Source organism: Microbulbifer mixtoriginis (SeqCode) (assembly GCF_052467705.1).
In genome coordinates this window covers 1,436,229-1,551,571 of the sequence record NZ_CP174322.1, presented here as the reverse complement: position 1 = coordinate 1,551,571, position 115,343 = coordinate 1,436,229, and the positions used below count along the sequence as shown (strand labels likewise).

The following is a 115,343-nucleotide window of genomic DNA, read 5'->3' as shown; positions in this document are numbered from 1 at the left end:
AGACCTGGAAAGAGGACGCTGGAAAGTGGAGGCCTACAAGGGCGATCAGAAATACGACCTGATTGTGGATCCTAATTCAGCAGAGGTCCAATCCGAAAAACCCGATAACAGCTGACTCGCATAGTCTGCGATCATTCCTACCAGCCCTCCCCGGATTAGGGATACTCTAGGGAGGGCCTGAATTCATCACAGTTTTTACCAATGTGGTGGCAACTCACGTAACCACAGTGATTATGTCTATTCACTGACGTAATTGGTCAAGCACCGCGAGGATGAATGCGTTAGTCTGGTCTAAGACAAACGCCAAAGGATAATAAAATGACCATCCAGACGCTTACTCGGCAGGATGCAGACAAGGCGCTACTCCAGAACCAGCTAGACAACCAGCGCCGAGCCCATCACGCCAACCCTGTTCCCAGCTATCAGCAGCGTGTTCAAGATCTAAAAACCCTGGCACGAATGCTGCGTGAACAGCAGGAAGCCATCATTGAAGCCATATGCTGTGACTACGGCAATCGCTCGCGGGAAGAAACCCTGCTATTGGAGATATATCCTGCGCTTTCCGGCATCAAGGATGCCATAAAGAACATCAAGAAATGGATGAAGCCCAGGCGGCGCCATATCGACTTCAAAGCCTACCCCCTGTCAAAAAATACTGTAGTACCTCAACCCCTGGGAGTAGTTGGGGTAATCGTGCCGTGGAACTTCCCCATTAACCTTAGCTTTTCACCTCTAACCAATATCTTTGCCGCAGGCAATCACGCAATGGTAAAGATGTCTACCAACTCCTGTCGGCTTGCTGAGTTGTTAAAGGAGGTTAGCCCCAAGTATTTTCCAGAGGAGAAACTCTCTTTTATTGCTGACTATGGTGAAATAGGCCCCCTATTTTCCAGCCTAAAATTTGACCACCTAATTTTCACCGGCTCCAGCACTACCGGGCGGGCCGTGATGCGCTCCGCTGCAGAAAACCTGACTCCAGTTACGCTAGAGCTTGGAGGGAAGTCCCCCGCTATCATCGCCCCCGATTTTCCCATCGAAAAAGCTGCGGAGCGTCTGATCCACTGGAAAATGGTCAATGCCGGGCAAATATGTGTCAATGTAGATTATCTCTTCATCCCTGAGAACCAACTGGATACCTTTATTGAGCATGCCAAGCGGGTAATAAAAAAGCACTTCCCCAACTGGCAGAGCCCTGACTATACCTCCATTATTGACAACGCAGCCTACCAGCGCCTGTGGAAAACACTGGATGATGCCGTCGATAAGGGGGCTAAGGTTTACGACCTGAGTGCCGGAGAACTCAAACGAAATGACAGCCTGCGAAAGTTCCCTCCCCATCTATTAATCAACGTAAATCGGGACATGCTGGCAATGCAGAGGGAAATTTTTGGCCCGCTTCTGCCAATTATGACCTACTCAAGGCCTGAAGAAGTCATTGACTATATCAATACTCAGCCACGACCACTGGCAATTTATCCCTACACGAACGATAAGAACCTGCAAAATCGCTATATTGAGCAAATTATGTCTGGCGGTGTGTCGATAAATAACTGTGTATTACATGTTGGACAGCACGATATTCCATTTGGCGGGGTTGGGGAAAGTGGCATGGGTCATTACCACGGTTACGAAGGCTTCCTTACCTTCTCCAAATTGCGCCCCATCTACCAACAGGGACCAATCGACCTATTGAAATTAATGCGCCCCCCCTATGGAAAACTTTCCAATAAACTATTGAACCTTATGCTCAAGATGACCCGATAAAATTAGGTACTGGAAAGCATAATCGTATTTAAAAATAATAACCCGGCGAACCCATACGCCGGGTTATTATTTTCGATTCATTCAAACATTTAATTAAAATCACTGGCGTAATGATCATCCACCGTCCACACTAAAAACATGGCTTAGTTGTAGTGTGGAGCCTCGCGTGAGTTTTATTGTAACGGTCATGCTCGTTAGTAATTTGACAAACCCCATTCCCCCAGGGCTAGACCCGAACAAACCCGCCCCAATCTATGATAGCCCCGATCTTTACGGAGCAACGCCTTCGGTTATTGCTCTAGATCCATCGACTATTAGGGCAAAACTCTACAATCTGGGGTTTAAGCCTATAACCAGTATGCGCTTCGTGGGGGGGCGCTGGAAGATTCAAGCAGTTTACCAGGGCGAGCTCCGAGCCCTGGAAGTAAACCCAGATAATGGGATTATTTTTGCAGATCGACCAGCCAAATAGGTAACAAGAAAATCCCGAAAGAACCTTATGAAAAAAGGAAAAATATTAATACTCGGAGCAGGCTCCATTGGATCATACCTAGCGGCAAAATTTTTCCGGGCAAACTATCATGTAGATGTCATAGGTAGAAAAGCGGATAGAATTGGAGAATATCTCCACATTAATTCTAAGAGATATGACTTCCCGCCCACCTCAAAAGAGATCAGCACTCAATCAACCTATGACTTTATTTTTTTAACATGCAAAATCTATGACCTAAAGAAAAACCTCAACAATTTAAGCAAGAAAAGCCCAAAATCAAAAATCATTATTCTTTTACAAAACTGCCTTTTTGATATCTCAGAGTTTGAACACACTTATCAGAAAAACTTTACGAGCATTTTGGTATATGACGGCTTCAATCTGAACAACAACAAACTGAAGCATACTAAAGGCTCTGGATTCCTTGTTGGAAATGACAAATATTCAGAAAGCTTACTACAGCTATTCAAAAACTCACTTATCGAGACCAGAACAACCAGTAACATAGTACAGCATCGTGTTGAAAAGACTATCTTCAATTGCACAACAAATATATTTTCAGCCACCTATTCAAGAACCCTCAGGGAGCTTTTTGCAGACGACAAAATAACCAAGCACATGAAAAATGTACTTTATGAATCCTACGAAGTTCTCTCAAAAGAAATTGAGATCAATCAAGACAAACAAGAGATGTGGAAAAAACTCACCCAACAAGCCAAAAGTTTGGATCATTACACTTCAACCTACCAGGATGCTAGAGAAAATAAAGTTACTGAGCTTTCCTATTTGAATGGTTTTATTATTAAATTAGGACGTAAAGTAGGAGTTGCCACTCCTTACACCATTGAGGCCGTGAATAATTTTAAGAGAAAGTATCCTAACTTATATTGAGATTACCTAGCTATCCGCCCCAAACTCCCAACTGGCTTTATAGTAGAGTATTTAAATAGGCCTACGACTTTATACTGACCATGAAGAAGCATATTTAACTACACCGCTAGGGACCAGTATGATTTACCTTCAATCTAGTAGCAGCACTAAAACCAAAGATAAATATGATCAATAAATCGAATTCCGATATTGAAGAGGTGTCACCCCTTTCCATCCTCGGTAAGCGCGTATAAATGAATTAGGCTCCTTAAATCCTAGCATAAAGGAAATTTCTCCCAGATGGAGATTAGACTTAGAGAGATAGTGATCAGCCAAACTTACCCTAATCTCCTGTAAGACAGACTGAAAAGTGTGATTTTCCTCCCCAAGTTTTCTCTGTAAAGTTCTTTTGCTGATCATTAAACGTTCAGATACAGCCTCAATAGAGCTCTCACCAGCTGGCAATAACTCCATTAACACGGACCCGACCCGCTCTCCCATTGTGGCTTCGCTGCCCAGATCCTTTAGCTGTTGACTCAATTTACCTTCAAAGAAATCCCACATACGGGCATTGGCAGTCAGAAACGGTTTTTGTGCATCTTGTGCTGAGAAGCAAATTCTCACCCGGTCTGATTTCTTAATTGAGCAACCAAAGAACTTCTGATAAGGCGCTTGATCTTCCGGTAACTGCGGTAGAGCCAATTCCAAAGGTTGAATTTTATCCCGGGTTCCTAATCGAGCCAGGCGGATATAGAAAATTAATTCACTCAATCCCAAAGCTGTAGGGATAATTTCATCACTGCCATAGCACTCTAAATTAAGCCTTGTGTACTTATCAGTAATATCCAAGTGCAATTCCATTGGACCAATCAATGGTTTGTACTGCTGTATACGCAATAAAGCTTGATTCAGGTTTTCACTGCAAAGGCTCGCAAACACAGGGGGATCAAATGCTTCAGCCGTAAGATGCTCTGCCAATAAGAGCGGCAGTGGCTTATCCTTCGAAGCCTGGTCAATACCACACCAGAAGCAGAAATATTCCACCGGAGTTAGTGTCACAGACTCCCGCTGCAATAAATCCGCAGGTAACCCGGCATAGGCCAAAGCCAGCGCTGTATCGATATTCATATCGTGTAATATCAACTTCCAGCTAGGAGGTACCAAAAATTTAGCTGCACGCCTGATCATTACCGGGCCTTCCTACAATTAAGACTTTTCCATCGTCTGACGGGAAAACTTCAGTAGCATTTTACGAGGCAATAAAGGCATTATCCAATTCAGAAACAACTTGAGCCGCGTCTCATTAAAAGCAACCAGATCTCCACGCTCCATAGCCTGATAACCACATCTGGCAACAGACTCAGCTGAGCGGGCATTCTTCCAAATATCAACACCCTGAAGATCACCTGCCGCGACGAATCCTGTTGCAACAGCGCCGGGGCACAAAGCGGTTACTGTTACACCCGTGCCGTTCAACTCCTCAGCCAGTGCCTGGCTGAATGAAGTTACATAGGCTTTACTTGCGTAGTAAACCGCCTGTAATGGGCCAGGAATAAAAGAGGCTGTAGATGAGACATTAAGGATATGCCCGCTATTTCGGGCAGCCATACCCTTTAAATACAGATGGGTGAGATTGGTAAGGGAAACCATATTTACCTGCATCATACTCTGCTCAGCTTCCAAGTCCCGCTGATGAAAAAGGCCATGACCACCAAAACCCGCATTGTTGATCAGGGTACCAACCTCCACATTCTCACCTTGGGTTCGCTCAAAAATTCTCTGTGCGGACAACGGGTCAGATAAATCTTCAGCAATTACCATTGCTTGGACACCAAACTCTTTCTCCAGCTGCTGCTTGAGTGATAAAAGCTTCCCCTCAGACCGAGCAACCAGAACCAGGTTGCCACCTTTAGCCGCATGTATCTTGGCCAACTCCAGACCAATACCACCAGAGGCTCCTGTGATAAGTGCCGCTTCCATCAAATTGTCTCCCAAGTGTTAATCTTAGAATCAGTATATATACTAAAGACGCCAGCCAAGAATCCGATTGTGCCGGCTGGCTATCCAAACATGCCATCGCTCAAAGGGTTAGTTTCAACTTATCTAAGATATTTTCAGAAACGATGAAATAAGCTCGAGATCTCGTTTCTCGTATTAAGGGTATTGAAATCGCAACCCCAGAACTTGAGAGACGCTACTTTTGGGTAAAGACGGAATAATTTCCTAGGGTAGCTTTCACTAGCGGTGACCATTGCCCTCGTATATACCATACCTATTAAAATTCAGTGTATTCAGGCTACCGTTACTTATTATTTTTGATGCTGTGACTTTATGGTCGCGTCACTGTCCACTCTGGAGAGTAAGAACCTCTACCTCAATTGAGTCATATGCTGTGACTCCGTGAACCCAAAGTTCTAACATTCATGCATTGATTACACCAGCCAGGGCTTAAACAACAGGGTATTCTCTTGGTACTTGATTTATATAGCATTGATATTACAAGGGGCATGAAGCACACTTAACACACAATTTAAGACGCAGTTTTAGCCTAACAACTGTTTTTTTGCTAGTGTTCTCCACATGCAAAAATCTAGAAAGGCTTCACTACTCCACCCCTTCAGCGTGGTGTAAAAATAGTATTTATCACTTTTAAATTAATTATGTTCATGTCTAAAAGGCTGAAAGTTCCTGGCAACATTTAGTTACCCTTTAATATTCACCATGCACACATGACTTAGCCTGAGATAAATCAAAAACTTAAAAAATCAATTTAAAGAACTCGATCAACAAGTAACTGGCAACCAAAACTATTTACCAACTAAAGATATATGCGAATCTTTATAATAGAAGACGACATCAAATTAAGCCATTACCTTCACAAGGGCCTCAACCAGGAAGGGCATAGTGTAGAGCTATGCCATGATGGAAAAACAGGATTAATTCAAGCTAGCACCGAAAATTTTGATGCAATCATCCTTGACCGAATGCTTCCTGGTATGGATGGGCTAAAGCTATTAAGGTCCCTGAGGGGAATGGAAATCAGTACACCGGTTTTAATGCTAAGTAACCTCGGAGACGTTGACCATCGCGTTGAAGGTTTACGTAGTGGATGTGATGACTACCTTTCCAAACCTTTTTCTTTTGCGGAGCTTTTAGCCAGAGTCGAAGTCATTGGTAGGCGCCAACCTCAGTCCAATACCTATGAATCCCTTATTGTTTCAGACCTTGAGCTCAATCTCTTAACAAGAAAGGCACAACGCAGAGGCCGTAGTATTGAGCTATTAACCCAAGAATTCAAACTCCTAGAATATCTTATGAGACATGAAGGTCAAATTATTACAAAAACAATGCTTTTGGAGCAAGTCTGGGACCTTAATTTTGACCCCAAGACCAATGTAGTAGAAGTACACGTAAGCAGACTGAGGAAGAAAGTTGACCAATCCCAGGATAGGCCTCTTATTCACACAGTAAGGGGGGCCGGTTATGTCCTTCATGAAAAAAATTAAGCTACATAAAAGCTCTAGTTTCAGACTGGCAATTATTACATTCAGCTGCGTCTGTCTTAGCTCCAGTATTTCACTGGCAAGCATCTATTTACTCACAAAGCAATCCTTGACACATCCAACATTTCATAAAGTTGAAAATATAACAAAAGAATCTATTGCGGCAATCAATGACCTAGAGTTTTTTCACCCCGACCTTTTCCCAAATTTCCAAAATGTAAAACCTAGAAATTTTATTAACAACCACGCTTCACCATCAAAATTTACTAGCGATTACACACACCATTTCAAAAACCTTTTAAGTAAAAGCAGCTTAAGTCAGCAAGAGAAACTTACTATTCAAGGGCGATTATTCGCACTGGGAGAGGACATAAATCCCCCTCTAGAAAAGATTCCCGCCAACTTAATCTGGTATCTGCTTAACAGCGAATTTCCCGAAGATTTTCACGATTATGTAGACCAGATTACTGATGAACGATTTAGCCATTGGCCCCAATATCATAAAAAACGTCACATAGATACAACACTACTTACAAAATATTATATTGAAACTGAGTATTTTTTAGATACAGAGGACCTCTGTGTACAGCTTCAGGATAGAAAGGGAAATATTATACTCAGCAATATCGAAGGAACTTCCCCACAAAGCACGAATTATAAGTCTACATACACAGCAACCTACAATCCAGACTCTACATTTTCTCAAGAACATGAACAATACATATGCCTAGCAAAATCTTCTCAACTTAGTGATGGAGGAGAACTCATACTGGGAAGGGATTTCACCCAAGAATTTCACTTATTGAAAAACCTTAACTCAGCTATTTTTTATGGGCTTTTGATCACTACAATTATTAGTCTAATTTGTGGATATCTTGTATCTAGGCAATCAGTCAGAAGAATAAGCGAGATCAACAAAGTATGCCGCCAAATTATGTCTGGCGATCTGGACAGACGGATCCCATATAATAGTAATGGCGGAGACTATGATCAATTATCTATACATATCAATACAATGCTGGACAAAATTCAACAGTTGATGATGGGGATAAAGCAGGTTTCCGACAACATTGCCCATGACCTAAAGTCCCCACTTTCTCGGCTACGAGGCCAGCTAGAACTATTATTGCATATAGAAAAACCAGATAAAGATACCATCGAAGCTATTATTAATGAAAATGACAAGATCATAGAGTGCTTTAATGCATTACTCAGGATCTCACAAATTGAGCAAGGAACGAAAAGGTCAGAATTTCGACACTTTTCACTACACAAACTCCTTAAAACCCTAATAGAAGTCTATGAACCGACTTTTCATGATCAGGGAATACTTCCATCCATCACTTTAGATGATGAGCAGCATATGATTTTTGGGGATAAAAACCAATGGTCTCAGTCTATTGCAAATCTATTTGATAATATAATTAAGTACGCACCAGGAAGTGGCAATCTGGATATTAGGCTTTCAGCCCAATCTCAGCAGGGTAGAGATTATCTTCGTCTGCAGCTACACGATAGCGGTCCAGGAATTCCAGAAGATGATCAAAAAAAGGTCTTTGAACGATTCTACCGGTTGGAATCGCATAGGCATACAAAAGGCAACGGGCTTGGATTAAGTCTTGTTTTAGCTGTTTGCAATTTACACAAAGCCAAGATTCATTTAGCTAACTGCAATGGATTAAAGATACAGATAGTTATCCCATCAATCACAGAACCACATTCCGCCCATCCTTTAAGTTCTCAAGAAAGCAAGCCCACTAAATTATATTGAGTGTTTATCTGTAAGAGGAAAATAAAAAATTATTTATAGTTAATTTCCACTTACAAAGCAGAATTGCCATACTATTGTATGGCAATTCTGCTTATTCTTAAAATATAACAACCAACAAGAAGGTTAACTCTCACCAACAGAATCACGAATAATTTCAATGGATGAATCCATGGTCGCCGTTACAGGCAACCATATAATCAAAGTCTGAGATCCATCAGAATCTCTGATAATACCCAATTTTACATCGGATAGTGCTTTGCCATTGAATTTTACTTTCGGAGTTTTACTTGTTCCCCATTGGCGAATAATTAGTGATGGGTTTACCAAAGGACTACTATCATTAGCTTTCACCAGCAAAGAAATATCTCCTGATATCCCATCTGATGTCAGGCTATAGGCTCTTTCATCTGTGATAAAAGTAATTGCATTGTCCTTAACACCTTGAACCGCATCTATGACAGGTGGAGAAATCCATGAACTTGCCAAGTCTTGTAAATCAACCGGTGTTCCCTGAGTAAATCCATACATCATAGATCCAGAACCATATTCAAAGGCCTCTAGATTACCAACCGCGAAGTGAGAAACTCTATCATTGGCAACGGAGAATCGACCATCGGAAGGAATTTGAGCTATTGGCCAATGATTCCAAGGGCCTGCAAACGGAAAAATACCTCCCAGGAAATCTATATGCTCTGAACTCTCCTCATTAGCAGAGGGAAAAAAACCTCCTGCCTGACTTACTCCAAAGACCTTCCAGTTTGTTTGGCTATTGAGCACCGCAATATTACCGGGCAAAGGGCTGGGGTCCGCTCCATCACTAGGTCTGTCTAAGGATATAGGATAAATGATATCAGAGGAGTCCCCCTTAAGCCCCGCAATCGAAACTGCATTATAATTCAGGAAGTCCTCAGCCTTTTGACCAGGTCCTAATAACCATTGAAAGTCCTGGTAAAATTCTACTCCACCTTCATCAGCTGCAGGATGGTAAAAAACATCCCGGATTGCCACCCCATCGGGATAAATTGTATGCACCTCATCAATATAAGCAGTATCCATAACGAGTAAATCGAATACATCTGCAGCAGCATAACGCCAGTGAACCTTAACCCGTGCAGGAGTATTTTCAATCATGCGAACATGGGTTCGTAGAGCCGCCTTATCAGACATGTGTTCAGCCAAAGAAACAATTGGATTGACTGAAGCTGGAGTTTCAGGATCATCTGGATCTGGAATCACTAACTCCACACTTTGATCAGACATCCACCGATTATCCGTCACCAAGTTCATGCCGTGTGATGTTCCTCGCCAATATACATAGCTAATCGGCTTATTATCGAACCGGACTACAATATCTTCGTTGTCCGTAACCCTCCATAGGTTATCCCAAGTATCATGAAAGTCTAACTTTGTATAAATCCCACCAAACTTCTGAGGGTATTTCTCCAAGTCTGGCAATTGCCGCTTTGTAAAACTAGGATCTGGAGCTTTCTTTTGTGCTAATAAAAAACCATTGTAACTATCATAAAAATCCTTAGATGTCAGAGAGCGCTTATAAATGGCAACTTCGTCTATTGCCCCCTCAATACCGAATATACTGGAGAAGTGATTGAATTTATTTAATTCACTCTCCCGAACCCCATCGGTTGCCGGTAAAGGTGAATTATTCATCCCCACAATCATTGGCATATCTGGAGTCGAAAGATTGACATCATAAGATTGACTTTTATCTAAAACACCATTGATATAGAGTGATAAATTCTTTTCTGCAGAAACACCAACATGAACCCACTGATTAACTGGGATTACGCTATCAGAGATTAATGTTTTTCCATTTACCGTAAAAAGGAGTTTACCGTCAGAACTTACTCCAAAATAATACCCCTCATTTCCCATATTATCTGACTGGTGAATGATAGGGGCATTATTCCATGGATAAGCGGCTAGATTAATCCAGGCTTCAATGGAAAGAGCCTCCTTAAATATGGGTGCCTCATCCTGCGCGACCACCACTGCTGATCTATAACCGTCAAAAAAAAGGGCCGAACCAGACACACCAGCGACCCAATCACCTCCGTGGCTGTCAATATATCCAGTCGCTGATTTCAAGCTCTCAACAGTACTCGTGCCCTTACCCTCATCAAACTTCCAATGAGCCACTGGCAAGCCAGGGGGAGTATAATTAACTATCGCATTTCCATTACCCTGAGACACACCTGCCTGTAGCTCTCCAGACTTATTTTGTACATCAGCTATGCCATTTTCCGTGAGACGCATAGTCTGAATAATGGCCCCTCTACGCACATCCCAGTCTGTGATGGTATCAGTGCCTGGCCGGTATAACCTGGTCACATTGCCATCTCGAGTAATCGTATAAATCTCATGGACTACCCCTTCGGGATCTCGCCCCATTTTTGCATTAGCTTTCGGGAAGTAACGCCAATGAATAACAACCTTTTCATCTGACTGCTCTAAGATACGAACATAAGAAAAGTCATTTGATTTATCAAAGCGAGTATTAGCATCACTCGAAATATCAGCCAAATGCGCTACAGGATTAGAACTGTTTCCAAAATGCCAGACAGGCCGGTAACTATGATCACGAGCAAAAACAAGCTTACCTTTCCCTTCAAGGTTCACAATGATGTCAGCATAAGGCCCTGTGATGTTTTCCGGAATATCTACTGAGTTGACACGGGTATAGTGCGCAAAAAAACCAGCCGACGCTTGGCTTAAGTCTACTTGCGAACTCCTGGATTCTAACGCCTGCCCCTCTCCAGAGCCCCCCGAATCCTTGCAGCCTAGTACTGCAAGACAAGCAGCTAGTACAAGATTACCTTTTGATAGCAACATATCTGCTCTTTCCTCCCATTTACTGAAAGGGAAGTCTAAAAGGACATGCTAACCCTTTGCTGGACTGAATATTAAATATATGTAATGTTTCTCCTCAAAACTAGTATCAATTACTTATATATCGAGTCCTTGCCGACCTATATTCATCATCCTTGTTACAATTAATAAAGTAACAAACAAAAACAATCAAAAGATTATGTTCAAAAGAAAGGGTTATCTCCTCAACTACCTGTTTCACCAAATAAGGATATAGATCTTAAACGCACTGCACAGAAATAAGCCGAGAGTTAACCTAACCTAAGCGGCAATTGGCCCATTTGAAAGTCTGAAACAATGAAAAAACCCGAAAGTTATTTAAAACTTAAAATATTTTTTCTTATCTCTCTATTAGCAGTAGGAACTTTTTTATTAGTAGCGCAAAAGACGCAAACTGATCAAGAACACCAGAAAATTCTCTCCGTGCTTTTTATTGGTAATAGCTACACTCGCCCGCTTCCTACAATGATCCAGTCAATCGCTGAAATTAATGGGACACAAATCACCTATAGATCCTTAACCCCAGGTGGATGGACCTTGCGAAAACATTCTGAGTCTGTAGAGACGTTAGAAGCTATTCATGAGAGAAAATGGGACTATGTAGTGCTTCAGGAACAGAGCCAGCTTCCATCTTTTCCTGAAGAACAGAGACGAAAAGAGATTTACCCTTACGCGAAAAAACTGACGGATGAGGTTCGAAAAGCCGGAGCCACCCCTCTGCTCTTTCTAACCTGGGGACGCCAACATGGAGATATTCAAAATATTCCTGACGATACTCGCAGCAAAATGCAAACTCGTCTGCTAGAAGGCTACCAAAATATGGCTAAAACAACATTCTCAGAAATCGTTCCAGTCGGCCTTGCGTGGGAGGCAATTCACTCTTTAGATAAAAACATCGACCTTTACACTCATGATGGAAGCCATCCCAACCGTAAGGGTGTCTATCTATCGTCTCTAGTCTTTGCTTTCCATCTAGTAGGCTTATCGCAGTTAAATACTCCTCCCATCACGGGTATTGCCGAAGAAACAGCAGAGTTACTTGTACAACAAGCAAAGGCACTCACATTGAGTCCATAAACTTTTCCCAGGTCTAACCATCATTGGGAATATCCAGGCATGTTTCGACTTGTCACAGCAGCTATCTAGCATTTTGTTCTGGACAAAAAAAAGCCCCGCAATTGCGGGGCTTTTTAGATAGGCTTTAAGGCCGGCTTACATCATGCCGCCCATACCGCCCATGCCACCCATACCGCTCATGTCAGGAGCAGCCGGCTTGTCTTCCGGGATCTCAGCAACCATAGCTTCGGTGGTGATCATCAGACCAGCAATAGAAGCTGCCGCTTGCAGTGCAGAGCGGGTTACTTTAGCAGGGTCCAGGATGCCCATTTCCAGCATGTCACCGTACTCGCCGGTAGCAGCGTTGTAACCGAAGTTGCCTTCGCCTTGCTTGATCTTATCAACAACTACAGAAGCTTCATCACCAGCGTTGGCAACGATTTGACGCAGAGGCATTTCCATAGCGCGCAGGGCTGCAGCGATACCGTGGTTCTGGTCTTCGTTGTCGCCAGTTACAGAGATAGCCTGAGTAGCGCGAACCAGAGCGGTACCACCGCCAGGTACTACGCCTTCCTCTACTGCAGCGCGGGTAGCGTGCAGAGCGTCTTCTACGCGAGCTTTCTTCTCTTTCATTTCCACTTCAGTAGCGGCGCCTACTTTGATTACTGCAACACCGCCAGCCAGTTTGGCTACGCGCTCTTGCAGCTTCTCTTTGTCGTAGTCGGAAGAGGACTCTTCGATCTGTGCACGGATCTGGCCAACGCGAGCTTCGATGTCTTTAACATCACCAGCGCCATCAACGATTACAGTGTTTTCTTTGGACAGGGTTACACGCTTAGCAGTACCCAGGTGCTCCAGAGTAGTACCTTCCAGCTCCAGACCAACTTCTTCAGAAATTACGGTGCCGCCAGTCAGGATAGCGATGTCCTGCAGCATGGCTTTACGACGGTCGCCGAAGCCAGGAGCTTTAACAGCAGCAACTTTAACGATGCCGCGCATGCTGTTTACAACCAGAGTTGCCAGCGCTTCGCCTTCTACGTCTTCAGCGATGATCAGCAGCGGCTTGGAAGCCTTAGCTACTTGCTCCAGCAGGGGCAGCAGGTCGCGGATGTTGGAGATTTTCTTGTCTACCAGCAGGATGAAAGGGCTATCCAGCTCAGCAGTCATGTTTTCTTGGTTGGTGATGAAGTAAGGAGACAGGTAGCCGCGGTCGAACTGCATACCTTCTACTACGTCCAGCTCGTTTTCCAGGCCAGAACCTTCTTCAACAGTGATAACGCCTTCTTTGCCCACTTTTTCCATGGCTTCGGCGATGATGGTACCAACGCTCTCGTCGCTGTTAGCGGAGATAGTACCTACCTGAGCGATAGACTTGGTGTCTGCACAAGGAGTGGACAGACCAGCGATGTGGTTGACCGCTGCGGTTACCGCTTTGTCGATACCGCGCTTCAGATCCATCGGGTTAAAGCCAGCGGCTACGGATTTCAGGCCTTCGGTTACGATAGCCTGGGCCAGAACGGTAGCGGTGGTGGTGCCGTCACCTGCAGTGTCAGAAGCTTTGGAAGCAACTTCCTTCACCATCTGCGCGCCCATGTTTTCGAACTTGTCTTTCAGTTCGATTTCTTTTGCTACGGAAACACCGTCTTTGGTTACGGTAGGAGCGCCGAAGGACTTGTCCAGAACTACGTTGCGGCCTTTAGGGCCCAGGGTAGTTTTAACGGCGTCTGCCAGGATGTTTACGCCTTTCAGCATTTTCTGACGAGCGTCGTCACCAAAAATTACGTCTTTAGCTGCCATGATTCTTATTCCTCAAATTCTTTTTGCGAGTAAAGTTAAAGGCTCTTCTTAGCCTTCCAACACGCCGTAGATGTCACCTTCGCTCATGATGATCAGCTCTTCGCCGTCCACCTTGAGGGTATTGCTGTCGGCATAGCGACCGAAAACAACAGTGTCACCCACCTTCACAGACAGTGCGCGAACATCGCCATTGTCCAGCTGCTTGCCCTCACCCACGGCTACCACTTCACCTTGGTTCGGCTTTTCTTTGGCAGCGCCTGGCAGCACGATACCGCCAGCTGACATCGCTTCTTCTTCCTTACGGCGTACTACGACGCGGTCGTGTAAAGGACGAATTTTCATGGATAAGTTCTCCATTGAGTCGTTTTTTTAAGGTTTTCAACATCGGCGGCACTGGCTTTATGGGCCGGTAACCTCACCCCTCTCTGATTCCCAGAGGCGGGGCTTAATTCTCAGTTGAACCCTATCTATGGGCGCGAGAATGGATTTCAACACTCTTCAATAAAAAAACTACAAAAGTGCCGGGTGAAGCACAAAATAGTGCACTATTTAACCAGCTCAATCTTTATGATGCTTATGATCTACCTGATCCATAGGTTTTCGCTCATCTCGAGAAAATTCCCCCTCGATAATATCTGGACCGCGTTGGTTGGGGTCCGAGCTGCGGGGGTCACCAGGCCGCACAATGGTGATATGACGCACCAGTCTCCCCAGTAGCAGTTGGCGTAAACCCGGTATCAGGCAAGCAAATCCGAGGGCATCGGTGATAAACCCAGGAGTGAGCAACAATGCCCCGCCCACGGCTAGAAAGATTCCTTCAACCATCTCCTGGGCGGGTATATCGCCTGTTCGCATTTTCTCCTGAGCCCGCATTAGGGTCGATATGCCCTGCCGTCGCAACAGGGTTACGCCAACAATAGCGGTTAAAAATACCAATCCAATCGTGGGCAAGGCGCCGATTTCTCTCCCTACGGTGATTAAAACCCACATTTCAAGTACAGGTAGGACTATAAATAGAAGCAGTAATGGGCGCATTGAGGGAATTCCTAATAAACCAGCTCTACGAAGCTGGGACGATCAAGGTTTTTCAATATGCTGAAGTAAATGGAGTGGGGAGGCAAATTATTCAAGGGCGCCTCAATCAACCCACAGCAACTAGGAGAGAGGGAGGCTTTGATGGCAAGCGAGCAGCAGGACACCATAGAAGTGCCGGCCATTGGCCGCAGTCGCCACTTGGTAGACGAAATATTAGCCGAGGCCGACATCCAGGTGAATGGTGATAGGCCCTGGGATATACAAGTGCACCGCGAGGAGGCCCTAGACGAGATTGTCGCTCGTCACAGTATGGGGCTCGGTGAGACTTATATGCGCGGAGATTGGGATGTCCAAGCGCTGGACCAATTTGTGTACAAAATTCTGGAAGCCGACCTTGGCCGCCATGCAAAGACGTGGCGCTATGCTTGGCGCTACCTTCGCAGTTTCTTAATCAACCTGCAAAGCCGTCGTCGCGCCTTCGAGGTTGGTGAGCACCATTACGATCTCGGAAACGAGTTTTATACAGGTATGCTCGATAACCGCCTTACCTATAGTTGCGGTTATTGGAAGGATGCTCAAACCCTGGACGAAGCTCAAGAAGCCAAGCTCGACCTTATCTGCCGTAAGCTGCAACTAGAACCTGGGATGCGTCTATTGGATATCGGTTGTGGCTGGGGGAGCCTGATCGGCTATGCCGCCCAGAAATACCAGGTAGAGTGTGTCGGAGTAACGATCTCCCGCGAACAAAGAGCCTATGTTTCCGAACGCTATGCCAACCTACCGATTACCGTCTCCCTACAGGATTACCGAATGCTTGATGAGCCTTTCGACCGTATTGCCAGTGTCGGAATGTTTGAACATGTTGGGCGTAAAAATCATCGAGCTTTTATGGAAGTGGCTAAACGCTGCCTAAAGAAAGATGGAACTTTACTGCTCCATACTATCGGTAAAGCAAGACCAGCCAATACCGATCCATGGATTGAAAAATACATTTTCCCCAATGGGGAAATACCGGCTGCAACGCAGATAACCAAGGCAGCCCAAGACCTTCTCACACTTGAAGATCTGCATAACTTTGGGCCTGACTACGATAAAACCCTGATGGCATGGCATAAAAATTTCGAGGAAAATTGGCCGCGCTTTGCCGATCGTTACGGCAGACGCTTTTATCGTATGTGGCGCTATTACCTGTTGTTCTGCGCCGCTACATTTAGAGTTCGCAGAGTACAGCTCTGGCAATGGATGCTCTCAAAAAATAGGGTTGGCGGTGTGGAGAGAATTTGCTAGTTCAAGAAATTTTTGATTAAAGACTTCAAATTCTTCCAACATTGAGAGTTCCAAAAGTCTGGGGGAGCAATTGGTAGCAGCGATTAAGCTCTACTTCTATCAAAGCTTCCCCAGACCTTTCTCCTGATAATCAAATCCATTAACTATCGCCATTTGCCTGTAAGCCTTATTAATACTTGCTGCCGCCAGGTCTTTACTAAATGCATTATCTATTCACAACCCCTGAAGGACTAAATCTATTTATAGAGGTTCACACGGTTGCAGCCATCATCTTAACGTTCATTACTATCCCATTAACTCTTCTGATGAAGAAGGGCAGCCGTTACCATCGGATCGGTGGCCTCAGCTCATTGTTGATTGCCATTATCTTTTCCATCAGTGCCCTGTTGATGCTATTCAACCCTTACATCATCCCGCATCTCAAGGCAGATATTCCCAAGTACCAGATCGATATTGCCTATGTCTACAATACCCACCCAGACCTTTTATTACTGGGATTGATCAGTATATTCAGCTACTCCATATTTTCTGCTTACCGAATATGGCCGAGAATCAAGCATTCTAATGATGGCAGAATCACTTCCAATATTATCGATTGGGTATTGGCTGCTATAGCTGCCTGGGTCGCGGTCTTCTATTTCCAGGTTTTTCTTTACGATATTGGTAAACACCCCAATTATGCCAACATTTACTTGGCTCCATCCGCGTTAATGCTGGTTTTTGTTGGGCTCGATGTTTATACGTTTTTCTTTCGACCGCAAATAACAGGCCGACCTTGGTGGGCCCTGCATATGTGCAAGATGCTGTATGCCTGGTCGGCACTAATCAAAGGCTTTGTGATGCGGGATTTTCACTTATCTTTAGAGCAAACCGTATTTCACGAAGTGGCATCCATCCTGGCCTGGCTCATTATTTCCTTATTTGTATACCTGTTTTATCGAAAGACTCTCAACACGCGATATGCAAGGAAGGGATAGATAAACCTTAGAGTCATTACTGAAAGGGAAATAAAAAAGGGCGAACAAAGTTCACCCTCTTCTGATCGCGCACTGCTTAATTATTAAATACGTGCACCACCATCGATATCCAGAACTCGACCCGTTAGATAATCATTCTCCAGAATAAACGCCACGGTTGAGGCAATTTCCTCTTGCTCACCCAGGCGTCTCAATGGCACTTGCTTAACCAGACTTTCCAGGATTTCCGGGCGCATCTGCGCAACCATATCAGTGCCAATAAAACCTGGAGCAATTGCAGCTACCCGCACACCGTAGCGAGCCAGTTCACGGGCCCAGGTTACGGTCATAGCGGCAACGCCCGCCTTGCTGGCAGAGTAGTTGGTCTGCCCCATATTACCTGCTCGGGAAAGGCTGGAGATATTAACCATCACCCCGCCCTTGCCACTCTCCGCCATAATGCCCGCTGCCGCTCGGCCACAAAGAAAGACACCTGTCAGATTCACATCAATAACAGACTGCCACTGGGCCAGAGACATACGATCGGTCACTTTGCCCTCTTTGCATTTCAACAACATGCCATCGCGCATAATTCCGGCATTATTGATCAGCACCTGCAGGCCACCAAAATCTTCGGCAATTTGCAGAAAGCCCTTATCTACCTCTTCTTCACTGGCAACATTGATAATATAGCTACGAACCTCGGCGCCATGCTTTTCACAAGCGGCAACGCTCTGCTTGAGGCCTTCCTCATTGACATCAATCAATGCAAGCCGGGCTCCGCGTGCAGCCAGGTATTCCCCCATTGCTCGCCCCAAACCCTGGCCTGCGCCAGTAATCGCCACTATGCTGCCGGCAATCTGCATGATGAACTCCTTATTTTTAAATTTTATTGCTGCTGTGCCTTGGCAACCTTCTTAAAAGCAGGTTGCCAGCAAGATACTACCATTCATAACCGACACCCACGGTTACCTTGGTATCCTCTTTTTCACTCTCGAGTGATGGTGTGTTGTCGTACTGCCACTGATAGCCGATTTCCATCAATACGCCTTCAACCAATGGCGTGCGTACACCCAATTCGGCATTTGCTTGGTAATCATCGCTATGATCAAAAGACTGTAGGGTTTCCTGGTTAAAGTAAATTTCCGGACCCAGGGAAAATTTATAGCGATAATCTAGCTTAATTCGACCCGCCACATATTGGTCGTCCTGGTCTTCACTCAACTCGGTATCGATAAAATCTTCCTGCAGGCTACTGACACCACCTGCCAGTGAAAATGCAGTCTTGTCTGTATCGTAGAATAGGTAACCAAGACCGAGACCCATAGTGGTCCCCAAATCCAAGTTGCGCGCCTCTTCATGCTCCCACTCAGTGTTTGCCTCAGCAAACCACTTTTCTGCGAAGATCCAGCGCAAGTCGTAGGCCAGCTGGTATTTTTCCAGGGCACCATCATCTTCACTATCTTGGTTCTGGTAGAGAGCTCCTATCAGATGATGAAAATCCCCATGACGAACATCCAAATTGAGTTTGGTATCCAGGTCTTTTCGCTCACGGTTACCAGATTCAAAGACACCCCCAGCACTCACGTTGCCTTTGAAAGTCAGTGGGTTACTGACAAAGTGCGGATACGGCTCTGCCCGCTCGACTCCAGGGAAATCAATTAACCAACCATCTCCCTCTGCGCAGTAGACTTCCCACTGCTCCTGCCGGTGCCCCGCCAGGGTACAGGGCTCATCGCGTCCGGCAATCTTCAAGTCAGTATCAACATCCATAGAGACGACTTTGGACTTATCGACTTTGACCTGGCCAAAAGTTTCTGACTTCCAAATTACCTGTTCGCTATCAACCAGCACCAACTCTCCCTGAATACGGTCACCATTCTCAAGGGTGAGCACACCAGCATGGAGTGGCAAAGACGCCAGACAGAGAAGAGTTTGCGTGAAAAACCTAGACAAGCGTGTCGATAGAACCACAGGAGGACCTTAAAGTTTCTGGGTGAACCAACAGTGAAAACCGTTCTAAAAAAACAAAACAAGCTGCAATAATGCCATAACTGTCATTAATCTGGCACGCCGTTACTACCCAACTACCCATGGCAATACGTGGGCAAGACTTCTTTAGATGCTCATTTATAGCCTATTCGGCATCAATTGCGGCAAACTGAAGCTAACTTCCGGTAAATGGTTTAGCAGAGAAATTTTGTGAGCAAAGAACAAGCCAGCGATACACTTGCCAGAATATGCCGCGTTCTGGCCTCAATCCCATGTGGCCATGTAGTCACCTATGGGGATCTGGCGGAAATGGCCGGCTTCCCCAGGGCTGCACGACTTGCGGGCCAACAACTGAGGAAGTTACCCAAGGACACTGCTCTTCCTTGGCACAGGGTGATTAATGCCCAGGGCCGTATCTCGCTGCCAGAGCCCGGAGCCTCTCGCCAGCGGGAACGGCTGGAGAGTGAAGGGGTTAGTTTTCTTAAGGGACGGGTAGATATGGCGAAATATCGCTGGAAGCCCTAAATCAGGCATCCTCTGCACAGTCATGGAATGATCTTGCCACTATTAAGCCTCTTCGCCCTCGCCTCGCCAGGGGGCTACGACAAAGAGTAACAGCATCCCCGGCACCGCAAGCGCTGCGCACAACAGGAAGAAGTTGGTCCATCCCATAGACTCTACCAAGTACCCCGTGGAAGCATTGGCAAAAGTTCTGGGCAGGGAGGTCAATGCTGTAAAAAGTGCCAGTTGTGTCGCAGTGTGTAATTTACTGGTTGTTCGAGCAATAAAGGCAATAAACACCGCTGTCCCGAGCCCCACCCCTAAGTATTCAAAAGCAATCACCACTGCCAGTAACCAGAGGCTGGGCTTAAAGCCAGGGGTACCAACCAAGCCCTCATTGGCTTGGGCCAGAATCATAAAGCCGAAGATCGAAACAAGCTGAATAACCCCAAAAATCCACAGGCACTTATTAATACCGATGCGTACGATTAACAAGCCGCCTAGAAAGCCGCCAATTACCGCCGGCCAAAGTCCAGCATTTTTAGCAACAATACCAATATCTGTATTGGAATAGCCCATATCCAGGTAATAGGGTGTCGCCAGGGCTGTTGCCATACTGTCGCCCAGCTTGTAAAGAAACATAAATGCCAATACTAAAATGGCATGCTTAACACCGTTACGACCGAAGAATTCCACAAAAGGCAGGACAATTGCTTCGCGCAAGGACCTAGGCCGCTCCGCCGGGTGTTGCGGCTCAGCTACCATCAAGGTCATAAAAACTGCGATCAGCATAAAAGCTGCCGTCACCCAGAAGACCTGTCCCCAGGCCAGATGATCAGAGAGAATCAAGCTGAGAGAGCCCGGCACCAAACCGGAAATCCGGTATGCGTTAGCATGAAAAGAGTTACCGAGCCCCAACTCCCAGTCCGGTAGAATTTCCCGGCGAAAAGCATCCAGGACAATATCCTGGCTTGCACTAAAGAAGGCTACGCCAAAACACAGGGCCGCGATCGTCCAAATATTAAACTGGGGATTGAACATACCCAATGCGCCAATAAAAAGGATCAGCAGCAGCTGCATCACCAACATCCACCCCCGGCGGCGCCCCAGTATTGGAAACGCATAGCGCTCCATTAGCGGCGCCCAGATAAACTTCCAGGTATAGGGCAATCCCAACAGGGAGAAGATGCCTATCGTCGCCAGGTCCACCCCTTCAGTTCTCAGCCAGGCAGGTACCAGCTGAATCAGCACAAACAGCGGCATCCCCGAGGAAAAGCCGGTGCCGATACAGATCAGCATTCTCCGGTTAAATACCGCTTCCCTGACTGTTTCGTGGGACATAGTTTGTCGCGTTTATTTGTTAACTCTGCAATTAAAAATGTGCGCTCTCCAATTAACACAGTGATAAACCCAAATGCGGGGGGAGTATTAGCGGCGCACAGGAGAGGTAGTGGTTTCCCCTCCACCAACATAGACACAAGCTGACAAAAATGCTCGGTGACTACCGTCACCCAATGCACAAATAGCTGGTAACCAAAAACGCTAAAGGCCACGTTCAGTGGCCAAAAAGAAAATCGATAAGCCTTCGATAGGAAAAACGAAAAGAGAGGGGCACCCTATGGCCGCGATAAGCCCTTAACCCGGCTGGGGCTGTTCTTCACTCCAGCCGCGTCTCTCCCGCCGCCAAAAATAGATAGAAAGGAATATGGCCGGCAGCCCCATTAGTGCCGCATAAATAAAGAACTGGGCGTAGCCCTGAGCATCCACCACGATACCGGAGAAGCCACTGATAAATTTACCCGGCAGTGTCATGAGTGAACTGAACAGTGCATATTGGGTGGCTGTATAGGCCTTATTGGCCAGGCTGGAAAGATAAGCAACGAGCACAGCATTAGCCATACCACCACTGATATTGTCGGCACTAATCACCAGCGCGAGCCACGCCTTGTCCGGCCCTATCAGTGCAAGCTGAGCAAACAAGAGATTGGTACATGCCACCATCACTGCACCGAGTATTAATGGGCGCAGCACACCATAGCGAACAACTAAAACCCCGCCGAGAAAGGAACCGATAATGGTACAGAAAAACCCAAATAGCTTACTGATTTCCGCGATTTCAGTCTTGGTGAACCCCAAATCCAGATAAAACGGATTCGCCATTATCCCCATCGCAATATCGCTGAGACGGAAAATACCGATAAAAACCAATAAAACGAGGGCAAAGCGACCATTGCGCTGAAAGAATTCAACAAAAGGGCACACTACAGCTCGAATAAACCACTGTTTCAGGCGGCTGTGCTCCCCCTTCCCCAACAGGCGTTCTTCCCACTCACTTTGCAGCTTATCTGCCTCTTTGTTCACCTTGCTGTGATCAGGCTCGGAGACTAGCAAGCATGTAATCACCCCCACCCCCATGAGGGCTGCCATCACAAGATAAGCACCTGACCAGCTGAAAGCATCCGCAATAAATAACGCCCCGGCTCCGGCAATCAGCATTGCGACTCGGTAACCGAATACGTAGTTAGCCGCCATAGCACCCTGGTAATCTTCATCCATGGCCTCTATTCGGTATGCGTCAATTGCCACATCCTGCGAAGCCGAACAGAAGGCAACCCATAAAGCGAGCAGGGCTACTTCCATCAGTGATTGCTGCGGGTTAACGCTGGCCATACCCACTAGCCCGATAGCAATCCCCACTTGAGATACCAACATCCAACCGCGGCGTTTACCCAACTTATCAGTGAAAAAAGGCAATCGTAGTTGGTCAATAATTGGGGCCCAAAGCACTTTTATCGAAAAGGTAATTCCCACCCAAGCGAAGAAACCAATAGCTGTGCGGCTTACACCAAAATCTCTCAGCCAGGCGGTCAGGGTAGAGAAGACCAATAAGAGCGGAAGGCCGGCAGAAAAGCCAAGAAAAAACATGGTGAGTACACGAGGCTTAAGGTAAGCACCGAGGGCTTGCCCCCATGTCAGTTGCTGCTGCGACATATTCAACCTTTCCCCTTAAACCCCATAATTGGCCTTGGTAAAATAATGCGGGCAACTAGCCCGCACTTGGCCATCAATTTAGAACTGATGCGCTCAGTGGCCCCACAGAACCTCGAGCTCGGCCTCCGCCAATTTATTGGCATTTACATTGAAACCCACTTTAGCGGGGGAGGAGTTCTCATCCAATGGCAGCGAGTCTACTTTCAGGGCATAGACTCGAAAACGGTAGCGATGATCGCCGTGCCCCTTTGGTGGACAGGCGCCACCATAACCGGGGTTGCCGTAATCATTGCGCCCCTGAACGGCCTCTGGTACCAAACCATTTTTCAGGTCGCCCGCGCCCTCTGGCAAACTGGTTACCTCAGCGGGAATATTGAACATCACCCAGTGCCACCAGCCACTGCCAGTTGGCGCATCGGGGTCGTAAACCATTACCGCATAGCTTTTAGTTCCTTCAGGGGCGCCGCTCCAGCTCAATTCGGGGGAGAGGTTTTCTCCACCACATCCACTGTACACATGGGCCAGCGGCATTTTGCCACCGGGTTTTAATGAGCTGGAAGTGAGCGTCAGCTGCCCAGCTTGTGCAGCCATTGCCGCCAGGAAAAGGGCCGATGCCACCAGGCCCGCTCTGAGTTTGCAGTAAATAAAGCGGCCAAATCCTAAATTCATATTCAATCGTCCTGTAGTTATTTTTCGGCTTCGGCCAACAAGCTTGAAGCCCGGTCCAAATCCATATTGCCGCCGGTGAGGACAATCGCAACATTCTTATTGCGAAAGCGCGCGCTGTGCTCTAGCACAGCTGCCAGGCCAACTGCCGCAGAGGGCTCAACCAATTGCTTGGTACGTGTCCACAACAGCTCCATTGCCCGCACGATACCATTTTCTGAAACTGTCACAATATCTCGCACCGTGCGCCGAATTACAGAGTAATTTCTGCGCCCCAGTGTGGTGCGCAGACCATCTGCGATAGTTTGCGGCTGCTGGGTGGTGACATGCACACCACCACGTAGTGATCTCTGAGCGTCATCAGCGCCAGCGGGTTCGGCACCAATTACCAAGACATCTGGTGCCAGGGCTGCCATGGCCAAACCAATTCCGGCGAGTAGCCCCCCGCCCCCCACGGGTGCCAGGAGTACATCCGGAGTAAAACCCTGATCGCGGCATTGCTGCACCACTTCCAGGGCAACGGTACCCTGCCCGGCGATAATACGACTATCGTCAAAAGGCGGAACCACATGGGCCCCCGTTTCCTCTACTACGGTTTGCAGTGCGGCCTCGCGCTCCGATTGGGTAGGACCACAAATAATTATTTGTGCGCCATAACTCTGTACAGCCTCACGCTTAGCCCTGGGCGCCGTCTCGGGCATCACCACAATACAGGGTAGGCCCAACTCAGCAGCAGCCCAGGCCAAAGCAGCACCATGATTTCCCGAGGAGTGAGTCGCTACCACTTCAGCTCCAGCGGGCAGGTTGGCAAGGGCATTGGTGGCACCGCGGGCTTTGAAGGCACCTACTTTCTGTAGGTGTTCACACTTGAACCAGAGGTTAGCGCCCCCCACTTGGTCGAGTAATTGGGAGCGAATTAGCGGTGTTCGGTGGACAGAGTCAGCAATGGTTTGCGCGGCACAAAAAACATCCGCACTGGTGGGTAGGTCATTACGATCCGAGGGCATAGCATTTTTATCTAAATAATTTTTGCTGAATGTACCAATTCAGCCCCCCAAAAAACCAGTAAAATCCCCGCTGCTGGTCACACTTCTCAGTATTTCTACTTCTGCAGCATTCTCAACAAACTGAATTTGCGTTTGCTGTAAGGGGCGTAACGTAAATTAACATCCAAAATATTTTTGCGCTTCATTACCGCTTTATAGTGGCTAAAAGTTTTAAAGCCATGTTCACCGTGATAACAACCCATACCGCTGGCTCCCACCCCACCAAATGGCAGATCTTGGGCCAGCATAAACATCATGCAGTCATTCACACAGGCGTTACCGGAGCTGCAGCTGGAAAGAATCCGCTCGGCCAAGCTATCGCTTTTAGTAAAAATATACAGGGCCAGCGGTTTTTCCCGCTGATTGACAAATCCCTCCACTTTTCCGAAGTCATCCAGTTCGACTACCGGCAGGATTGGCCCGAAGATCTCATCCTGCATCACTGAAGCTTCGAGATCGACGCAGCGCATCAGTGTCGGCGCTATATAGCGGTTGTCGGCGTCTACCTCACCGCCATAAATAACATCTCCACCACTGAGAAGATCTGCCAGGCGCAGGGTATGCCGGCTATTGACGATACGTCCATAGTCCGAGCTCTTTTGCGGGTCCTCTCCGAACATTTTTGTCACCGCCTGCTGAATAGCAGGCACCAGGAGATCGGCGGTGTGACGGGTGCACAGCACATAATCCGGTGCGATACAGGTCTGCCCTGCATTGGTAAACTTTCCCCAAGCAATGCGGCGGGCCGCGAGTTCAATATCGGCATCGTCAGCCACAATACAGGGACTCTTGCCCCCCAGCTCCAATGTAACCGGCGTCAGGTGCTCAACTGCAGCCGCCATAACAATCCTGCCGACTCTAGCACCACCGGTGTACATAATATGATCCCAGCGCTGCTCCAGTAACTTAGAGGTCTCGGCCGCAGCGCCTTCAACACAGGCAAAAGCGTCGTGGTCGAGGTAACGTGGCAGCAGTTCAGCAATCAATTGGGAGGTACTGGGAGCCAGCTCCGAGGGTTTCACTACTGCGCAGTTACCCGCAGCAATCGCGGGAACCAATGGCGATAACAACAACTGCAAAGGGTAATTCCAGGCACCAATAATCAGAACCACCCCAAGCGGTTCCGGCTGGATGTAACTGTTTGCGGGCTGGGTCAAAAGTGGTGAGGATACTTTGCGAGGGCGAACCCAGCGCTTCAAGTGTTTCAGAGTATGTTCGATATCAGCGTAGAGGAAAGCAATCTCGGTCAGATAAGCTTCTTGTGGCGCCTTATGTAAATCTTCACCCAGGGCCTGAATAAAGCGGGTTTCATTTTCACTGAGCATCTTGCGCAGTTGATTCAACTGCCGGCGTCTCCAGCTCAGTTCCACAGTGGCACCACTACGGAAATAAGCCCTGAGGCCAGCAACCAAAGCTGCGGTATTGCCACCACTTGCCACACTGAGATCTGACAGCATTTGTGCTTCCAGTAATGAAACCTTCAACCCCTGCATCCTCCACTAAGTATATGTCGCCCGCAGCCAGGCAAAGAACCTGGATTTTGTAGCGGGCGCAATCTTCTTGGATACTGGTGTTAAGTCAAGTAACTGTTAGCAAATTAATCCCACTTTATAATTTTTTGTGGAACTTTGATCCCAATGGGTGCGAGTGTTCACACTTAGAAAAACAAGACAGTAAGTGCCAGTGCGGTAATCCACAGCAGTAGGGACCTGGATAGTAACGCCTGCAAACCTTCGATCTCCGCACCACTCTGGCGCTGGATATGGGAGAGATCTGCAGAGGCACTGCACTCACTGGCATCAATCCCCCCCAGGGCCCCCTCCAAATAGGATTCGAGAACCTGATCAGTATCCCGTTCCCGGCACATCAGGCACTGCCTCCAGGCCCTGTAACAGCCGGCAAAGTTACCGACAATGGCGAAACTTAGCCCCATCAACCTTACTGGCACCCACTCCAGCAACCACAGCCAGCGCGCGGCCAGAGCCTCTCGTTCGGTTCCCCGAGCACGCTCCGCGTAAAGAGCGCTCAGGCGAAACAGCAGCGCCCCCGGAATACCCAGCAGGATAAACCAAAACAAAACGGCAAAAAGTCGCTCGAAGGCGGAATAGGCCGCTCCGCGAAATACCTGCTCATGCAAACGTCCGCCCTCGGCGGCACTCTCGTGAATTTCCCGCAACAGGGGGCGTGCCGCTTCGGCGGCCCCGTTAAAATCACCCCGATACCAGTTGCGCAGATAAGCACTCAAAGTCTCATTAAAATTTCCACGTCCCAGGCAATAGAGCAGTAGAGGGACCCCTAGCAAAAGCCCCCCCAAAGCCCCAGCGGAAGATTGGGCAAAAGCCATTGCCAGCGCCGCCACCAGAACCGGCGGCAGGACGCTAAATCCGATTAGCAAGCCTTCTTTTCCCTGTAGCGGGGAAAGCCCCTCGATGTGGGTACTCCAGCGATCGAACCAGTGATCGCGATGTAAAGGCGCGCCCGATCCCCAAATTTGTACCAAACCCAAGGTCAATAAAATAATCAGCAAGGTCATAACGTTGCCGTGATAGTGCGTAAAGAAATTCAGTTACCGGCACAAAAGTGCCGAGATTCGATTGTAAGACTCTTTAATTAATAAATATGTGCCAATAATACCGCTCACAATTACTCGGCGCCTTTTTTTACGTCCCCCAGATAGCGCTGCCAGTCAAAGCCTGGGCCCGGATCTAATTTGCGCCCAGGAGCTATATCAGAATGCCCGGTAATTTTATCGACCCCTATCCCCGGATAAGCCTGCATTATCGCTCGGGTAACTTCTGCCAGCGCCAGATACTGAGCATCGGTATAAATATCCGTATCCAGGCCCTCCAGCTCAATACCAATGGAAAAATCATTGCAGTTGCTGCGCCCCCTAAACTCCGACTTGCCCGCGTGCCAGGCTCGCCGGTCCAAAGGCACATATTGAGTGACGATGCCGTCGCGATTGATAAGCAAGTGGGCAGAAACTTGTAAAGCGGCAATTTCCGTGAAGTAAGGGTGGGCATCAATGTCCAACTGCCCAAGGAAAAACGTATCAATATAAGGGCCACCGTACTGACCTGGGGGCAGGCTTATGCTGTGAATCACCAGTAGGTCTACAGGGCAGTTATCCGGCCGGCTGTTGCAGTGTGGGCTGGGAACACGACGCGCCCCTGATAACCAGCCGGAATCCACTTGATATTTCAATCTGCGATCTCCGCTCCAAAAAACTACCAACCCGAGTAGCCCGGGATTTCAGCAGTAACCATTTTATGGAAGCGTTGATCGATATGCCAATCCGTTTGGAACTGTCTGACGACAGAAGTGGAAACCCGGTCTAGACTGCCGGGCATATGAAATTGCCTTTTTATTCCCTAACGCTGTTCACTGCGCTTTTTACGTACATTACCGATTACTGACTGCAGGGCGCGCTCGAACAGCATGCCGTCATCTAGGGGTAACAACTGTGCTGAGCGTAGGGCATGGGCCAGTTCCAGGCGGGCAAATTCCGCTACTTTGGCACCATTGCGATTTACAAAAATAAACTGGTCGATATCCCGGATCACCGCCGCCAAACGACAGCGGAACTGTTCCTCTTCGGATCGCTTCAGCTCGAACCAGCTACCCTGAGCCAGGCGAAAGGTCATCTGCCAGTGGGGATCGTCTTCATCGAGTTGTGCCAGTCCCTGCTGCTCTTCGGTAATCGGGGCGACTTCAGCTTGGGCCACCGCCTGCTCTATCTCCTCCATAGGCGGCAGAGCAACTTCCTCCTTGGCTTCGGCACTATCAACCGCTACCCGATCCTCAGCCAAGGCCACTTCGGCTTCTGGCGATTCTGCAACTGCTTCAATCTTGGCTGTTTCAGCCGGTGTTTCCGCCACCACTTCTACGGCAGTAGCCGCTTGGACTTCCCTGGCTACCTGCTCTTTGACTAAGCGCTCGCGCTCCTCTGTTAAGCGTTGTGCCAAGGCGAAGCGCTCGCGATAAATTTCCTTAAGGCCAGCAAACAGACTACGGGCCTCAAAGGCATTGTAGGAAAGCGCCTCGATACCTTCCCTCAGGCGCTCCTGCAAAGTTGGCAGAAGGCTCAAAAGCTGCTTACGTGCTTCCGGCATCGGCGCCTGCACACTCCAGACCAGGTCCCGAGCGGTGCGTACATCGCGACTCCAGGCCTCACTGTCAGTGCCCTCTTTAACGCAGGTGAGGAATAAAACGTTATTCCAAACCTTATTGAGCCAATCCTGCACAACCGGCGGCAGATCGCGCTCCGCCACCAACGCATCCATAACAGCGGCAACGCGCGCTCGCGCGGCCTGGGTTTTTGCACGGCCATCGGCCTCATCCACCACCCGGCGTTCTAGCATCTCGGCGCGTTTGCGCTCGCGGGCTATAAATTCACGCAGGGACTCCAACAAGGCTGAAAAGATATGAATATCCTGATCAAACTCATTCAGGGCGCGCTCAACAATCTGGGAGATTTCCCGGTAAAGAGGATCGGACTCATAGTTTTCCGGAGCCTGCCAACCCGTGGCTGCATCGGCGAGCTCGTTGAGCAGCTTACGTGCGGGGTGCCCCCCTTTACTAAAGAATGACTTATCGGCGATAGCCACCTTTAGCAAAGGCAGCTGTAAACGACCCAACAAGGATTTAATGGGCGTTGCCAGGCTGCGATCTTCCAGGATAAAGGAGAACAGCATCTCCACCAGCTTGATAACATCACTGTCCACTTTCGCCAGCGATGCCGCTTGGTTTGCCTCTACCAAACGCTGCTGTAATAGCTCACCCACATTGAGCAATTGGGCCGTACCACCGCCCTGGTAATGAGCTCCGCTCTGTAAGGCGCCCAGGTGGCTGAGCAGATCTCCCGCCGGCATGGGGGTCATACCAGCTGTAGCAGGTACTAGGCCCGGAGCAACGTGGCCGCTAACTGGAACGCCTGAAGCAACCGGCCCCTGTCCCTCAGCCGCAGCATGGCCGGTACCCACTGTAGTCTGGGCACCACCTGACACCGGCGTAGAATGTGCAGGCCGTTGGCGCGCCGCACGCTGTTGCTCCCTCAGAGAGGGCAATACTCCCTGCTCCACCAACAACTGGTTACAAAAATCATAAAACCCCCGCAGCTGTTGCATAACAAGCTGCTCAAACTTTTTCAGCAGGGTGAGGCGGGCGCGAATATGTAGATCGAGGGGCTGGATTGCCTCCACAAAGGCGTCGCAAATAACATCGGGCCCCAAGGGGTTGTTCTTGTCGTAAATCTTAACCGAATAAAGGGTATCCAGGCGCAGACACAATTCCGTTAAAGGTTCTGCAAAATCGCGTTTTGCAGAAGCCACCATGGTATCTGCAGCCACCAACTGCTCTAGATCATCGTTGTGGACCAGTGACAGGTTATCTGGAGCAAAGCTGGGTGTGTCCTGAGCCTCCTGGCGAATCTGAAAAGCCTGTTGGACATTGCCGATGAAGTTTTCTGCAATATTGCGGCGCTCAACCCGCAACAGGCGCAAGGCTTGGAACAATCCATCTTGCTCTTCCTGACCATGGGCACGCTCGGCCATGGCAAAAAGTGAGTCATCCACTTTGCCAAACAGTGACTTGACCCGCTCGAATAACTCGGCGCAAGCCTTCTCCTTCAACATTGCAACGGCCGATGGAAGCACCATGGCTTTACCTGCAAGCGCCGTAGATCGCTCTGCGCTTTTCTCTGAAAGGGAAACTACCTTGCTGGATTCACTCATTTCCAAGAGGTCCTTCAAATACCATCCGGCTATTACGTATTTGCTGGCTTAAATCTTGTTGGCCGCACAAGTCGCGGTAAATAACCAAGCCTTACTTTTTACCTACACCACTTCTATCAATCCGTGGAAACAGGTTGGGATGCACACCGCCACCACTAATTGAAATTAATCGACATTTTGCTTGAAAAAAACCAATAACCTCTTGATTTTGCTCAGATTTCAAGCTTTTTAATGCAGGTAAATTGAATAGTGAAGACAGGGATAACGTGCGCCTACGCCGATACCCATCCGCCTTGGATTTTACCCATGATAACTGCCCTATTGACACAGTTTCGCGACACATTTGAGACACTTGTCACAGCGAAATGTTGGGGCAGCTGCTATCGGGAAAAATACATGCAAAGGAGTGGCATGGCCCCCCAGGCAATCCAAATCCCATGGGTTTTGGTAAACTGCCCGCGCGTTTATTTCGAGGTTTGCCAATGCACCCTAAAGACTCCACCATCCCAAACATCATGACCGACCTGCAAAGGGCTGTGCGAACGGCACTGGAGGAGGATATTGGCGATGGCGATATCACCGCCCAACTGATCCCCGCTGATCGCAGTGCCCGCGCCCGCGTGATCACCCGCGAGGACTGCACCCTGAGCGGGCGCGCCTGGGTTGAGGAGATCTTTCGACAACTAGATCCCGACCTGCAATTAATTTGGCATTTTACCGATGGCGATAGAGTTTCCGCCAATAGCGTGATTTTTGAACTCGAGGGCAATGCCCGCACAATCCTCACCGGCGAGCGCACCGCGCTTAACTTTCTGCAGACCCTGTCCGGCACAGCAACCACTGCCGCAGAGTTCGCCGCACGCGCCACCGGTACCGAGGTAAAAATCCTCGATACCCGCAAAACCATCCCCGGCCTGCGCAGCGCGCAAAAATATGCCGTACTGTGCGGAGGCTGCCACAATCACCGCATCGGCCTCTACGACGCTTTTCTTATCAAGGAAAATCATATCGCCGCTGCCGGTGGTATCGACAAGGCCGTAGCCCAGGCGAGAACGATCAAACCGGAGGCACTGGTAGAGGTTGAGGTGGAAACTCTCGAAGAACTCCAGCAAGCGCTAGATAGCGGTGCAGATGTAATAATGCTCGATGAATTCAACGATGCGGACACCCGCAGTGCTCTGGATATGGCCAAGGGGCGCGCGAGAATTGAAATTTCTGGCAGTGTAGATCGGGAGCGAATCGCACAGCTGGCGGAACTGGAGGTCGACTACATATCCTCTGGCAGTTTGACCAAGCACCTGCGTGCTGTCGACCTATCGCTGCGTATCGAATTTTAGATTTGAAGGGGCACGGTGCTGCTATTGCCGTGCCCCATAAACCGCCAACAACAATCAGTGATGATGGTGGTGGCTTTCTTCCTGTGACTTCTCCTCAACAGATTCTACAGCATTCATAGCTCCGTGATTGCTGTGATCTCCGTGCCCCCCATGACCGAGAGCGCCCCACAATGTCCAAAAGCCAAACAGCATAATCGCAGCGGCAAACCCCAGGCGCACCCCTGGCTTCTGCACGAAATTACGCACCTGTACGGCGGCGGCGCCAGTGGCCAACATGGCCGGCAAGGTGCCTAAGCCGAAAGCAAGCATTGCCAACGCCGAGCGCTCCGCGCTGCCCTGGGCCAAAGCAAAAGTCAGGGCGCTGTAGACTAAACCGCAGGGCAACCAACCCCACAGAGAACCCAGTGCAATAGCCTGTCCCGCGGAACGCACCGGCAACAACTTAGCGGAAAGCGGCTGAACATAGCGCCAGAGATAGCTACCGCCCTTCTCAAGCCACACCAGGCCGCGCCAGATGCCCGCTACATAGAGCGCCATCACAATCAACATTATTCCTGCAGCAAACCGCAACGGTGTCAGTGCCGGAATAACGGCAGCCCCCAGGGCACCGGCCAGGCCACCCATCAATGTGTAACTGGCAACGCGCCCTAACTGGTAGGAACCCAGTTGCACCCAGGCGGTCTGCCTACCTGGCACCGCCATGCCCAGCGCGCCAGAAATCCCTCCACACATACCAATACAGTGACTACTGCCGAGAAAACCAATGGCGAGCGCAGCCGCCAAAAAACCCCAATCCCCCACGAACTACTACTCCTTTTCCTCAGTCTTTGTGGATGATGCCTGCAGATCATCTTCAAACAAGATTCGTCGTCCCTCCGTCTCCAGATCGTCATATTGGCCGTTATTTACGGCCCAGAAGAAGACTTTTATGGCGAGAGCAACAAATACCACCGCAATAGGAATCAGGAAATAGAGACTATCCACGCTTCACTCCTCTGTATTAATCCGCCAATCTGGGGCGAATATTGGGCTCTACACGGGTGGTGTCCTCTGTAGAAGGTGCGGCTCGAGACAAGCGCAGTGCATTGATGACCACAACCAGAGAGCTCAGAGACATACCAATAGCGGCAGCCCATGGAGGCACCAGGCCGCACACCGCCAGGGGCAGTGCTATGACGTTATACCCCAGGGCCCAGGCCAGATTTTGACGTACCACCCGGCGACACTTACGCGCCAGGGCGACAGACTGCGCCAACACCCGCAGGTCCCCGTTGAGCAGAATCGCATCCGCGCGGGATTGGGCCAGGTCAGCGGCAGACATCATCGCCACCGACGCGTCAGCACCTGACAATACCGGCACATCATTGAGTCCATCACCCACCATCAGGACTTTCTCCCCCGCGTCCTGCCGCTGCTTCATATGGGAGAGCTTGTCTTCGGGCGATGCGCCAGCGCGGAAACCTTCAATGCCCGCCTGGGCAGCCAACCGTTTCACTTCAGCGGATTGGTCGCCGCTCAACAATTCAACTGACAGGCCCATTTGGCCCAGCTGCTCAACCGCCTGTACGGCGGAGTCCCGCAATTTATCGCCAAGCGCGATCCAGGCGATAGCGCCAATATCATCGGCCAGCAACAGCCACTGCCCCTCTCCCTGTGGAGCCGCAATAGATTGCGTGATGGCAAAATCAGCACGGCCCAGGCGGTAGCGGTTGCCCTCTATCTGCCCCTCCAGGCCGCAGCCTGTATGTACCTTGAGCTGGCTTGCAGTCAGGTTGCCACGCCAGGCACGAAATGCCCGCGCCAGTGGATGGTGAGTTTGGGACTCGAGTGCTGCAGCCACATCTTTGACTTTCTGTTCGCTCCAACCATCACGCAGTAAATCAATACGCAGGATACGCGGCTCACCACGGGTCAAGGTACCGGTTTTATCGAACACCACGCGGCTGATACGGGGCAAGGTCTCTAAAAGACTGCCACCAGCAACCAACAAGCCCAGCTCCTGCAGACGCAGAGTTGCTGAGGCCAATGCTGCAGGTGTCGCCAAAGACAAAGCACAGGGGCAGGTCACCACCAACACGGACAAGGCCACCCAAAATGCCCTACTCGGGTCCAGTTGCCACCAGACCGCGAAAGCACTCAGGGCTGCAACCAGTACAACTCCGACAAAAATGCCGGCAACCCGATCCGCCAGGGCTACCTGAGCTGGTTTCTCCAGCTGGGCGCGTTCCACAAGGCGCTCAATCGCCGACAAGCGCGTGGACTTACCGGCGGCAGTGACCCGCACGGTAAGACAGGAATCGCCGTTGACGCTACCTGCATACACAGGACTGCCCGCGGTCTTTTGCTGTAGCGCGGATTCACCACTGAGTAGCGATTCATCTACGCCACTCTCACCTTCGAGTACCTCACCATCAGCGGGAATCGTATCGCCGGGGCGCAGTAAAATCCGGTCGCCAGCCGCCAGGGCTGCTACGGGGACGTGGGCAACCTCAGTGCCGTCATATCTTGCCGCGGTCATGGGCAACAGCTGCGCGAGCCCACCGCTGGCTAGCCCCGCTCGGTGGCGCGCGCGCATCTCAACAGTGCGCCCCAACAGCAAGAAGAAGGTAAACATGGAGATGGATTCAAAATATACCTCGCCGGTACCAAATACGGTGGCATAGAAACTGGCCCCATAGGCCAGGCCAATAGCGAGGGAAACCGGCACATCCATACTTAAGTGGCGCGTGCGCAGACTGCGCAGGGCCGCGCTAAAGAAAGGCCGCGCGGCATAGAACACTACAGGAGTGGCTACCAGCAGGGAGACCCAGCGGAAGTAACGTTCGAACTCGCCCACATCACCGCTGCCGGCACCAAAATAGAGGGCGATGGCGAACATCATCACCTGCATGGTACCGAGACCAGCGACCCCAAGGCGGCGCAGGGCAGCGCGATGCTCACTCTGAATTACACTTTCGCGGTTGGCGGCAGTCGCCGGCGCAGGGCGATAGCCGATCTGCTCCAGGGCCTCAAACAGGGCGCTGGGTTGAATCTGCTCTGGATCGAAAACAATTTGCGCGCGCTGGGTACTGGCGTTGACCGAGACTTTCTCGATACCGGCCAATTGCCCCAGATGTTTTTCTATCAACCAGACACAGGCGGCACAAGTAATGCCACCGATCAGCAGCGCCGCCATTTGGCGTCCGCCGTCCCAGTCGTGCACAAACTGCTGCTGCACTTCGGGAAGATCATAAGCACTCCAGCGATCCTGTGGCTGGTTCTGCTCCGGGCGATCACTTTGTTTTTCCCGATAACGGTAAAAACCGTCCAATCCCCCGGAGACAATTGCACTCGCCACGGCCTCACATCCCGGGCAGCACATGCTGCGCGGGACACCTTCGATCACAACTGAGTGATTACTGCCAGCGGGAACCGGTAGCCCACAGTGATAACAGGGTGACTTCATTGACTGCCGGGGTTCATGGGCGCCGCGTTGCCCAGATCGAAGTTGATCTCGCCTTTCAAACGCCACTCGGCTTGCTGGTGTGCACTTGGGTCAAGTTCAGGCATCAGCCGCAGGTACCAGCGGCTTTTTAAGGCGCCCGGTACTTCACCGGAATAGCGCCCCACAGAGAGCTGTGACAACTCAATATGCTGGTCCAGATCCTCTTCCATCGGGTGGCTCAGAGTGAGCAGCAGTTTTTCCGGGTAGTCGGTATTGCCATTCAATTCGACAGTAACGCCACCTTCAGTGCGCTGGAACTGCACCAAGGCCGCCAGCCCCAGAGCTTTGGCACGTTGGTCTTGCTCCGCGGAAAAATGGTACATGCGGCTGTCTTTGTAGTAGGTATCGCTGACCTGATCATCAGCAAAACGCACGGCAATGGAGACCGTAATAGAGGAGACTACAACCACCGTAATCAACGGTGCCAAGACCATCCAGGCCCAGAATTCCCGATACCAGGGTTTCGACGTTGGTTCATTCATCGCGTTACCAAAATTACCGTTTTGTGCAGAAAAGCAGAGCCCGCCTGAGCGGGCCCGTACTTTGCAACGGGAACGGCTTCCCGTCTACTGCTTGGGACCAATAAATACCGCTCGATGCTTATTGACCAGCTCCGGGTCATCGACAGCCTGCACCACGATATCAATATCGTGCTTGGTGTCCTTCAGCTGGGTCTCGGGCACACTCACCCGAATCGGTACCGGGTAGATCTCCCCGGCCTTCAGGTAAATATTGCGCGGTTTGCGCACCGAATAGTCATAATTCGGATTGCCCTCAACACGGATCGTGAACTCATGAGCTGCCTGATCCATATTGCTGATCTTCACGGTATACACATTCTGCACCAACCCTTGTGAAACCCGATACATACGGGCACCGCGGTCACGGGTGACTTCTGCCTCGATAGGACTGCGAGTTGCCACCTGATGCGAAAACAATCCTATCATGGCCAGCAAAACGACTGCGTAGCCAAACAGTCGCGGACGTAAAAAGTTCGTCTTGCCAGTCTGTAGTTCGTCTTCAGAGGTGAAGCGAATTAAGCCCTGCTCATAGCCCATCTTATCCATGACGCTGTTACAAGCATCGACACAGAGACCGCAGTTGATACACTCAAACTGCAAGCCATCGCGAATGTCGATATCCACCGGGCAAACCTGCACACACCAATAGCAATCGATACAGTCACCCATACCTTCGGCTTTGTAGTCCACGTTCTTTTTGCGCGGCCCGCGAGTCTCACCACGCTTGGCATCGTAGTAAACCGCAAGGGTATCCTCGTCGTACATCACCGACTGGAAGCGCGCGTAGGGGCACATGTATTTACATACCTGTTCCCGCAAGAAACCCGCGTTCATGTAAGTGGCAAAGGTAAAGAAAGCCACCCAGAAGACACCTTGCGGATGAGCTTGGAAGGTGGCGAGGTCTACAACCAACTCACGGATACCATAGAAGTAGCCAACGAAAGCCAAGGCTGTAGCCAGAGAAATCAACAGCCATAAAGCGTGCGTGCCGCCCTTGCGCAGAACCTTTTCCGCGTTCCATGGGGCCTTATCCAGCTTCATTCGCTTGTTGCGATCACCCTCGCAGATACGCTCCGCCCACATAAACATCATGGTCCATACGGTCTGAGGGCAGGTGAAGCCACACCAGACCCGCCCCATCCAGGTGGTAATAGCAAACAGGGCGAAGGCAGCAATAATCAGCAGCCAAGCTAGTAGGAAGCCGTCCTGGGGGCCAAAGGTTGTCCAGAAAATATGGAATTGTCGGGTGGGGAGATCAAAAAAGACTGACTGGCGTCCGTCGATATTGATCCAGGGAAGAAAGAAGAAAGCCAGCAACAACGGCAGGCCGGTATATTTGCGGATACGGGTGAAAACACCCTTAATATGTCGGATGTAAATTTTATCGTCCGACTCATACAGCATGCGATAGCGAACCTCGCCATCACCTTCCTGTTCCTCACGGGTTGGAATTAAATCACTCACACAAACCTCACTCTCGCACGGACACATCTTGTACGCGGGCCAGGTAGCCACTTATTTTGAGGCTTTTTTCTCCGTCCCTGCAGCGCCCGGAGTCCCTTGAAAAAACAAGGCCCAGCAAATGCCGGGCCTCAATAGTAAATTACTGCTGTTCTTCGTCCTGCTGGGACAGGCTGTAGACATAAGCCGCTACCAGGCGGATTTTGTCTTCACGCAGTTTATCTCTCTGCGCGGGCATCATATTGGAGCGCCCACTGCGAATGGTGTGCTGGATCTGCTCCCGACTGCTGCCGTAGAGCCACAGATCGTCGGTCAGGTTGGGAGCACCCAGGGCTTGATTACCCTTGGCGTCCATTCCGTGACAGGCCATACATACAGTGTTAAACACCTTCTGGCCTTCAGCAGCCATCGCCTTGTCGTGGTTCAGGCCATTGAGGGAGAGCACATACTCGGTGGCATTGCGCACACCCTCTTCACCAATAATCGGACCCTGTGGAGGCATCATACCCTGACGCCCATTGTATAGGGTCTCGAGGATTTTCTCCGGTGTACCGCCGTACAGCCAGGCATTATCGGTCAGGTTGGGGAAGCCAAAGTTACCGCCGGCATCGGCACCGTGACACACCGCACAGTTGTTAGCGAAGATTCGAGAACCCATTTTTAGGGCTTCCGGGCTCTGCGCAATCTGCTCAATAGGCATATCGAGGTATTTGCCAAACTGCTCGTCGAACTTTTCCTGGGCCTTAGCCTGGGAAGCTTCCAACGCGCCGACAGATGACCAACCACCAAGGCCTTTGAAGTTACCCAGGCCTGGGTAGATCACCAGGTAAACTGCTGAGAACACCAGTGTGGCGATAAACAGCAAGAACCACCACTTGGGCAGAGGATTGTCATACTCCTCAATACCGTCGTAGACGTGGCCGGTTGTTTTGTTTTCCGGTTCAGCCTGGTCGTCAACCGCTACTTTTCGGTTGGCGAACAACACCCAGGTAATCAACGCCAGATTGGCGAGGGTGAGTACAATTACCCACACACTCCAGAATGTACTCATTACTTATCCTGCCCCTGTTTTCGTTCAGTCCCGGGCTTTTGCCCGGATTTGGATTCGTCCTTCTGAGCAGCCGACGAATCATCCTTATCGGCTTGCTGCTCATCATCGGCAAATGGCAAATTGGCATCTTCTTCGAAGCGCTTCTTGCGCTTCGGAGAGAAAGCCCACCAGCAAATAGCCAGAAAGGCCAGTGATCCCAGAACCAGTCCGATTTCCCGCAAAGTTTCGATAGTCACGAGTTTCCTTCCTCGCTATTAGCGTTTTTGGGTAACCAGGGTACCCAGCTGTTGCAAGTAAGCGACCAGCGCATCAATTTCTTTCACCTTGCCACCTTTGAAAGGCTCGGCGGCATTAGCGATATCCTCATCGGTGTAGGGCACACCGACCAGGCGCAGCGCTTCCATCTTACGCGCGGTGTAATTACCAGTAACCACATTGTCGAACAACCAGGGGTAGGCCGGCATGATGGATTCAGGCACTACACTGCGCGGGTTGTACAGGTGAGCACGCTGCCATTCATCGGAATAGCGGCCGCCCACACGGGCCAGGTCAGGACCAGTACGCTTGGAGCCCCACAGGAAGGGGTGCTCGTACACGGATTCCTGTGCCATGGAATAGTGACCGTAACGCTCCACCTCGGCGCGCAGTGGGCGCACCATCTGGGTGTGGCATACGTGACAGCCTTCGCGAATATAGATATCGCGGCCCTCCAGCTCTATTGCGGTCAGCGGCTTCTGACCCGGCAGCGGAGTGTAGTTCGCCTTGGTAAAGAACTGCGGGACAATCTCTACCAGAGCACCAAAGCTGATGGCGATAATGGTGAAAAAGATCATCCAGCCGATATTTTTTTCTACGATGTCATGATTCTTCACGATCTAAACTCCTATGCCGCAGGCACTGCACGAACGGTGTTATCGGCTTCGGCATCGTTTACTTTCTCAGTAATCGTGCGGTAGACGTTGTAAGCCATCAGCAGCATACCTACCAGGAACATGGCACCGCCCAACCAGCGCACCACATAGCCCGGGTGGCTCGCAACAACACTCTCCACGAAGCTGTAAGTCAGGGTGCCGTCGGCGTTAAATGCACGCCACATCAAGCCCTGGGTAATACCGTTAACCCACATAGCGGCGATGTACAGAACCGTACCTACAGTGGCCAGCCAGAAGTGCGCGTTGATCAGCTTGGTGCTGTACATTTCGCGACGCTTCCACAGAACCGGAACCAGGTGGTACAGAGCACCGATAGAGATCATCGCAACCCAGCCCAATGCGCCGGAGTGTACGTGACCGATAGTCCAGTCGGTGTTGTGAGACAGAGCGTTCACCGTCTTGATAGACATCATGGGGCCTTCGAAGGTGGACATACCGTAGAAGGACAGGGATACCACCAGGAAGCGCAAGGTAGGATCGGTGCGCAGCTTATGCCAAGCGCCAGACAGGGTCATGATGCCGTTGATCATACCGCCCCAGGAAGGCGCCAACAGGATCAGGGACATTACCATCGCCAGGCTCTGCGCCCAGTCGGGCAGCGCTGAGTAGTGCAGGTGGTGACCACCAGCCCATACGTACAGGGAGATCAGTGCCCAGAAGTGCACGATAGACAGCTGGTAGGAGTAAACCGGACGACCAGCTTGCTTAGGTACGAAGTAGTACATGATGCCGAGGAAGGCCGCAGTCAGGAAGAAGCCTACCGCGTTGTGGCCATACCACCACTGGATCATCGCATCCTTGGTACCGGAGTAGATGGAGTAAGACTTGAACGGAGCAACCGGAATTTCCAAATTATTAATAATATGGAGTACGGCAATGGTGATGATGTAAGCACCGAAGAACCAGTTGGCAACGTAGATGTGGGAAGTCTTGCGCTTCATGATGGTGCCGAAGAACACCAGTGCGTAAGCCACCCAAACTACGGCGATCAGGATATCGATCGGCCATTCCAGCTCAGCGTATTCCTTGGTGGAGGTGAAGCCCATCGGCAGGGTAATAGCCGCTGCCACGATAACGACCTGCCATCCCCAGAAGGTGAAGGGAATCAGCCAGCCGCCCCAAAGGCGAACCTGACAGGTGCGCTGCACCACATAGTAGGAGGTGGCAAACAGAACACTACCACCGAATGCGAAGATAACCGCATTGGTGTGCAGTGGCCTCAATCGCCCGAAGTGCGAGAAGGGCTGCCAGAAATCGTTCAGCTCGGGCCAGGCTAGCTGAGCCGCGATCAATACGCCCATGCCCATACCAAAGATGCCCCAGACCACGGACATGATGGTGAACTGGCGCACGATATTGTAGTCATAGTCCGGCACCGGGCCGGTCTTTGCCACCGTTGTCGTCATGTTTTTACTTCCGTTGCTTTTAAAATTCGGTTCCACTGAGCGGGCCTGGCCCACCACTGGGTCTGCAGCAGTCATGTATGAACCCGCTTATAACGTCGAAGGCATACACATAACTGTCACTGTTGGCCAGAAAAGGATTTAAGCGCATCCATTTCCAGCCTTGACTGATCTAAATCAACTAAGCCGACTAAATCAATTTTCTTCCTTTACCGGCGGCGATGCGCAGGCGCAGGGCATTGAGCTTGATAAAGCCCTCTGCATCTTTTTGGTTGTAGGCCCCGGCATCATCCTCGAAGGTTGCGATACGCTCATCGAAGAGGCTATCTACAGAGCGGCGGCCTACTGCACTGACACTACCCTTGTAGAGTTTCAGGCGTACTTCACCATTCACCACTTCCTGGGATTCATCGATAGCGGCCTGCAACATGCGGCGCTCAGGCGACCACCAGTAACCGTTGTACACAAGATCCGCGTAGCGCGGCATCAAGGAATCTTTCATATGCGCCACTTCGCGATCCAGCGTAATGGACTCGATAGCGCGGTGCGCCTTCATCAAAATTGTTCCACCGGGAGTTTCGTAACAACCGCGGGATTTCATACCCACATAGCGGTTTTCCACAATATCCAGGCGGCCAATGCCGTTAGCTCCACCCAGCTTATTCAGTTTTTCCAGCAGGGTGGCCGGGCTCAAACGCTCACCGTCGATTGAGACTGGATCACCTTTCTCAAAGCCGATGGTGATGTAAGTCGGCTCTTCTGGCGCAGCCTCCGGGCTCACACTCCAGCGCCACATATCTTCCTCGGCTTCCGCCCAGGGATCTTCGAGGATGCCGCCCTCGTAGGAAATATGCAGCAGGTTGGCATCCATCGAGTAAGGGGATTTTTTCTTCGTAGAAGAGAAATCCACTGGAATCTTGTGCTGCTCGCAGTATTGCATCAGCTTTTCGCGGGAATTTAAGTCCCATTCGCGCCAGGGCGCGATTACCTGAATACCCGGCTTCAGTGCGTAGGCACCCAGCTCAAAGCGCACCTGGTCGTTGCCTTTACCGGTGGCACCATGGGAAATAGCATCGGCACCAGTTTCGTTGGCAATTTCAATCAAGCGCTTGGCGATCAGCGGACGCGCGATGGAGGTGCCCAGCAGATACTCGCCCTCGTAAATCGCATTGGCACGGAACATCGGGAAAACGAAGTCCCGCACATATTCCTCGCGCAGATCGTCGATATAAATCTCTTTCACACCGAGCGCCTCGGCCTTGGCCCGCGCCGGTTCAACTTCCTCACCCTGGCCAATATCCGCAGTGAACGTCACTACTTCACAGCCGTAAGTATCCTGCAGCCATCGCACAATCACTGAAGTATCCAGTCCGCCGGAATATGCCAGTACTACCTTCTCGATTTTGCTCATTGCTGTCCTCTGCTGCTGGATTTTTGCCGCCACGATCAAAGTGCGGCGATTGGAATCACCTATCTGTGAAGTTTGTTTCGTTCTGGGGGAGGTTATTCTTGGAGGTATGCCCAGGCTCGGTATTTATGGGCACAATTAATACCCACACACTTTATCGGGGCGCGATTGTAGCGCCTCTGCTCGCAATCGACTAGCGCCAAGGTGAGAGTCTATACAATTGATTAACTTTTAACCGGTTCGCGCATCGCATTTTGACCCTGCATCGGGTAGCATGCGCGCCGCACAGAGACACTTCTACAGCAATTGATATCCTGGAGTACCATGACGGAGCAAATCACTCTTCGCGCCCCCGACGACTGGCATATTCACCTGCGTGATGGCACCGCCCTGGAACGCACCGTTGGCGATGCCGCCCGACAATTTCACCGCGCAATTGTGATGCCAAATTTGGTACCGCCCGTCACCACCGGTGAAGGCGCAGCCGCATACCGCGAACGCATTCTCGCGCATATCCCAGCCGGCCACACTTTTGAACCGCTGATGGTGATTTACCTCACCGACAAGACCGATGCCGAAGTGATTCGCCAGGCCCACGCCAGCGGCGTAATCGCAGCAAAACTCTACCCGGCTGGTGCCACCACCAACTCCGACTCCGGCGTAACTGACATTGCCAATATTTACCCGGCTTTGGAAGAAATGCAGTCCTGCGGCATGAAGCTGTTGGTACACGGTGAGGTCACCACCAGCGATATCGATATTTTCGACCGCGAGCAGGTATTTATCGAGAAGACCCTAGCGCGCCTGGTAGAAGATTTCCCCACTCTGAAAGTGGTTTTTGAGCACATCACAACCGCCAATGCCGCTGAGTTTGTGCAAAATGCCCGCGAAGGCGTTGCCGCGACGATTACCGCGCACCACTTGCTGTACAACCGCAACCATATGCTGGTTGGCGGTATTCGCCCGCATTTTTACTGCCTGCCAATTCTCAAGCGCGGCGATCATCAGTCCGCACTGATTGAAGCCGCCACCAGTGGCAGCCCGAAATTTTTCCTCGGCACCGACTCAGCCCCCCACGCGCACCACAAGAAAGAGCACGAGTGCGGCTGTGCCGGTTGCTACACCGCCTACTCCGCTATCGAGCTGTACGCCGAAGCCTTTGAGCGCGCCGGCAAGCTGGATAAGCTCGAGGGCTTCGCCAGCAATTTCGGCCCGGATTTCTACGGCCTGCCGCGCAATCAGGACACCATCACTCTGGTGAAGCAGCCCTGGGCACTTCCCGAAGCGCTGGATATGGGCGGCGAAAAGCTGATCCCCCTGGCCGCCGGTGAAACCCTGAACTGGAAGCTCGTATAATTCCAGTTCAAACCCTCGCGGGCCCAAGCCCGCGAATCCCCTACCCCGCCGGATTTATCCCGGCACAACTGAGATTTACAAGGACCCAAAGTGACCCCGGCCGAAGAACCCACAGGACCAAAGAGCTCCCTTGCCCAGCGATTTCGCGGCTTCCTGCCGGTTGTGATCGATCTGGAAACCGGCGGCTTTAATGCGCGCACCGATGCCCTGCTGGAAATTTCGGCGGTAATCCTGGATATGGATGAAGAGGGGAAACTTTTCCCGCTGGAAACCCACAGCTTTCACCTGGAACCATTCGATGGCGCCAATGTGGAGCAATCGGCGCTCGACTTTATCGGCATCGATCTGGAATCCCCCGAGCGCGAGGCCTGGCCCGAGGAAATCGCCCTGCCGGAAATGTTCCGCAAGATCCGCAGTGCCGTGAAGAAACACAGCTGCACCCGCGCCATTATGGTTGCCCACAACGCCCACTTTGACCTGGGCTTTGTGAATGCCGCGGTTGAACGGACCGGGATCAAGCGCAATCCCTTCCACCCCTTCTCCTGCTTTGACACCGCTACCCTCGCCGGACTCGCCTACGGCCAAACCGTGCTAGCCAAAGCCTGCCAGGTAGCCGGTATTGAGTTCGACAATAGCTGCGCCCACTCCGCCGAATACGACGCGGAAAAAACCGCAACCCTGTTCTGCGGTATCGTCAACAAATGGCGGGAGCTGGGTGGCTGGCCAGTGGCGAATACCGAACTCCTGGAGCAAGAGACCGAGTAATTCTCGTTCGGGCCAGTGCAACTGGCCCTCTCCCACAAACCACCCTTTAGTGACAGTACAACCTCTGTATATGGCGGCAAACTGTGCACTATGAGTGCCACTTAGGCAGTTGGATGCTTTTTTATCCAATTTGCTGTATGATGACTGGCCAACCCAAAACACCGGACAGTCACCGTGGCCAAAAAAGCATCCTCCTCTTCCAGTCGTAAGCAGACCGCCCCCTTAGAGACCAGCGAGAGTATTGAGGCGCAAGTGCAAGCCTTTTTGGAGAAGGGTGGCGAGATCGAGCAGGTCCCCAAGGGTGTCAGCGGCCAGACCAACACTTCCGGTCCCAAACATATCACTCTGGGCAAAAAACCTCGCAGCTAACTGTTTGCAACTAGCTAGGCAAATCACCCCACAGTGAAAACCCCGATTGCAGTGCTTACTTATCAGTAACTGAACAATCGGGGCAAAAAAAAGGCCGCTAAGCAGCGGCCTTTTTTATTTGGAAGCTCTTCCCGATTAGGGCATTTCTTCCAGCTCTGCACCTTCCTTCACCGGCGGCATCAGATCCTCTTTGCTGATCTTCAATGCCATCAGCACGTTCGCAGCGACGTAAACAGACGAGTAAGTACCCACAACCACACCGACGATCAACGCCAGGGAGAAGTTGTGGATCAGCTCACCACCAAAGAACTGCAGTGCCCAAAGCACTAACAAGGTGGTGAAAGAGGTCATAAAGGTACGGCCCAGTGTCTGACTGATGGAGATGTTAATAATCTCCTCCGGCTCTGCCTTGCGTACTTTGCGGAAATTCTCGCGGATACGGTCGGATACCACGATAGTATCGTTCAACGAGTAACCGATCACCGCCAGCACCGCCGCCAACACGGTCAGATCGAAGTCCAGCCCCATCAGAGCAAAGAAGCCCAGCACAATAATGACGTCATGGCCCAATGCCGCTACCGCACCAACCGAGAACTTGTACTGGAAACGCAAAGCCACGTACATCATTACCAGTGCCAGCGCCACCAACATACCCAGGCCGCCGTCGTCGCGCAGCTCAGCACCCACTTGCGGGCCGACCAGTTCGACCCGGCGCAGGGTGACGGTGCCCTCACTACCTGCACGCAGAACCTCTACCACCTTGTCACCAATAGGCGTAGTGGTCTCCTGATCGGTGGCGCTAATGCGAGTCTCTTCTTCGGCTACCTCTGGGGGCAACTTGATCATTAGCTCGTTATCGGAGCCGTAGTTAACAACCGTGGCGCCTTCGAAGCCGGCATCTTCCAACTGAGTGCGCACGTCGTTAATAAACGGAGTAACTTCGTAGCCCACTTCTACCTGGGTACCGCCGGTAAAATCCAGACCGAACTTCAGGCCCTTGGCCGCCAGTATCCCGATCGAAGCCAGCACCAGTACAACGGACAGCACGGTGGCAAACTTGCGCCAGCGCATAAAGTCGTACACGCGCTTGCCCATGTACTCGGTAATCTTTCCGCTTTCCACTTTGGTCTCACTCATGGCCAGCCTCCTTAAATCCAGAGTTTCTGTACACGGCGGCCGCCGTAGAACAAATTGATGATTGCGCGTGTGCCCATGATGGCACTAAACATAGAGGTGAGAATACCGATAGACAGGGTCACCGCGAAGCCCTGTACTGGGCCGGAGCCGATAGCGTAGAGGATCACCGCCACAATCAGGGTAGTGATATTCGCATCCACAATGGTGCTGTAGGCGTTATCGAAACCGGCACTAATCGCCGTTTGGGGAGGCATCCCATTCCTGAGCTCCTCCCGTATTCGCGAGAAGATCAGCACGTTGGCATCCACCGCCATACCCACGGTCAATACGATACCGGCGATACCGGGTAGCGTCAGGGTGGCGCCGAGAATCGACATCACCGCCACCAGCAGAATCATATTGACCGCCAGGGCAATATTGGCGGCGAGGCCAAATACCCGGTAGGAGATCAGCATACAAATAATGACTGCGAGCAGACCGATCTGTACCGACTGCACACCCACCTTGATGTTATCCGCACCCAAGGACGGGCCGATCACACGCTCTTCCACAAAGTACATGGGAGCCGCCAGCGCACCGGCGCGCAGCAGCAGGGCCAGTTCCTGGGCTTCTGCCGGGCTGTCCAGTCCGGTTACACGGAACTGTTTGCCCAGGGCGCTCTGCACGGTGGCCAGGCTGATAATCTTTTTATCTTCGGTTCTAACCTGCTCGACAATCTCATTGCCCTCGGCATCCGTTTTGGTCTGCGGGGTAAAACGGGTCTCGATAAACAGGGTGCCCATTCGGCGGCCGACATTCTTCCAGGTGGCACGATGCATCAGCTCACCACCACGGGAATCCAGGGTGATATTCACCTGGGGAAGACCGCTCTCATCGTAGCCGACACGCGCATTGGTTACGCTGTCACCCTTGATGATGATCTTGCGCTCCAGCCAGGCGCCGCCGTACATCTGCTGTTGGCGCTCGCTGCGGTACTCGAAGTACTCCTTGTTGGTGACCAGCTCATCGGGGCGGGCCTCCATACGGTATTCCAGGTTGGCGGTCTTACCGATAATCCGCTTGGCTTCGGCGGTGTCTTGAACACCGGGCAGCTCCACCACAATACGGTTGCGCCCCTGGCGCTGTACGATCGGCTCGGCCACACCCAGCTCATTCACCCGGTTGCGCAGGGTGGTGAGGTTCTGGGAAACCGCATAATCTTCAAGCTGTTTGATCTCTTGCTCGGACAAGGTGGCCCGGATTTCCAGGTTCTCGCCACTGCCGGTCTCGCGCAGTTGCAACTGCGGGAATTCCTTACGCATGGTGGAAAGGGCCAGACTGCGCAGCTCCTCGTTGCGGAAGCGCGCCACAATCTCGCGATCGTCGATCAGGTTAACGCTACGGTAACGGGCCTTGGCCGCGCGCAGTTTGGTTTTCACATCCTGCACATAGCCTTCCATATTGGTTTTTACGATGGTGTTGGTATCCACCTCCATCAGGAAGTGCACACCACCGGCCAGGTCGAGACCCAGCTTCATCGGGCTGGCGCCGATATCACTGAGCCACTGGGGGGTAGTCGATGCCAGGTTTAGAGCAACCACATAGTCGCTGTGCCCCAGAGCCTCCTGAATCGCGCGCTTGGCAGGTAGCTGCTGGTCGATGGACTCGAGGCGAATCAAAATCGCCTTGTCACCAACCTCACCACCGAAGTGGGGGATACCCGCCTCATCCAGGGCTTTGCGCGCCTTGGTGAGGACGTTCTCGTCCATCTCCATGGCACTGGACTGCCCGGAAATCTGCACCGCAGGGTCCGGCTTGTAGAGGTTGGGCGCGGCGTAGATCAGGCCGAAGGCCACAACCGCGAGAATCAGAAAGTACTTCCAGATCGGGTAGCGATTCATGCTGTTCTCATTGTTCTAGTGTGACCCCGAGGGCCGGTAAATCTTGGCAATCTGCCTGGATATGTGGGCGCAGTACACAAATTGCAAGGTGCACAGCCGCCGACAAAAGTGGGAGCGATTATACGGGGATCGAATGAACGGACAAATGACAGGGGCACAATCGTGCGATCGACTGCGCCCCAGATAGGATAAAAGTGCGACAGGGTTAGGCCTGCAGCGGCGGCACCTCACGATCCAGACCGCGGTAGAACTCCGCGACATACGCCTCCAACTCGTTGGCGGCAATGGCGTCGCGCAGCTTTTGCATCAGGCGCTGGTAGTGGCGCAAATTATGAATCGTATTCAGCTGCGCACCGAGAATTTCACCACAGCGATCCAGGTGATGCAGGTAAGCGCGGGAGAAATTCTCACAGGTGTAGCAATCGCACTCTTCCTCCAAGGGGCCCGTATCGTGGCGGTGCTTGGCGTTGCGGATTTTCACCACACCTTCGAAGGTAAACAGGTGGCCGTTGCGCGCATTGCGCGTGGGCATGACGCAGTCAAACATATCCACACCGCGGCGAACCGCTTCGACAATATCTTCCGGCTTGCCCACGCCCATCAGGTAGCGCGGCTTATCTTCCGGCATCTTGTGCGCCAGGTGATCCAAGACCTTGATCATCTCCTCTTTCGGCTCACCCACAGACAGGCCCCCAATGGCATAGCCATCGAAACCAATCTCGGACAGGCCGCGCAGGGACACATCGCGCAACTCCGGGTACATACCACCCTGCACAATACCGAACAGCGCCGATGGGCTATCGCCGTGAGCCTTCTTGGAGCGCTCCGCCCAACGCAGGGACAACTCCATAGATTTACGCGCTTCATCGGTAGTGGCCGGATAAGGGGTGCACTCATCGAAGATCATGACGATATCGGAACCCAGGTCCCGCTGAACGCGCATGGATTCTTCCGGGTCCAGGAATACCGGGCTGCCATCAATAGGCGAACGGAAAGAAACCCCCTCCTCCGTAATCTTGCGCAGTTCGCCCAGGCTAAATACCTGGAAACCGCCGGAGTCGGTGAGGATCGGTCCGGACCACTGGGTAAAATCGTGCAGATCGCCGTGGGCTTTAACCACTTCGGTACCCGGGCGCAGCATCAGGTGGAAGGTGTTGCCCAGAATAATCTGTGCACCGATCCCTTCGATATCCCTCGGCAACATGCCTTTCACGGTGCCATAAGTGCCCACCGGCATAAACGCCGGGGTTTCCACCACGCCGCGAGGGAAGCGCAAGCGACCGCGACGGGCCTTGCCATCAGTGGTATCCACTTCAAACTGCATAAAACATTCGCGGCTCACTGGGTATCTCCTTTCGCTGGTGCGACTTCTTCTTTTTTGGCATTGGGATCGCGGGTAATAAACATGGCATCGCCGTAACTAAAGAAGCGGTAACGCTCCTCAACTGCGGCCTTATAGGCGGCCATCGTATGCTGGTACCCGGCAAAGGCGCTCACCAGCATCAATAAGGTGGATTCTGGTAGATGGAAGTTGGTGACCAACTTATCCACAACCTGGAATTCATAACCGGGATAAATAAAGATATCTGTCTCTCCCACGGTGGCCTGTAACTGGCCACTGCGCGCCGCACTTTCCAGCGCGCGCACGCTGGTGGTACCCACCGCAATCACGCTGCCATTGCGCGCGCGGCAAGCGGTTACCGCATCCACCACTTCCTGGGAGACATCCAGCACTTCGCTGTGCATCTGGTGCTCGTAAATATTGTCTACGCGCACCGGCTGGAAAGTACCCGCACCCACATGCAGGGTAACGAAGACAACCTCGACACCTTTATCCCGCAGCGCACCGATCATTTCATCATCAAAGTGCAGCCCCGCAGTAGGCGCGGCCACTGCACCGGCATTGCGGCCGTATACGGTTTGGTAGCGCTCCCGATCGCTGGCATCGTCTTCACGATCAATATAAGGAGGCAGCGGCATATGGCCGAGGCGATCCAGAATCGCCAGCACACCCTCTTCTTTGGGGAAGGACAATTCAAACAGTGCATCCTTGCGGCCGGTCACCTCTATACGGGTACCGTCTTCAAGGACGATCGTGGAACCGGGCTTAGGCGACTTACTGGAGCGCACGTGGGCCCAGATATCCGTCTCGTTGAGCACCCGCTCCACCAGGATTTCCAACTTACCGCCGGTCTCCTTTTGCGCGAACAAACGCGCCGGGATCACCCGGGTATCGTTAAAGACTATCAGGTCACCTGCCTGTACCTGGTCGAGAATATCTGGGAACTGCCGATGTGCAATGGCCCCACTGGGCCCATCCAGACACAAAAGACGGCTGCCACGGCGCTCTTCAGTAGGCGCGCGGGCGATCAGCTCATCGGGCAGATGAAAGTCAAAGTCCTGACGCTGCATGGAATCCTGGAAATCTAGAAACTATGGAGAGGTCGCGAAGGTTATAGGAAATTTTAGGAGCTGTTAACTGGGACGACAGAAAATGCGCTAAGTTATTGAAATCACTGGTTGACCCAGACCAAAGCATTGCTATAATCACGCCCTCTTCGCACCGACCCCAAGGTCGAACAGCGAAAGTGCCAGAGTGGTGAAATTGGTAGACACAGGGGATTCAAAATCCCCCGCCCTTAAAAGCGTGCCGGTTCGAGTCCGGCCTCTGGTACCATCTCTCAAACCCGCGATAGCGTAAGCTTTCGCGGGTTTTTTAATTCTGGCTTACCTCTCCCTATTTTTAAGGAATGGCGCTCAAAACAACCTTAGTGTCCACACAGAAATTTTTTGAGCCTAGATTGACCCACTTCAAAAGCCTTCCAAAGCGTTCATTCTGTGAAAGTCCCATCTCAGCTTGAACCTACGCCAGCTCAAGACATGAGCCCAATCTCTATTTCATCATCTAAAGGGGCGCTCTAAATCGGCAGGCGTGGGGAGGAGTGACCGGCGCCCTTTTTTACTGCACAATTAACATTATAGAGATCAGAAGGAACTGATTATGCGAGCTTTAAAGGCGAGTTTGTGTTCTGCAGCTTGCTTGATTGCTTTATCTGGCTGCAGGGACACAATGAAAGGAAATGAAACCTATCCAACGGTAGCCAACTTAATAGAAGTAGAAGCAGACCAACTCAAGATTATGGAGGTTAGAGATATCGATAAAGATATCCTGATCGTAGTTGGTGAATCCCCCACTCGTAAATATGAAGTCGAATTAACTGATGCCAACCTGAAGCAAGATTTCGCAATCAACTCCTTAGAAAATGAAGAAAAGATAAACGCGAAGTGCCTATGGAATAGTGAAGAATATCTATTATTAAAAAAATATCTCACCGTAGCTACTGCCAGTATCACTGATGAAGCTGTGATAGATTCACAGCTATGTAACCCTTCCCTCCAAAAATATCTAACCCTCACTGTTATTGATTCTTCCATTACTCTAAATAAAGAGCGCAAACCACTTGATTCTCCACAAAAATCAACACTAAGCATCAGAGACCGTCCCTTTCAGATAAGGTCACAATTTTATAATTTAATTCTTATATCTCAAAATAAAACGACAAAAAGGACAAAAAAAATGGATAAGATATCTTACCCCAACATATACATATCTTTTGCCGGTGAAAAAATTGGGCGTGGAGTTTTTTCTGGGCGCTCTTTTTCCGAGGGGGAAGAAATTGAAGAAACCCCAGTATTTATCTTAAGCAAAGAACATCCTGAACTACCCAAGGAATTTCAGAACAGGGTTTTTAGATGGGATTTAATGACCAACACTACATCTGGGCCAGCCATCGCCCTAGGCTTTGGAAGCTTATACAATCACAGCGAACAGCCAAATGTCATTTATCTAGCAAACAATAACGATAAAACTTTAAAATTTAGGGCCCGGCGAGACATAATCAAAGGAGAGCAACTTACAATTCATTATCGACAAGAAAACAACGGAGAGATCCCAGAAAACCACAACTGGTTTGAGGAGGAAAACATTGAGAAACTAAATATTTAAAATCTACTCAAGGCAACTCCCTCATCATCCAATTGAAACCATAAAAAAGACCTAAAGTATGGAATTATTAAAATTGATTTCTATCAAAGATATCATTTTATTGGCATCTGGAGGTGCGATAGGATACCTAGCCAATTTCATTGTCGCCAAACAAACCGAAAAAAAAAGAGGGCTGACAATTGAAACCACTGGTCGCAGAATAATTGTAGAGTCTGCAAGTTCCTGCCCTTTTACAATTAGTGATTTAGATGGCCATAAAATAGATAACGTTTACCTGATTAATGTTCGCATATGGAACAAAGGCAAGCAACATATCGAGAAAAAAGACATAAGCAGAGAACACCCTCTTGAAATCAACTTTTCAGACGACACACAAATTCTTGGCGACCCTATTATTTTTCGAGGGAGCGATAAAATCGGCCTCAACACCCATAAAAAGGATGAAAACAAGTATGGTATTGACTTCGAATGCATCAATCCAGGTGAATGGTCAGAGATGGGATTTTTCATCAAAGAAAACCCAAACATAAAAGTAAGCGCCTCAGGGCGAGTGTACGGGCAAAACAATGATTTCAACATTTCAATTGATGACAGCAGAGTCAGCTGGTCAGAGCGGTTGATCGTAGGCTGGTTGTTACTAATTCTAGTCTTAAGCCCAGCATCACTTATATACGGGGCTTGGTGGTTGTTTAATGAATACTCCTTTGCAACCCTAGTCAATAATCCTGAATCCATCCCTGACAACCTAAAAAGATTACTTGGGCTTGGACTTATAGTTCCTTTACTTGCTTTTCTAGGCTATAGCCACGTTTGGCTTAAAAGACGAGGGAACCCTAAATCCTACCCCATTGATGAAGATTACTCACCTAGTGAAACAAAGAATATTGGAGCACTATGGGGAATAGCCCTATCAGGTAAGAATTATAGAATTTCAGGATCCTCAAGAAACAAAGGTGATATCTATGTGCCTAATGAATAACACAACATACATATAAACAGATAACTTAATAAAATACAGCAACAACAAAAAAAGCTACCATCAAAATAATTAAATTGTAATTATTATACTGCCCATTAAAAGGATTTACCATGGATCGAATTCTCTATCACTACACGAATGAAACTGGTTATTCAGGAATTCTTGCTAGCAAATCAATCCTCCCCTCCCTTAAAGCAAACAACCCTAAGGATGCGCGCTTTGGAGACGGACAGTACCTGAGCGACATAACTGCCGGCACAAAGCGACCTGGACAGCTTTCCATGATATTTTTAACATTCCTTGGGCGGATCACAGGTTTACACATCACATCAACATTAATGTGAAAGGTTTGAGTGTAATCTACGGAAGAAAGCATGTGCACCTTATACCCAACTCAGAACCACTGGATATTACTGAACACCTAATAGGTCACGGCAAAAATTAAAGCGAGGTAAATCATGCCTTTCTATATTTATTCCAAGTGGCACAATAGTCCAAGTGACTACCCGGTAGAATTCTACAGCGAACTCAACAGCGATCGCTTTGAGACACGAAAAGTAGAAGTATTCAAAGATGGATCGCTAGGCTTTGCCTCCCCAAAAGCCTCATCAAAAACAACAAAACTCGGTATTGCAGCTGTACCACCTTTTGCTGAAATTGCCAATCAGACCGAGTTTGATATAAAAACCATTACACCTCAGCAATTTGAAGCCAAATGGAAGGAAGCCACAGAAAAGTGAGCATAAATTATTTAAAAGGTGATGCCACCGCCCCTTGCACTGAGGGGCACGCTATCATTACCCATGTATGCAATGACTTGGGGAAATGGGGGCGTGGATTTGTATTGGCGATTAGCAAAAGGTGGAAAGAACCTGAACACCAATACAAAGCTTGGTTTAATGGTAATACAAAACCACAACTTGGTGATGTTCAGTTCGTTGCAGTAACTGAAACTCTAACTGTCGCAAACATCATCGGCCAACATGGTGTTCGCTCGCCCAGAAACAAAACAGCTCCCGCACCAGTTCGCTACGATTCAATTCGGGAGGGGCTCTCACTTGTCGCAGACTTTGCACTTGAAAAATCGGCATCTGTTCACATGCCTAGAATTGGATGTGGACTTGCAGGTGGCCTATGGGAAGAAATAGAAATGATCATCCTTACCACCCTTATATCGAAAGGAGTAGAGGTGTTTGTTTATGACTTAGAATGAGCCATAAATTTTTCAAAGGATTTTAACTTATCATATTTACTCTAATTACAGAACTTCCAGCACGCTCTTATATATAGAAAAATTCAACCTTATCCAGCTAACCCCATTTCGAGAACTATATTTAGCAATTTGGGCTTATCGTTAAGCTAACATAGAACAACAACCAGCATAAGCACGCTCACTCAGGACACTAGCAACCCCTCAGCACAATAATTATTTACTATGGACTCCCAACAAAAATGAAACTCATAACAACAATGTCAGCGGAAGAGGCTCGCAGTTTTTTTCTTAAACATGAAAGCTATTGCAACTTTTCTCTTCCACCATACTTTGATTTTCAACCAATTTTAGAAGTGGTCAAAGATGGATTAAGTGGAATTCAGAACGGACTAAGTGATATAGGCTTAAAAAAAGCATCAAAGTTTGATAGAGTTAATTATATCCTTCAAACTAATAAAGATGGTCACTATGCATGGCGGCCATTCCAGTTGATCCATCCTGCTTTATATGTTCACCTCGCATCGATGATAACAACAAATGAAAACTGGACTTTAATTAAGCAAAGATTCGAAGAATTTAGGGAAAATGAAAAAATATGTGCAGCTAGTTTACCTCGTGAAGCTAGTGACGATAATTCTTCTAACGCTGCAGAGTCTGTTAAAGGATGGTGGAATGAGGTTGAGCAGTCATCCATTGAGAAATCATTAGATTTTAAATATGTATTTCATACAGACGTAGCAAATTTTTACCCCTCAATCTACACACATTCAATATCGTGGGCAATCCATAAAAAAGAAGTAGCAAAAAAACCTGAGAATAGACACAATTATGACTTCATTGGAGTTTCCATCGACAAAGCTATTCAACATATGCAAAACGGCCAAACTAATGGAATCCCTCAAGGCTCTGTCTTAATGGATTTTATTGCCGAGTTAATATTAGGGTATACTGATAGTGAATTGTCGAAAAGGTTAAATGCATTAGGTATCGAAGACTACCACATAATAAGATACCGAGATGATTACCGAGTTTTCACAAACACCAAAGAAGACAACGACACAATTGCACAGCAAATCGCATTAACCCTTCAGGATTTGGGCTTACAACTTAATGCTTCAAAAACGACTTCAAGTGAAGATCTTATTATTGGCTCTATTAAGGAAGACAAGCTTGAAGCGCTCTCTCTATTTGACAAAAGTCAGAGGGAAGCGACCATTCAAAATTCACTATTAAAAATAGTATTGTTTTCTCGAAAATTTCCCAACTCGGGCCAGATTCTGAAGCAACTTGCCAAACTAAGCAGGAGGCTAGATAAAAAGAAAACACTGAAAGAAAACCCCAGAATAATTATTAGCATAATCACCGATATTATGGTTAATAATCCCCGAACTTTCGCATCATGCGCGCTTACATTAAGCAAAGCCCTAAAATTTATTGACGACATAAATGAGAAGATAGAACTACTAAAAAAAATTAGAAACAAGCTCAACTCTATTCTTGGTACGGGGGTATTGGATATCTGGATGCAACGTATTTCCTATTCAATTCAACCTGATATGGAGTACGATGAGCCATTATGCAGTATTACTGCAGGTGTCCCAGGTATAGAAATTTGGGAGTACAACTGGATCGATAACGGTACTTTCAAAAATAACTGCCTTTCAACCTCAATTATCAACCGTGAAATTCTTGCGAAACTTGATTCAGAAATCAAAGAGGATGAAGTGGTGTTATTTCCATACGGTACAGATTCCGGGGGATAGCATGAAAGTAATTTATAGTGACGCGCTGAGATTGACAGCAAACTAATTAAAAGGACTTAAAATTCTTGGGTTTCGCTAATTTTAGTCCCTAATTTAACGCCACTTCTAGTGTGTTAAGCCATACAAAAACTAAAGTGCATATTTATCACCTTGAAATTAACCACGGGTTATTCGAATTTGAGTCAGACAGCTGAGCGGGCTCCAAAATTGATTTTCCAAACTATCTACACCCCCTTTCCACCAACATCCCGCCCCTGCCAATCGAGTACTCAGTAAACTTACCTGTCAAAATATCCAAAATCTGCAACCAAGAATAAAACGCCGCTTTCTTAGACTTCGCAATCTCTTTCGCTAGCTCCATTGCCGTTTCTTCTGTAGGTGCAGAACCTCTGAAACTCTTTGCGCCACCATTCATCAAGTGAACCCGTTCTGCGAAAATGGCATACCTGTTTACTCTATTCTTCATAACTTCTCTCCTTTTAAGTGTACAACCAGCTTAAGCCCGAACCGCGCTAAGCTGAGATTTCAAACTATCCGCACTGCTCTTGTGCCCATTAATTGCCGCCTCTTGCGTTGGCTTCTGTCCATTCCCTGGATGCGAGTGAGTCGCGAGGGTGGCGGCTAGGGCAGACACTACGCCAATTAAATCTTCTAATACCTTCAGCACATTTAAAGATTCACTGCCTAACCAAACCTTTCCGCCATCTTTTACTTTGATGGTTTGGCGGACCTTGGCCACAGATTCGCGAATATTTCCGATCTGTTCTTTTAAGTCGCGTCCCCCGGAAATATTAATATCACTACCGCTTGTAATATTTAGATTATCCAGCGCGGATAAGTTCAGGCCGCCAGCAGATAAGAAACGTAAAGTTCCAAGGGCTTCAATTATTTTTACGCCGGCCACCTCTTCTACGGAATGTTCCCGTACCTGTCGGTATTCACTGTCGCAGCTCGATTGAATTTCTGCGGCCTCTGTAATCCTTCGTAATGATTTTTCGCGAATATCCCCGTGTGTTTCCCGGCTCCACTCTGCGCTGGCGTCCACCTTTTGCCGTACAGAGTCGCATTACTGCCAAAGTAAATCTTCACGGTCGAGCGCTGGGAGCCCTACCCCATGCGATAACACTGTACGAACAAATAGCTCATCAGCCATTGCCTGCATAGTGCAGCGATAGCGTTACAAAAAACAGGCAAGCAATCAAATTAAAAACCTCTACCATCTCGTAATTTATATCGACATAGGACGGATAAATAACTAGCCAAGCTACCAACATTTATGTTTACATCACGTTGTGTGATCAGCATTTACAATTCAAACAAATCATCTTGAAGACAATAAAAAGGCATATTTAATTTAAACTCTCATTTTAACTAAGCTTTAGTAGCATTAGGCTCATTATATGAATAGTAAGAATACAATTACTTCCGGTGGTTGCTTGTGTGGAGCTGTACGGTACGAAGTTAAAGGGCCACTACGCAACGTAGTTAACTGTCATTGTAGTATGTGTCAAAAGCTACATGGAAGTTTCGGCCCTCACACAAAGGCTCGAAAGGTCAATATTAAGATAACAAAAGATGACGGGCTGGCGTGGTATAAAACATCAGAAGTAGCCCGCAGAGGTTTCTGCCAGCAATGTGGCTCAAGCCTATTCTGGGAACCATTTAATCTCGATGCTACTGGAATTATTGCAGGATCACTAGATGGCCCAACTGGGTTGAAAACTATGGGGCATATTTTCACCGGCGAAAAATCTGATTTTTACGAAATTGATGATGAACATCCTCAATTCAAGGGATCATCAAATGGGCAGCTTGTCAATGACTACAAATAAATCATTATTTTTTTGACTGAGAGAAAACCACAGGTCTAAACGAAGAAAAGAAATATAAAATTAATCTTTCGGTCATAGGCTCAACCCCTATCTGACCGAAAATAATCAATTTAAATAGCAAGTGAGCTGTCACCTAAGTGGAAATATCGACTTTAGTGACAGCTAAAATTAAAATTGGAACAGTGAAAAACAACATAGCTAATAGCCTTTTAACAGAAAAACAGCCTCTCGGGAAAGAATTTTCCTGGCCGCTCTCGCAACAGTTAAGGCTCCCTTCTATGATGCCTTCTTCTATGATGTCCTCTTCACTTTTATCGAACTTGACTGAAACCAGAGGGTGCCATTCATTAGCTATTCAGTTTTTACTGTCCGGACACTCTCTTTCCTCCAACACCCCACCGGTCTTGATTGAATACTCGGTATAGTTACCAGTCATAATATCGAGAATTTGCAGCCAAGAATAAAACACCGCTTTTTCAGACTTAGCAATTTCTTCTGCCAGATCCATGGCGGCTTCTTCTGTGGGTGCAGAATCCCTAAAACTTTTTGCACCGCCATTCATCAAATGAATTCGTTCTGCAAAAATTGCGAATCGATTGATCTTTTTTCCCATGATCTATCTCCTTATCGATAAAACTGCTTAAGCCCTTACATCCTCATACAGGGGCTGCCAGCCAATCCATACTGCGCTCGACCTCCCGCATCTGCGTCAATGTCAGATCCAACTCCTTGCGCAGATTTACACCTACAGAAACTGAAAAGCTGCGCACATACTTCGTATAATTCAGCATACAGATAGCATACATTGCTCGGTTGTCATAATCCGAGCGATACCGGCAAATCCGGACAGGCTCTCCGTCGAAAATGATGCTTCTGGTTCCCATGACTACCCTTATCAAACTACTGTACATACATACAGTATAAGATATGGTGATCCTGCTTTGTCAACCCACAATGGACTCAACACCCTTAATGAGCCCTGAATAGGCTAAAAATCAATCTGTTATCACAAAGTGGGGTCTTGAAGATTTTTGAGGTCTGAATGAGTCGCGGAATAAACTGGGATCTGTTAAACGACGAAAAACCGCTAAATAACATTACTAAAAGTTGGTCGTTCAGAAAGGTAGCCCTGCACCAATTGCAAGTAGTCAAGGGAGACTGAACTCCATTCAACGCTACTCTACTTATTAAGAGAAACAGATTTTCTGAAATACGACCTGAATAACCGATTTAAGCGCTCACTAGCTTATCTTGGTTTATATCGTTGAGTAGATAGCGCCAAATTAATCAATCAGCAAAATTATTCACTAATGGTAGAAGGCATTCCAATCGTTCAGTTTGCACAGCATTGAATTTATATACCATCACTTTGCCAATACATGCTGTCATTTTTAATATCCTGTTTTTATAATCCAGAGCATTCAAAATTTAGTATTGACTAACAATTGTCACTTGAAATTGAAAGGCGAGCAACATAAAGTACCCGCTTAAGTAATAACACTTAATATCGCTATTTTTAGTATCAGGCTTTTAACATCATTGGATTATCAAATGGAAAAGGTTGCCATTCTTGTTGACGTGCAGAATGTTTATTACACATGCAGGCAAATCCATAAACGAAACTTTGATTATAATAAGTTTTGGTCTGAAGCAACTCATGGAAGGAAAGTCGTAAAAGCCGTGGCCTATGCCATCGACCGTGGCGATAGAAAACAGTATCAATTTCAAAATATCTTAAGATCTATCGGTTTTGAGGTGAAACTAAAACCCTTCACTCAACGGTCCGATGGTTCCGCCAAAGGTGATTGGGATGTGGGGATAACGATAGATGCGATGGAATATTCAAGCTTAGTAGACACTATAGTTTTAGTTTCAGGTGATGGTGACTTTGATATTCTTGTGCATAAGCTCAGATTAGATAGAGACAAAAAGGTTGAAGTATATGGCGTACCAGAGTTGACCGCTGCCACATTATTCAACGCGGCAAGTAAATTTATTCCAATTGATAACAAGCTTTTACTTTAACAACCATCTATCTAAGTATACGGCTCTTTTATAGGCTAATATACATCTATAGGACGACAACACAAGCTCCATAGCCAAACATCAGCAAGGAGCTTAGTACTAACTTGAAAATTTAATGCGGACGCTGATACTTCTCTATACACTTTTACCAGCAGTAGTGATTCAAATACCTATGAGACCCTATTTAATGACTTAGGGTGGCAGCCTCTCTACAGTTTAACCTCAGGATATACCGCTGCACTTCTGATTATTAAAGATTTCTCAAATGCACAAGTCAGTATAACTACTATTTACCAGCGTCATGACAACACCCGAGACATTGATAGAATAAAATCGATGGAATCGACCAGATATGTAGATGTTCTCCCCCAATTTAAAAAGCTCAGGCTTTTCGAGCTAGTAAGCCATAAAACCTAATTGACTTACAATGAGAGTTTTAAAAGAACCTATCAGTCAATTTTGTACTTACTTAAACCTTTCTATCTATCCAATAATCAACCCAAGGTCTGGGTGCTTATATATTTTTCCATTTTGACAACTACTTATTTAACTCACAAATATCCATAACATATTGATATTTATACTAATTATAAGAACTCATAAAAAGCTTGACCCTTCAAAACAACAACCGATCAATCAAGTGCTATGTTTTTAAAGATAACCTCTAAGTGTCAGGGTAGAGGAGAGTCGATAATGACTATGAGAATCCTATCTATCGATGGAGGGGGTATCAGGGGAATACTGCCTGGCGAGATACTGGTATCTCTTGAGGAAAAACTAAAAAAAGAATCAAAAAATCCAGATGCCAGGATCGGCGACTATTTTGATCTCATTGCCGGCACAAGTACAGGTGCCATACTCGGTGCTGCATATATCTGTCCTAACAAGAAAGGAAAACCTAAATTTTCAGCTCGAGAAGTAGCCAATATCTATTTTGAAGAGGGAGATGATATATTTGAAGTCAGACCCTTGCAAAAATTTAAACTATTGCGGGTATTTCAAGATGAAAAATACTCCGCACATGAACTAGAGAGAGTTCTGAAATATTACTTCAAAAAAATAAAACTGAGCGAGCTATTAAAGCCAACTTGTTTTGTTTCCTATGACATTAAAAGTCGCAAACAAATAATTTTCAGGCAACATTGCGCAAAAACGGGAAGTGAGGATTTCCTGGTAAGAGATCTACTGCGTGGAAGTTCCGCTGCACCAACATATTTTGAAGCAGCACGTATCCGCCCACAACTACCATTTAAGACAAAATATGTCCTAGTGGATGGCGGTATGGTCGCCAACGATCCAGCCTTATGTGCTTACTCCGAAGCAATAAAGTTTAGTGGGGTGGGAGGGATTGAAGATATGGTAATTGTTTCTCTCGGAACAGGTAAAAAACTTAGAGAATACTATTATCAAGAGGTAAAAGATTACGGGATTTTGGGATGGTCAAGACCTGTAGTTGACATTGCACTTAATGGTAACTCACAAATGACTGACTATCATCTGGAAAAAATCGCCTCCACCGTAAAAGGTAGACAATATTATAGAATTGAACCTCTGCTGTTCGACGCAGAAACAGAAATGGACAGTGCCACCCCAGAAAACTTAAACAACCTAAAAGAAGCTGGAAAAAAGAATGCTGATGAATTTGACTCTGTATTAGAAGAGATAGCTGAGATACTAGTTACACCTAATAAGCCTCACGAATATATACCATATCACAAGTGATGGTCTAAACAAGCTACTTTAAATGTTATATTTATACTAAATATTTATCTTTTGATTTTTGCTAGATAATCGTAGATTAATAAGGCATCCTATTTAATATAAAACTTACAAAATCATCTAACAAAGATAACCAATAATCCTTGATCGTTAAATATTAGCCTTACCTTTCGTGAGCTTGAAAACAATCACTGTCAAAGTTATCGCTGGAGTTGTAATCATAATTAAAAGGTATGAACAAGATTCATCAGCAAAATTTCAAACTAGAGCGTTTAAAACTGCTGGAAAAATATACAATTAAGAGTAAAATATAACCTTAATATGAATAGCCAATATACTTTATATTGAAACCCCTTTCAGATCTATTGAGAATGTTCTGACGAAAGATACCTTTTTTCCTCTTATAATGAAGATATACGAAAACCTAAAGATCAGCTTTATAAACTAGTGAAGATTAACGAGGTAAATCCTGAATTGGAGAGACACTATCTTCGAATAAAACATGTCGGCGTCGAAATGTTTTGCCCTTAAGGTATTCCGGATTACTGATTCTGTCCATTCGAAAATGACGGAAGTCTTTGCGTGCGGGATCCCAAGCTACCAAATACCATAGAGGTGGCAAAATCAGCATCGCCTGTGGCTCAACAACCCTACTGGTTACAGATCCCTTTGCATCACGGTATTGGAAGCTTAGTTGTAACCGCTGGAGAAAAGCTGTCTCGAAAGTGGGGAGCAACGCGGGCTCCATTTCCTGAATATTTGATACGTCTACGTGTGGTGAAAGCTTACCGATATATAAGCATTCTAAAAACCGGCGTAAATCACGTACTTTGTCCGGTGGTAAAGCCTTCTCTATTTTGGCAAGCCCAGTATCTGCAAGCCCCGAAAAAGGTAAATTCCCGGCCGCACGCATTGATGCAACGCTGATAAGGAGTGCAAAAACCTCGGCAACCGAGAGGCGCGCTGTGGTTTGGACCGAGTGCGGGTCTAATTGCAAGCCGCCCCCAGGACCAGGGTCAGAATGGATAACAAAGCCCTCATCGCGCAGTGCGCTAATATCACGCAACACTGTACGCCTGGATACACCGACCTCTTCTGCTAAGTCAGCAATCGTAGAAGTACCATTTCGGCGAAGGCTGCGCACGATGGCGTCTTGTCGAAGGCGAACACTCATTTCGTAAGGATATCATTAAATGGTGACATTATTTGGCACCATTTGATTTTAGCCTATGTCTGTTCTTTTCAGCAAAGGAGTTCTGAAATTGCAACGCACATCCGTAGCCCCAAGTCGAAGAAAAGGGGCTGTCCGGCACATAAGGCATTGTTGAGCCTCAAAAAAGGAGAAATACATTGTTTAATCTAACCGAATTCCCCAAACCCACTCTTATTCCAGTCAACGGCGTTGAGTTAGAAGTCTTTGAAGCAGGTCAACAGAATACGGGAAAACCAATTGTGCTTTGTCACGGCTGGCCAGAGCATGCCTATTCTTGGCGCCACCAGCTGCCTGTACTTGCCGCAGCCGGCTACCACGTTATCGTTCCAAACCAGCGTGGTTATGGCAATTCATCCCGTCCTGCCGATATAACTGACTATGGCATTGAAAACTTGTCGGGTGACCTCGTCGCGCTTCTTGATCACTACGGATACAAAGATGCCACGTTTATCGGCCATGATTGGGGCGCAATGGTGGTTTGGGGGCTTGCGCTATTACATCCAAACCGGGTCAACAAAGTTATAAATATGGCCCTACCCTACCAGGCTCGCACGGAAAAGCCGTGGGTCGAGTTTATGGAAGAATTTCTAGGAAGCGACTACTACATTGTTCACTTTAACCGACAGCCAGGCATCGCGGACACTGTGTTAGATGCAAATACTTCACAATTCCTTCGCAATATATTCCGCAAGAACGTACCTCCAGCACCACCAGAGCCTGGAATGATGATGATCAATCTCGCCAAAGCAGAGGCGCCACTTGGCGAGCCCTTAATGAGTGATAGCGAACTGGCTGTTTTTGTTTCCGCATTTGAGAAAACAGGGTTCATGAGCAGTATTAATTGGTATAGAAACCTTGACCGAAATTGGCAGATCTTGGCAGATGTAGAGCCAACCATCCAAAAGCCAGCACTTATGATTTACGGCGATCGAGACTTGATCCCTAAGGCTCCAAACTTAAAAGAGTTCGTTCCCAATGTTGATATAGTCAGTCTCAACTGCGGCCACTGGATTCAACAGGAAAAACCGGAAGAAACAAATCAGATCATTCTAAAGTGGTTAGAAAAACAGGATGCCACTTAGCGTAAAAGGCTATTCGATATAAAAATTATCTATGAAAGCATCTGGGTAGTTTACGGGTACACTAAAACCCACTATTTCTCGTTACTCAGATACTTTTCTCGTACTTGATTAATCATACCACCAGCCTCTAGCACTTCGATTTCATCTGCTGACAAGTCACTGCGTAGACTAATACTCTCACCGGATGACTTAATCAAAAGCTTTACAGAATTGTTTGATTTCAGTTGTGCTATTGGCTTGTCAATCTCAAGGATTGAATCCTGCTCCAGTCGGTCGTAATCATCGAAGCTCTCAAAAAGTAGTGGCAGAACACCAAAGTTAATGAGATTACGGCGATGGATACGAGCCATGCTTTTTGCAATTATGCACCTTACCCCAAGAAATCGTGATGATACCGCTGCATGTTCACGGCTGGAGCCTTGCCCATAATTTTCACCACCAACAACAAAACAGTCACCATTCAATTTTATCGCCCGCTGGTAAAAGTTTTCATCAATACGGGAAAATGTATAGCGACTAATGGCGGGGATATTTGAGCGTAAAGGTAAAATCTCCGCTCCAGCAGGCAGTATTTCATCTGTCGAAACGTTGTCACCCGCTTTCAGTAATAGCGGACCCGTTAAGGTGTTTGGAAGCTTTTCAAAGTTTGGCAACGGTTTGATATTCGGACCTTTAATCAGCTCAACGGCTACAGGGATTTCTTGGGGTGGCTGAAGTAAAGGTCTTATATCTGGCAGATATTCCGGCTCACTAAAGCTGGGATAGTCCATGTCCAGATCACGAGGATCGGTGATCACGCCCTTCAGTGCACTGGCAGTGGCGGTTTCAGGGCTGCATAAATAGACTTGGTCATCTGCTGTGCCGGATCGACCGGGGAAATTACGTGGCACAGTACGTAGGCTGATACGGCCAGTGGCCGGAGCCTGCCCCATACCAATACAACCGCCACAACCTGTTTGGTGCAAGCGCGCGCCCACTTCAAGTAGTTTTGTGAGATCGCCACTCCGGCTAAGCTCCTCTAGCAATTGGCGCGAGGTTGGGTTGATATCAAAAGAGACATCGTCGGCTAATCGACGACCTGCGACGATACGCGCTGGTATGGCGAAATCCCTCAGCCCAGGGTTAGCAGAAGAGCCAATATAGCTCTGGTAAATAGGGCGACCAGCCACTTCACGTACGGTTACCACTTTGTCTGGACTGGATGGGCAGGCGATCAGCGGCTCAAGATCAGATAAATTAATGGTGTCCTCTTCGTCATAGCTTGCACCCTCATCGGCTTTCATTTCTACATAATCGCTTTCCCGATGCTGTTGCTTGAGGAAGGCCTTCACAGCGTGATCGGCAGGAAAGACACTGGCCGTGGTACCCATCTCCTGCCCCATATTGGCGATTACATGGCGGTCCATAGCAGTAAGATTGGCGAGGCCTGGGCCGTGGTACTCGACAATCTTATTCACACACCCCTTGACCGTTTGCCGGCGCAACATTTCAAGGATGATGTCCTTGGCACTGACCCAGGGAGGCAGTTCACCCTCAAGCTTTACGCCGAGCACCTTCGGCATTTTCAGCGCGAAGGGAACGCCAGCTATAGCCATGGCCACCTGTAGACCACCAGCACCAATGGCCAGCATACCCATAGAGCCGGCTGCACAGGTATGGCTATCGGCGCCAAGTAACGTCTTTCCGGGAATATCAAAGCAAGCCATATGTACCGGGTGGCTTACACCGTTTCCAGGACGTGAAAACCAAAGTCCAAACTTGCGACAGGCGCTTTGCAGGAACAGGTGATCATCCGCATTTTTGAAGTCCGTCTGTAGAAGGTTGTGGTCTACATACTGGGCGGAAAGCTCAGTTTTGATTTGTGATAAACCAAGCGCCTCTAGCTCTAACATCACCAGAGTGCCAGTACCATCCTGAGCCAGCGTCTGGTCAATCTTTATCTCTATTGGGCTGCCGGGTTCCAATGAACCGCTCACGAGATGACTCTTAATCAGTTTCTGTGCGAGGTTCATAGCCATAGTGGGTACCCTTGAGCAAATTTCCTTAATCTGAGAAGCTCCACTTTCGGCGCCTCTTAAACCTGATTCATTGTAGTCCGGGTCAAGATAGTTACTATGTGTGTCTAAATGCCCTTCTGTATTGGCATGATTAATTAAGCGCCGGCCGACAAACTAAGGTCTTGGACAATTCGAAAACACGCTAGCCTCAATATGCCATTAAAAATGGCCTTCTCTTTTTCCTTTTAACAAACCAGTGATCAAACCCAACAAAACTCACGTCCTGTACTTATGTGAATTTTCTTTAAAATTAACTTATTCATTTTATGAATACAGTCGTACTACTCAATATGTATTTTTTAATACCAGAAACTTATTTTTACATGCATTAATCACCCCCTCATATTTAAAGTATTAACCATTGAGCCTAGTGCTATCTTTCTACAATTGCACTCAATGAATGAATCCAGGGAGAGTTTACAGTGGCGATCCGAATCCTATCTATTGATGGAGGGGGAATAAGAGGCATACTGCCCGGTGAAATATTGGTCTCTCTTGAACATAAGCTAAAAGTGCAATCAGGCAACCCCGACGCCAGAATAGGAGATTTTTTTGACCTCATTGCAGGAACAAGCACTGGCGCCGTATTAGGCGCGGCCTATATTTTCCCTAATGAAGAGGGAAGACCAAAATTTTCAGCCCAGGAAGCCGTTAATATTTATTTTAAAGAAGGAGACAAGGTATTTAATGGTGGAATCTGGCCTTACCTGGACAAGCTGAGACTACTCAAGGAAGAAAAATACTCTACACATGAACTAGAAAAGATATTGAAGAAATATTTTGGAAAAACAAAGCTTAGTGAACTATTAAAACCCACCTGTTTTATTTCCTATGACATTAAAAAGCGCGAGCAAGTTATCTTTAGGCAACACTGCGCATTAGTGAGAAATGAAGACTTTCTAGTTAGAGATTTACTACGAGGCAGCACCGCCGCGCCAACCTACTTTGAACCCGCACGTATTTACTCACTATCACCAATTAACAAAAAATATATCCTGGTAGACGGTGGTATGGTTGCCAGTGACCCCGCTTTATGTGCTTACTCAGAAGCCATTAAGTTTAGCGGTGTGAGTGGGATCAAGGATATGATTATTGTGTCTCTTGGTACTGGTAAGCAGCTAACAAGTTACAAATACAAAGAAACGAAAAATTGGGGCATTTTCAACTGGGCAAGACCAGCTATAGATATTGCATTAAGTGGCGGAGCTCAAATGACCCATTATTACCTAAAACAAATTTCATCAACCGTAGAAAACACAAAGTACTACCGAATTCAGCCAGATCTCTATGATGCGAATTCTGCATTAGATGATGCATCTCCCAAAAACTTGAAAAAACTGAAGAAGTCTGGTGAAAGAAATGCAAAGTACTATGATAAGTTATTAGATGACATTGCTCGGACACTGACAAATACACAAGATAACCATCAATATGTGCAAAGATACTGATACCTATCAACACTAAATTAGCTATATTAATAATTAATCATTCAAGCATCTCGTCAAACAGAGACCATACATTAAAAACTTTCTACAGAGTTTACCCATACTCAAATCATATCTATTCTTGAGCTTTCATACGCTATTTTTAATTGAATAATACAGAAACAATCGGCAGCAACACTAAGCTTGTCAAGCTCATATGATTCTTTGTTCAGGCCTCACATAAAACAATGTTTATTAACTTTTCTACTCGATCTCCGGTATTACTCTCTCCATATTCAATATGCCTTTCACAGCATAGAACCCTAAAGCCAGCTTCAATTAATTGAGTCCGAATATCGCTTTCATCAAAAAGCTGAAACCCAAACGATGTAAATGACAAATTCTGCATAAAGGACTTATCACCAAAAGCTAAACAAAACTTTCCTTCAGGCACCAATACTCTGCGTATTTCAGACAAATGCGTTTTGATAGATTCCCAAAAGTAGATGGTGTGGATAGTAATCGCCTTCTCGAATTGACTGTCAGCAAACGGTAACTTCTCCGAGGTTCCAACTTTAAAGTCCATCTGTCCCGATTCAATATGTTTAGAGTTGAGAGTTTTCGCGCTCGCAACCATTTCACTAGACCAATCAATTCCCGTATAGCGAATGCTGGAACCTTTTCGAAGTACATCGACTGCAAATTTACCATTGCCAGGCCCAATCTCAAGAATATGGTCATGATCCACCACATGAAGTAATTCTAGTGCAGCCAGGTTCGTTGCTTTATTAGCCTTATTCATCTGCAGTGCAGTATCTGAAGCTAAGGCGCCAGATGGCTTCCTTAGTTGTTCGGCGACTAGTTGAGGATCTTTAGACATTGTATCTCCATTTAGTATTCATCATAAAATGTATATTAATATCCAAAATATATTATTTATGATACTTGCAAATTGACATTCATTCAGAGATTAAAAATAGTCCTCTCGAGGTGATTTTGCCTTAGTGTTTAGCCGCCACAAAGAATTTACTATCTTTTATTGCTTAGCTTATAAAGCTCATCATTAAATTTATCTAAATACACCAAAAACAACCAAATACTTTTATAGAAAGCCCTAGAGTGCAAAATAGATTACCCTAAGCAACTTCAACATATAACGTTAAGCGGGATCATCAGGAAATTTTAAATGTCGATTAAAATAAAGACTAAAGGTATTACTCCTGCATACGCCATAGCTCAGCAAAAGTACGTACATATACAACTATGTAGCTGTGGGTAGATAGTAGCTAATGCTCATCCGGATTCTCAAAAACCAGCCCCTATCAATTAAACTACTAGATACCGGCATAATCCTTAAAGAGAATCTAGCATGCTAAATGGCGCTATGCTTGTCTGGTTTATTTTCGCGGCTATAAGTGTGGTTTTTGTCGTTTGGGATTCTATCACCAACGCGCCGACCAGCTGGGTACAGCGCATGGCGTGGATACTGGTTGTTGTATATACAGGTGTTGTTGGGTTGATTCTGTATTTACTGACTTGCCGGCGCCCCTTTCCCGGTGGCCACGATGCATTTACGCGCGCCACTTGGAAACAGAGTGTCAATAGTGAGATGCACTGCCTGGCCGGTGATGCCACCGGTATTGTTATTGCCGCATCCATTGTACCCTTCTTTGGACTCACCAATGGCTGGGATGCCACCATTGAGTATATTGCTGGCTTCATTTGCGGGCTGTTCATTTTTCAGGCGTTGATGATGCTGGGTATGTACCAGGGCAACTATTTGAAAGCGGTGCGCAAGACATTTTTTGCTGAAACGGTTTCTATGAATATGGTAATGGGGGGAATGATTCCTACCATGGTGATACTGGCTTCACTGTGGCCAGAATCGGAAGATCCCACCAATGCCACATTTTGGTTTCGAATGAGCCTTGCAAGCATTGTCGGTGGCTTTATCGCTTATCCCATCAACTACTGGCTGGTAAAAAACCACCTAAAACACGGATGCATGACCCTACCAGGACTGGATGGTCCTGCGCCCTGTCTAGGGTTCTGTTCACCGGAAACTAATCCTGATATCAAGAATAGCCAGCCAATCCCCTCATCCACCCATGATTCACAATCTGAACATGAGGGGCATACCATGACAATGCAAACATTGCCTTTTATTGCATCCAGTTTTTGGGTAGTGGGAACTTTTCTGTTTCTCTTATTTGCGATACTAGTGACTAATCAGTTTGTGCCGTTGAAGTTTTGACTGTTTATTTAATAATCAGTCTCGAAAAGATCAGCAAGTAAGATTGAATTATCCTCTGATTCGAGGATTTATGGTAGGATTCGGTTCATTCATCAGTGTCCTCTGGAAGCTAAGAACCGTTCGCTTTAAGCAATAAGGCTCATTTCCCTGACCTGATTTTAAGTATATATTGCCTTGTAAAGGCTTATCATTGTACTTAATTGCGGCTCGCCTTAAATGCTATTTATAGCATTTCAAGCTTGCCTGTAGCAGCGAAATAAATTCTAAAACCTATGGGTTTTCCTCTGCTGATTAAAGGAATACAGCAAATCTATGAATAGCCGTTTACTTAACCTTGATGCACTGCGGGGGCTTGCAGCAATTCTTGTTGTTTGGCAACACAGTAGTGAAGTTTTTATTCGTAATTCCAGTATCGCCCAACATGGCACCGAGCTGGCTGAGTTTGTGAACCAACTAGATTTTGGCCGAATAGGAGTAATCTGTTTCTTTTTAATTTCGGGCTTTGTTATTCCTTTTAGCCTCTCTAGTACTCAAAGCTCTTTAAAGAACTTTGCCATTCGCCGTTTCTTCCGTCTGTATCCAGCCTACTGGACATCGCTATTTATGGCACTTGGCCTAACTTGGCTTATCAGCGACTGGATGTATCCTGCAGCCACTATTGCCGCAAACACAACCATGCTACAGGGGTTAATGGGGTTTGATAATGTGCAAGGGCTTTACTGGACCTTGACAGTTGAATTAATTTTTTACTGCTTATGTGCGTTGATTTTTGCCAAACGACAACTTGCTAACCCTCTGGTCCTACTACTCTTCTGTTGGGGTGGGTTATCCCTATTTATAGGTTGGCAATTATTGGAACAATTACCCATTAAGCTGCCAGAGATGGCTCCCAGCATTACTTATATTCCTTTCTGTATCGCTGTTATGTTCTGCGGAACCTTAATCCGACATTGTTATGTGCGTAAGACAAACTACTGGTATGCCATTCTCGCAGTAGCAGCCACCTTCTCTATTCCGCTGATGGTTTTGTTTCTTTATTTCCTCGGTAAACCGGTCACTGAAGACCCTCTGCGCTTTGCCCTACCGCATCTCATTGCTTTGGCTATTTTCTTTGTAGTTCTGCTAGTCCCCTTTAGGCCATGGCGCAGTCTGGTAGCATTGGGAACCATCAGTTATTCCGTTTATCTATTCCACCCCATTGTGATGCGTGGGCTGAATTGGACCATACAGCAGTCATGGGCACAGTCATTTTCTGCTTATTCTGTAGAGGTCTATATGTTGGCCACGACTCTTGTGAGTATTGCCCTGGGTACTTTGGTGTACAAGCTGATTGAGAAGCCGGCTATCAATATGGGTCGCCACTTAAGCAGAAACACAGAAAATAAAGAGATGGCCATTGCCTAAGAGGAAGCTGCCGCCAGTTAGTGTTTTTAACTTGAGGGTATTGAGAAATGCCTGGATAAACGTTTTTTATCCAGGCATGTATGTATCAGAGCAGTGACCCAATAAAATTTACCTGCCACCACTCCCCATTAAGTGAACTTACTACTGTGCCCAGAGAAGGCTGGCAGCAATCGACCACATCATAATACCCACCAGTACATCCAGCACGCGCCAGGTTTTTGGGTTCTTAAACAGCGGCTGCATCATACTGCCACCAACCGATAGCAGCGCGAACCAAAGTACCGAAGCACTGCAGGCACCAATCACAAAGAATAAAGTACCTTCCCCTGCGTACTGGGCACCGACCGAGCCAATCAGGACAACCGTATCCACATAGGCATGGGGGTTTAACAGGGTAAGCGCCACAGCGGTAATCAGGGCAGAGCGCCTGGATTTAACCCACTCTTTCTTATCCTCTAGCCCCTTATTGGTAAAAGATGAACGAAACGCCATAGCACCATAGCCAATCAGGAAGGCCACGCCCAACCAGGTCAACCAGACCATCCAGTTTCCTTCTGCTTGGGCCAAGTGTGATACCAGGTAGACACCACTGGTGATCAGGACAATATCCATCAGAACACACAACGCAGCGATACTGTAGTGATACTGACGGCGAATACTCTGCGTCAATAGATAAGCATTCTGCGCGCCAATTGCCATGATCAAGCTGATAGTAGTGATAAAGCCCTTGGTCAGAGGGGCTAGCAGCAAACCCGAAATCACGTTGCCTCCTGTGGTCATTGGGGTCTGCCCGCGGTGTGCGGGTCGGAAAGTGGCGGGAGATTAAGAGGCGAGCTAGAATAAGTAAATTTAATTATATTGATACCTCATAAGAATATCTTATGTTAGATCTCAAACAGCTTCAGGCCTTTGCTTTCGTGGTAGAGGAGCAGAGTTTTGATAAGGCCGCCGCTTTGCTTCACGTCAGTCAATCTGCAGTATCCCAGCGAATCAAAGCGCTTGAGGGACAAGTCGGGCAGGCCTTACTCATCCGATCAACACCACTACGCCCTACTGAAGCCGGTCTTAAGGTGCTGGGTTATTTCCAACAGATGCACCTTTTGCAACACGAGCTGCTAGCAGACATAGACCCGGAGGGCAGCAAAACCCGTTATAGCAACCAAAATAAGGTGCGTATCGCTCTTAACTCGGACAGCCTGGATACTTGGTTCCTTAAAGCCGTGACCCCCATCATTCGTTCCCATCACCTACTTGTTGACTTGAAGGTCGATGACCAGGAAGCCACCTTAGAGTTGCTCAAGAACGGAGAAGTCATTGGCTGTATTAGCTCGGTAACCAGTAACCTACAGGGCTGCCAGTCCATTCTATTGGGACACATGGCTTACTACCCGGTATGCACTCCGGCTTTTAAGGCACACTACTTCTCGGACCCAGTCGATGTGGATGAATTTCGCTATGCCCCTGCAGTTGAATTCAACTATAAGGACCAGCTGCAAAGCCGATACTTAAAGCAGTTTTGGGGAATAGAGGCCGGCCAATACCCGTCTCACGAAATCCCCTCCTCTAAGGGATTCCTCAATTTTCTGACATTGGGCTTGGGCTGGGGAATGGCACCAGATATACAAGTGGAGGATTTGTTAAGACAAGAGAAACTGATCAAGCTGACTCCAGATCAGCATCTGAAAATCCCCTTGTACTGGCATGTTTGGAATTTGAAATCCAAGTTAATTAAAGAAATCACGCATACTTTGGCTGAGTATGCCCATAAAGCATTGCACCAGTAAGCAGCACTGGTGCAAATAAATACTTGACCTTAGCTACCCCTCATCTCACTACCTGTTTCAAAACATCGAAGTAGTTACTGGCCAGCTCAACATCATCGTAATAACCACGATCCTTTAGCAACTTATGCAACGCCCTGAGGTTATAAGTGGGCACTGCCATGAAGGCATGATGTTCACAATGGTAACTCAAGCCTTCAGTGGGACTGACAAACAGAAGCCCTAAAATACCCCTAGGCACCGAACGCGTATTGTATTTTGGTTCCAAGTGGTAAAGATCTTTGACCCCAGCGTGTTCGGCGATCTGACGCATCCGAATAATAGCCATATACACGGTAAGATAAGCCACAATCCACAATAGATATAACTGCGGGACACCAAAAGCCCACAATATGGCAAACATTACACTATTAACGAATAAACCTCGGGTTAACTGAAAATTCACTCGCTTTTTACGGCTTAGTAAGTCTCGCCCACTCAAAAATAAATATAAATTCGCTTTTAAACCAGTTAACCCCAAGAAATCTCTGGAAAACTTCCTAACCAAACTCTTTTTACTGACAGGATAATCCTTATAGTTTTGCAGGTCTGGATCTTGATCTGTACCGGCTTTACGGTGATGCATCATATGACTTTTTATATAGGTTTCTCCATCCATTAACAAAAACGGTGAAGACAACCACTTACAAACAAACTTGTTATAGGCTCGAGTTGCGAAAAGTGTTTTATGACCAGTTTCGTGCATAATGGCTGCCAGGGCCTGCTGCCGTCCAGCAAGTAAAAATACTGCAACAATATAAATTGCCCAGTGTGGCAATAACGCTGCTATGGTAAAAATTCCCATTATACCGAGCCAAGTACTGACCACTATCCACCAGGCCTTGGCATCACTGCGCTGTAGGAACGGCTTAACCTCTTCTTTACTAAGGGGGATATTCATTGCAAGTCACCATTTTGTGATTATGTGTCAACGCCTAACTTCTGCAATTGTTCCAACCAAATATTGCGACCTGTACGGTCATACTTACGTACAATACTTTTAAGTTCCTGGTATTTATTTTGTGGCCTGATTACTTTTGGTAGTAAAGGGTCAGTCGCTAAACGATGGATAGCCTCGCCACCCAAGCGGCATGTTTCAGATAACGAAGCTTTGGCAGGCTTTGATGCCAGGTTTGTAAGACTGCTCTCAAGAGCATCTATCAAGGCATCATACTCTCGATCTAAACGTTCAATATCCCACAAATCGTCTCCCCATTGATTAACCAGTGTGTCCGATACATCCTGCAAGACAAAGCAGTGCGCATTGGTTTCGAGACCTAGTGTAATCAGCATGTCGGTTATTTTTGCATGACTCAGTGTGAGATTATTGGGTCGCACCAGCAGGTGATCCAGACCTTCGGCAAATCCATACCACTCAAGTACCATTAATGATTTCTTACGAACTGCACGTGCAGCTCTTTTAGGTAAGTGGCAGGCTATCCACCTAAAATCCCAGTTATCGTATAGAAAGGTTTTGTTTTTCCAACGGTTTATAAAAGCGCGTTTGGACAGTGCTTTTTCTGTCAAACTGTAGATACCACGCCGATTTTGAGTGATCAGGCCGGTGCCCACCAATCTATTAAGTGTCACCCGTAAATTATTTGTGGAAACATCAAATGCATCAGATATAAAACCCAGCTGATTGGTTGCCAGTTCATGTCGCTTATTAACACCCATCAAATCCAATAGAATATTTTTGGGGGTAGGCTCATAGGTAAACTGATACATAGTGAATATTACGTCATTAGTCTTGAGATACCTTTTGTGTAATATTACAGAACCAGACCCAACACACAACACTTTGTAATTTTGATTTTAGAAAAAGTCATTTAAATCAACATAAACATTACCTGGAGATTACTACAGGTATTCAGATCGCACTCTCACTTATTGCCACCTAATAGCATTGCGATTAATAAAACACCCTAAACATACCCATAGGATGACACATTTCCCCACACCCTACTTAGACAAGCACTATACAAATCGCTTACCACTACTAAACTCCTTTAATTGTTGATCTAATGTACACAAAAAGAGGCCACCCATATAAACGACCAACCAAATAAAATATATTGACCAATAAATTAGCACCTCCAAAAATGGCAAGGTTAAAATTAACCTACAGAAGATCTGGAGCAACTTTCATTGAAAACCGACTGAAACTTTTACTGAGTGATCGCTATTAGTCCATATTTGTTTTAATCGCAGCTACAACTCACCTTGAGATTCCGGCCCAACAGCCTCAAGAGAAATCCGGGCTACTTAAAGTAAGTTTACTCTAGGGCACCATTCAATAAATATCATGCTGCTTCACTTTCCACTATTACAAAAAATCAAGCATCAAGATTAAAAAACGAAAAATAAATAAATTTTTCACTAATTAATTTACCTTCTCAACAGTCCATAAACCATCAATCATATTGCAATAAAATACATGTCACGCTTCACAGAATAACGGAAATGCCTCTCTATAATTCGCTCGATTTTATAAAAGTACAACGTGTAAAGTGGGTCTGATATGAATGATTCCTTCAAACTAATAACAGCTATCTGTTTATCCGCCCTCCTGGCTGCCTGTTCAGGTGGCGGGGGTGGTTCCGACAATGACAATAAAGGCACTCCTGAGGTTAGTGATGATGGAGGGATGAACCAAAATCCCAGTCCTGATCCCGACCCTGATCCCGACCCTGATCCCGATCCCGATCCCGACCCTGATCCCGATCCCGATCCCGGTCCCGGTCCCGGTCCCGGTCCCGGTGAAGATGGTTCCTTTGAACTCTCTTTGGAACAAAAACGTATCATGTTAGACACTCATAATGAGTACCGGGAGAGATGCGCGAAGGGTGAATCTGGAGAAGGTAACGGCCCAGAATCTGCCGGTAATATGCAGACCCTTTTTTGGGATGATGCTTTGGCAAAAATGGCCAAAGAAAGAGCATCAGCCTGCTATTTTGGTCACTTAAATGAGGCAACCGGTATTAGAGAGGCATTTGAAAAAGTTAAAGGTGAAGTATCTTTTGTATTGCCCGCTGGTAGTATTGAAATCGGAGAAAATGTTTCAATTAATATTTTTAATCCACCGGCATCGCAGTATGCTGCCGAGACCTGGGCCGGCTCAGTTAAATCTTGGTATGATGAAAGCTATGGGTATGACTGGGATAATGAATTCTGCCATGCAGAAACATGTGGCCATTGGGCCCAGGTATGCCATGGAGAAACCCGTTATGTTGGCTGTGCTGTAGCGGAATGCGATAGCATTATTGGTTCTAGTAACCCTGCCTATAACGATGGCGCACATGTGGTGGTATGTAATTACTTCCCCTCATTAGATAAGAGCCGACGTATTCCTTTCACCAACGGCTGGGGATATGAAACCTGTAGAACGTGCCAAAACTACGACCTTCCCTACTGTGTTGATAACATGTGTACTGGAGGGATAGCCAAAGATTGGAATGCCTCAGAAAAAAGAAACAAGAATGTAGATCAGTGTACCGATGGCTTGGGCAGAGATATAGTACCTTGTAGCTTTTACGATAATGAGGGTGTCCCACCGCAGGTAACAGGGTTCAAATATAAATACTCTGAAGGAAAAGTAATATTAACATGGAATGAAGCCATTAAAAATGGTGGCACACATCACTATAAGATATTCCGCGATGAGGAGTTTATAGGTAAAACTCGCCAGTTGACCTACAGTGACTCTGATTTAGGTCAGGAAAAAAACTATAGATATAAAATAATTGCTGTGGATCATGCTGATCAAAGAAGTCAGCCAGCATTTCTGGATATAGTTATTGATTAAGTTTACAAGTTACTAATATGGCATTTGATGCCTCAAGGGACTAAGAAGGTTATTAGGGTCTACCTACTTCAACTATCGTAGATAGAATAATGAGTGTAGGCAGGCCCTAGTAAGAGTCTCAAGTGTTGTTCTTCGTAATAAAAATTGCAGCCAATATAAATTGGCTCAATGCGTACCTTGATGATCCGATTTATTAACTCACCGATCTCTAACCGATAATAACTATTTTAGCTGTCATAGAGGACGCTTTTCCATAGTCAGAACTCCTTATAGCGGCTCTAAAGGATCTCTGAAGAATACGGTAGATTTTCCTTACCCGATGGGCAAGAGGGAGCTATATGGGCTTCCAGCCTATGCCATGGGAGAAGGTCATCCATTTGAGAAAGGAATTTTCCCAGCGGGTTTTAGGACGCTTCAAACGGTATCCTGCTTCGGCAAAGGTGACTTGATGCATGATCTATCATAGCCTTGACTGATAACCGAATACTATTAGATTTGATCCGAATTATTGAGGCCCCTTAGATAAGAAGGTAGCCTCCATGATAACTACCTCAATGTAGTTATCATGGCAGGGGTTTAGTGCCTACTAACACTTTAAGATAAGAGGATAAAATAAACTAAAGCACGTCATCTAAGTGCTGTAAGAAGGGTACTATTGTTTGATTCCTCACATCCTGACTCATATCTCGACCGATACTCGTATGATCCAAATTTACCCATCTCTGTGAATACCACCCTAGGTCAGTATCTTGAGCTGTATAAGCAAAAGAGTGAACCCCAGATAATTCAATGACCTCAGCCCCACCAGTCAACTGCCTAAGATATAAATCATCTTTGTAAGGAAATTGTGTATTGAGATCAGTGTAATAGCTTAAGTAACTAGAATTCATGGGGTTACGATGGAATGAAGAAGTTACTCCCAACTCATTTTGGGTCCATTTACAAACACCATCAAAACTGTGTACAACAGTTCGTATATTACGAAAATCGGGATCAGCTCGCATAGCTTTCGCCAATCTCATAACGAGACAACCACCACGAGAAGAACCCGCCAAGTAAATAGTCTCTAGATTGGAGGCATAAGCCTTTGACTTTAGCCAACTGAGGTATGCCTTTTCTATACGAGACTTCTCATTACCACTAATCATCTGGTTAAATTGTGTATCAAAAGCAATCGCCAAGAAGGTCTCATCTGTTGGAAAATGCTCTGAATCTAGCAACTGTCGAGCAAGTGAACGTCCATCTATACTGCGAGAGCAAGATCTCTTTAGTACACCACAGTCTTTTTTATAGCCAGCCTTCTGGCCTGTCACAGAACTTTCTGCACCATTTCCTGGTGGCTGTTGTCCTGCAGCAATAAATACTAAGTTTTTTACTTTATCGCGTGCTGGGTTTTGCACTCTAGCAATCTGAGTATGAAGCTGACGGCTATTACTAACGCCCTCTATCTCCCAGGCTCGATACTCAGATAGGGTGTCTTGTTTGAGGCACCAAAATTCCTGGCAATACCGAACCCGCTCCAAATTCACCGAAAAATCCGACTTTGGCTCGAAAGCTTGAGCCTGGGCAGAATTAAAAGCAATCGACAGCCAAAATAATTTTTTTATTATTTGAAATTTCATTATTCACCAATAGTGTACTTTAACAATCTAATGATCCATGGGGACCCAAACCTTATATAGCCCTAATTACTGCCTTTAGTAATGAAGTAGACCGCAATTGAAAACTATTCTACTCCAAACGAAAGAGCCATCCATGGCTCTCACTGAGGCAGTTACTACTCAACGGTTTCTGGATTATTTATATTCTCGGCATCAGATTTAGAAACATCAATATGCCGGAAAACTATTCTATCTACCTTAAATTTCTGTGAACGGCCTGACATCACCAGTTTATACGATTCGCCTGCTTTTAGCTTATAAACGGCGACACGTTTATTATCATGACCACCAGGATCAAATTTATTGCCAGATTCCCAGATGAATTTATTATGTTCTCCACCAAAGAACTTTGTATCTTTTTTTAATAGTTCCAGAGGAGCATCTTTACCATGACTATTCCCAGCATTAGGTCCCGCCTCATAATTTCCTTCAAGTCGAAAGTAAGCGTCATTTGCTAGGTCTGTACGAAACTCACCCTCATACACTAAGTTTTCTTTCGCAGCGTGCAGATGCAAATAGTACAAACCACTTCTTGTTATATTGAAAGTGTACTCCAAGGGAGATTTCGGTGGGCCGTTTAGTGGCGTATTACCATTAAACTCAAGATAACTGCTCCCTGTATGGCCGCCAATATCATTTTTCTTGATCCATTCACCTAGATTTGAGTAGGTATTTTCAGCCTCCATAATTACCAGGCCGTTTTGTTCCGTGTAGTCACCTTCAGGTTGATCTGGGTTTAACTTATCAAAATTCCACCTCGGGCCAATATGGCCACACCCTTCTTTACCTATATCCACACGACCTGGACAGTAATCCTCATCGCCGGCATCATTTGCCGGGCCGTTGCCGCACTGAATATCATTGTATTTGGGACGGCCAGCCGATCCTGGGCCCGGGCCAATTAGGTCACAAGCTTCTTTAACCGTTATTGTTCCATGGTCGGTCGAAACCATAATATCGGCAATATTGTGGTCAAAAGTTGACTCACAAAAACATTGATCTCCAATAGAATAACTATCCATCCAATTAGTTTGAGGTTCGAGTAAAACATCATCAGGGTTAATTGGTAGAACTTTTACAATATCTGGGTGAACATTGCTATTTATACCTTCCGCTTTGATGACTACTGCCCAGTCCTGATTAGCTTCTGTTGGGGCAGCGCCAATACTATGAGTACCTATTCCGTCAAGTTGATTACCCGTTGTCAACTGGCCGCTTCTTGGATTGAACCAGTAAACCTTATAGGTATCCTCATTTGGAATCTCTATATTCGTTGTGCCACCTTCACGCAAGTAAACTAGATAAACATTGCCGCTATCTGAAAGCACCCAATCGTTATTGGTTGAAGTTACTTCATTATCCACATTCAAACTGTGTAGATTAACTTCAAGTTGATTTGGCAAAATATCGTTAAAGAATTTAACAAAGTGGCCAGTTTGCTCCCAATGGTTGTCAAACTCCCTTAAGTTTTCTACCGCTAAGTCATACGCGTGGCCGGAATTAGGATTTTTTAAATACCACTCAAATCCTGCACCACCTCCCATAACACTGCCCCACATCCAGTTGACCCTCTGAACTTGGGTAACCTCAGAATGGGGCACAGGCGCTTGCCCACCGGAAGCTTCAGTGAAAGTAACATACCAAAGATGGTTATTATTCTGGGATTCAGTCAGCCACTTTCTACTCATCTGATAAGGGGCATTGCGATGGTTCGCATCGCTAGGAATATTATCAATTTGAATACTCGGTCCATCAAAATTACTATTTCCCAACAATGGCCGATAGTGCTGATCCCATTGGCCACCATACGTATGAAGCAGGGTGGGATGATCGTAGGGGTCTACATCCTTTAAATATTTAGCGATTGCCTTGTGTTGCTCTTGGCTAAGAGTGCTCTCCTCACCCATATTCCATTGTAGCGCCGGGTGATGTCCAAAGCGGGAAATCATCTCCCGGTAATATAGTTTACGTTCGAGCCCTAAATTACCGTTATTCAGAACTTTATTATTCTCTGTTTCCTGCGTCATAAAGTGAATCAGCATGCCTTTACTGGTCATGTGATCCATTACGACTTCCCACTGGTCTAATTTGCTGACATCAAAAGCCCGATGGTTACCATCATATACCGTCCAAGGATGGGCATCGCAACCATCACCACTCTCGGTGTTTGCCATGATATAAATTGCGTTGACATTTTTTTCAGCTATATAATTCACTAAACCAATAAGGCTTTTTCCTTTACCATCTTTCCAGGTAGGGTCTCCATTATTCCAATCACCAAGGTGGGGCTCAAAACTATGTAATATGCCTTTGCAGGAATTTACGTTATAGTGTTTTTCTGTATTATCAAAGCCTGAATAACCAAAAATATTTTCAGGGCTATCCATTCCACCTTCTATATATACCGACTTATCCCCCAGATGCTGCAAGTAGCGGGTTCCTTTTTTATGTACCAGTAATCCCTTACTCCTCATATCAAGCTCAGGTGCTGTGGATTGTAATACTGGGAAATAACCACTTTCACCATCAAATGAAATAGCATTACCTGCATTTGTATCTAGATCAACCGCAACCTGGCTCCCTTGTCTCATAGATATATCGAAGAACCATTTACCTGAAGTTGGCGGTGAAAAGTAGGCACGCCACTTAGTTCCTTCAGTTGCACCTGTATTTGCTGAATTGCCATCAGCGGCGAAATGTCCAGGCACTGTGTAAGACAAGTCACCTTGTGTAAATATCACGTTATATCGATAATCGGTAAACGTAGCATCATCATTTTCTGATGCATACAAATCATCACAAGTGATCGTTATACGGTGCCACTTTTCCAGCGTACCGGAAACAGTACAATGTTCACTATGGCCGATATCATCCGGGTCAACTGGACCCGGAGGATCTGTTGGGTCTGGGTCTGGATCTGTAGGATCGGTTCCATCATTCTGCTTTACAGTAAATGTAATTGAGGCACTGGTTCCGGCAGTGCCTGCCCCATCATCCAGAGAATAAGGTGTTGCGGTAAGGGTGTAAGTTCCAACTGCGGGGGTCCAATGATTAAAATCACCCTGATCATCACCAAATAGAGCATATGGCGAGACATTTTCAGTCATATTGTGCGTCTGAGCCCCTGCCAACTCAAATATTACACTCTCTGCCTGATCACTATTTGCCCTAATATTTAACTGGCTTCCAACCTGGCTTAGATATATCTCTGCACCATCGGTAAGTGAAAAAATATCCGAGTTGCCCTGTGAATTGACCAGAGTGAAAGACGATATTGCTAATCCATTCCCAGGGTCCGTTATATCAGAACCTGTCGAAGGAGGCGGGCTCTCATTATCAGATTCCCCAGATGACGAGTCGCCACCACAACCAGCCAATGTGGCGGTAATCAGAAGTGCCAAAGGCAAGCTACTGTTATTCATTTCCAGTTTTCTCTACTTTAGAAGTAAACAATTATTTACTAATTACAGGATTTAATGGGCATATAGAAATTGGCTACAGCATGCAGCACTGGCCAGATACTAAATCGCTCAGATACATACCTACCGTGAATTCAGTCACATGCAATCAGGACTAGTTCCACAGCTTATAGATTGGCGAAAAAAACTATTTTTTTTCATTTTTCTCAAACAAGAAGGTTTTGATCCACCTTCACTTTAATAGCATTAGAATTACCCTTATCAAATCCTTAAGCTAACCAACAAACCGACAAAAAGATTCCGAATAGAACCAAAAGAACCATTGGCCCCAACAAAATAAAATAGTGAGAAAAAGATGAACAGTGCTAAGAAATTATTCGACGGAGCGGGAAACCTGGACGATGCTATACCTCACTCAAAATATACACCTACGAGAAAATTATCTATTACGATAGAAGAGATTACTTAACCCGACAATTTATAGCTTCAGATCATATTAAAAGCTTTCGCGCGATATTACGATAGCGCTTTTATTTTCACTCCTGATATATATTAAACCATTTTTAATTTATATCTCCGCGGACTAGACAAATTGGAACACCAACTACTCCGCAAGGAGCAGCTAAAATTGGAAGCGTTACCGCCAGCGTAGTAAAAATTATACTTTGTAAGTACTGGAGGAATTTAATCTCACCAAACCCAAATCGTCAGTCAAAAAAACTGGTTCAAAATCACACTTTAAGTGTTAAACTCATACTATAATGGCGTTGCTTTATACATTAACTTAAGAAATTCACTAAAATAATTTATTTGTCATTTGGCGACCAATTTCATAGATTATTAGCAGTACAAAAAAAATCAGTATGACTACCAATAACCAGGAACTTTATGCTTCTGAGCCAACAGGCTTGGCAACTTCCACTTATCGTCACGTACTATACTGGCAACACCTAGGGTTTCCAAAAGATAAGTTAAAGAATATATATGGTGATCATTACTCTCAGTTTCAAAACCTACAACATCGTGTACCAGTAAGGCTGACTGGACAAGCACTTCAAGAGGTATCCGACTACTTCAGTGATAACACCATAGCGTTTCGTACTGGTCTAGATGTGTCAATTTCCAGCATTCAAGCATTTGCTCATGTCCTAATGGCTTGCCCTACTGTCAGACATCTTGTTAGCCTCGGTACGCAATTCCAACAACTGGGCACGCAAGGCTATCAAGGGTTATTCAGTGAGGGGGATGAACGCTCCAGCTTTGATATTTTAATTCCTAGCTTTTCGCCTCTCACTACACAACAAGTTGAATTGAATATTGGAGTCATCTTTAAGCTAATTTCAGATATTGTTGTCGATTATGAAAGCTGCCATCCGGTTATTCACTTTGCTCATCATAATTCCGAATTAATGAATAATGCCTCCTCCTTAATTAATATTCCCATTGAGTTTGGACATCAAAAAAATTGCATTAGCTTTGATAACTCCATTCTTGATAAACAACTATGTAGCCCAGGAAAATCCTCCCTTGACTTTAATAAGCTAACTGCAAAGAAGCAGCTCCAGAAGATGAAGTCAGATGAATCATTACCCAATCGATGTAAAGATATTATCAAAGATTATTTATCAGAGGGTGCAGCCAACCTGGATTTCTTGGCAGACATACTGCAAATTAATAAGCGTTCCTTACAGATTCGCCTAAATGCACAAAATACATCTTTTAGACGTTTATTGGATTTAGCCCGGAGAGAAAAACTGAATTCACTGGATATCCAGTCCATGGACAAGTTACAAGTCGCAAAAGAATTAGGGTTCTCAACAATTATAGCGTACGAAGAATCGTACAAACGCTGGAAAAACATTTGAGCAAGCCTGTCAAATAAAAAAATAAATAAAAGAAAAAATCAACACACTACCAACCAAGATAATCTTATTTAAACTCTAACTGTTAATTCTACAGCCCACGAAAATACTGCCAGCGAGCATATAGATGTCATTCGATCTATATTGCTCGCCCCCAGAAATTCAACCATCTATTCTCCGACAACTCCTATGGAACTTTTCAGATCATGCTTTCACAACTGAAATTTTAAGAGTGGGCCTGGGACTAATCTTCTATTTTTGAAACTCTGGAGAACGTCAGTATCTTCATAAGTCGAATCAAACAAAAATAAGCCATCTAGAAGCAATAAAAATCAGGAATTTTTAAACCACTAATGATTGCCATCAATAAAGCAAATCAATCACCCCAAAATCTAAAGGCTCACATTTAACAAAATTAGTGGCGATGTATCTCCCCCACTAAACACCGATCTATATCTCCTGGAGCACTTTCTAATTGCTTCAATTGCTTTTGGCTCTCCAGCAGAAGATTATTGTTAGCCTGATATTTAGGCTTAAAACCCATAAGCCGCTGGTAAGCAGCACGATAAATATTCTTCGCTTCAGCACTCATCAGAAAATCTGTAATCGTGCTACTAAACAACAAGCGATGATTGTAAAACGTCCCTTCAAGTTGAGCCCTCTGAAGTAAACTAGATGGCTCTGAAGAAATATTTCTAGCTCGATAATTTGCAGGAACATCTATTTTACAAACATTTTCCACATGCGGTTTCGACTCAAATTTATATCTACAATCAGACTTAAAACTCTGCTTCAGCCTTTCTATATTCTTCCCAAAATCCGGATCTGATTGGCCATATATAACTCTAGAGACCTCAAGAAAAATCATCATACCTCCACACATCATACAGGGCTCCAGAGTGCTGTAGATCGTAGTATCATTCAGGTAATTAGTCTCTTTCCCTCTACATTTACTGCCGATACATTGCTGCATTAATCGCACTTCAGCATGTTGGGTTTTATCTCGACACAAACCAACTGCATTGCGCTGTACTCCTATAATTTTTTCCTGCACATTGTCATACAGGACTGCCGCAATATTGTAGCCGCGCTTCTGTTTTTCTTTTGGCTCCACCCAATCAAGGTAAGCTACCGAGTAAGCAAGCAGCATGAGTATCTCGTCTTTCTCCTGCTGAACAACTGAGCTGGGCGGCAACTCAGCCTGAGCACCCATAGCAATAATCCAAAAATATAACCAGCAAATAAAACGCAACATAAAATGTCCGAAGTATTCTAACGGTTTAAAGCCACTCCCTAGCTAAAGCAACCACAGTTTTTACCCGCGCCGGTAACGCCTTGTGGCGACGTGTAATTAGAAATAAAGTCTCAGTGATGGAGTTCGCCAAGCGATGAGGCTTAATTTGCGCAAAATTATGAAAGGCATTGACTGCATGAGCGGGTAATACCGTAAAACCCAAGCCCATACTGACCGGTTCCAAGATCAGGCCAATTTGGTTACAAAATCCCTTGAGTTTAAACATATCTACATGCTGGAATTCTGAGAAATTTGCCCCCAGTAACAAGCCCGCTTGATGAGCACCATCTGGGTGACCGATATAACCCAACTCTAGCAACACCCTCCAACTCAACTTCTTGACTGACGCAGGGGTCACAAGCAGTAATTCTTCACTGCCTACAGGCTGACTCGCTATCTCCGCCATTGTTGACGGATTAGTTACAAACCCAATGTCTGCCTTATAACCAAGTATGGATTCTTCCACAGCCTGATTAGGAGCAAAACGATAGTCTATGGTCAGTTTCGGGTGTTCTCTTTGCAGGTCCAGTAATTTTGGATAGAGCTTTAGACCCACACTACCTGGGGATTGAATACTCACTTGTCCCTCATAAGCTGGATCTTCGCCAAGTCGTTGACCCAGTGTAGAGAGGGATTCGACGATATCTTGAGCCTCTAGATATAGCTTTTCGCCTGCCTCGGTCAGGGTGAATTGTTTCCCCTGCCGATGGATCAGCGTCAACCCAAGGAAGTCTTCCAGGCGGCGTAAGTGTTGACTGACGCCAGATTGGGTCATATGCAGGTGCTGCGCCGTTTTGGTAAAGCTACCTAGCTCCACCAAAGTACAGAAACTACGTAGCCACACAGGATTAATCATTACAAAATTTACTCAAAAAAATCACAAATCATAATTATACGTAATGATCTAGGCACAGTAACTTATGCGAAAGTAATTGTTGGAGAGTGACTAATGAAGAGTGTTTATCCGAGAAACTTTTCTCATATCGGTATTTCAGTGCCAGACTTGGAAGCTGCCGTTAAGTTCTACACAGAGGTCATGGGCTGGTACCTGATTATGCCACCAACGGAAATCAGTGAAGATCACAGCGCCATTGGTGAGATGTGTACCGATGTCTTTGGAGCCAAGTGGGGTAGTTTCCGCATCGCTCACCTTTCCACCGGCGATCGTATCGGTGTGGAGCTATTCCAGTTTCCCAACCAGGAAAATCCAAAGGATAATTTCGAATACTGGAAAACCGGCGTATTCCACTTCTGTGTTCAGGACCCGAACCTGGAAGAACTGGCAGAGAAAATTGTCGCAGCTGGTGGCAAAAAGCGTATGCCAAAACCCAGATATTACTATCCAGGAGAAAAGCCATATCGCATGATTTATATGGAAGATCCGTTTGGCAATATTCTGGAAATATACAGCCACAGTTACGAACTGATTTATAGTAGCGGTGCCTACAACTGATTCTACAGTGAACCGGCACCGGTACTTCCGGTGCCATAGCCAACAATTGGTTGATCGCTGGCAGTTTGTATTGCTAGTGCAGGACTTTATTGTCTGAGAGGAAATCGGCAATCACCTTGCCTAGAACCGAGTGTTGATCCTCGTCTAAATGAATACCATCCCGTTCACTGACTTTGACCCACCTATTTGCATCCAGAAATAAGGTCCCCAGATCGTTAGAGACTTTTTCCAGCTCCTGCGGGAAACCTTCACAGCGTTTTTTCGCACCAGAAAATTTATAGCCAATAATGCCGCAAGGATTGTTGATCGTTAAGGGAGCAACAATTAGAACCTTAGGTACTGGCATACCAGGCTCGATAGGTGCACTGCGAATTACGGAGACTAGCTTAGCCACCCCCTGGGCAGACATACTGGCTTTATTATCGTGAGTATCCTGGAAATCATTGGTGCCCAACATTAGGATTACACAATGCAATGGGGAGTGCATTTCAATCACCTGTGCCAACCCTTCAACACCCCGCCGGCCCTCACGAAATGGATCGTCCCAAACGGTCTTGCGACCATTCAGGCAATTTTCAATCACTCGTACATTATGCTTATTTTCGTTTAAGTGGAACTCCATAACTCCAGGCCAACGCTGGGCAAATGTCATGCGCTGTCGGGTATCCGGAATGATGCCCCAGGAAACACTATCGGAATAAACCAGAATATTATCCATCTTGCCGACCTCCTTCCTTATATTTGGGGAACTCACTTACAAAGAGATCCCGAACTTTATGGACAAAGGGGCCAACTCCTAAGGAAATGTAAGCCCAAGCTAAATTTAAACTCTAGTATGGCACCGCCAAATGCGCTATTCCCCGCAAAGTTAGACGTGAAATAATCAACGAACTGACACCACAAACAGCAATAGCTGCCGTTAACGGCAAAGGCGTGCCATCAAAAACCAGACTGGTTAAAACAATAGCCAATGCTCCAAGCAACATTTGTAAAGCGCCACCCAGGGCTGCGGCAGTACCAGCAATGGGGCCATGTTCTTCAAGAGATAACACCATGGAAGTGGGAATAACCAGCCCAAGGAATATATTACAGGTCAACAACATTGCCACCAGCAATAAAAATTGATCATAACCCCAAAACACAACCATACACATCACCAGAGAGCTGATGGCAAAACCAGCAGTAGCCCACTTCACCACCGCCACTGAACCAAAACGGGCCCCCAGGTTTGCAGCAAACTGACTAGAGATAAAGAAACCCAGCGCATTTAAGGCAAAAGCAAGGCTGAACTCCGTTGGTGTCAGCCCATAAAAATCGGTGTACAGGAAAGAGGCCGTGGCAAGGAAAGAAAAAAAGCTGGCGATACCCAAACCACCGATGCTAGTCAGACCCACATACACAGGGTCGCGCAGCAATGTCGAGAAAGCGCCAAGCATGGCATTTAAACGAAATGGTACACGGTGATGATGATGTAAGGTCTCCGGCAAGCTGGTTACTGCCAGCAATAAGCTGGCCAGGGTCAGCAGAGCAATCAGCAAAAATACACTGCGCCACCCAAAAGGGACTATCAAGGTACTGCCAATCAGCGGAGCGAGCATCGGCGATATAGAAATCACCAACATCACCGTAGTCATTAAGCGAGTGGCCTGAGTACCAGTGTAATAATCTCGAATCACTGCCCTGGGGATCGACATCACCGAAGCGGCACCAACGCCCTGTAAAAACCTTAAAGCGATCAGCGCCTCTATAGAGGGCGCCAGAGCACAACCGATAGAAGCCAGGGTAAAAAGAACCAATCCAAAATACAGCGGTGGCTTTCTACCAAACATGTCCGAAGCGGGGCCATAAAATAGTTGGCATACCCCAAAAGCAACAAAGTAAGATATCAGGGTGTACTGAGCAGCCTCTATAGGGGCTCCCAAATCCTGGGCGATATCCGGTAGGGCCGGCAGATACATATCGATAGCAACAGGCCCAACACAGCTCAATAAGCCCAGAATGAGTGCCATCTTAATAAAATTCAACTTCATAGAATGTCCAATAAATCAGGCTCGGAAATACAAAAAAATCGAAATGTCGCTATCAGGAAATAACCTGATGCTTCCAGAGTAAATTCTCTTATTTCATTCAAGCTAGCGCTCTTGCAGTACAGAATACCTGCCTAGGTATAAGAAATGCGAACACAAACGTTTACACCCCAAAAGTCAGCTCAACCTCGCAATCTTTTTACTCCCCAATTCCCACAGTTATTCAGTGGCAACTAAAAGCTCTATCGCCCAGAAGTACTGACCATTTCCTAAAAGCCTATACCGACTGGATAGTCGGACATTAAGATTAGCCAAGGCAATATTTTGGATGGCGATGATCTAGGAGGATAGCGTTCAAGACGCTGGGGGTTAGGTAAAAATAGATGAAATTATGCGTCCGCTCCCCTATTGACCCTGTTTAGCCCTCCTGATGATGGGGTAGAAATATGTTCGAATCCTATATCTCACTAGCCAGACTGCAGTTTCCTATCGGTGGTTTTATCCGTTCACAGAGAAATCAGAAATTGTGGCACTAGAAAAACGCCGCAGGAATCACTCTGTACCCAGTTGGTCATTAGCGGCTGCAAAAGCCGAACGTTTGCCCCTGCGCTCTCGCCACCGCTTTGCCCCACAAATTCCTTTGCGCACTCGGCCGGCACTCAACCGGCGGCAGCAAAAAACCCCTTTGTTTATTGCCCACACGCCCTGCTGGGTAATCACAATGTATCCAGAGGGCGAAACTGTAAATCGGTTACTGGGAACCCTAAAATCTCAGCGCCTTCGTGCCAGCCAAGTCGCTGGCGTTGAAGGGCGCAATGGTATACCCAAGCTTGAGGACGATGAGGTTCTCTGTAACGCCATCACGCGTTGGCGTCACTTGTGTGAGCTGAAAAGTTCTGAGATTGGTTGTTATCTGGCTCACCTTCGCGCTATTCGTCAGGCTTACCAGGCCGGTCTACAAAGGGTATGTATCCTTGAGGATGACGTTCAAGTGGAAGGTGACTTTGCCAGAGTATTGGCGGAGCTGGAGCGATTGCCCCCAGAAGTGGAAATGATCCGTTTGATGGGCCTGAAAGTACGCAAGCGCAAGATCATCCGATCCCTCAATGATGGTGTGCACAAGCTAGTTCGCCCAGAGCGGGGTTGGTGCGGGGCCCAGGGTTATTTGATCAATCGCTGTGGAATGGAAAAGGTTCTGAGGTATGCCAGGCGGATTTTCGAGCCTATCGATAAGGTCTTTGATCACTTTTGGCAGTTTGATCTGAAGCTTTATGGTATCGAGCCCCATCTACTATGGGAAACCGAACACATTTCCAGTATCGAAAAATCTAACGTCCACAAGGCCAAGGTGGCCCGTTGGCTTTATTGGCTACACCCTTTTGGCAAGCTGTGGCGCAGTATTGAAAGACATAGCTACCTATATCGTTTTAAAGGCGATTTTTACCCAGCAGAGAAACCAAAGAAACGTCCAGGGCGCACTGCCCGAATGAAACTCTAATTCAAGAGATAACCAGGGCGCCTCTGAATAATTCCGTGATGCCTCTGGATTTCAGAGCGGTTCTCTATCAAAAAGTGGCTTTGTAGGAATATCTAAGACCTTTCAAGAGAACACAACGCATAGTGTGAACACTCCACAAGGCCCGCATAGATCTTATGGAATTATTCAGTGGCTCCCTAGATATCCCAATAGCGCTGCATTTTTAAAAACATGAAAGAGGCCGTCCAGGTAATCATGACCAACCCCGTTAAAGCCTCTAAGCCAGCAGTGAAGCGTAGATGCCCCAAAGGCTCAATATCGCCAAAGCCAAGGGAGGTATAAGTGGTAAATGAGAAATACGCACAATCAAGCAGGCTGCCGTTGAAATTACCTTCTAGTGTGCCGAAGTAAGGCGAATTCACCATAAAGTAATAGCCATAGGCAAAGAGCCAGATTTCCGCTACGTGAGCCAAAAGGGCACCAAACACCCCCAGCACTATGGCAAAGTTGTGCCGCACCGGTAGCCAGCGCCCCAGGTGCACCAAAGCATTGAGGACTTCATGATGAATCAGCACCACAATAGCAACAATGATGCTGTTCACCGCAAAGGCAAAAGCCAATTCAGCGTCGATCATGGAAAAACTCGCGCACCAGCCTCCCGGCCTCTTCAGCCATCACACCAGACTCCACAGAAATTTTATGATTGAAGAAACCAGCCTCACCAAGCTTCAGCTGGCTTTCAACCACACCGGCACGTGGCTCTTTGGCACCAAAAACCAAACGACCAACACGCGCATGCATCAAGGTTCCAAAACACATAGTGCAGGGCTCGATAGTGACGTAAAGCGTGGTATTTGGCAGGCGGTAGTTTTGCTCTGTCTCCGCCGCATGGCGCAATGCGATAATTTCCGCATGAGCACTGGGGTCACAGTTACCAATAGGGCGATTACTGCCCTCGCCAATGATTTTACCTTCCCGCACCAATACGGCCCCAACCGGTACTTCTCCCCGCTCTGCGGCTAGCTCGGCTAATTCCAGGGCTCTGCGCATAAACGCATAGTCTTTAGGTGTCGCCATAACTCTTTCTTAGACCTCTACTACAGGGAGTACCAACGCATACACAAAGTATTTCGCTGTCATTTCTACTAGATTATTTTCTCTTTATGAAACGACGAACAATAAAATCCGCCTCGAGAACTACGCTTTCCTGCCCTTCCAACTCCGCGCGAGCCTCTCGATTGCCCTTCCAGGCAAAAGGCGTCATCGCGAGAAAATCCGCAATCGCCTCGTGCCCACGCAATTCAAAAGGAAAACAGCAGCGTAAATCGACCTCGGGATACAGCCCCTCAATCAACTTTGGGGCTGGGTGTTTACGAGGCTCCCGGTAGAGGTGTCCCTTCAAACTCCACAAGTGATCCGGACCGGGAGAAACATCCAGCAAATGCCCCCCCTCCTTTATTACCCTAAGCATCTCAGTATCCGGTGCAGGCGCAAAAATACGTAAGAGGTGATCCACGCTATTTGAAGCCACTGGCAGGTTGGTATTGCTGGATACAACAAACTGAGCACCACTGTCGGCTTTAGCCGCCATACGGACGCCTGACTTGGAAATATCTACCCCGGCCAACGCATGGCCGTGCCATCCGGCAGACTCCAACTGGCGTAAATAGTAACCTTCGCCACAACCGATATCCAAAAGCCGGCGCCCAGACTGGTAGGGCAGCAGCGCGGTAATCGTGTCCACTAGTGGGCGATAATAGCCCGCCTTGAGAAAGCGGCGACGGGCATGCAGCATTTCTGTGGAATCTCCCGGGTCCTTGCGCCGCTTGCGATAGACGGGTAACAAATTAACGTAACCCTCCCGCGCGCGATCAAAACTGTGCCGGTTACTGCAGTGCCAGGTATCTTTACCCAGCGTCAATGGCGTTGCGCAGAGGGGACATTGCCAAATCATTCAACTTCCTGAACTTGTGTATTCTTCATCATTGAGGGAGGGGTGCGCTGTAAAATAAGATCCGCTGCCTTCTCCGCAATTGCGATCACCGGTGCATTGGTATTACCGCTGATCAGGGCCGGCATTATGGAGGCGTCCACAACCCTCAGTCCATCTACTCCATGTACTTTTAACTCCGCGTCGACTACTGCGAGATCATCATTGCCCATCTTACAAGTGCCCACCGGGTGATAAATTGTCTCGGCATGCTGACGAATATAGTGTTTGATGGAAGCCTTGCTGCTGAGCTTATGCTCCGGCAGCCAGAGGCGCTTCTGGTAGCGTTGTAAATCTTCCTGGTGGATGATGTCCCGAGCCATTTCGAATGACTCCAGCATCACCTGCATATCTTCGGGCTCGCTAAGATAATTGGGTTGGATACTCGGCAGGGCCTTGGGATCCTCTGTATTGAGAGTTATTTCACCCCGGCTTTTGGGGCGCAATGCACATGCATGCAAGGTGTAACCATACCCCGACTGTTTATTGAAACCGTGTTCAAAGGATGGCACTGCCGTGAAGTGGAATTGTATGTCCGGGCGGCCGTTGGCCAAGGTTGAACTCGCGAATCCCCCCGCTTCGGCAACATTACTGGTCAATGGGCCCCGATTCAGGAAGAACCATTCAGGCGCACGCATGGCGTGCTTCACTCTCGCCCACAAGTCATTCGAAAAAGTGATTGGGTCTGAGGTCTCCACCACTTGAGAGATATCGAGGTGGTCCTGGAGGTTTTTACCCACCCCTGGCAGGTGGTTCTGCGGCAGAATATCAAACTTACGCAGCTCCTCTTGTGGGCCAATGCCTGAGAGCAATAGCAAATGCGGGGTCTGTATTGCGCCTGCGCAGAGTAATACCTCCTTATTGGCCAATATTTTTTTACCATTGAGTAATTCCACCCCCACAGCCCTGTCACCTCTCAATATCAGCCGAGCGACTGGACTACGCGTGAGTACTCGTAAATTGGGACGCTTTTTTATCGGATGTAAATAGGCTGCAGCAGCAGAGCACCGCCGACCTCTGCGCTGTGTTACCTGGTAAAAGCCCACTCCATTCTGCTGGCTGCCATTAAAATCGCTGTTTGCCCGGTGTCCAGCAGACTGAGCTGCGCGCAGGAAGGCTTGCCCAGACTCAGTTTTCCACTTCAGATCACTTACCGTGAGCGGTCCATAGCCACTATGGTGCGCATCACTGCCACGCTCATTGCCCTCCGACAGAAGAAAGTAAGGCAATAAACTACGCCATCCCCAGCCTGCATTACCTGCGGCTTCCCAGGCATCATAGTCTTCACTTTGACCACGGATATAAACCATCGCATTAATCGCGCTACTGCCACCGAGGGTGCGGCCTCTCGGCCAGAACAATCGACGCTTGTTCAGGCTTTGCTGTGGTTCCGTGTAATGGTGGAGGTTATAGTCTGTGCCTGACATCAACATCCCGATACCCAGGGGCATGGATATCAACGGACTGCGATCTGGGGGGCCTGCCTCGAGCAGGCAAACACGATGCTGCTCATCAGCACTCAGCCGGTTGGCCAATACACAGCCGGCAGAGCCGGCACCTACGATCACATAATCAAACACCATTTGAGTGGACATGGGACCTCAGCACCTTTGCAGCTGGATTTTCCTCGACGGTACACTCAACCTCGTCAAAATTACAGAGATGAAGGAACGCAAAGATGAGGGATTGCGAATTTAGTGACAATAAAGTCCTACGCAGCTGGCACAATAATGCCGGCGAGTGGGTGAAGGTGGTGGACCGGGGAGCAATACCCAGCCGCAGGCTGATCACCGATCAGGCAATTTTTGAGGCTGTCCTTGCGCATAATCCCTCCAACGTGCTGGATATTGGCTGTGGTGAAGGATGGCTATCCCGCCGCCTGGCAGCAGAGGGCATGGATGTCTGGGGGATTGATGGCGTGGACGAGTTAATTAATGAAGCCAAGCGCCGAGGGCAAGAACGGCAACAATTCCGTACTGTTTGTTATGAAGAGCTAGATCCGCAGGCATTTGAGCGTAAATTTGATTTGATTGTATGCAACTTCTCTTTGATTGGGGAGGAAGCCACCAATGCCATTTTTCACAGGGCTTGCTCCCTGCTCAACCCACAAGGGTATCTACTCCTCCAAACTTTACATCCCCTACTCTCTTGTGGCGATGAAAAGTACCTGGATGGATGGCGACCGGGTTCCTGGCAAGGTGTAGAGGGGGATTTTCAGGAGGCAGCGCCCTGGTATTTCCGCACGCTATCAAGCTGGACCCAATTATTCATCGAACATGGATTGATGCTCACCACCCTGCAAGAACCCCTCAACCCAACGACCGGAAAACCTGCCTCATTAATCCTGGCAGGACAAGTTTGCCCTTAACCCCTAAAGCAGTTACTGGCGCCAGTTTTTGAATGCCCGGTTATCAGCGTAGTCGCTTTCAGCGACACTTTCGCGCTCCAGTCTCCTGAAAACCCACAAGCTCCCCTCAAATACGGCGCTCAAAGCAAGACCGTTTTTTCATCAACCATGGCGCACCAATATCAAAAAAATAATAAAAAAACATTGGCGCTCTCCTGATCACAGCTAGGACTGCTTGGACAAAAATGGAAAAGGGTCCAATCCATGCGGCTTTCAGGGATGTTTCCGACAATTTGCGACTGTCCAGTAAGTGAAGTAGCAGAAGCCGCCTATTTTCTATGGGAAAACGCTTCGAGGTGGGTATCCCATAATAAATTCAACGACCGCTTGCGGCCTTCCGAAATGAGATGCAACACCTGGGGTAGATAGAATGGCACTCTGCAGTTTCAGAATCAGACCGGGCAAATCCTTACCCAAAACAGTTGGATTACTGCTTTTTCCCACCTGTTGCATCTGCTCTGCGGACGAACTTTTTATCCCCGATTCACAACAAGCCCTAAATATACAATCCGTGAACCTGTTTTTCTCCGACAGTGCCTTCGCCATGGACAATGCTGCACTATTCCAAGCCGCAGATTATCTTCGCAGTAATTCCATGAATAGTACGCAACGACGCCTCAACTACCAGTGGCTACAAATGCATACCTACCCCAGTGAGTTTCGACCAACCACTGGCGGTAAGGCACTATTCAAAATTGTTAAGATTGGTTTAGATACCTACAAGCAGCGCAACAAGAGCACGGTGCAAAAAAGTCTTCTGCGTTACACCACCAACCGGGGCAAGATAGGCAACTCGGTAGATTATGGCATCAACCTTTCTGACGACAAATTCAAGATTTCTTTCGAGTACGAATTTTAGACCTGGCAGACGACTTGCCCTTGCCCTCCCCTAGTTTTGTTAGAATCTCCGCCAATCGATTTTGGCGGAGATAGCCGTGAGCAGCTCAAGTACCCCTTCTTCATTTCCCGAACTTCCAATCGCCAGCGTCGGCCGGCGCTTGGCGGCCCTGATGTACGACCTGCTAATCCTGATGGGACTGATGATGGTATACGGCTTTATAGCCCTGCCAGTGGCCTCAGTATTTGGTGGGTTAAGCTGCCAACCAGAAGCTATGGATTACAGCCCGTGTGTCGGCGGACCAATTTATCAACTGGGCGCTCTAGCGGTGATCGCCGGCTACTTCTTCTGGTCCTGGCGGGTAGCCGGCCAAACTGTGGGAATGCGCGCATGGCGCTTGATCGTGGCGAATCCAGATGGCGTACAGCTTACTTGGCGCCAATGTATCCTGCGAGCCATTGTCGCCCCTCTCTCTATCGCCTGCCTGGGCCTCGGCTACTTTTCCGCCTGGGCCCGCTCCGACAAGGCTACTTGGCACGACTTGATTTCAGAGTCTCAAGTGCGCCTTTTACCCAAAAAGAAGAAAAAAGGGTAACCGCCAACAAATTTAGGCTCAAGGGGCCCTATCGGGCCCGCTTGAGTAATAGCCAGCCCGCACCAAAACAAAGAAGAACCGGTAGCAATACAGCCAGCAGTGGTGGAAAACCAAAAACCAATGAAGAGGGGCCGAGTATCCCCTGCACAGTTTGGAAGATGATCCCCACCATAATCCCGGTAAACACTCTCAACCCGGTGGTTACTTCACGCAGTGGGCCAAAGATGAAAGAAATTGCCACCATAACCAAACTGGCAATGGTCAGTGGTTGCAGTATTTTCTTCCAAAACTCCAGCCAGTAGCGCCCGGAATCTTCACCCTTACGATCCAGGTAAGTACCGTAATCCCAGAGGTTACGCGGGGAAAGGTCTGAGGGCAGCGGCACGATCAGGGCAAACAACTCCGGTGAGACCTCCGCTTTCCATACACTGGTTGGCAGGTCTTTACTCTGCGTATCTTCCCCCAGGAACTGGGTGCTGCGACTGTTCTTAAGCAGCCACTGCTCATTCTGAAACTGCCCCCGTTCAGAGAACTCCACCCATTGCAGCTCCCGGTTATCCGCAAAGTGATAACGGGTTACGCCATAGAGTTCACCATCTGGCAGGGCAGCATTAAAGTGCACAAATTCGCCACTGTCTTTTAACCACAAACCGCTTTCAAGACCACTCGCTTCGAGTTCACCCAGGGCGCGTGCTTTGTTGTTCTCGGCGATTACATTGGTCTTGGGAATCACAAACTCCGCCAGGGCCAAACCGATAAAAATCAACAGAATGATTGGTTTCATTACCGCCCAGGCAATACGGCCAATAGAGACACCAGCCGCGCGCATAACGGTCAGTTCACTGGTGCCGGCCAGAGTTCCCAGCCCCACCATACATCCCACGAGGGCGGAGAAACCCAACTGCTCGTAGATACGCCCTGGCAATCTCCACAGGACATATTGTATTGCCTGGCTAAAGCCGTAATCGCGCTTGAGGTCTCCCAATTGGTCGATAATGGCGGAAATAATATCCAGGCCGAGAATAATCAATAGCACCACGAAAACTGCTAGGGCAATGGTGCGGCCAATATACATATCCAGCTTATACATCGGCCGACTCCTTAACACCTTCCGGCAATGGTTTGGGTTTAGGGCGCCAATTCCTCGCCGCCAGAAGCAATAACCCAATCAGTAGGAAGGGCGGGTGTACTAACCAGATCACCGCGGGATTGGCAAACTTGCCATCCTCTACAGCCCCGCGAACCCCCTGCAGAACCACCAGGTAAATGAGGTATAGGAGTATCGCGGGGAACATCTTGATAAAGCGTCCCTGGCGGGGATTAGTACGCGATAGCGGTACTGCCAGCACCGCAACCACCAACACCAATACCGGCAAACTCAAGCGCCAGTAGAGGTAGGCCGTCTCCCTGGGGTTGTCACTGCCAATCAGCTGCGTAGTGGGGGCCGACTCAATTTGGTCGCGCCAACGACTGCGCAACCGTGGTGGTTCCATTAGTACCTCGTAGCTGGAAAACGACATCTGCCTGTATTCCCGCTGTCCCGGCACGCCCTCGTAACGATAGCCATCGCGCAGTACCAGGTAGCGCAGCCCCGTTTCGGGATCGATTTGTTGGACCCCTTCCTTGGCGCGAGTAACCACCTGGCGATTCGCCTCAGTCTCAGCTTCCGTGGCCCTCAACTCGGCGAGGAACACTCCCAGCATGGTGGACTTATCCTCACTCAGGGCCTCTGCGTAATACACTGCCTGGCCGCCACTGGTGGATATAAATTTCTTCGGTATCAGGTGATCAAACTCATTGCGGGATTTTTCCGCGTTGAGCATCAGGTTGGAACGCTCGGCACCAGCGGGGGTGAGGTACAAACTCATTGATGCCACAAACAAAGCCACTGCCAGAGCCGGTGCCAGGGTGTAAAACAGCAAACGCCATTCGCTGAAACCACAGGCGTGCAGCACTGTCATTTCGCTCTCTATATAGAGGCGCCCATAGGCCAAAAGAATCCCGACGAATAATCCCAGTGGCAATATCAATTCCAGGAATCCCGGTAAGCGGTAGGCCATTAAGGAGAAAAGGATATTAGCCGAAAGGTCCCCTGCGGCGGCTTCCGCAAGGTATTTCACAAATCGGCCACTCATCACCATTAATAGCAAAACTGCGCTGACCGCCAGCGTGGCAAACAGCAGCTCGCGGCAGAGATAGCGGAAAATAATCACAGGGCGAACGAATTCCTTGGTGACAGCGGTGTGATGAATTGGACTTCAGTCGAACAAGTTGCCCACTAGGTACAGCAATCCATAGACGAGCAGGTTAAACTTGTGCGACGCATTATCACTAAAAATTCTTGCTATGTCTCGGTTCAGAGCTATGCAATCTATTGTCAGATTTTAAGGAAAGCGAAAAATGCAGTTCTCCGCAAAGGTCTCGGATATCTCCAAACAGCGCGCAGCCTGTTCCGTTATTTCAGCTGATGCTAAAAATGGCTTAAGCCCCAGCGGTAAAAACCTCGATCAACTCGCAAAAGGAACTATTGGCAAAATTCTCAAGCGTGGTGACCTGGGCGTAAAACCCGGCAGCACCCAGTTAATCGACCTGCTGGACGGACCCAGTGAGCGAGTGCTGGTCGTTCGCACCGGCAAGGGAGACATCAGCCAGGCAGAGTTCCGCAAGCTGGCCAGCGCCAGTGCCGCAGTGGTGAAAAAGTTCAAAGACGCTACCAGCTACCTGTGCGAGCTCGAAGTAAAAGGGGCTGATAAAACCTGGCAGGCCCAGCAGATTGCGCTGGCCACAGGTCTGGCCACCTACCGCTTCACCCAGTGCCTCACTGATGCTAAACCCTACCCTCTCACCAAATTCACCCTGCATGCCATTGATCGCAAGCAGCTAAAAACCATCCAAAAAGGGATGGAGATTGGTGCCGGCCAAGCACTGGGAAGCAATGTAGCACGGGAACTGGGTGATCTGCCTGGCAATATCTGTACACCCAACTATCTGGCAGCTCAGGCCCGCACACTGGCCAAAAAACACACAAAGCTCTCCACAACTGTGCTCGACGAGAAAAAAATGAAAGCGCTTGGAATGGGCGCACTTCTCAGCGTAGCAAAAGGCAGTGACCAGCCCCCCGCCCTGATCGCCATGAACTACAAGGGTGGCAAAACCAGCGAAAAACCCATTGTGCTGGTGGGCAAAGGCATTACCTTCGATAGCGGTGGTATCAGCATCAAGCCCGGCCAAGCTATGGATGAAATGAAATACGATATGGGCGGTGCGGCCAGTGTTTTCGGTGTAATGAACGCCCTGGTGGAGCTGCAACCATCTATCAATGTGGTGGGCCTGGTCGCCGCCGCAGAAAATATGCCCAGCGGCCGCGCCAGCAAGCCCGGTGATATCGTCACCTCCATGTCCGGAAAGACTATCGAGATTCTGAACACCGACGCCGAAGGCCGCCTGGTACTTTGCGACGCACTCACCTATGCCAGCAAGTACAAGCCCCGCGCGGTCATCGATATTGCCACTCTCACCGGTGCCTGTGTAATCGCTCTCGGCCACCACGCCACAGGCCTCTATGCCAATAACGAAGAACTCGCCCAAGACCTGCTCAAGGCCGGCGAAACCAGTGGCGACCGCGCCTGGCAAATGCCTCTTTGGGATGAGTACCAGCCCGCCCTGGACTCCAACTTTGCCGATATGCAAAACATCGGCGGCCGCGATGCCGGCTCTGTAACCGCCGCCTGTTTCTTGTCCCGCTTTGCCGAAGAGTACACTTGGGCACATATGGACATCGCCGGTAGCGCGTGGAAATCCGGTGCCGCCAAAGGGGCCACCGGACGTCCGGTACCGCTTCTGGTGGAATACCTGCTGGGAAAATAACTGGCAAAAGCGCACAATAGCCGCCCCCGAGCGGCAGCCGTAACGGCCCCTCGCGGGCCGTTGTCGTCTCTGTACAAATATAAGCCAGCATGACCCGTATCGACTTTTACATCCTCTCCTCCGATCAGCCCCAGCAAGCGGATATCTTCGCCTGTCGCCTGGCGGAAAAGGCCTATCGCAACGGTCTGCGGGTTCTGCTTGCCGTGGATAATCAGGAACGTGCCGAGCAACTCAACCAACTGTTGTGGACCTTCCGTGAAGACAGTTTCCTGCCCCATGCCAACCAAGCGAATGGCGAGCAGGCAGCCATCGAAATCAACTGCGGTGGAGATCCGCAGGCACACCACGGCCTACTGATCAACCTGTGCAGCAAAGTCCCCAACTGGTTCAGCCGCTTCGAACGTCTCGCCGAGATCGTCGTTCAAGAAGCCAATGCCCTGCAACGCTCACGATCGCGATTTGGTCACTTCCGCGATCGCGGATATCCGTTACAATCCCATAAGATCAACCAGAGCATGTAATCACTAACTACCGCCATGTCCGGTCGAAAGAACAAGCACAAGCAGCGCGGACAACCACGCAAACCTTCCAGCGAGCTGCTCGATGAGCTGAACTCACTGCACGACCTACTCAACAGTGACGATCTCGATGAAATCCCACTGCTCAACCAAGTAGCGGGCCAAGTAACGGGGAAGGATGAGCCAAAAACCCTAACCGCTGCACCTCCTACAGAGCCTCCATTGTTATCCACTGAACCAGAAGCCCCGCCACCTTCCCCAATGGATGACGCCTTAGAAGAGGACCTGCCCATATTGTTTTCCCCAATCGAGGAGACACTGGGCGAAGAACATAAAGTGCAGTTGGCCGAATCGGATCTAGCCCTATTGCGCCCCTTACAAAACCTGCCCGGCAAAACAACGGCAGAGCCCCAAGTGCAGGCTTCCCAGGAAGCGTCAGACCATGACCATGATGACCAGCCTGGCAATAACGCTCAATCGAATAGTGAGGGGACTGACATTGATCGTACAACCGCAACGGATACAGCAACTGAGGCTCCTGTACCGGCACCCGACAACCCCTTCTTGCCAGCCCATATCCGCTCGCGACTTACCGGGGGGCGTATTCCAGCTCATGAAGAGAAAGCCCAGAAAAAACCCGAGGCCATAGAAACTGCCAGCGCGGGTACCCGTACCCAGGCATTGGTAATGGCCCAGGCGATCGCAGAAAAGGAGGGGCCAGTAGAAAAATTGGAGCCCTCAGAGAAAGAGCGCCAGCGCAACGACCTGATTGAAGAATTGGTAGCCCAACAGCTTCCTCAACTGGAAAAACAGCTGCGTGCCCAGATAGAAAAAGTGGTCGACGAGCTAGAGATCTGGGACTGAGCGCGATTTAGCCCCAAAGCTGCCTTTTGCCCACCCTACCCCCGGCGGTATAATTGCCGCCTTTTCCGCGCAGCCCGAGCAAGCACCAGACTATCCTGAGCCAAAACGCTGTGCACGCAGTCAGTTAAACACAAGGTTTCCCGCCCGCATGGACAAAACATACCAGCCCAACGCCATCGAACAGCAGTGGTACAAAACCTGGGAGGAGAACGGCTACTTCAAGCCTTCCGGGGATACTGAGGCCAAGCCCTACAGCATTATGATCCCGCCGCCGAACGTCACCGGCAGCCTGCATATGGGCCACGGTTTCCAGGAGTCCATCATGGACGCCCTGATTCGCTACCACCGCATGCAGGGAGACAACACCCTGTGGCAAGTGGGCACCGACCATGCCGGTATCGCCACCCAGATGGTGGTAGAGCGCCTACTGGGCGCCGAAGGCGTATCCCGCCACGACCTGGGCCGCGACAAGTTTATTGAGAAGGTCTGGGAGTGGAAAGAAGAGTCCGGCGGCACCATTACCCGCCAGCTGCGCCGCCTGGGCGCCAGCCCCGACTGGTCCCGCGAACGCTTCACCATGGACGACGGCTTCTACAAAGCGGTGCAGGAAGTCTTTATCAAACTGTATGAAGACGGCCTGATTTATCGCGGCAAGCGCCTGGTGAACTGGGACCCGAAATTCCACACGGCGATCTCAGATCTGGAAGTACTAAACGAAGAAAAGCAGGGTCACCTGTGGCACTTCCGCTACCCGCTCTCCGACGGCTCCGGCCACTTGGTCGTTGCCACTACCCGCCCGGAAACCATGCTTGGCGATACCGCCGTAGCCGTACACCCGGAAGACGAGCGCTACCAGCACCTGATTGGCAAGACCATCAAGTTGCCCCTGGCGGATCGCGAAATCCCGATTATTGCCGACGAATACGTCGATCGTGAATTCGGCACCGGCTGTGTAAAAATCACCCCAGCCCACGACTTCAACGACTACGAAATGGGCCAGCGCCACAACCTCGAGATGATCAACATCCTCGATGCCGACGCCCACCTGAACGACGCAGTGCCGGAAAAATACCGGGGCATGGAGCGCTTTGCCGCGCGCACCCAGATTGTCGATGACCTGGACGCCCTCGGCCTGCTGGAAAAAGTAGAGCCCCACACCCTCAAGGTACCTCACGGGGACCGCTCCGGCGCCGTGATCGAGCCCTGGCTCACCGATCAGTGGTACGTAAAAACCCAGCCCCTGGCCGATGAAGCCATCGCCGCCGTTGAAGATGGCCGCGTTGAGTTCGTACCGAAGAACTACGAAAACATGTACTTCTCCTGGATGCGCGATATCCAGGACTGGTGTATTTCCCGCCAGCTGTGGTGGGGCCACCGCATCCCCGCCTGGTACGACAACGAAGGCAAAGTCTACGTTGGCCGCAGCGAAGAAGAAGTGCGCGAGAAGCACAACCTGGGCGCCGACATCAGCCTGCGCCAGGACGACGACGTACTCGACACCTGGTTCTCTTCCGGCCTGTGGACCTTCGGCACCCTGGGCTGGCCAGAAGATACCGAAGAGCTGAAAGCCTTCCACCCCAGCTCCGTACTGGTCACCGGCTTCGATATTATTTTCTTCTGGGTTGCGCGCATGATGATGCTGACCCTCTACTTCAAGAAGGAAGTACCGTTTAACACCGTGTACGTGCACGGCCTGGTGCGCGACAACCACGGCCAGAAGATGTCCAAATCCAAGGGCAACGTGATCGATCCTATCGACCTGATCGACGGTATCGACCTGGAGCCCCTGGTAGAGAAGCGTACCTCTGGTCTGATGCAACCTCACCTGCGCGAAAAGATCGAGAAGCAAACCCGCAAGGACTTCCCCGAAGGTTTCTCTGCTTTTGGTACCGATGCCCTGCGCTACACCTATTACTCATTGGCTTCCACCGGCCGCGACATCAAGTTTGATGTGGGCCGTATCGAAGGCTTCCGCAACTTCTGTAACAAGATCTGGAACGCCTCCCGCTACGTACTGCAAAACTGCGAAGAGCACGATTGTGGACAGGATGGCAGCACGGATTTTGAACTGACCATCGCCGACCGCTGGATTATTTCCCAACTGCAGCGCACCGAGATTACCGTACGCGAAGCGATGGATACCTACCGCTTCGACCTCGCCTCCCAGGCCCTGTACGACTTTATCTGGAGCGAGTACTGCAGCTGGTACCTGGAGCTGTCCAAGCCGGTACTGTGGGACGACAACGCCTCCGACGCAGTGAAGAAAGGCACCCGCCGCACCCTGATCCGCGTACTAGAAACCATCTTGCGTCTGGCCCACCCGCTGATGCCGTTTATCACCGAAGAAATCTGGCAGCGTGTAAAAACCCTCGCCGGCTCCAACGGTGACACCATTATGCTGCAACAGTACCCTGAAGCCGATAACAGCAAGATCGACGAAGAAGCGGAAGCGGCTGTTGCCTGGTTGAAGCAGGTTATTGAAGGCGTGCGTAATATTCGCGGTGAAATGAACATTTCCCCTGCGAAGAAAATCCCACTGATTCTGCGCGGCGGTTCGAGCCGTGACCAAGAACTGCTGGAGCAAGCCCGCAGCCTGCTGATCAAACTGGCCAGCCTCGAAGAAATCACCTGGCTGGAAAGTGGAGAAGCTGCACCCGCCTCCGCCACTGCCCTGGTAGGCGATATGGAATTGCTAGTACCCATGGCCGGGCTGATCGACGTTAAAGCCGAGAGCGCCCGTCTACAGAAAGAGATTGATAAACTTTCCAAAGAACTCGCACGAGTTGAAGGCAAACTCAACAATCCCAAGTTTGTAGACAAAGCCCCCGAAGCCGTTGTTGCCAAGGAGAAGGACAAGCTTGCAGAAATGAAAGGTGCTCACGAGCGTCTGCAACAGCAACTTGAGGAAATCAGTAACCTTTAATGGTTCTGGTAATCCGCTCCATTAAAGAGCGGATCTGATAAAAAAAGGGGGCTCTGCCCCCTTTTCTTTTTTTTGATATAAATCAAACAACCCCTTCTAGCCCTAGCGCCTTTCGATTTTCTATCAACTTCAGAACCCGAGTATGTGCTCAATGTACCTGCATCGCTTGTGGGTTTGTCAGCTCCAAAATCAGCTTTACCGAAGTGGTATACGACCTAAAGCCCGCTAAAACGCTTCAAGCACCGCCCAATTTTTCAACCTTCCTGAGTACCTGATAAGAAATCAACATGATTTTCAATCGGTTTGACTGTTATTTTTATAAAGATCCTGACTGATTGAAAACTCTAAGTACGACAGTGAGTTAGAGAAAGTCTATTCATTGGGGAAAGTGGCCAAAGTGATCATTTTGCATTTGGGACAAGAGTTCAGGCTTGTATGTAATTTATTCATCCTTCAAGGTTTTTACGCATTTCTTCGTTAGATTGATTTCAGGATGACAATCATGATAATAGTGGTCAGAATGATTACACTATAAGTGTTAAATTCGAGTAAAGCATGAAGTGCTGGGCAAATAACGTTTCTGCGTGTTGCAGGACGCAATCTAGCGAACACTACATTACGAAAGGCTTGTTTAGCGACAAGATGATCCATGTGTATAACGCCCCGTTTTTTGGCGGGCAGAGTAAAGTAGTTGCTAAAAAATCATTAACTCGAAATTGTTTGTGCCAAAGACATAATTCTTTACTTTCAATCTATGATGATGAGGCCATCAATTTCGGGATGGCCTTAAAATACTGCCACGATAGGTCGTTTAAATATGGTGATAGTGCCAAGAAAAGACAGTCTATCCACACCAAGCATATAGATACGGATTGGTTCTATCGATGGTACTTAAAAACATATTTGGGAATATCTGACTTTTTTAGTTATGATTCTGCCCTTGACAAAGATGTTCTGGCAGCACTTGTTTTCTCTGGCAAGAAAATTAATGATTATTTAGATCTAAAGATATCCATGTCTATTAAAGAAGACTTTCAGGTGAAAGAGGTTATCTCTGTAGCTCCGCTGGAAAGCCAGGAACAGATAGTAGGCATGCAAGTTGAGCTGTATGGTATTCGGTTGCATGGTTTGTTTTTTGATCAGCCAAAATGCAAGCAAAAGCCCATTCGAATAAAGTTCAGAGATAGAAATAAGAACCTGTTATCAGTCATCAAGTTTAGCTGAATTTAACAAAGCCGGGCAGGATGCTACGAGCCTTCGGCCCTCCGCGGGACAGCTTATCTTGTGCACATTTTGCGCGCGCCGCTTCTTAGCGGCGTTCTATAATCTCAACCAAGTCCATCCCCCTATACCCTCTCCTTTTTCACAAGTCTATAGATTTCCTCACGGTGAACGGGTAGAGATTTGGGAGCACGTATGCCTATCTTTACCTGATTACCCTTAACTCCCAATACCGTAATTGAGACGTTAGCTCCAATCCGTAAGTTTTCACCCGTCCGGCGCTTTAAGATCAACATATTTGCTTCCTATTAGTACTCAAACCATACGTAGACCTCCCTTAATGGAAGGGTTTGAAAGTAACTTTTAAGGAAGTATCAGGTGGAGCGCGAGAACGGTAGGCATAGAGGTAGAAAAGGCAGACCCAACGCCTCCAGAGCCAGGGGACATGCCCCAAACTACTGAATGAACTCCACTTTATTGAAGACGAGCGGGTTTCTAGCGTATGATCCATATAGCCATTTTGATAGTGAGTGTATCAACTTGGTTAGCTGGCCCCAGGTGTTAGCGCACCTTGGGTCAGCGCCTTTTACTTACTCTTACGTCACGCTACCGTTCTCCTTTGAGGGAATGGTTCTTAGGAAATTCTTGATTCACTCGAATCTCTTTGGTCATCAGCCTTTAGAAGGCTGTTCAATGACGACCCAAATATCGATAAACATCCACCGATTTTACGCAGCTTTGACACTAAAACAAACTTAATAAAATCCAATAAGATTATTTTTGTGCCTATATTTTGTGTATTCACAAATGGAGAATCTTAGTTGCACATAAAAATAACCGTTAAGATTGGTACTCTTCCCCGCAACTCACTTTGGAATCTAGAAACAATAGATCATCTAAAGCGGCTTCATTTTGCTGATTTTATATACACTTTGTTGTTCTCTTCCCCTGACAATCTCGAAGTCAAGAGTACCGTAATATATCCACTAGATTAACTTCTCTCCAATATTGGCTAACATACTGATTCCTCTGTTTTTTTGGGTAAAGAATATTTCTACTCTTAGGATATATTGACTGGTAATATAATACAGCTGTTTTTGAATACTCTGTTATAAGTCTAAATAAAATTTTCAGTTAACCCATAGAATCAGAGGAAGGTATGGGAGAATTATCAAAAAAAATCGGAGAACATGGAGAGAGAGTAGTCCTTAAGTTTGTAGAGAAACTTGGTTGGACTTCGCCATCTGATGGTGAATCATTAATCTGCAACAAATCTCTAAAGCATCAAAGGACAAAAGACACTCCTAGAACAACACATGGAATAGACTTGTTTTATTCTTATAAAAGTCAGCTAGAAGATTTTACCGTAAACAATTTACTTATTTCAGTTAAGTACACAAGCAATCCATATCCAACACCACCAAATTCAAAGTTTAAGCAGCATTTAAAAGATATTGCTGAAACCGTAGAATGTTTTGCTAGATCTGATTTGCGAAATGAAACCAACAAAGAATATGAGAGCTTTGGTATCAGAAGATCAAGTGATACTGGCGTTTTATTCTGGTTAAGTAGTGATAGAGAAAGCGAGCAAGACATTGTAAGCAAAGTATCAAGTGTGATTCTTGATAAAGAATTAGAATTTAGTAATATACAAATAATTGATAATGCGAGAGCATCATTCATCTACAACAGTATCTCTTCTGTAGAAAGAATATTTAGTGAAAGCGATATTAAATTTCACTATGCATTTAGCTCATCAAATTACACCGACCAGAATATAAGCAAGTTTGGCTCGGTACTTCCCGTTGAATATCTGACCTCACCGATATTACCGATGAGAATCATTGATCAAAATAATGATAAACAGAAATTTTGCATTTCTTCTATCGAAAGTTACAACGAATCTGCAATGAAAAGATTGCTAAATTTTGCAAGCGACATCTCTCAAGATTTCTCAAATGAATTTGTCTTCCTTTTCACCAAGTATGATGAAGAACAAAATGGAGCTTCCGTTAAAAAATGTATCAGAACACTTGGAGAAAAATCAAGCAATATTAAGGTTTTCGTTCACTCATCAGTCAATGATTTCAGAGGGTTAATAAATGAATAATAAAAAATTCTTGTTACCCTATGGTGATGGTTTAAGAGAGTTTTTGAGTGAACCGGGAATCACTAAAGCAGATATTAAATCAATACTGAGACGGAGAGGAGTTTTCTTTTCAAGTGATGAGAAAACCAATACAGTTCCACTAATAATAAAAACAGGGTTGTCACCTTTTGAGCTCGAAGAGCTTCAAGATAAAATTAAAACAAAAGAAGACAACCCGAAAGTACATACTCAAAGCATTCCCTGGTCGGGAGGTAATAGATCGCTAATTGATGTCATGCCAGCTGACTTAAATGTAAATGAGCTCATCGATCAGCCTTTTTCAAATTACAAGGTTATAGGTGCACCAAACTTTAGAGCAGTAAAAGGAAACCCAGACCATATCGAGATGGACTTTAAAATTGAGCGCTATGACCTCACTAAAAGCTGGGACAAAAACACCTCTCAGTTTAGCGGGAAAGTCACCTTAAAAAGGGGCAGTAGTGATATCAATGTAAGCATGAGCCTAAGCCATACAGCACCTGAAACAAAATTTGTTGCAAATAGAATCTCAAAAAATGTGATTCGTGAAATGAAAGATCACGGAGTTATTGATAAAGAGGCAAGTGTTAACAAGATAAGATTCAATGACTTCAAAAATAGTGACAGAATTTCCTTCATGCAAGAATTATCACAGCAGCAGGTAGATTCAAAATTATATTTCAAAGATACAAGAGATATTGGGTTCAGACCAGACAAAACCCAAACCCTACCAAGTGATATTTCTTGGATGGAAGAAAAAATAAAAAATCTCATACTTCAAGGCAGCGGCCTGCACACTACTTTTTTTGTGAAAGATAAAAAATATCATCAATACTTAGAAGTATACAAAATCGATGCTGATTATTCATTCGAGCTTGATGATTATTCTGGGGTTTGCCGCATCTCCTTCGACTTCAATGATTTTATAGCTCGAGAAAAGACTGATGCTGAATTATCCATAAAAGTAATAAACCTATCCTTTGACTCAAAGTCCGTTTCCGTATCCAGCAATAAAGTTAAAGAAAAACTGCTTTCACAACTAGAATCAGGAAAGCTGAAATTGCACGAAAAATATCGAAAAACCGGCTTATAAATCGGGAACCCGGTAGTTTCGAGCTGCCGGCCCCATACCATCCATCGTTCGGATCCGTAATGGGCAGTTCCCTACCCGTAATGAATCTCTACCTAACGATACTGTCATGACAGTGGCTGCGGTTTTTTATCTACCCTGGTGTGGGGTCTTAGAAATCGTCAAACATAAGAGGGATAAATCAAATGAACTATAGGGAAAGTAAGGTGGTAGATCTTCTATATAGAGCTTTACTTTGGATCAGTATTGCTTACTTGATGTGTTACCTTTCTGAGGAAATAGGGTCTAATACTGGTAAATTTCTAGAGAACGCGCTAAAGATAAAACCTGATATAAATTGGGGCAACTTTGTTGCAATGGCAGGACTGTTGGTGGCCCCCTTTGCTATGATGTTAAGGGAAGCTGAATACGCTTTTCAGAGAAATAATATACGTATTGCAGCAGTAAGTATTATAGTGTTTTTGTTGGCCAAGATATCATCTGACTTGGTACTTATTTGTTACGGAATGATGTCTTTTGTTTTAGGTTGGAGTATATATTTATTTACGAACAATAATCCCACTTCTCACGAATATTTGATTTTTGGCGTTTCACTACCGTTCTACTTGGCTATTATGTTTTTTCTTTCCTTTATGTCGCTTATAGTTCGATCCGAGTTAAATGGTCGGCTATTTGGGTGGTGGCGTAGTCAGTTTCCCGTATTTGGTCGAGTGGCAATATATAGTTTATTTTTAGTTGTATTTGGTGTTGTGAGTTGGGTGCACCACTAGTTTCTAAATTAGGTAGCTGGTAACTTCTAGCTACCAGCCCCCACACCACCCATCGTACGGGTCCGCAATGGGCGGTTCCCTATCCGTAGTGAATCTCCAAACAACGATAGTGTCGAGCAGATCTTCATTTGAGCTGAGCCTCATAGCTGTGCACCATCTCAATTTTATCCGCCTAGAAACATACCGATAGGCTAGCCCTGTCTTTTAACTCGTGAATTTAGGTTCAGGCCTTCACTATGTCCAAGGTATTAACCTTGGTATTAGGTTACTATGCCGTCTGCTGACTTCTGTTTAATCTCCTTGGTCATTACTGATCGAGGCGCTGTTATGTCCCGCCACTTTTATCTATCCCCGCGATGGTGGCTAGCGGGCTGGGCCTACTGATGAGTCAGCGACCACACTAACAGCTCCACAGCAGCAAGCTAAACAGATTTCTCCAGATAAGAGCGTGAACTTTTACTACACAGCTGCATCATTGACTCTACCCGTTAGATCACCTGGCTTCGGTGTCCTTTGTTACCTCGCCTTCAGGCTAAGCCTTATAGGATGTTTTTGTTCGTCGCTCTTAGTTTTGCTAGCGGATTCCTCCCCACAAGACCTCACGGTGTTGCAGTTGCCATTCGCTTGTAGTTAGCATTTAATAGAACCCATTAAATGGTGATCCTTCTACAGAGGACTTTCACCCCATTAGTTCACGCCCATGCTGGGCGTAGCAAGCAGCAGCAATCGCTCCCGTTGGTCACTAGGACCACAAAAATGCTGCGCTTATTTGTCTATCCCTGTGTGGGGCGTTAACTTGTACGGAAGTTAAATTGACAAAAGGAGTTGGAATGCAAGTTTCGCATCTAGAAACAATCAATAAATATGAGAAGTTGGGCTCTCAAGCTAGAGACATGGCATCCAGAAACTTACCAAGGCACCTCCTCGGAAAAATCACGTTAGAGGCAATAGATCACAAAGCTCTTGCTGCTTTCAAATCAATAGATTTGAATCAAGAACGCTCTGTGAGCTGGAATTGGAATTTTTCTAGCCGATACAAAATTTTCTATCCAAAGGCGTTTGACCTTTCTGTGTGGCACGGAAGTACTTTGTGCTCATTAACTCTCGGTCGGCCGACCTACAGAGGCACAGCTATACGCTTGGATTTTATTGAGCGTTTCAACAAGCATATTTTGTTCGCAAACGATATGTTTCCTGTTTCATTATTGGCCTATGAAGCGTATGCGCGTCTAATCGGCGCGACTCAAATTAGAGTAATGGATCCACTCAATGATAAGTTGGTTAAATATTACTCATCTCACGGTGGATTTTCGTTATGTCCTGGAAAGCAAGGCGTACCGCATTATTTGGTAAAAGATCTATGAAAAATAGTGATGAATTAAAGAAAATTGAAGAAGAATTAAAGAAATCCTCCGAAGATCTCTTTAAGCCTCGCCCTAAAGACATCGAAGATGAGCTGAGTAAAAAAGATACATTCGGTTCTCCAGATAATCTGGTGGAACGGGACGACGAGGAAGAATAAGCTAAATCGAGTAACCGGTAGTTTCTAGCTACCGGCCCCCACACCACTCATCGTGCGGGCCCGCAATGGGCGCTTCCCTATCCGTAATAAACCTCTACCCAACAATAGTGTCTAGCAGCTCTTCGTTTGAGTTGAGTGTCATGGCAGTGCGTTACCTCCACTTTATCCAACTGGAAACATATCGGTAGGCTAGCCCTGCCTTCTAACTCGTGAAATTTGGGTTCAGGCCTTCACCGTACCCAAGGTATTAATCTTGACATTAGGCTACTATGCCGTCGGCTAACTTCAGCTTAATCACCTTGATCATTACTGACCAAGGCGCTGCTGTGTTCCACCACTTTTTTCCTTCCCCTTGATGGTAGCTAGCGGGTTGGGCCAACTTATGAGTCAGCGGCCACACTGACAGCTTCACAGCAGCAAGCTAAACGGATCTCCAAGATAAGAACGTGAACTTTCACTACACAACTACATCATCGACTCTACCCGTTAGATCACGTGGCTTCGCTGTCCCTGACCACCTCGCCTCCAGGCTAAGCCTTATAGGGTGTATCTGTTCGTCAGCTCGTAGTTTGCCAGCGGCTTCCTCCCCACAAAATCTCACAGTGTTGCAGTTGCCATTCGCTAATAGTTAGCATTTAATGGCGCCCATCATATGGTGATTTTCCTAGAGGAGAATTTCACCCATTAGTCCGTGTCCATGCTAGGCATACCAAACCGCACCAACCACTTTACTTGGTCGCTGGTACAGCCACGCTACCGCTTATCTGCCTGCCCTTGTACAGGGCATGATATCTCAGGAGATTGAAGAGTTGTGATTATTAGGAATGTGGTGTTAGTAATATCCTTTCTGGGGCTAGCTGGGTGTGCTTCAACCGAGTTGAAAAAATCATTTAAGCCAGTAAAAAATACATATGAAAGTATACAATTCAATCCTGTATTTGGCGAGGTGACTAGTAAACATCCAGAATATTTAAAGGCCCAGAAGGAGTGTGAAAATACTGTTTACGCTGACGGGGTCAAAATTAATGACATATTTGTACATGATCGATCAAAGCTAAACGGAATATCCACCAAACACATGTCTGAATATATTAAAAATAGATTATCTCTGGGTTTAGGCATTAATGGATCATTTAATTTGGCCAGTGCGGCTTTATCTATCCCAATTGAAAGTGATACCCCCTCTTATCAGTCTAAGGGTAACCCCAAAACATATGAAGATTATTCGAAAGAATATATGACTCTGGAGAAACCGACTGAGATTAAGACTATTAATAGCCTTCAGGAGAAATATATTATATGTATGCGAGAAGAGAAAAAATTTGAGCCTATAAAATTTATTATAAAGAATTCTGAAACAGGTGAGATAATAAGGGAACACAAAGTCAAGGAATAAGACATATCGAGTAGTTGGCAGCTTTAAGCTGCCAACCATTTTGCGGGTCCGTAATGGGCGGTTCCTTATCCGTAATAAACCTCTATCTAGCGATATTGTCGAGCAGTACTTCATTTAAGTTGAGTGTCATAGCAGTACAACACCTCAACTTTATCCGACTGAAAACATATCGGTAGGCTAACCACATCTTTTAACACACGGAGTTTGGGTCCAGGCCTTCACCATGCCCAAGATATTCATCTTGACATTAGGCTACTATTCCGTCGGCTGACTTCTGTTTAATCACTTTGATCATTACTGACCGAGGCGCTGCAGTGTTCCACCACTTTTTCTCTATCCCCGCGATGGTGGCTAGCGGGCTGGGCCTACTTATGAGTCAACGGCCACGCTGACAGTTTCACAGCAGAAAGTTAAATAGATCTCCCTAGATGGGAGAGTGAACTTTCACTAGACAACCGTATCATTTCCTCTACCTATTAGATCAAATGGCTTCGGTGCCCCTGGCCACCTCACCTATGAACTAAGCCTTAGGGATGATTCTGTTCATCATTTGCTAGCGACTTCCTCCCCACAGGACCTCACAGTGTTGCAGTTGCCATTCGCTAGTAGTTAGCATTTAATGGAATCCATTAAATGGTGATCTTTCTACATGGGACTTTCACCCCAATTAGTCCACACCCATATTGGGCGTACCAAAGCCAACCAAAATTGAGCGCTTTGGACACTAGACTCGCAACAAGTTGCTCGCTTTTGCTTGCGACGTTAGGCATAAAGAAACTATGGAAATATATAAAGCTCCCGAATCCAACGTTGAAATCGGAAAAATTCAATCAACGCCAAGTGTTTTTTGGAAGATATTCTTTTAGATTCACATTGCCTTCATCCTATTTATACCGTTCATATTTATAGAAAGTCCTGAAATTCATTACCTTGACTATATTGATATTGGTATATTTTTACCTATTGTCATCTTTAGCCTTTTTTGCTACGCATATTCAAAGAGACCTGTCAGCACTACAGTTTTCTCAATGTTCTTTTATTTATATCTTCCATGGGCATTATTTTATGAGCTAATTGCACCTTACGTATTGGGTATCCCATCCTACGGAGAGGATGCAGTGATTGATTTTTGGATTGTGATCATTCCAATTTTCCTTCTGCCAACGTTGTTTGCTCAGTATTCTCTTGCAAAATCACCAAAAGCCTAATTTCGGTAGCCGGTAGCTTCTAGATACCGGCCCCCACACCACCCATCATGTGGGGCCGCAATAGACGCCTTGCTATCCGCAATGAATCTCTACCCAACGATAGTATCAAGTAGCTCTTCATTAGAGCTGAGTATCATGGCAGTTCGCTACCTCAACTTTATCCGACTGAAAAAAACCGGCAGGCTAGCCCGGTCTTTTAACTCGTGGATTTAGGCTCAGACCTTCACCGTGTCCAAGGTATTAGCCTGTGCATTTGGCCACTATGCCGTTGACTAACTTCTATTTAATTACCATGCTCATTACTGACCGAGGCCCTGCTACGTCTCACTGCTTATATCTATCCCCGCAATAGTCGCTAGCGGGCTGAGCCTATTTATGAGTCAAGGGTCACACTGACAGCTTCACAGCAGCAAGCTAAATAGATCTCCCCAGATAATAACGTGAACTTTCACTACACAACTGCATCATTGACTCTACCCGTTAGACCACATGGCTTCGGTGTCCTCGGCCACCTAGCCTCTAGGCCAAGCCATATAAGATGCTTCTGTTCGTCAGCTCGTAGTTTTGCTAGCAGCCTCATCCCCACAAGACTTCACGGTGTTGCAGTTGCAATTCGCTAGTAGTTAGCATTTAATGGCGCCCATTAAACGGTGATTTTCCTACACGGGACTTTCACCCCATTAGTTCATGCTCATGCTCATGCTCATGCTGGGTGTACCAAGGCGAAGTACAATCGCCAGCAAAGCTGGCTGGTCCTACATTCCGCAGCTTCGCTGCTTCATTTCGGCCCATGCTGGCAGCTTTATAACTCATGAGGGCTCTGTGACCTACATAAAGTACTTGTTTGTAACCTTGTTTCCTTGGTTAGCTTTTTTCGTAGGAGACATGATTTATGGCTCTTCGCATGTGATGTTTCATCATCCCTGCGAACAATCAGAATATGGGTGCTGGCCTATAGATTCTACAAGTTTTGCAATAAAAGGGGCGTTGTTTGGTATCTTTATAGGCTTGGCAAATTTGACGTCCTCTCAGCTTAAAATATCATTGGTGTCGGCATTAGTGTTGTTGGCTTTGATTACGGTCAGGCTGGGTGCTGTTCAAATGGAGGGTATTCTGTCTGTAGTATTGGGTGGGTATTACTGGTTAAGTTTATTTGTCCCATTATTATTTAGTGCAGTGTTTTTTTACCTAGGTTCAAAGTATGTGTCAGGTAAGTTATAACAATACCAAGTACGATCGCCTGAAAAGCTGGCTGGACCTACATTCCGCAGCTTCGCTGCTCCAATTCGGTTCGTGTTGGCGACATAAGTACTATAGAGATATAAGTAATGGGAAGACCTTGGAGTAAACTGCAGAAGGAATTTTATTTGCTGCGAGCAGATGGACTTGACCTGCAATTGCATTGCCGAGCCTATAGAATGGATTCACAAATGGGATCTACCGATATTCCTAGATATTGGATTACATTAGGCAAGGAGATAATCTGGGACTACCCAAGAGATTTTATTGAGAAGAATCATCCTAAACGAGTAAATACTAAGTGGTATCCCTATGGCAATGATGTTCCAGATATTTCCAATCTAATACGAGAGTATATTGACACTCCAAAAGATGAGCTGATGTCAAAGAATTTTCAAAATGACCATTGGGGGTTGATTAACATATTTCGAGCTTCAGATAAGCGTATAGGTTTAAGACGCCTACCTGAGCTAAAGAGGAAAACAAAAAATAGGGCCGCATTGAAAGTAATTGAGACGCGGCTAGAAAGCACTAAATCGAGTAGCCGGTAGCTTCTAGCTACCGAACCCCAGACCACCCATTATGCGGGTCCTCAATGAGCGGCTCCCTATCCGTAATGAATCTCTACCCAACGATAGTGTCAAACAGCTCTTCATTTCAGCTGAGTGTCATGGCAGTGCGCAGTCTCAAATTTATCCAACTGGAAACTTATCGGTAGGATAACCCTGTCTTTCAACTCATCGAATTTGGACTCAGGCCTTCACCATGTCCAAGGTATTAATCTTGGCATTAGGCTACTATATCGTCGGCTGACTTCTGTTTAATCACCTTGATCATTACAGACCGAAGCGCTGATGTGTTCCACCACTTTTGTCTATCCCCGCGATGATGGTTAGCGAGTTGCACCTATTTATGAGTCAGCGACCACCTTGACAGCTACACATCAGCAAGCTAAACAGATCTCCCCAGATAAGAACGTGAACTTTCACTACACGACTGCATCATTGACTCTACCCATTAGATCACCCGGCTTCGGTGCCCCTGGCCACCTCGCTTCCAGGCTAAGCTCCATAGGATGTTTCTGTTCCTCAACTCGGATTTGCTTGCGGCTTCCTCCCCACAAGACCTCACTGTGTTGTAGTTGCCATTCACTAGTAGTTAGCATTTAATGGCGCCCATTAAATGGTGATCCTTCTACAGGGGACTTTCACCCCATTAGTTCACGTCCATGCTGGGTGTGCCAAATTTAGGCAAGTGGACAAATTACTACGCCTTCGATTTCGTAATTTGCCGTTGCTAAAGGCGTTATGTGGGGCTAAACCGAGGGCTTATTGAGAGATGTGGCGTAATTGACATTAGCTTAAAGAATCATCCTGACACTCACTGTAGTGCTACGACAAATTTACCAGACACAATAAGTTGTTTTTATGCAGCCTTTTAATACTCAATTTACCTTATCTAGAAAATACCTTGCCGAATGCTATGATCAGTCTCTACCCCATGGGAAAAATGTCAAGCCCAATTATCT

101 protein-coding genes, 1 tRNA gene and 1 pseudogene (2 of these 103 cut by a window edge) are annotated in these 115,343 nt (G+C 47.4%); 50 read left to right on the top strand and 53 right to left on the bottom strand.

The window, feature by feature from the left end; all coding sequences use genetic code 11:
- From ACJJIB_RS06830 to ACJJIB_RS06815, 4 genes are all read left to right on the top strand, one after another.
- A protein-coding gene (locus ACJJIB_RS06830; protein ID WP_252084977.1) for a PepSY domain-containing protein crosses the window boundary here: on the top strand, nt 1–115 show its 3' end. The gene continues 152 nt to the left of window position 1, outside the view; the window shows 115 of its 267 coding nt (coding positions 153–267); its start codon lies off the left edge, out of view; its stop codon occupies nt 113–115.
- Nucleotides 116–318: 203 nt separating this feature from the next.
- On the top strand, nt 319–1,764 hold the full coding sequence (locus ACJJIB_RS06825; protein ID WP_444888308.1) for a coniferyl aldehyde dehydrogenase: 1,446 nt from the start codon (nt 319–321) through the stop codon (nt 1,762–1,764).
- A gap of 166 nt (nt 1,765–1,930) precedes the next feature.
- The gene (locus ACJJIB_RS06820) at nt 1,931–2,236 is read left to right on the top strand and encodes a hypothetical protein (RefSeq protein ID WP_444888307.1); all 306 of its coding nucleotides are present in this window, start codon (nt 1,931–1,933) and stop codon (nt 2,234–2,236) included.
- Nucleotides 2,237–2,263: 27 nt separating this feature from the next.
- A complete protein-coding gene (locus ACJJIB_RS06815; RefSeq protein WP_444888306.1) occupies nt 2,264–3,148 on the top strand; it encodes a ketopantoate reductase family protein in 885 nt (294 codons plus the stop codon).
- Nucleotides 3,149–3,316: 168 nt separating this feature from the next.
- On the opposite strand, the gene ACJJIB_RS06810 is transcribed toward ACJJIB_RS06815, so the two are convergent.
- Together ACJJIB_RS06810 and ACJJIB_RS06805 are read right to left on the bottom strand one after the other, a co-directional pair.
- Nucleotides 3,317–4,255, bottom strand: a complete 939-nt coding sequence (locus tag ACJJIB_RS06810) for an AraC family transcriptional regulator (RefSeq protein WP_444888915.1) — start codon at nt 4,253–4,255, stop codon at nt 3,317–3,319.
- A 78-nt stretch (nt 4,256–4,333) separates the two neighbouring features.
- Nucleotides 4,334–5,107 carry an SDR family NAD(P)-dependent oxidoreductase gene (locus ACJJIB_RS06805; protein WP_444888305.1) on the bottom strand — a complete coding sequence of 258 codons (774 nt, stop codon included), beginning with the start codon at nt 5,105–5,107 and terminating at the stop codon, nt 4,334–4,336.
- Nucleotides 5,108–5,955: 848 nt separating this feature from the next.
- Between ACJJIB_RS06805 and ACJJIB_RS06800 the strand changes: the two genes are divergently transcribed.
- A complete protein-coding gene (locus tag ACJJIB_RS06800) occupies nt 5,956–6,633 on the top strand; it encodes a winged helix-turn-helix domain-containing protein (protein WP_444888304.1) in 678 nt (225 codons plus the stop codon).
- Nucleotides 6,611–8,401, top strand: a complete 1,791-nt coding sequence (locus tag ACJJIB_RS06795) for a sensor histidine kinase (protein ID WP_444888303.1) — start codon at nt 6,611–6,613, stop codon at nt 8,399–8,401. The genes ACJJIB_RS06800 and ACJJIB_RS06795 overlap by 23 nt, the downstream gene beginning before the upstream one ends.
- Before the next feature lie 123 nt (nt 8,402–8,524).
- Here the strand turns inward: ACJJIB_RS06795 and ACJJIB_RS06790 are convergent, their stop codons facing one another.
- The gene (locus tag ACJJIB_RS06790; RefSeq protein ID WP_444888302.1) at nt 8,525–11,251 is read right to left on the bottom strand and encodes a LamG domain-containing protein; all 2,727 of its coding nucleotides are present in this window, start codon (nt 11,249–11,251) and stop codon (nt 8,525–8,527) included.
- 333 nt (nt 11,252–11,584) lie between these two features.
- On the opposite strand from ACJJIB_RS06790, the gene ACJJIB_RS06785 reads away from it, so the two are divergent.
- The gene (locus tag ACJJIB_RS06785) at nt 11,585–12,364 is read left to right on the top strand and encodes a DUF4886 domain-containing protein (RefSeq protein WP_444888301.1); all 780 of its coding nucleotides are present in this window, start codon (nt 11,585–11,587) and stop codon (nt 12,362–12,364) included.
- A 135-nt stretch (nt 12,365–12,499) separates the two neighbouring features.
- On the opposite strand, the gene groL is transcribed toward ACJJIB_RS06785, so the two are convergent.
- From groL to ACJJIB_RS06770, 3 genes are all read right to left on the bottom strand, one after another.
- Nucleotides 12,500–14,140, bottom strand: coding sequence for a chaperonin GroEL (gene groL, locus ACJJIB_RS06780; protein WP_252084967.1), 1,641 nt, complete (start codon nt 14,138–14,140; stop codon nt 12,500–12,502).
- 48 nt (nt 14,141–14,188) lie between these two features.
- Entirely contained in the window at nt 14,189–14,482 is a 294-nt protein-coding gene (locus ACJJIB_RS06775) for a co-chaperone GroES (RefSeq protein ID WP_152452204.1), read from the bottom strand.
- Nucleotides 14,483–14,698: 216 nt separating this feature from the next.
- Complete coding sequence (locus ACJJIB_RS06770; RefSeq protein ID WP_444885763.1) at nt 14,699–15,175, bottom strand: FxsA family protein; 477 nt, start codon at nt 15,173–15,175, stop codon at nt 14,699–14,701.
- Nucleotides 15,176–15,316: 141 nt separating this feature from the next.
- Here ACJJIB_RS06770 and cfa point away from each other — a divergent pair, with 141 nt between their 5' ends.
- Both cfa and ACJJIB_RS06760 read left to right on the top strand, forming a co-directional pair.
- The gene (cfa, locus tag ACJJIB_RS06765; protein WP_252084965.1) at nt 15,317–16,462 is read left to right on the top strand and encodes a cyclopropane fatty acyl phospholipid synthase; all 1,146 of its coding nucleotides are present in this window, start codon (nt 15,317–15,319) and stop codon (nt 16,460–16,462) included.
- A gap of 200 nt (nt 16,463–16,662) precedes the next feature.
- Nucleotides 16,663–17,439: a hypothetical protein gene (locus tag ACJJIB_RS06760; RefSeq protein ID WP_444888300.1), complete on the top strand. Its 777-nt coding sequence runs from the start codon at nt 16,663–16,665 to the stop codon at nt 17,437–17,439.
- Between the two features lie 83 nt (nt 17,440–17,522).
- Here ACJJIB_RS06760 and ACJJIB_RS06755 read toward each other — a convergent pair whose 3' ends face one another.
- Both ACJJIB_RS06755 and ACJJIB_RS06750 read right to left on the bottom strand, forming a co-directional pair.
- The gene (locus ACJJIB_RS06755) at nt 17,523–18,284 is read right to left on the bottom strand and encodes an SDR family oxidoreductase (RefSeq protein WP_252084963.1); all 762 of its coding nucleotides are present in this window, start codon (nt 18,282–18,284) and stop codon (nt 17,523–17,525) included.
- A 76-nt stretch (nt 18,285–18,360) separates the two neighbouring features.
- Complete coding sequence (locus ACJJIB_RS06750) at nt 18,361–19,332, bottom strand: DUF481 domain-containing protein (RefSeq protein WP_444888299.1); 972 nt, start codon at nt 19,330–19,332, stop codon at nt 18,361–18,363.
- A 288-nt stretch (nt 19,333–19,620) separates the two neighbouring features.
- Here ACJJIB_RS06750 and ACJJIB_RS06745 point away from each other — a divergent pair, with 288 nt between their 5' ends.
- Nucleotides 19,621–19,935 carry an MGMT family protein gene (locus ACJJIB_RS06745; protein WP_252084961.1) on the top strand — a complete coding sequence of 105 codons (315 nt, stop codon included), beginning with the start codon at nt 19,621–19,623 and terminating at the stop codon, nt 19,933–19,935.
- 42 nt (nt 19,936–19,977) lie between these two features.
- On the opposite strand, the gene ACJJIB_RS06740 is transcribed toward ACJJIB_RS06745, so the two are convergent.
- From ACJJIB_RS06740 to ACJJIB_RS06705, 8 genes are all read right to left on the bottom strand, one after another.
- Nucleotides 19,978–21,252: an AmpG family muropeptide MFS transporter gene (locus tag ACJJIB_RS06740; protein ID WP_252084960.1), complete on the bottom strand. Its 1,275-nt coding sequence runs from the start codon at nt 21,250–21,252 to the stop codon at nt 19,978–19,980.
- Between the two features lie 294 nt (nt 21,253–21,546).
- The gene (locus ACJJIB_RS06735; RefSeq protein WP_444888298.1) at nt 21,547–22,902 is read right to left on the bottom strand and encodes an AmpG family muropeptide MFS transporter; all 1,356 of its coding nucleotides are present in this window, start codon (nt 22,900–22,902) and stop codon (nt 21,547–21,549) included.
- Between the two features lie 93 nt (nt 22,903–22,995).
- Complete coding sequence (locus ACJJIB_RS06730) at nt 22,996–23,571, bottom strand: YbhB/YbcL family Raf kinase inhibitor-like protein (RefSeq protein WP_444885770.1); 576 nt, start codon at nt 23,569–23,571, stop codon at nt 22,996–22,998.
- A 17-nt stretch (nt 23,572–23,588) separates the two neighbouring features.
- A complete protein-coding gene (locus tag ACJJIB_RS06725; RefSeq protein WP_444885771.1) occupies nt 23,589–24,575 on the bottom strand; it encodes a threonine ammonia-lyase in 987 nt (328 codons plus the stop codon).
- A gap of 95 nt (nt 24,576–24,670) precedes the next feature.
- A complete protein-coding gene (locus ACJJIB_RS06720) occupies nt 24,671–26,107 on the bottom strand; it encodes an aldehyde dehydrogenase family protein (RefSeq protein WP_444888297.1) in 1,437 nt (478 codons plus the stop codon).
- A gap of 164 nt (nt 26,108–26,271) precedes the next feature.
- The gene (gene ampE, locus ACJJIB_RS06715; RefSeq protein WP_444888296.1) at nt 26,272–27,147 is read right to left on the bottom strand and encodes a regulatory signaling modulator protein AmpE; all 876 of its coding nucleotides are present in this window, start codon (nt 27,145–27,147) and stop codon (nt 26,272–26,274) included.
- Nucleotides 27,148–27,257: 110 nt separating this feature from the next.
- A complete protein-coding gene (ampD, locus tag ACJJIB_RS06710) occupies nt 27,258–27,818 on the bottom strand; it encodes a 1,6-anhydro-N-acetylmuramyl-L-alanine amidase AmpD (RefSeq protein WP_444888295.1) in 561 nt (186 codons plus the stop codon).
- Between the two features lie 167 nt (nt 27,819–27,985).
- Entirely contained in the window at nt 27,986–30,346 is a 2,361-nt protein-coding gene (locus ACJJIB_RS06705) for a DUF1631 domain-containing protein (RefSeq protein WP_444888294.1), read from the bottom strand.
- Between the two features lie 482 nt (nt 30,347–30,828).
- Between ACJJIB_RS06705 and nadC the strand changes: the two genes are divergently transcribed.
- Complete coding sequence (gene nadC, locus ACJJIB_RS06700) at nt 30,829–31,683, top strand: carboxylating nicotinate-nucleotide diphosphorylase (RefSeq protein WP_444888293.1); 855 nt, start codon at nt 30,829–30,831, stop codon at nt 31,681–31,683.
- Nucleotides 31,684–31,737: 54 nt separating this feature from the next.
- On the opposite strand, the gene ACJJIB_RS06695 is transcribed toward nadC, so the two are convergent.
- From ACJJIB_RS06695 to ACJJIB_RS06650, 10 genes are all read right to left on the bottom strand, one after another.
- The gene (locus tag ACJJIB_RS06695; RefSeq protein WP_444888292.1) at nt 31,738–32,484 is read right to left on the bottom strand and encodes a sulfite exporter TauE/SafE family protein; all 747 of its coding nucleotides are present in this window, start codon (nt 32,482–32,484) and stop codon (nt 31,738–31,740) included.
- A 6-nt stretch (nt 32,485–32,490) separates the two neighbouring features.
- Complete coding sequence (gene ccoS / locus ACJJIB_RS06690) at nt 32,491–32,667, bottom strand: cbb3-type cytochrome oxidase assembly protein CcoS (RefSeq protein WP_252084951.1); 177 nt, start codon at nt 32,665–32,667, stop codon at nt 32,491–32,493.
- Nucleotides 32,668–32,683: 16 nt separating this feature from the next.
- Nucleotides 32,684–35,128 (bottom strand): heavy metal translocating P-type ATPase, encoded by a 2,445-nt coding sequence (locus tag ACJJIB_RS06685; RefSeq protein ID WP_444888291.1) that lies wholly within the window; start codon nt 35,126–35,128, stop codon nt 32,684–32,686.
- A complete protein-coding gene (locus ACJJIB_RS06680) occupies nt 35,125–35,649 on the bottom strand; it encodes a FixH family protein (RefSeq protein ID WP_252084949.1) in 525 nt (174 codons plus the stop codon). The genes ACJJIB_RS06685 and ACJJIB_RS06680 overlap by 4 nt, the downstream gene beginning before the upstream one ends.
- An 84-nt stretch (nt 35,650–35,733) precedes the next feature.
- A complete protein-coding gene (gene ccoG, locus ACJJIB_RS06675; RefSeq protein ID WP_444888290.1) occupies nt 35,734–37,152 on the bottom strand; it encodes a cytochrome c oxidase accessory protein CcoG in 1,419 nt (472 codons plus the stop codon).
- A 139-nt stretch (nt 37,153–37,291) separates the two neighbouring features.
- Complete coding sequence (gene ccoP, locus ACJJIB_RS06670) at nt 37,292–38,200, bottom strand: cytochrome-c oxidase, cbb3-type subunit III (RefSeq protein WP_252084947.1); 909 nt, start codon at nt 38,198–38,200, stop codon at nt 37,292–37,294.
- Nucleotides 38,200–38,436, bottom strand: a complete 237-nt coding sequence (locus tag ACJJIB_RS06665; protein ID WP_252084946.1) for a cbb3-type cytochrome oxidase subunit 3 — start codon at nt 38,434–38,436, stop codon at nt 38,200–38,202. The genes ccoP and ACJJIB_RS06665 overlap by 1 nt, the downstream gene beginning before the upstream one ends.
- A gap of 18 nt (nt 38,437–38,454) precedes the next feature.
- Nucleotides 38,455–39,072: a cytochrome-c oxidase, cbb3-type subunit II gene (gene ccoO / locus ACJJIB_RS06660; RefSeq protein ID WP_252084945.1), complete on the bottom strand. Its 618-nt coding sequence runs from the start codon at nt 39,070–39,072 to the stop codon at nt 38,455–38,457.
- An 11-nt stretch (nt 39,073–39,083) separates the two neighbouring features.
- Nucleotides 39,084–40,538 (bottom strand): cytochrome-c oxidase, cbb3-type subunit I, encoded by a 1,455-nt coding sequence (gene ccoN, locus ACJJIB_RS06655; protein ID WP_252085974.1) that lies wholly within the window; start codon nt 40,536–40,538, stop codon nt 39,084–39,086.
- Nucleotides 40,539–40,725: 187 nt separating this feature from the next.
- Entirely contained in the window at nt 40,726–41,946 is a 1,221-nt protein-coding gene (locus ACJJIB_RS06650; RefSeq protein ID WP_252084944.1) for an argininosuccinate synthase, read from the bottom strand.
- A 321-nt stretch (nt 41,947–42,267) separates the two neighbouring features.
- Between ACJJIB_RS06650 and pyrC the strand changes: the two genes are divergently transcribed.
- From pyrC to ACJJIB_RS06635, 3 genes are all read left to right on the top strand, one after another.
- Nucleotides 42,268–43,299 carry a dihydroorotase gene (gene pyrC / locus ACJJIB_RS06645; protein ID WP_444888289.1) on the top strand — a complete coding sequence of 344 codons (1,032 nt, stop codon included), beginning with the start codon at nt 42,268–42,270 and terminating at the stop codon, nt 43,297–43,299.
- A 90-nt stretch (nt 43,300–43,389) separates the two neighbouring features.
- Complete coding sequence (gene rnt / locus ACJJIB_RS06640) at nt 43,390–44,064, top strand: ribonuclease T (RefSeq protein WP_252084942.1); 675 nt, start codon at nt 43,390–43,392, stop codon at nt 44,062–44,064.
- A gap of 174 nt (nt 44,065–44,238) precedes the next feature.
- Nucleotides 44,239–44,433 (top strand): PFL_1563 family small protein, encoded by a 195-nt coding sequence (locus ACJJIB_RS06635; protein ID WP_252084941.1) that lies wholly within the window; start codon nt 44,239–44,241, stop codon nt 44,431–44,433.
- 135 nt (nt 44,434–44,568) lie between these two features.
- Here the strand turns inward: ACJJIB_RS06635 and secF are convergent, their stop codons facing one another.
- The 4 genes from secF to queA all read right to left on the bottom strand — a co-directional run bounded on the left by secF (nt 44,569) and on the right by queA (nt 49,862).
- Entirely contained in the window at nt 44,569–45,570 is a 1,002-nt protein-coding gene (secF, locus tag ACJJIB_RS06630) for a protein translocase subunit SecF (protein ID WP_444888288.1), read from the bottom strand.
- Nucleotides 45,571–45,581: 11 nt separating this feature from the next.
- Nucleotides 45,582–47,450, bottom strand: coding sequence for a protein translocase subunit SecD (gene secD, locus ACJJIB_RS06625; RefSeq protein ID WP_444888287.1), 1,869 nt, complete (start codon nt 47,448–47,450; stop codon nt 45,582–45,584).
- A gap of 205 nt (nt 47,451–47,655) precedes the next feature.
- A complete protein-coding gene (tgt, locus tag ACJJIB_RS06620) occupies nt 47,656–48,774 on the bottom strand; it encodes a tRNA guanosine(34) transglycosylase Tgt (protein WP_444888914.1) in 1,119 nt (372 codons plus the stop codon).
- Between the two features lie 14 nt (nt 48,775–48,788).
- Nucleotides 48,789–49,862, bottom strand: coding sequence for a tRNA preQ1(34) S-adenosylmethionine ribosyltransferase-isomerase QueA (queA, locus tag ACJJIB_RS06615; protein ID WP_444888286.1), 1,074 nt, complete (start codon nt 49,860–49,862; stop codon nt 48,789–48,791).
- 178 nt (nt 49,863–50,040) lie between these two features.
- Between queA and ACJJIB_RS06610 the strand changes: the two genes are divergently transcribed.
- The 7 genes and pseudogenes from ACJJIB_RS06610 (at nt 50,041) to ACJJIB_RS06580 (ending at nt 55,411) form a co-directional block, all read left to right on the top strand.
- A tRNA-Leu gene (locus ACJJIB_RS06610) sits at nt 50,041–50,127 on the top strand.
- Nucleotides 50,128–50,451: 324 nt separating this feature from the next.
- Nucleotides 50,452–51,456 (top strand): SET domain-containing protein-lysine N-methyltransferase, encoded by a 1,005-nt coding sequence (locus ACJJIB_RS06605; protein WP_444888285.1) that lies wholly within the window; start codon nt 50,452–50,454, stop codon nt 51,454–51,456.
- A 58-nt stretch (nt 51,457–51,514) separates the two neighbouring features.
- Nucleotides 51,515–52,435, top strand: a complete 921-nt coding sequence (locus tag ACJJIB_RS06600) for a hypothetical protein (RefSeq protein ID WP_444888284.1) — start codon at nt 51,515–51,517, stop codon at nt 52,433–52,435.
- Between the two features lie 110 nt (nt 52,436–52,545).
- Nucleotides 52,546–52,880: pseudogene (locus tag ACJJIB_RS06595) on the top strand (HYD1 signature containing ADP-ribosyltransferase family protein).
- A gap of 13 nt (nt 52,881–52,893) precedes the next feature.
- Nucleotides 52,894–53,175, top strand: coding sequence for a DUF6881 domain-containing protein (locus tag ACJJIB_RS06590; RefSeq protein ID WP_444888283.1), 282 nt, complete (start codon nt 52,894–52,896; stop codon nt 53,173–53,175).
- On the top strand, nt 53,172–53,648 hold the full coding sequence (locus ACJJIB_RS06585; protein WP_444888282.1) for a macro domain-containing protein: 477 nt from the start codon (nt 53,172–53,174) through the stop codon (nt 53,646–53,648). The genes ACJJIB_RS06590 and ACJJIB_RS06585 overlap by 4 nt, the downstream gene beginning before the upstream one ends.
- 239 nt (nt 53,649–53,887) lie before the next feature.
- Entirely contained in the window at nt 53,888–55,411 is a 1,524-nt protein-coding gene (locus tag ACJJIB_RS06580) for an RNA-directed DNA polymerase (protein ID WP_444888281.1), read from the top strand.
- A 220-nt stretch (nt 55,412–55,631) separates the two neighbouring features.
- On the opposite strand, the gene ACJJIB_RS06575 is transcribed toward ACJJIB_RS06580, so the two are convergent.
- Together ACJJIB_RS06575 and ACJJIB_RS06570 are read right to left on the bottom strand one after the other, a co-directional pair.
- A complete protein-coding gene (locus ACJJIB_RS06575) occupies nt 55,632–55,877 on the bottom strand; it encodes a hypothetical protein (protein WP_444888280.1) in 246 nt (81 codons plus the stop codon).
- A gap of 30 nt (nt 55,878–55,907) precedes the next feature.
- Nucleotides 55,908–56,456 carry a hypothetical protein gene (locus ACJJIB_RS06570; RefSeq protein ID WP_444888279.1) on the bottom strand — a complete coding sequence of 183 codons (549 nt, stop codon included), beginning with the start codon at nt 56,454–56,456 and terminating at the stop codon, nt 55,908–55,910.
- Between the two features lie 355 nt (nt 56,457–56,811).
- Between ACJJIB_RS06570 and ACJJIB_RS06565 the strand changes: the two genes are divergently transcribed.
- On the top strand, nt 56,812–57,243 hold the full coding sequence (locus ACJJIB_RS06565; protein WP_444888278.1) for a GFA family protein: 432 nt from the start codon (nt 56,812–56,814) through the stop codon (nt 57,241–57,243).
- Between the two features lie 355 nt (nt 57,244–57,598).
- Here the strand turns inward: ACJJIB_RS06565 and ACJJIB_RS06560 are convergent, their stop codons facing one another.
- Nucleotides 57,599–57,856, bottom strand: a complete 258-nt coding sequence (locus ACJJIB_RS06560; protein ID WP_444888277.1) for a hypothetical protein — start codon at nt 57,854–57,856, stop codon at nt 57,599–57,601.
- Nucleotides 57,857–57,899: 43 nt separating this feature from the next.
- Nucleotides 57,900–58,127 (bottom strand): hypothetical protein, encoded by a 228-nt coding sequence (locus ACJJIB_RS06555; protein ID WP_444888276.1) that lies wholly within the window; start codon nt 58,125–58,127, stop codon nt 57,900–57,902.
- A gap of 667 nt (nt 58,128–58,794) precedes the next feature.
- Between ACJJIB_RS06555 and ACJJIB_RS06550 the strand changes: the two genes are divergently transcribed.
- Nucleotides 58,795–59,268, top strand: a complete 474-nt coding sequence (locus ACJJIB_RS06550) for an NYN domain-containing protein (protein WP_444888275.1) — start codon at nt 58,795–58,797, stop codon at nt 59,266–59,268.
- A gap of 693 nt (nt 59,269–59,961) precedes the next feature.
- Nucleotides 59,962–60,990, top strand: coding sequence for a patatin-like phospholipase family protein (locus ACJJIB_RS06545; protein ID WP_444888274.1), 1,029 nt, complete (start codon nt 59,962–59,964; stop codon nt 60,988–60,990).
- A gap of 451 nt (nt 60,991–61,441) precedes the next feature.
- Here ACJJIB_RS06545 and ACJJIB_RS06540 read toward each other — a convergent pair whose 3' ends face one another.
- Nucleotides 61,442–62,161, bottom strand: coding sequence for a helix-turn-helix transcriptional regulator (locus tag ACJJIB_RS06540; protein ID WP_444888273.1), 720 nt, complete (start codon nt 62,159–62,161; stop codon nt 61,442–61,444).
- A gap of 176 nt (nt 62,162–62,337) precedes the next feature.
- Between ACJJIB_RS06540 and ACJJIB_RS06535 the strand changes: the two genes are divergently transcribed.
- Nucleotides 62,338–63,282, top strand: coding sequence for an alpha/beta fold hydrolase (locus tag ACJJIB_RS06535; RefSeq protein ID WP_444888272.1), 945 nt, complete (start codon nt 62,338–62,340; stop codon nt 63,280–63,282).
- Between the two features lie 71 nt (nt 63,283–63,353).
- On the opposite strand, the gene ACJJIB_RS06530 is transcribed toward ACJJIB_RS06535, so the two are convergent.
- Nucleotides 63,354–65,258: an aconitate hydratase gene (locus ACJJIB_RS06530; RefSeq protein ID WP_444888271.1), complete on the bottom strand. Its 1,905-nt coding sequence runs from the start codon at nt 65,256–65,258 to the stop codon at nt 63,354–63,356.
- A 503-nt stretch (nt 65,259–65,761) separates the two neighbouring features.
- Here ACJJIB_RS06530 and ACJJIB_RS06525 point away from each other — a divergent pair.
- Nucleotides 65,762–66,787, top strand: a complete 1,026-nt coding sequence (locus tag ACJJIB_RS06525; RefSeq protein ID WP_444885792.1) for a patatin-like phospholipase family protein — start codon at nt 65,762–65,764, stop codon at nt 66,785–66,787.
- A 205-nt stretch (nt 66,788–66,992) separates the two neighbouring features.
- Here the strand turns inward: ACJJIB_RS06525 and ACJJIB_RS06520 are convergent, their stop codons facing one another.
- Nucleotides 66,993–67,643 carry a class I SAM-dependent methyltransferase gene (locus ACJJIB_RS06520; protein ID WP_444888270.1) on the bottom strand — a complete coding sequence of 217 codons (651 nt, stop codon included), beginning with the start codon at nt 67,641–67,643 and terminating at the stop codon, nt 66,993–66,995.
- A gap of 489 nt (nt 67,644–68,132) precedes the next feature.
- Between ACJJIB_RS06520 and ACJJIB_RS06515 the strand changes: the two genes are divergently transcribed.
- A complete protein-coding gene (locus ACJJIB_RS06515; protein ID WP_444888269.1) occupies nt 68,133–69,017 on the top strand; it encodes a DUF4396 domain-containing protein in 885 nt (294 codons plus the stop codon).
- A 312-nt stretch (nt 69,018–69,329) separates the two neighbouring features.
- Nucleotides 69,330–70,421, top strand: a complete 1,092-nt coding sequence (locus ACJJIB_RS06510) for an acyltransferase family protein (protein ID WP_444888268.1) — start codon at nt 69,330–69,332, stop codon at nt 70,419–70,421.
- Between the two features lie 141 nt (nt 70,422–70,562).
- Here ACJJIB_RS06510 and ACJJIB_RS06505 read toward each other — a convergent pair whose 3' ends face one another.
- Nucleotides 70,563–71,201 (bottom strand): LysE/ArgO family amino acid transporter, encoded by a 639-nt coding sequence (locus tag ACJJIB_RS06505; RefSeq protein WP_444888267.1) that lies wholly within the window; start codon nt 71,199–71,201, stop codon nt 70,563–70,565.
- Between the two features lie 101 nt (nt 71,202–71,302).
- Here ACJJIB_RS06505 and ACJJIB_RS06500 point away from each other — a divergent pair, with 101 nt between their 5' ends.
- Nucleotides 71,303–72,205, top strand: coding sequence for a LysR family transcriptional regulator ArgP (locus ACJJIB_RS06500; RefSeq protein ID WP_444885796.1), 903 nt, complete (start codon nt 71,303–71,305; stop codon nt 72,203–72,205).
- Nucleotides 72,206–72,245: 40 nt separating this feature from the next.
- Here ACJJIB_RS06500 and ACJJIB_RS06495 read toward each other — a convergent pair whose 3' ends face one another.
- Entirely contained in the window at nt 72,246–73,046 is an 801-nt protein-coding gene (locus ACJJIB_RS06495) for a fatty acid desaturase family protein (protein ID WP_444888266.1), read from the bottom strand.
- A gap of 116 nt (nt 73,047–73,162) precedes the next feature.
- Complete coding sequence (locus ACJJIB_RS06490; RefSeq protein ID WP_444888265.1) at nt 73,163–73,969, bottom strand: hypothetical protein; 807 nt, start codon at nt 73,967–73,969, stop codon at nt 73,163–73,165.
- Nucleotides 73,970–74,762: 793 nt separating this feature from the next.
- On the opposite strand from ACJJIB_RS06490, the gene ACJJIB_RS06485 reads away from it, so the two are divergent.
- Nucleotides 74,763–76,046, top strand: coding sequence for a CAP domain-containing protein (locus ACJJIB_RS06485; protein ID WP_444888264.1), 1,284 nt, complete (start codon nt 74,763–74,765; stop codon nt 76,044–76,046).
- 617 nt (nt 76,047–76,663) lie between these two features.
- Here the strand turns inward: ACJJIB_RS06485 and ACJJIB_RS06480 are convergent.
- Complete coding sequence (locus ACJJIB_RS06480; RefSeq protein WP_444888263.1) at nt 76,664–77,668, bottom strand: alpha/beta hydrolase family protein; 1,005 nt, start codon at nt 77,666–77,668, stop codon at nt 76,664–76,666.
- A 155-nt stretch (nt 77,669–77,823) separates the two neighbouring features.
- Entirely contained in the window at nt 77,824–81,129 is a 3,306-nt protein-coding gene (locus ACJJIB_RS06475) for a DUF5060 domain-containing protein (RefSeq protein ID WP_444888262.1), read from the bottom strand.
- An 860-nt stretch (nt 81,130–81,989) separates the two neighbouring features.
- Here ACJJIB_RS06475 and ACJJIB_RS06470 point away from each other — a divergent pair.
- Nucleotides 81,990–82,991 (top strand): AraC family transcriptional regulator ligand-binding domain-containing protein, encoded by a 1,002-nt coding sequence (locus ACJJIB_RS06470; protein WP_444888261.1) that lies wholly within the window; start codon nt 81,990–81,992, stop codon nt 82,989–82,991.
- Nucleotides 82,992–83,403: 412 nt separating this feature from the next.
- Here ACJJIB_RS06470 and ACJJIB_RS06465 read toward each other — a convergent pair whose 3' ends face one another.
- Both ACJJIB_RS06465 and ACJJIB_RS06460 read right to left on the bottom strand, forming a co-directional pair.
- On the bottom strand, nt 83,404–84,243 hold the full coding sequence (locus tag ACJJIB_RS06465; RefSeq protein ID WP_444888260.1) for a nucleoside deaminase: 840 nt from the start codon (nt 84,241–84,243) through the stop codon (nt 83,404–83,406).
- Nucleotides 84,244–84,268: 25 nt separating this feature from the next.
- Complete coding sequence (locus tag ACJJIB_RS06460; protein WP_444888259.1) at nt 84,269–85,138, bottom strand: LysR family transcriptional regulator; 870 nt, start codon at nt 85,136–85,138, stop codon at nt 84,269–84,271.
- Between the two features lie 93 nt (nt 85,139–85,231).
- Between ACJJIB_RS06460 and ACJJIB_RS06455 the strand changes: the two genes are divergently transcribed.
- The gene (locus ACJJIB_RS06455; RefSeq protein WP_252084890.1) at nt 85,232–85,735 is read left to right on the top strand and encodes a lactoylglutathione lyase family protein; all 504 of its coding nucleotides are present in this window, start codon (nt 85,232–85,234) and stop codon (nt 85,733–85,735) included.
- Nucleotides 85,736–85,808: 73 nt separating this feature from the next.
- Here the strand turns inward: ACJJIB_RS06455 and ACJJIB_RS06450 are convergent, their stop codons facing one another.
- Nucleotides 85,809–86,453: an SGNH/GDSL hydrolase family protein gene (locus ACJJIB_RS06450; RefSeq protein ID WP_444888258.1), complete on the bottom strand. Its 645-nt coding sequence runs from the start codon at nt 86,451–86,453 to the stop codon at nt 85,809–85,811.
- 112 nt (nt 86,454–86,565) lie between these two features.
- Complete coding sequence (locus tag ACJJIB_RS06445) at nt 86,566–87,765, bottom strand: multidrug effflux MFS transporter (RefSeq protein WP_444888257.1); 1,200 nt, start codon at nt 87,763–87,765, stop codon at nt 86,566–86,568.
- A 523-nt stretch (nt 87,766–88,288) separates the two neighbouring features.
- Here ACJJIB_RS06445 and ACJJIB_RS06440 point away from each other — a divergent pair.
- A complete protein-coding gene (locus tag ACJJIB_RS06440; protein ID WP_444888256.1) occupies nt 88,289–89,260 on the top strand; it encodes a glycosyltransferase family 25 protein in 972 nt (323 codons plus the stop codon).
- Nucleotides 89,261–89,436: 176 nt separating this feature from the next.
- Here the strand turns inward: ACJJIB_RS06440 and ACJJIB_RS06435 are convergent, their stop codons facing one another.
- The 4 genes from ACJJIB_RS06435 to ACJJIB_RS06420 all read right to left on the bottom strand — a co-directional run bounded on the left by ACJJIB_RS06435 (nt 89,437) and on the right by ACJJIB_RS06420 (nt 92,824).
- Nucleotides 89,437–89,874, bottom strand: coding sequence for a potassium channel family protein (locus ACJJIB_RS06435; protein ID WP_252084886.1), 438 nt, complete (start codon nt 89,872–89,874; stop codon nt 89,437–89,439).
- Nucleotides 89,861–90,316 carry a tRNA adenosine(34) deaminase TadA gene (tadA, locus tag ACJJIB_RS06430; RefSeq protein WP_444888255.1) on the bottom strand — a complete coding sequence of 152 codons (456 nt, stop codon included), beginning with the start codon at nt 90,314–90,316 and terminating at the stop codon, nt 89,861–89,863. The genes ACJJIB_RS06435 and tadA overlap by 14 nt, the downstream gene beginning before the upstream one ends.
- A gap of 73 nt (nt 90,317–90,389) precedes the next feature.
- Nucleotides 90,390–91,193 (bottom strand): putative RNA methyltransferase, encoded by an 804-nt coding sequence (locus tag ACJJIB_RS06425; protein WP_444888254.1) that lies wholly within the window; start codon nt 91,191–91,193, stop codon nt 90,390–90,392.
- Nucleotides 91,190–92,824 carry a GMC family oxidoreductase gene (locus ACJJIB_RS06420; protein ID WP_252084883.1) on the bottom strand — a complete coding sequence of 545 codons (1,635 nt, stop codon included), beginning with the start codon at nt 92,822–92,824 and terminating at the stop codon, nt 91,190–91,192. Before ACJJIB_RS06420 ends, ACJJIB_RS06425 begins: the two co-directional genes overlap by 4 nt.
- Nucleotides 92,825–92,907: 83 nt before the next feature.
- Here ACJJIB_RS06420 and ACJJIB_RS06415 point away from each other — a divergent pair, with 83 nt between their 5' ends.
- The 3 genes from ACJJIB_RS06415 (at nt 92,908) to ACJJIB_RS06405 (ending at nt 95,069) form a co-directional block, all read left to right on the top strand.
- The gene (locus ACJJIB_RS06415; RefSeq protein ID WP_444888253.1) at nt 92,908–93,597 is read left to right on the top strand and encodes a class I SAM-dependent methyltransferase; all 690 of its coding nucleotides are present in this window, start codon (nt 92,908–92,910) and stop codon (nt 93,595–93,597) included.
- 550 nt (nt 93,598–94,147) lie between these two features.
- The gene (locus ACJJIB_RS06410; RefSeq protein ID WP_252084881.1) at nt 94,148–94,495 is read left to right on the top strand and encodes a hypothetical protein; all 348 of its coding nucleotides are present in this window, start codon (nt 94,148–94,150) and stop codon (nt 94,493–94,495) included.
- A gap of 76 nt (nt 94,496–94,571) precedes the next feature.
- Complete coding sequence (locus ACJJIB_RS06405) at nt 94,572–95,069, top strand: RDD family protein (protein ID WP_444888252.1); 498 nt, start codon at nt 94,572–94,574, stop codon at nt 95,067–95,069.
- Nucleotides 95,070–95,097: 28 nt separating this feature from the next.
- On the opposite strand, the gene lptG is transcribed toward ACJJIB_RS06405, so the two are convergent.
- Together lptG and lptF are read right to left on the bottom strand one after the other, a co-directional pair.
- Nucleotides 95,098–96,159, bottom strand: coding sequence for an LPS export ABC transporter permease LptG (gene lptG, locus ACJJIB_RS06400; RefSeq protein WP_444888251.1), 1,062 nt, complete (start codon nt 96,157–96,159; stop codon nt 95,098–95,100).
- Nucleotides 96,152–97,282, bottom strand: a complete 1,131-nt coding sequence (gene lptF / locus ACJJIB_RS06395) for an LPS export ABC transporter permease LptF (RefSeq protein ID WP_444888250.1) — start codon at nt 97,280–97,282, stop codon at nt 96,152–96,154. Before lptF ends, lptG begins: the two co-directional genes overlap by 8 nt.
- Nucleotides 97,283–97,469: 187 nt before the next feature.
- On the opposite strand from lptF, the gene ACJJIB_RS06390 reads away from it, so the two are divergent.
- From ACJJIB_RS06390 to ACJJIB_RS06370, 5 genes are all read left to right on the top strand, one after another.
- Nucleotides 97,470–98,936 (top strand): leucyl aminopeptidase, encoded by a 1,467-nt coding sequence (locus ACJJIB_RS06390; RefSeq protein WP_444888249.1) that lies wholly within the window; start codon nt 97,470–97,472, stop codon nt 98,934–98,936.
- An 89-nt stretch (nt 98,937–99,025) separates the two neighbouring features.
- Entirely contained in the window at nt 99,026–99,457 is a 432-nt protein-coding gene (locus tag ACJJIB_RS06385; RefSeq protein ID WP_444888248.1) for a DNA polymerase III subunit chi, read from the top strand.
- A gap of 15 nt (nt 99,458–99,472) precedes the next feature.
- Nucleotides 99,473–100,318, top strand: a complete 846-nt coding sequence (locus ACJJIB_RS06380; RefSeq protein WP_444888247.1) for a hypothetical protein — start codon at nt 99,473–99,475, stop codon at nt 100,316–100,318.
- 148 nt (nt 100,319–100,466) lie between these two features.
- Nucleotides 100,467–103,241 carry a valine--tRNA ligase gene (locus tag ACJJIB_RS06375; RefSeq protein ID WP_444888246.1) on the top strand — a complete coding sequence of 925 codons (2,775 nt, stop codon included), beginning with the start codon at nt 100,467–100,469 and terminating at the stop codon, nt 103,239–103,241.
- A gap of 651 nt (nt 103,242–103,892) precedes the next feature.
- Nucleotides 103,893–104,465 carry a hypothetical protein gene (locus ACJJIB_RS06370; RefSeq protein ID WP_444888245.1) on the top strand — a complete coding sequence of 191 codons (573 nt, stop codon included), beginning with the start codon at nt 103,893–103,895 and terminating at the stop codon, nt 104,463–104,465.
- Between the two features lie 122 nt (nt 104,466–104,587).
- Here ACJJIB_RS06370 and csrA read toward each other — a convergent pair whose 3' ends face one another.
- A complete protein-coding gene (gene csrA / locus ACJJIB_RS06365) occupies nt 104,588–104,758 on the bottom strand; it encodes a carbon storage regulator CsrA (protein ID WP_444888244.1) in 171 nt (56 codons plus the stop codon).
- Between the two features lie 863 nt (nt 104,759–105,621).
- Here csrA and gapS4a point away from each other — a divergent pair.
- From gapS4a to ACJJIB_RS06320, 9 genes are all read left to right on the top strand, one after another.
- Nucleotides 105,622–106,572: a GapS4a family protein gene (gapS4a, locus tag ACJJIB_RS06360; protein WP_444888243.1), complete on the top strand. Its 951-nt coding sequence runs from the start codon at nt 105,622–105,624 to the stop codon at nt 106,570–106,572.
- A complete protein-coding gene (gene gapS4b, locus ACJJIB_RS06355) occupies nt 106,565–107,683 on the top strand; it encodes a GapS4b family protein (protein ID WP_444888242.1) in 1,119 nt (372 codons plus the stop codon). The genes gapS4a and gapS4b overlap by 8 nt, the downstream gene beginning before the upstream one ends.
- A gap of 182 nt (nt 107,684–107,865) precedes the next feature.
- On the top strand, nt 107,866–108,450 hold the full coding sequence (locus tag ACJJIB_RS06350; protein WP_444888241.1) for a hypothetical protein: 585 nt from the start codon (nt 107,866–107,868) through the stop codon (nt 108,448–108,450).
- A gap of 830 nt (nt 108,451–109,280) precedes the next feature.
- Nucleotides 109,281–109,814, top strand: coding sequence for a hypothetical protein (locus ACJJIB_RS06345; protein WP_444888240.1), 534 nt, complete (start codon nt 109,281–109,283; stop codon nt 109,812–109,814).
- Nucleotides 109,811–109,972: a hypothetical protein gene (locus tag ACJJIB_RS06340; protein WP_444888239.1), complete on the top strand. Its 162-nt coding sequence runs from the start codon at nt 109,811–109,813 to the stop codon at nt 109,970–109,972. The genes ACJJIB_RS06345 and ACJJIB_RS06340 overlap by 4 nt, the downstream gene beginning before the upstream one ends.
- Nucleotides 109,973–110,783: 811 nt before the next feature.
- Nucleotides 110,784–111,368: a hypothetical protein gene (locus tag ACJJIB_RS06335; RefSeq protein ID WP_444888238.1), complete on the top strand. Its 585-nt coding sequence runs from the start codon at nt 110,784–110,786 to the stop codon at nt 111,366–111,368.
- Between the two features lie 2,030 nt (nt 111,369–113,398).
- Nucleotides 113,399–113,797, top strand: coding sequence for a hypothetical protein (locus ACJJIB_RS06330; protein ID WP_444888237.1), 399 nt, complete (start codon nt 113,399–113,401; stop codon nt 113,795–113,797).
- A gap of 107 nt (nt 113,798–113,904) precedes the next feature.
- Nucleotides 113,905–114,366 (top strand): SF0329 family protein, encoded by a 462-nt coding sequence (locus ACJJIB_RS06325; protein WP_444888236.1) that lies wholly within the window; start codon nt 113,905–113,907, stop codon nt 114,364–114,366.
- An 876-nt stretch (nt 114,367–115,242) separates the two neighbouring features.
- Nucleotides 115,243–115,343 carry the 5' end (the start) of a YcxB family protein gene (locus ACJJIB_RS06320; protein WP_444888235.1) on the top strand. 382 nt of this gene lie beyond the right edge of the window, so only the first 101 of its 483 coding nucleotides appear in the window; its start codon is at nt 115,243–115,245; its stop codon lies off the right edge, out of view.

What these genes read in the sequence shown, in the direction of transcription:
- ACJJIB_RS06390 (WP_444888249.1), top strand. Translation starts at nt 97,470, where the DNA reads ATGCAGTTCTCCGCAAAGGTCTCGGATATCTCCAAACAGCGCGCAGCC.
- ACJJIB_RS06825 (WP_444888308.1), top strand. Translation starts at nt 319, where the DNA reads ATGACCATCCAGACGCTTACTCGGCAGGATGCAGACAAGGCGCTACTC.
- ACJJIB_RS06810 (WP_444888915.1), bottom strand. Translation starts at nt 4,255, where the DNA reads ATGAATATCGATACAGCGCTGGCTTTGGCCTATGCCGGGTTACCTGCG.
- ACJJIB_RS06755 (WP_252084963.1), bottom strand. Translation starts at nt 18,284, where the DNA reads ATGCAGATTGCCGGCAGCATAGTGGCGATTACTGGCGCAGGCCAGGGT.
- ACJJIB_RS06460 (WP_444888259.1), bottom strand. Translation starts at nt 85,138, where the DNA reads ATGATTAATCCTGTGTGGCTACGTAGTTTCTGTACTTTGGTGGAGCTA.
- ACJJIB_RS06685 (WP_444888291.1), bottom strand. Translation starts at nt 35,128, where the DNA reads ATGAAGTCACCCTGTTATCACTGTGGGCTACCGGTTCCCGCTGGCAGT.
- ACJJIB_RS06565 (WP_444888278.1), top strand. Translation starts at nt 56,812, where the DNA reads ATGAATAGTAAGAATACAATTACTTCCGGTGGTTGCTTGTGTGGAGCT.
- ACJJIB_RS06730 (WP_444885770.1), bottom strand. Translation starts at nt 23,571, where the DNA reads ATGAATTTAGGATTTGGCCGCTTTATTTACTGCAAACTCAGAGCGGGC.
- ACJJIB_RS06605 (WP_444888285.1), top strand. Translation starts at nt 50,452, where the DNA reads ATGCGAGCTTTAAAGGCGAGTTTGTGTTCTGCAGCTTGCTTGATTGCT.
- ccoN (WP_252085974.1), bottom strand. Translation starts at nt 40,538, where the DNA reads ATGACGACAACGGTGGCAAAGACCGGCCCGGTGCCGGACTATGACTAC.
- ACJJIB_RS06455 (WP_252084890.1), top strand. Translation starts at nt 85,232, where the DNA reads ATGAAGAGTGTTTATCCGAGAAACTTTTCTCATATCGGTATTTCAGTG.
- cfa (WP_252084965.1), top strand. Translation starts at nt 15,317, where the DNA reads ATGGCAAGCGAGCAGCAGGACACCATAGAAGTGCCGGCCATTGGCCGC.
- ACJJIB_RS06375 (WP_444888246.1), top strand. Translation starts at nt 100,467, where the DNA reads ATGGACAAAACATACCAGCCCAACGCCATCGAACAGCAGTGGTACAAA.
- ACJJIB_RS06600 (WP_444888284.1), top strand. Translation starts at nt 51,515, where the DNA reads ATGGAATTATTAAAATTGATTTCTATCAAAGATATCATTTTATTGGCA.
- ACJJIB_RS06340 (WP_444888239.1), top strand. Translation starts at nt 109,811, where the DNA reads ATGAAAAATAGTGATGAATTAAAGAAAATTGAAGAAGAATTAAAGAAA.
- ACJJIB_RS06520 (WP_444888270.1), bottom strand. Translation starts at nt 67,643, where the DNA reads ATGTCTAAAGATCCTCAACTAGTCGCCGAACAACTAAGGAAGCCATCT.
- ACJJIB_RS06590 (WP_444888283.1), top strand. Translation starts at nt 52,894, where the DNA reads ATGCCTTTCTATATTTATTCCAAGTGGCACAATAGTCCAAGTGACTAC.
- ACJJIB_RS06385 (WP_444888248.1), top strand. Translation starts at nt 99,026, where the DNA reads ATGACCCGTATCGACTTTTACATCCTCTCCTCCGATCAGCCCCAGCAA.
- ACJJIB_RS06415 (WP_444888253.1), top strand. Translation starts at nt 92,908, where the DNA reads ATGAGGGATTGCGAATTTAGTGACAATAAAGTCCTACGCAGCTGGCAC.
- ACJJIB_RS06800 (WP_444888304.1), top strand. Translation starts at nt 5,956, where the DNA reads ATGCGAATCTTTATAATAGAAGACGACATCAAATTAAGCCATTACCTT.
- queA (WP_444888286.1), bottom strand. Translation starts at nt 49,862, where the DNA reads ATGCAGCGTCAGGACTTTGACTTTCATCTGCCCGATGAGCTGATCGCC.
- groL (WP_252084967.1), bottom strand. Translation starts at nt 14,140, where the DNA reads ATGGCAGCTAAAGACGTAATTTTTGGTGACGACGCTCGTCAGAAAATG.
- ACJJIB_RS06725 (WP_444885771.1), bottom strand. Translation starts at nt 24,575, where the DNA reads ATGCCCTCGGATCGTAATGACCTACCCACCAGTGCGGATGTTTTTTGT.
- ACJJIB_RS06720 (WP_444888297.1), bottom strand. Translation starts at nt 26,107, where the DNA reads ATGCAGGGGTTGAAGGTTTCATTACTGGAAGCACAAATGCTGTCAGAT.
- secD (WP_444888287.1), bottom strand. Translation starts at nt 47,450, where the DNA reads ATGAATCGCTACCCGATCTGGAAGTACTTTCTGATTCTCGCGGTTGTG.
- ACJJIB_RS06760 (WP_444888300.1), top strand. Translation starts at nt 16,663, where the DNA reads ATGCATTATCTATTCACAACCCCTGAAGGACTAAATCTATTTATAGAG.
- ACJJIB_RS06465 (WP_444888260.1), bottom strand. Translation starts at nt 84,243, where the DNA reads ATGTTGCGTTTTATTTGCTGGTTATATTTTTGGATTATTGCTATGGGT.
- ACJJIB_RS06345 (WP_444888240.1), top strand. Translation starts at nt 109,281, where the DNA reads ATGCAAGTTTCGCATCTAGAAACAATCAATAAATATGAGAAGTTGGGC.
- tgt (WP_444888914.1), bottom strand. Translation starts at nt 48,774, where the DNA reads ATGCAGTTTGAAGTGGATACCACTGATGGCAAGGCCCGTCGCGGTCGC.
- ACJJIB_RS06705 (WP_444888294.1), bottom strand. Translation starts at nt 30,346, where the DNA reads ATGAGTGAATCCAGCAAGGTAGTTTCCCTTTCAGAGAAAAGCGCAGAG.
- ACJJIB_RS06790 (WP_444888302.1), bottom strand. Translation starts at nt 11,251, where the DNA reads ATGTTGCTATCAAAAGGTAATCTTGTACTAGCTGCTTGTCTTGCAGTA.
- ACJJIB_RS06775 (WP_152452204.1), bottom strand. Translation starts at nt 14,482, where the DNA reads ATGAAAATTCGTCCTTTACACGACCGCGTCGTAGTACGCCGTAAGGAA.
- lptG (WP_444888251.1), bottom strand. Translation starts at nt 96,159, where the DNA reads ATGTATAAGCTGGATATGTATATTGGCCGCACCATTGCCCTAGCAGTT.
- ACJJIB_RS06770 (WP_444885763.1), bottom strand. Translation starts at nt 15,175, where the DNA reads ATGCGCCCATTACTGCTTCTATTTATAGTCCTACCTGTACTTGAAATG.
- ACJJIB_RS06545 (WP_444888274.1), top strand. Translation starts at nt 59,962, where the DNA reads ATGACTATGAGAATCCTATCTATCGATGGAGGGGGTATCAGGGGAATA.
- pyrC (WP_444888289.1), top strand. Translation starts at nt 42,268, where the DNA reads ATGACGGAGCAAATCACTCTTCGCGCCCCCGACGACTGGCATATTCAC.
- ACJJIB_RS06445 (WP_444888257.1), bottom strand. Translation starts at nt 87,765, where the DNA reads ATGAAGTTGAATTTTATTAAGATGGCACTCATTCTGGGCTTATTGAGC.
- secF (WP_444888288.1), bottom strand. Translation starts at nt 45,570, where the DNA reads ATGAGTGAGACCAAAGTGGAAAGCGGAAAGATTACCGAGTACATGGGC.
- ACJJIB_RS06505 (WP_444888267.1), bottom strand. Translation starts at nt 71,201, where the DNA reads ATGACCACAGGAGGCAACGTGATTTCGGGTTTGCTGCTAGCCCCTCTG.
- ACJJIB_RS06475 (WP_444888262.1), bottom strand. Translation starts at nt 81,129, where the DNA reads ATGAATAACAGTAGCTTGCCTTTGGCACTTCTGATTACCGCCACATTG.
- ACJJIB_RS06680 (WP_252084949.1), bottom strand. Translation starts at nt 35,649, where the DNA reads ATGAATGAACCAACGTCGAAACCCTGGTATCGGGAATTCTGGGCCTGG.
- ACJJIB_RS06325 (WP_444888236.1), top strand. Translation starts at nt 113,905, where the DNA reads ATGGGAAGACCTTGGAGTAAACTGCAGAAGGAATTTTATTTGCTGCGA.
- ACJJIB_RS06515 (WP_444888269.1), top strand. Translation starts at nt 68,133, where the DNA reads ATGCTAAATGGCGCTATGCTTGTCTGGTTTATTTTCGCGGCTATAAGT.
- csrA (WP_444888244.1), bottom strand. Translation starts at nt 104,758, where the DNA reads ATGTTGATCTTAAAGCGCCGGACGGGTGAAAACTTACGGATTGGAGCT.
- ACJJIB_RS06480 (WP_444888263.1), bottom strand. Translation starts at nt 77,668, where the DNA reads ATGAAATTTCAAATAATAAAAAAATTATTTTGGCTGTCGATTGCTTTT.
- ACJJIB_RS06805 (WP_444888305.1), bottom strand. Translation starts at nt 5,107, where the DNA reads ATGGAAGCGGCACTTATCACAGGAGCCTCTGGTGGTATTGGTCTGGAG.
- ACJJIB_RS06735 (WP_444888298.1), bottom strand. Translation starts at nt 22,902, where the DNA reads ATGTCGCAGCAGCAACTGACATGGGGGCAAGCCCTCGGTGCTTACCTT.
- ACJJIB_RS06470 (WP_444888261.1), top strand. Translation starts at nt 81,990, where the DNA reads ATGACTACCAATAACCAGGAACTTTATGCTTCTGAGCCAACAGGCTTG.
- ACJJIB_RS06560 (WP_444888277.1), bottom strand. Translation starts at nt 57,856, where the DNA reads ATGGGAAAAAAGATCAATCGATTCGCAATTTTTGCAGAACGAATTCAT.
- gapS4b (WP_444888242.1), top strand. Translation starts at nt 106,565, where the DNA reads ATGAATAATAAAAAATTCTTGTTACCCTATGGTGATGGTTTAAGAGAG.
- ACJJIB_RS06575 (WP_444888280.1), bottom strand. Translation starts at nt 55,877, where the DNA reads ATGAAGAATAGAGTAAACAGGTATGCCATTTTCGCAGAACGGGTTCAC.
- ACJJIB_RS06420 (WP_252084883.1), bottom strand. Translation starts at nt 92,824, where the DNA reads ATGTCCACTCAAATGGTGTTTGATTATGTGATCGTAGGTGCCGGCTCT.
- ACJJIB_RS06815 (WP_444888306.1), top strand. Translation starts at nt 2,264, where the DNA reads ATGAAAAAAGGAAAAATATTAATACTCGGAGCAGGCTCCATTGGATCA.
- ACJJIB_RS06510 (WP_444888268.1), top strand. Translation starts at nt 69,330, where the DNA reads ATGAATAGCCGTTTACTTAACCTTGATGCACTGCGGGGGCTTGCAGCA.
- nadC (WP_444888293.1), top strand. Translation starts at nt 30,829, where the DNA reads ATGCACCCTAAAGACTCCACCATCCCAAACATCATGACCGACCTGCAA.
- ACJJIB_RS06540 (WP_444888273.1), bottom strand. Translation starts at nt 62,161, where the DNA reads ATGAGTGTTCGCCTTCGACAAGACGCCATCGTGCGCAGCCTTCGCCGA.
- ACJJIB_RS06485 (WP_444888264.1), top strand. Translation starts at nt 74,763, where the DNA reads ATGAATGATTCCTTCAAACTAATAACAGCTATCTGTTTATCCGCCCTC.
- ACJJIB_RS06425 (WP_444888254.1), bottom strand. Translation starts at nt 91,193, where the DNA reads ATGATTTGGCAATGTCCCCTCTGCGCAACGCCATTGACGCTGGGTAAA.
- ACJJIB_RS06435 (WP_252084886.1), bottom strand. Translation starts at nt 89,874, where the DNA reads ATGATCGACGCTGAATTGGCTTTTGCCTTTGCGGTGAACAGCATCATT.
- ACJJIB_RS06550 (WP_444888275.1), top strand. Translation starts at nt 58,795, where the DNA reads ATGGAAAAGGTTGCCATTCTTGTTGACGTGCAGAATGTTTATTACACA.
- ACJJIB_RS06380 (WP_444888247.1), top strand. Translation starts at nt 99,473, where the DNA reads ATGTCCGGTCGAAAGAACAAGCACAAGCAGCGCGGACAACCACGCAAA.
- ampE (WP_444888296.1), bottom strand. Translation starts at nt 27,147, where the DNA reads ATGACCTTGCTGATTATTTTATTGACCTTGGGTTTGGTACAAATTTGG.
- ccoP (WP_252084947.1), bottom strand. Translation starts at nt 38,200, where the DNA reads ATGAGTACATTCTGGAGTGTGTGGGTAATTGTACTCACCCTCGCCAAT.
- ACJJIB_RS06350 (WP_444888241.1), top strand. Translation starts at nt 107,866, where the DNA reads ATGAACTATAGGGAAAGTAAGGTGGTAGATCTTCTATATAGAGCTTTA.
- ACJJIB_RS06555 (WP_444888276.1), bottom strand. Translation starts at nt 58,127, where the DNA reads ATGGGAACCAGAAGCATCATTTTCGACGGAGAGCCTGTCCGGATTTGC.
- ACJJIB_RS06795 (WP_444888303.1), top strand. Translation starts at nt 6,611, where the DNA reads ATGTCCTTCATGAAAAAAATTAAGCTACATAAAAGCTCTAGTTTCAGA.
- ACJJIB_RS06450 (WP_444888258.1), bottom strand. Translation starts at nt 86,453, where the DNA reads ATGGATAATATTCTGGTTTATTCCGATAGTGTTTCCTGGGGCATCATT.
- ACJJIB_RS06740 (WP_252084960.1), bottom strand. Translation starts at nt 21,252, where the DNA reads ATGTCCCACGAAACAGTCAGGGAAGCGGTATTTAACCGGAGAATGCTG.
- ACJJIB_RS06495 (WP_444888266.1), bottom strand. Translation starts at nt 73,046, where the DNA reads ATGGGAATTTTTACCATAGCAGCGTTATTGCCACACTGGGCAATTTAT.
- ACJJIB_RS06500 (WP_444885796.1), top strand. Translation starts at nt 71,303, where the DNA reads ATGTTAGATCTCAAACAGCTTCAGGCCTTTGCTTTCGTGGTAGAGGAG.
- tadA (WP_444888255.1), bottom strand. Translation starts at nt 90,316, where the DNA reads ATGGCGACACCTAAAGACTATGCGTTTATGCGCAGAGCCCTGGAATTA.
- ACJJIB_RS06580 (WP_444888281.1), top strand. Translation starts at nt 53,888, where the DNA reads ATGAAACTCATAACAACAATGTCAGCGGAAGAGGCTCGCAGTTTTTTT.
- ACJJIB_RS06490 (WP_444888265.1), bottom strand. Translation starts at nt 73,969, where the DNA reads ATGTATCAGTTTACCTATGAGCCTACCCCCAAAAATATTCTATTGGAT.
- ACJJIB_RS06785 (WP_444888301.1), top strand. Translation starts at nt 11,585, where the DNA reads ATGAAAAAACCCGAAAGTTATTTAAAACTTAAAATATTTTTTCTTATC.
- ACJJIB_RS06650 (WP_252084944.1), bottom strand. Translation starts at nt 41,946, where the DNA reads ATGAGCAAAATCGAGAAGGTAGTACTGGCATATTCCGGCGGACTGGAT.
- gapS4a (WP_444888243.1), top strand. Translation starts at nt 105,622, where the DNA reads ATGGGAGAATTATCAAAAAAAATCGGAGAACATGGAGAGAGAGTAGTC.